The sequence below is a fragment of the Mesorhizobium sp. WSM4815 genome, assembly GCF_055811575.1.
The window spans coordinates 1-115343 of sequence record NZ_JBVVQS010000092.1; the positions used below are offsets into that span (position 1 = coordinate 1).

General features: G+C 60.8%; 89 protein-coding genes and 1 pseudogene (1 of these 90 running past the window's edge). 47 read left to right on the top strand and 43 right to left on the bottom strand.

Going from position 1 to position 115343, the window contains the following annotated elements:
• Positions 1–172: 172 nt before the first annotated feature.
• The 5 genes from AC0L2B_RS14295 to AC0L2B_RS14315 form a co-directional block, all read right to left on the bottom strand.
• Complete coding sequence (locus tag AC0L2B_RS14295) at positions 173–1360, bottom strand: MFS transporter (RefSeq protein WP_473745796.1); 1188 nt, start codon at positions 1358–1360, stop codon at positions 173–175.
• A 139-nt stretch (positions 1361–1499) separates the two neighbouring features.
• Positions 1500–1928, bottom strand: coding sequence for a VOC family protein (locus AC0L2B_RS14300; RefSeq protein WP_473745797.1), 429 nt, complete (start codon positions 1926–1928; stop codon positions 1500–1502).
• Positions 1929–2359: 431 nt separating this feature from the next.
• Positions 2360–2767: a hypothetical protein gene (locus AC0L2B_RS14305; RefSeq protein WP_473745799.1), complete on the bottom strand. Its 408-nt coding sequence runs from the start codon at positions 2765–2767 to the stop codon at positions 2360–2362.
• 470 nt (positions 2768–3237) lie between these two features.
• Positions 3238–3507, bottom strand: coding sequence for a hypothetical protein (locus tag AC0L2B_RS14310; RefSeq protein ID WP_236386229.1), 270 nt, complete (start codon positions 3505–3507; stop codon positions 3238–3240).
• 368 nt (positions 3508–3875) lie between these two features.
• On the bottom strand, positions 3876–5750 hold the full coding sequence (locus AC0L2B_RS14315) for a TPR end-of-group domain-containing protein (protein ID WP_292427319.1): 1875 nt from the start codon (positions 5748–5750) through the stop codon (positions 3876–3878).
• Positions 5751–7210: 1460 nt separating this feature from the next.
• On the opposite strand from AC0L2B_RS14315, the gene AC0L2B_RS14320 reads away from it, so the two are divergent.
• The gene (locus AC0L2B_RS14320; RefSeq protein ID WP_473745800.1) at positions 7211–8224 is read left to right on the top strand and encodes an ABC transporter substrate-binding protein; all 1014 of its coding nucleotides are present in this window, start codon (positions 7211–7213) and stop codon (positions 8222–8224) included.
• A gap of 364 nt (positions 8225–8588) precedes the next feature.
• Here the strand turns inward: AC0L2B_RS14320 and AC0L2B_RS14325 are convergent, their stop codons facing one another.
• The 9 genes from AC0L2B_RS14325 to AC0L2B_RS14365 all read right to left on the bottom strand — a co-directional run bounded on the left by AC0L2B_RS14325 (position 8589) and on the right by AC0L2B_RS14365 (position 19660).
• Entirely contained in the window at positions 8589–8999 is a 411-nt protein-coding gene (locus tag AC0L2B_RS14325) for a VOC family protein (protein ID WP_473745801.1), read from the bottom strand.
• 75 nt (positions 9000–9074) lie between these two features.
• A complete protein-coding gene (locus tag AC0L2B_RS14330) occupies positions 9075–10082 on the bottom strand; it encodes a glycoside hydrolase family 3 N-terminal domain-containing protein (RefSeq protein WP_473745802.1) in 1008 nt (335 codons plus the stop codon).
• Between the two features lie 415 nt (positions 10083–10497).
• A complete protein-coding gene (locus tag AC0L2B_RS14335) occupies positions 10498–11205 on the bottom strand; it encodes a hypothetical protein (RefSeq protein ID WP_473745803.1) in 708 nt (235 codons plus the stop codon).
• Between the two features lie 102 nt (positions 11206–11307).
• Positions 11308–12489: an MFS transporter gene (locus AC0L2B_RS14340; protein ID WP_473745804.1), complete on the bottom strand. Its 1182-nt coding sequence runs from the start codon at positions 12487–12489 to the stop codon at positions 11308–11310.
• Positions 12490–12621: 132 nt separating this feature from the next.
• On the bottom strand, positions 12622–13710 hold the full coding sequence (locus tag AC0L2B_RS14345; RefSeq protein WP_473745805.1) for a Gfo/Idh/MocA family protein: 1089 nt from the start codon (positions 13708–13710) through the stop codon (positions 12622–12624).
• Between the two features lie 14 nt (positions 13711–13724).
• Entirely contained in the window at positions 13725–14891 is a 1167-nt protein-coding gene (locus tag AC0L2B_RS14350; RefSeq protein ID WP_473745806.1) for a Gfo/Idh/MocA family protein, read from the bottom strand.
• Between the two features lie 23 nt (positions 14892–14914).
• A complete protein-coding gene (locus AC0L2B_RS14355; RefSeq protein WP_473745807.1) occupies positions 14915–16423 on the bottom strand; it encodes a GMC oxidoreductase in 1509 nt (502 codons plus the stop codon).
• Between the two features lie 34 nt (positions 16424–16457).
• The gene (hisD, locus tag AC0L2B_RS14360) at positions 16458–17768 is read right to left on the bottom strand and encodes a histidinol dehydrogenase (RefSeq protein ID WP_473745898.1); all 1311 of its coding nucleotides are present in this window, start codon (positions 17766–17768) and stop codon (positions 16458–16460) included.
• Between the two features lie 89 nt (positions 17769–17857).
• On the bottom strand, positions 17858–19660 hold the full coding sequence (locus tag AC0L2B_RS14365) for a thiamine pyrophosphate-binding protein (RefSeq protein WP_473745808.1): 1803 nt from the start codon (positions 19658–19660) through the stop codon (positions 17858–17860).
• A gap of 171 nt (positions 19661–19831) precedes the next feature.
• Here AC0L2B_RS14365 and AC0L2B_RS14370 point away from each other — a divergent pair, with 171 nt between their 5' ends.
• The 8 genes from AC0L2B_RS14370 (at position 19832) to AC0L2B_RS14405 (ending at position 28346) form a co-directional block, all read left to right on the top strand.
• Positions 19832–20656 carry a helix-turn-helix domain-containing protein gene (locus tag AC0L2B_RS14370; protein WP_473642888.1) on the top strand — a complete coding sequence of 275 codons (825 nt, stop codon included), beginning with the start codon at positions 19832–19834 and terminating at the stop codon, positions 20654–20656.
• 133 nt (positions 20657–20789) lie between these two features.
• Entirely contained in the window at positions 20790–21653 is an 864-nt protein-coding gene (locus AC0L2B_RS14375; RefSeq protein ID WP_473745809.1) for a sugar phosphate isomerase/epimerase family protein, read from the top strand.
• 261 nt (positions 21654–21914) lie between these two features.
• On the top strand, positions 21915–22793 hold the full coding sequence (locus AC0L2B_RS14380) for an ABC transporter permease (RefSeq protein WP_473745810.1): 879 nt from the start codon (positions 21915–21917) through the stop codon (positions 22791–22793).
• A gap of 2 nt (positions 22794–22795) precedes the next feature.
• Complete coding sequence (locus AC0L2B_RS14385; protein ID WP_287362994.1) at positions 22796–23599, top strand: ABC transporter permease; 804 nt, start codon at positions 22796–22798, stop codon at positions 23597–23599.
• Positions 23596–24681, top strand: a complete 1086-nt coding sequence (locus tag AC0L2B_RS14390; protein ID WP_473745811.1) for an ABC transporter ATP-binding protein — start codon at positions 23596–23598, stop codon at positions 24679–24681. Before AC0L2B_RS14385 ends, AC0L2B_RS14390 begins: the two co-directional genes overlap by 4 nt.
• A gap of 158 nt (positions 24682–24839) precedes the next feature.
• Positions 24840–25979, top strand: coding sequence for an ABC transporter substrate-binding protein (locus AC0L2B_RS14395; protein ID WP_287362992.1), 1140 nt, complete (start codon positions 24840–24842; stop codon positions 25977–25979).
• A gap of 108 nt (positions 25980–26087) precedes the next feature.
• Positions 26088–27683, top strand: a complete 1596-nt coding sequence (locus AC0L2B_RS14400; RefSeq protein ID WP_473745812.1) for a GMC family oxidoreductase — start codon at positions 26088–26090, stop codon at positions 27681–27683.
• Positions 27684–27716: 33 nt separating this feature from the next.
• On the top strand, positions 27717–28346 hold the full coding sequence (locus AC0L2B_RS14405) for a VOC family protein (RefSeq protein WP_473745814.1): 630 nt from the start codon (positions 27717–27719) through the stop codon (positions 28344–28346).
• Here the strand turns inward: AC0L2B_RS14405 and AC0L2B_RS14410 are convergent.
• Positions 28321–28601, bottom strand: a pseudogene (locus tag AC0L2B_RS14410) (SDR family NAD(P)-dependent oxidoreductase). The gene AC0L2B_RS14405 and the pseudogene AC0L2B_RS14410 overlap by 26 nt on opposite strands.
• Positions 28602–28777: 176 nt before the next feature.
• Here AC0L2B_RS14410 and AC0L2B_RS14415 point away from each other — a divergent pair.
• Entirely contained in the window at positions 28778–30070 is a 1293-nt protein-coding gene (locus tag AC0L2B_RS14415; RefSeq protein WP_287066762.1) for a glucoamylase family protein, read from the top strand.
• A gap of 211 nt (positions 30071–30281) precedes the next feature.
• Here AC0L2B_RS14415 and AC0L2B_RS14420 read toward each other — a convergent pair whose 3' ends face one another.
• The 3 genes from AC0L2B_RS14420 to AC0L2B_RS14430 all read right to left on the bottom strand — a co-directional run bounded on the left by AC0L2B_RS14420 (position 30282) and on the right by AC0L2B_RS14430 (position 32415).
• Entirely contained in the window at positions 30282–30518 is a 237-nt protein-coding gene (locus AC0L2B_RS14420; protein WP_128173991.1) for a tautomerase family protein, read from the bottom strand.
• A gap of 45 nt (positions 30519–30563) precedes the next feature.
• On the bottom strand, positions 30564–31274 hold the full coding sequence (locus AC0L2B_RS14425; protein WP_473745815.1) for an SDR family NAD(P)-dependent oxidoreductase: 711 nt from the start codon (positions 31272–31274) through the stop codon (positions 30564–30566).
• Between the two features lie 238 nt (positions 31275–31512).
• Positions 31513–32415, bottom strand: a complete 903-nt coding sequence (locus AC0L2B_RS14430; RefSeq protein WP_353826689.1) for a response regulator transcription factor — start codon at positions 32413–32415, stop codon at positions 31513–31515.
• A 484-nt stretch (positions 32416–32899) separates the two neighbouring features.
• Between AC0L2B_RS14430 and AC0L2B_RS14435 the strand changes: the two genes are divergently transcribed.
• The 14 genes from AC0L2B_RS14435 (at position 32900) to leuS (ending at position 49397) form a co-directional block, all read left to right on the top strand.
• A complete protein-coding gene (locus AC0L2B_RS14435) occupies positions 32900–33544 on the top strand; it encodes a response regulator transcription factor (protein WP_473745816.1) in 645 nt (214 codons plus the stop codon).
• 87 nt (positions 33545–33631) lie between these two features.
• On the top strand, positions 33632–34000 hold the full coding sequence (locus tag AC0L2B_RS14440; protein ID WP_128173993.1) for a response regulator transcription factor: 369 nt from the start codon (positions 33632–33634) through the stop codon (positions 33998–34000).
• A 138-nt stretch (positions 34001–34138) separates the two neighbouring features.
• Entirely contained in the window at positions 34139–35782 is a 1644-nt protein-coding gene (locus AC0L2B_RS14445) for an MASE4 domain-containing protein (RefSeq protein WP_473745817.1), read from the top strand.
• Between the two features lie 549 nt (positions 35783–36331).
• Positions 36332–37636: an epoxide hydrolase family protein gene (locus tag AC0L2B_RS14450; protein WP_473745818.1), complete on the top strand. Its 1305-nt coding sequence runs from the start codon at positions 36332–36334 to the stop codon at positions 37634–37636.
• Positions 37637–37742: 106 nt separating this feature from the next.
• On the top strand, positions 37743–39023 hold the full coding sequence (locus AC0L2B_RS14455) for an epoxide hydrolase family protein (protein WP_287179934.1): 1281 nt from the start codon (positions 37743–37745) through the stop codon (positions 39021–39023).
• A 39-nt stretch (positions 39024–39062) separates the two neighbouring features.
• Positions 39063–39479 (top strand): cupin domain-containing protein, encoded by a 417-nt coding sequence (locus tag AC0L2B_RS14460; protein WP_473745819.1) that lies wholly within the window; start codon positions 39063–39065, stop codon positions 39477–39479.
• Between the two features lie 56 nt (positions 39480–39535).
• On the top strand, positions 39536–40186 hold the full coding sequence (locus tag AC0L2B_RS14465) for a VOC family protein (RefSeq protein ID WP_473642939.1): 651 nt from the start codon (positions 39536–39538) through the stop codon (positions 40184–40186).
• Between the two features lie 285 nt (positions 40187–40471).
• A complete protein-coding gene (locus tag AC0L2B_RS14470; protein ID WP_473745820.1) occupies positions 40472–41806 on the top strand; it encodes an epoxide hydrolase family protein in 1335 nt (444 codons plus the stop codon).
• Positions 41807–41890: 84 nt separating this feature from the next.
• Complete coding sequence (locus AC0L2B_RS14475; protein ID WP_473642866.1) at positions 41891–42319, top strand: DUF6130 family protein; 429 nt, start codon at positions 41891–41893, stop codon at positions 42317–42319.
• Entirely contained in the window at positions 42316–43593 is a 1278-nt protein-coding gene (locus AC0L2B_RS14480) for an epoxide hydrolase family protein (RefSeq protein WP_287237833.1), read from the top strand. Before AC0L2B_RS14475 ends, AC0L2B_RS14480 begins: the two co-directional genes overlap by 4 nt.
• 67 nt (positions 43594–43660) lie before the next feature.
• A complete protein-coding gene (locus AC0L2B_RS14485) occupies positions 43661–44323 on the top strand; it encodes a VOC family protein (RefSeq protein ID WP_473745821.1) in 663 nt (220 codons plus the stop codon).
• A gap of 68 nt (positions 44324–44391) precedes the next feature.
• Complete coding sequence (locus AC0L2B_RS14490) at positions 44392–45513, top strand: thioredoxin family protein (protein ID WP_128174000.1); 1122 nt, start codon at positions 44392–44394, stop codon at positions 45511–45513.
• Between the two features lie 29 nt (positions 45514–45542).
• A complete protein-coding gene (locus tag AC0L2B_RS14495; RefSeq protein WP_473642858.1) occupies positions 45543–46580 on the top strand; it encodes an alpha/beta fold hydrolase in 1038 nt (345 codons plus the stop codon).
• 297 nt (positions 46581–46877) lie between these two features.
• Complete coding sequence (gene leuS / locus AC0L2B_RS14500) at positions 46878–49397, top strand: leucine--tRNA ligase (protein WP_473745822.1); 2520 nt, start codon at positions 46878–46880, stop codon at positions 49395–49397.
• Positions 49398–49426: 29 nt separating this feature from the next.
• Here leuS and AC0L2B_RS14505 read toward each other — a convergent pair whose 3' ends face one another.
• Complete coding sequence (locus AC0L2B_RS14505; protein WP_128174025.1) at positions 49427–51121, bottom strand: acetolactate synthase large subunit; 1695 nt, start codon at positions 51119–51121, stop codon at positions 49427–49429.
• 120 nt (positions 51122–51241) lie between these two features.
• Positions 51242–51904 carry an NADPH-dependent FMN reductase gene (locus tag AC0L2B_RS14510; protein WP_128174002.1) on the bottom strand — a complete coding sequence of 221 codons (663 nt, stop codon included), beginning with the start codon at positions 51902–51904 and terminating at the stop codon, positions 51242–51244.
• 922 nt (positions 51905–52826) lie between these two features.
• Here AC0L2B_RS14510 and AC0L2B_RS14515 point away from each other — a divergent pair.
• From AC0L2B_RS14515 to AC0L2B_RS14555, 9 genes are all read left to right on the top strand, one after another.
• Positions 52827–52994 carry a hypothetical protein gene (locus AC0L2B_RS14515; protein WP_198032864.1) on the top strand — a complete coding sequence of 56 codons (168 nt, stop codon included), beginning with the start codon at positions 52827–52829 and terminating at the stop codon, positions 52992–52994.
• A gap of 121 nt (positions 52995–53115) precedes the next feature.
• Positions 53116–53754: a sensor histidine kinase gene (locus tag AC0L2B_RS14520; RefSeq protein WP_473745823.1), complete on the top strand. Its 639-nt coding sequence runs from the start codon at positions 53116–53118 to the stop codon at positions 53752–53754.
• 12 nt (positions 53755–53766) lie between these two features.
• The gene (locus AC0L2B_RS14525; protein ID WP_473745824.1) at positions 53767–55335 is read left to right on the top strand and encodes an MFS transporter; all 1569 of its coding nucleotides are present in this window, start codon (positions 53767–53769) and stop codon (positions 55333–55335) included.
• Positions 55332–56453 (top strand): HlyD family secretion protein, encoded by a 1122-nt coding sequence (locus AC0L2B_RS14530; RefSeq protein ID WP_023801692.1) that lies wholly within the window; start codon positions 55332–55334, stop codon positions 56451–56453. The genes AC0L2B_RS14525 and AC0L2B_RS14530 overlap by 4 nt, the downstream gene beginning before the upstream one ends.
• A gap of 6 nt (positions 56454–56459) precedes the next feature.
• Positions 56460–56927: a MaoC family dehydratase gene (locus tag AC0L2B_RS14535; protein ID WP_023801693.1), complete on the top strand. Its 468-nt coding sequence runs from the start codon at positions 56460–56462 to the stop codon at positions 56925–56927.
• A 257-nt stretch (positions 56928–57184) separates the two neighbouring features.
• Positions 57185–57640 carry a (2Fe-2S)-binding protein gene (locus AC0L2B_RS14540; protein WP_023801694.1) on the top strand — a complete coding sequence of 152 codons (456 nt, stop codon included), beginning with the start codon at positions 57185–57187 and terminating at the stop codon, positions 57638–57640.
• Between the two features lie 13 nt (positions 57641–57653).
• Entirely contained in the window at positions 57654–59858 is a 2205-nt protein-coding gene (locus AC0L2B_RS14545; RefSeq protein WP_473745825.1) for a xanthine dehydrogenase family protein molybdopterin-binding subunit, read from the top strand.
• Positions 59859–59974: 116 nt separating this feature from the next.
• Entirely contained in the window at positions 59975–60580 is a 606-nt protein-coding gene (locus tag AC0L2B_RS14550; RefSeq protein WP_031255890.1) for a sulfite oxidase-like oxidoreductase, read from the top strand.
• 7 nt (positions 60581–60587) lie between these two features.
• Complete coding sequence (locus AC0L2B_RS14555) at positions 60588–61313, top strand: ferredoxin reductase (RefSeq protein WP_287237839.1); 726 nt, start codon at positions 60588–60590, stop codon at positions 61311–61313.
• A gap of 582 nt (positions 61314–61895) precedes the next feature.
• Here AC0L2B_RS14555 and AC0L2B_RS14560 read toward each other — a convergent pair.
• From AC0L2B_RS14560 to AC0L2B_RS14575, 4 genes are all read right to left on the bottom strand, one after another.
• Complete coding sequence (locus AC0L2B_RS14560; protein ID WP_373420453.1) at positions 61896–62885, bottom strand: NADP-dependent oxidoreductase; 990 nt, start codon at positions 62883–62885, stop codon at positions 61896–61898.
• A 36-nt stretch (positions 62886–62921) separates the two neighbouring features.
• A complete protein-coding gene (locus AC0L2B_RS14565) occupies positions 62922–63380 on the bottom strand; it encodes a carboxymuconolactone decarboxylase family protein (RefSeq protein WP_031255892.1) in 459 nt (152 codons plus the stop codon).
• 11 nt (positions 63381–63391) lie between these two features.
• Positions 63392–63865: a cupin domain-containing protein gene (locus AC0L2B_RS14570; protein ID WP_023801702.1), complete on the bottom strand. Its 474-nt coding sequence runs from the start codon at positions 63863–63865 to the stop codon at positions 63392–63394.
• Positions 63866–64076: 211 nt separating this feature from the next.
• Positions 64077–64517 carry a hypothetical protein gene (locus AC0L2B_RS14575; RefSeq protein ID WP_473745826.1) on the bottom strand — a complete coding sequence of 147 codons (441 nt, stop codon included), beginning with the start codon at positions 64515–64517 and terminating at the stop codon, positions 64077–64079.
• A 1129-nt stretch (positions 64518–65646) separates the two neighbouring features.
• Here AC0L2B_RS14575 and AC0L2B_RS14580 point away from each other — a divergent pair.
• Together AC0L2B_RS14580 and AC0L2B_RS14585 are read left to right on the top strand one after the other, a co-directional pair.
• A complete protein-coding gene (locus AC0L2B_RS14580) occupies positions 65647–67017 on the top strand; it encodes an FAD-containing oxidoreductase (RefSeq protein ID WP_473745827.1) in 1371 nt (456 codons plus the stop codon).
• A 264-nt stretch (positions 67018–67281) separates the two neighbouring features.
• Positions 67282–68871 (top strand): GAF domain-containing sensor histidine kinase, encoded by a 1590-nt coding sequence (locus AC0L2B_RS14585; RefSeq protein WP_128174009.1) that lies wholly within the window; start codon positions 67282–67284, stop codon positions 68869–68871.
• A gap of 131 nt (positions 68872–69002) precedes the next feature.
• On the opposite strand, the gene AC0L2B_RS14590 is transcribed toward AC0L2B_RS14585, so the two are convergent.
• The 3 genes from AC0L2B_RS14590 to AC0L2B_RS14600 form a co-directional block, all read right to left on the bottom strand.
• The gene (locus tag AC0L2B_RS14590; protein ID WP_036270113.1) at positions 69003–69620 is read right to left on the bottom strand and encodes a response regulator transcription factor; all 618 of its coding nucleotides are present in this window, start codon (positions 69618–69620) and stop codon (positions 69003–69005) included.
• A 90-nt stretch (positions 69621–69710) separates the two neighbouring features.
• A complete protein-coding gene (locus AC0L2B_RS14595; protein WP_023801708.1) occupies positions 69711–70085 on the bottom strand; it encodes a response regulator in 375 nt (124 codons plus the stop codon).
• Positions 70082–73675 carry a PAS domain-containing protein gene (locus tag AC0L2B_RS14600; RefSeq protein WP_287179940.1) on the bottom strand — a complete coding sequence of 1198 codons (3594 nt, stop codon included), beginning with the start codon at positions 73673–73675 and terminating at the stop codon, positions 70082–70084. Before AC0L2B_RS14600 ends, AC0L2B_RS14595 begins: the two co-directional genes overlap by 4 nt.
• A gap of 288 nt (positions 73676–73963) precedes the next feature.
• Between AC0L2B_RS14600 and AC0L2B_RS14605 the strand changes: the two genes are divergently transcribed.
• The 5 genes from AC0L2B_RS14605 (at position 73964) to AC0L2B_RS14625 (ending at position 77897) form a co-directional block, all read left to right on the top strand.
• Positions 73964–74608: a glutathione S-transferase family protein gene (locus AC0L2B_RS14605; protein WP_473745828.1), complete on the top strand. Its 645-nt coding sequence runs from the start codon at positions 73964–73966 to the stop codon at positions 74606–74608.
• A gap of 381 nt (positions 74609–74989) precedes the next feature.
• Positions 74990–75433: a peptide-methionine (R)-S-oxide reductase MsrB gene (msrB, locus tag AC0L2B_RS14610; RefSeq protein WP_023801712.1), complete on the top strand. Its 444-nt coding sequence runs from the start codon at positions 74990–74992 to the stop codon at positions 75431–75433.
• Positions 75434–75940: a peptide-methionine (S)-S-oxide reductase MsrA gene (gene msrA / locus AC0L2B_RS14615; RefSeq protein ID WP_023801713.1), complete on the top strand. Its 507-nt coding sequence runs from the start codon at positions 75434–75436 to the stop codon at positions 75938–75940.
• 214 nt (positions 75941–76154) lie between these two features.
• Positions 76155–76442, top strand: coding sequence for a hypothetical protein (locus AC0L2B_RS14620; RefSeq protein WP_128174011.1), 288 nt, complete (start codon positions 76155–76157; stop codon positions 76440–76442).
• Between the two features lie 495 nt (positions 76443–76937).
• A complete protein-coding gene (locus AC0L2B_RS14625) occupies positions 76938–77897 on the top strand; it encodes a YeeE/YedE thiosulfate transporter family protein (RefSeq protein ID WP_473745829.1) in 960 nt (319 codons plus the stop codon).
• Positions 77898–78347: 450 nt separating this feature from the next.
• Here the strand turns inward: AC0L2B_RS14625 and AC0L2B_RS14630 are convergent, their stop codons facing one another.
• The 5 genes from AC0L2B_RS14630 to AC0L2B_RS14650 form a co-directional block, all read right to left on the bottom strand.
• Positions 78348–78986: a hypothetical protein gene (locus tag AC0L2B_RS14630; protein ID WP_128174013.1), complete on the bottom strand. Its 639-nt coding sequence runs from the start codon at positions 78984–78986 to the stop codon at positions 78348–78350.
• Between the two features lie 308 nt (positions 78987–79294).
• Positions 79295–79684 (bottom strand): hypothetical protein, encoded by a 390-nt coding sequence (locus AC0L2B_RS14635; RefSeq protein WP_473745830.1) that lies wholly within the window; start codon positions 79682–79684, stop codon positions 79295–79297.
• A 99-nt stretch (positions 79685–79783) separates the two neighbouring features.
• Entirely contained in the window at positions 79784–80830 is a 1047-nt protein-coding gene (locus AC0L2B_RS14640) for a tyrosine-type recombinase/integrase (RefSeq protein WP_473745831.1), read from the bottom strand.
• Positions 80827–82554: a hypothetical protein gene (locus AC0L2B_RS14645; RefSeq protein ID WP_473745832.1), complete on the bottom strand. Its 1728-nt coding sequence runs from the start codon at positions 82552–82554 to the stop codon at positions 80827–80829. The genes AC0L2B_RS14640 and AC0L2B_RS14645 overlap by 4 nt, the downstream gene beginning before the upstream one ends.
• A gap of 1663 nt (positions 82555–84217) precedes the next feature.
• Positions 84218–85381 carry an MFS transporter gene (locus tag AC0L2B_RS14650; RefSeq protein WP_473745833.1) on the bottom strand — a complete coding sequence of 388 codons (1164 nt, stop codon included), beginning with the start codon at positions 85379–85381 and terminating at the stop codon, positions 84218–84220.
• Positions 85382–85802: 421 nt separating this feature from the next.
• On the opposite strand from AC0L2B_RS14650, the gene AC0L2B_RS14655 reads away from it, so the two are divergent.
• On the top strand, positions 85803–89636 hold the full coding sequence (locus AC0L2B_RS14655) for a hypothetical protein (RefSeq protein ID WP_473745834.1): 3834 nt from the start codon (positions 85803–85805) through the stop codon (positions 89634–89636).
• Positions 89637–89853: 217 nt separating this feature from the next.
• On the opposite strand, the gene AC0L2B_RS14660 is transcribed toward AC0L2B_RS14655, so the two are convergent.
• The 10 genes from AC0L2B_RS14660 to AC0L2B_RS14705 all read right to left on the bottom strand — a co-directional run bounded on the left by AC0L2B_RS14660 (position 89854) and on the right by AC0L2B_RS14705 (position 105170).
• Positions 89854–90603, bottom strand: coding sequence for an ATP-binding protein (locus AC0L2B_RS14660; protein WP_473745835.1), 750 nt, complete (start codon positions 90601–90603; stop codon positions 89854–89856).
• A gap of 33 nt (positions 90604–90636) precedes the next feature.
• Complete coding sequence (locus AC0L2B_RS14665; RefSeq protein ID WP_473745837.1) at positions 90637–93321, bottom strand: ATP-binding protein; 2685 nt, start codon at positions 93319–93321, stop codon at positions 90637–90639.
• On the bottom strand, positions 93318–94577 hold the full coding sequence (locus tag AC0L2B_RS14670; protein WP_473745838.1) for a metallophosphoesterase family protein: 1260 nt from the start codon (positions 94575–94577) through the stop codon (positions 93318–93320). The genes AC0L2B_RS14665 and AC0L2B_RS14670 overlap by 4 nt, the downstream gene beginning before the upstream one ends.
• Before the next feature lie 359 nt (positions 94578–94936).
• Positions 94937–97720, bottom strand: coding sequence for a UvrD-helicase domain-containing protein (locus AC0L2B_RS14675; protein WP_473745839.1), 2784 nt, complete (start codon positions 97718–97720; stop codon positions 94937–94939).
• Positions 97721–97811: 91 nt separating this feature from the next.
• Positions 97812–98378 carry an aminopeptidase gene (locus tag AC0L2B_RS14680; protein ID WP_473745840.1) on the bottom strand — a complete coding sequence of 189 codons (567 nt, stop codon included), beginning with the start codon at positions 98376–98378 and terminating at the stop codon, positions 97812–97814.
• Between the two features lie 404 nt (positions 98379–98782).
• Positions 98783–99097, bottom strand: a complete 315-nt coding sequence (locus AC0L2B_RS14685) for a hypothetical protein (RefSeq protein WP_473745841.1) — start codon at positions 99095–99097, stop codon at positions 98783–98785.
• 232 nt (positions 99098–99329) lie between these two features.
• Entirely contained in the window at positions 99330–100514 is a 1185-nt protein-coding gene (locus tag AC0L2B_RS14690; protein ID WP_473745842.1) for a DUF3644 domain-containing protein, read from the bottom strand.
• A 47-nt stretch (positions 100515–100561) separates the two neighbouring features.
• The gene (locus tag AC0L2B_RS14695; RefSeq protein WP_473642797.1) at positions 100562–101500 is read right to left on the bottom strand and encodes a hypothetical protein; all 939 of its coding nucleotides are present in this window, start codon (positions 101498–101500) and stop codon (positions 100562–100564) included.
• On the bottom strand, positions 101493–102185 hold the full coding sequence (locus AC0L2B_RS14700; RefSeq protein WP_473745843.1) for a TauD/TfdA family dioxygenase: 693 nt from the start codon (positions 102183–102185) through the stop codon (positions 101493–101495). The genes AC0L2B_RS14695 and AC0L2B_RS14700 overlap by 8 nt, the downstream gene beginning before the upstream one ends.
• A gap of 9 nt (positions 102186–102194) precedes the next feature.
• On the bottom strand, positions 102195–105170 hold the full coding sequence (locus AC0L2B_RS14705) for a TrlF family AAA-like ATPase (RefSeq protein ID WP_473745844.1): 2976 nt from the start codon (positions 105168–105170) through the stop codon (positions 102195–102197).
• A gap of 548 nt (positions 105171–105718) precedes the next feature.
• Here AC0L2B_RS14705 and AC0L2B_RS14710 point away from each other — a divergent pair.
• The 6 genes from AC0L2B_RS14710 to AC0L2B_RS14735 all read left to right on the top strand — a co-directional run bounded on the left by AC0L2B_RS14710 (position 105719) and on the right by AC0L2B_RS14735 (position 113175).
• Positions 105719–108091, top strand: coding sequence for a hypothetical protein (locus AC0L2B_RS14710; protein WP_473745845.1), 2373 nt, complete (start codon positions 105719–105721; stop codon positions 108089–108091).
• The gene (locus AC0L2B_RS14715) at positions 108084–109598 is read left to right on the top strand and encodes a hypothetical protein (protein ID WP_473745846.1); all 1515 of its coding nucleotides are present in this window, start codon (positions 108084–108086) and stop codon (positions 109596–109598) included. The genes AC0L2B_RS14710 and AC0L2B_RS14715 overlap by 8 nt, the downstream gene beginning before the upstream one ends.
• 1056 nt (positions 109599–110654) lie before the next feature.
• On the top strand, positions 110655–111620 hold the full coding sequence (locus tag AC0L2B_RS14720) for an ABC transporter substrate-binding protein (RefSeq protein WP_473745847.1): 966 nt from the start codon (positions 110655–110657) through the stop codon (positions 111618–111620).
• Positions 111617–112309 carry a L,D-transpeptidase gene (locus AC0L2B_RS14725; protein ID WP_287065731.1) on the top strand — a complete coding sequence of 231 codons (693 nt, stop codon included), beginning with the start codon at positions 111617–111619 and terminating at the stop codon, positions 112307–112309. The genes AC0L2B_RS14720 and AC0L2B_RS14725 overlap by 4 nt, the downstream gene beginning before the upstream one ends.
• Before the next feature lie 166 nt (positions 112310–112475).
• Positions 112476–112694: a hypothetical protein gene (locus AC0L2B_RS14730; RefSeq protein WP_473745849.1), complete on the top strand. Its 219-nt coding sequence runs from the start codon at positions 112476–112478 to the stop codon at positions 112692–112694.
• 241 nt (positions 112695–112935) lie between these two features.
• Positions 112936–113175, top strand: coding sequence for a hypothetical protein (locus AC0L2B_RS14735; RefSeq protein ID WP_023803696.1), 240 nt, complete (start codon positions 112936–112938; stop codon positions 113173–113175).
• A 513-nt stretch (positions 113176–113688) separates the two neighbouring features.
• Here the strand turns inward: AC0L2B_RS14735 and AC0L2B_RS14740 are convergent.
• Positions 113689–115343, bottom strand: the 3' portion of a protein-coding gene (locus tag AC0L2B_RS14740; protein ID WP_473745850.1) for a BTAD domain-containing putative transcriptional regulator. 391 nt of this gene lie beyond the right edge of the window; 1655 of the gene's 2046 nt are visible here — the last part of the coding sequence; the start codon falls outside the window, past its right edge; it ends in the stop codon at positions 113689–113691.

A 115343-nucleotide genomic window follows, 5' to 3' on the forward strand; every position in this document is an offset into this window, starting at 1 on the left:
CCCTCAATGCGAGCGCGACGTCCGGTTCGTGATCTCTACCTCACCCCACGCGCCCATCCCGCGCAGCGGGTTCGTTCTCCGGCCCCGTAGCTGTCGACTAGACTAAGCACGCCCGGCCTCCCATTCAACACTATCAGGATTGGCTTACCATCCACTTAGCAAGGCGTGATACCTAAACATCGGTTTTGCTGCCGACCTCCCATTCTGGCCAGGGAAGCATGAAGAAGGCGACCATGGCCAGCAGGCACGCCGCGGCGATGAACGCGAAGACAGCAGCGAATTGATTGACGCTAAACGTGCTCGCGGTGGACGCCACCCATCCAGTTGCGCCCTGCAAGATGGCAACGCCGAGGAATGCAGCTGTGTTCAGAATTCCGAATGCCCGGCCGACGACCTGAGGATCATATGCACTCTTAGTGTCTGCGAACTGCAAGATCGTGAAGCCGGTGAGCGCCCCAAGCGCAACGCACATCGTAGCATCGACGATCCAGTTGGCGGAGATTGCAAGGATAAGGAAAATCCCGGCGGAAGTGGCGATGCTCGCGCAGATCAGGTATCGCCGTGAGCGTCCTTTCGCCCGCACCAGACCGAATAGCGGTGGGCCAACCAAGGTCGCGACCGACGAGGCGAGAAGCACATTCCCGACGCCCGTCAGTGTGAAGCCGTGTCGCTCCATGAACAAGGGTGTCGCCCACAGGCCCCTCAGCGCGATGTAGGACGGATAGGCAACGAGCGCGAGCGCAACGATGCCCTTGGTCTGCCGTTCTTTCAGGATCGCAAGCGTCTCTCGAATTGCCCCTGCGATGTCGCCTGAGTTCTTGCCGTGATCATCCCGAACGATGACCAGGATGCAGACCAAGCTTGCCGCCGCAACGACGCCTGTCACCACAAAGGCGCTGCGCCAGCCCCAATGTTCGACTACCCATGCCAGCGGCGTGCCAGTGGCCAGTAACCCAAGGCCGCTGAAGCTGAGAACTAAGCCCGATACTCGGGCAAAACTCTTTTCAGAAAAATGTTTGCTTACAAAGAACAGCGATCCCACAAAGGCTGGTGCGCAGCCGATGCCAATGAGCAACTGCCCCAGCATCAAAACCGGGAAGCCTGTTGCAATGAACGACAGGAGCGCTCCCGCTACTGCAAGGAGGAAAGCCGAACCAACGGTCTTTCTCACGCCATAAAGGTCAAGCGCTAGGCCCATCGGGATCTGGGCGAGGGCAAACGACAGATGGAAGGCGCCGGCGTAGATGCCGAGTTCTTCGGTCGAGAGTCCGAATTCACGTTGCAGTCCGGGGGCGACGATCGCCGCAATAGTACGAAACACCTGACTCATCGCGGCCACGCCAACAAGCGTCGCGAGCATGACCCCGGCACCGGCCTTGTCTGCGTTGAATACTTTCAGCCTACCGCCCTCCTTCCGGCCAAGCCGCAATGCGATCGATAACCTGGTATCCCGTTGCACCCAGGGCAAATCTCTCCCATGGGAACGCGGCCTCGTCTGCCTACGCTGTCCGCGACTCGAGCATCTCGACGTAGTGCGGATTGTACATGATACCCAATACGTTGCCGAACGGATCGACCACCGAGGCGGTGACGAAGTCGCTCTCGCGCTTGGTGATCGGATCGTACTCCGTGGCGCCCATGGCCTTGAGCCGAGCGAACGCCGCCTCGATGTCGTCGACGTGCCACAGCAGTGTGGCGCCGCCCGGACCGGGCTGCATCGTTGCTGGTGCGTAGCGGCGGTCGATGATGCCGAACTCGTCCTCGTCGTCGCCGATTCGGAACTCGACATAGGCGGGGTTTTCCGCATCGGGCCGCTGGAAGTACGCCTCGACGCCGAACAGCTCCGCGTACCAGTCGCGCGCCGCGGCCACGTCGTCGGCCCAGAAGTTCACCGTGGCCATGCCACGCAAAAAGTGCTTGTTGCTCATTGTCGGTAACCCTTTCCTTGATTGCGATCGGACGGCCAAATGATGCGCGATAGTGTAAAGCCCGTAATTCAAAAACCCGCAGACGGCTACGAGCCCCATGGGCGCCTCGATCCGGCCGGTTTCGACCGCCAAGGAGCGCGGTGTTCCGAACCTCATCGGGGAAGCGGGTAGCAAGGCCTGCTACTGACTCATCTTAATTGCGCGTCTTAGGCGGGTGTAGTGACTTTGGAGGCGAGGCAGCCTCCAAACCTGGCGCTTTCCGGGTGGATCTGACAGGCAAGCTCGCGGGTGTCGGTCATCAGGCGGGCGGCAGCTTGCTGGATGATCTGCTCCCAGCGGTCGGTCCGCTCCGGCCCCGTCCAGAAGAGCCGAAAGCGGTTTCACTTAGATGGAAAGGGAAGGGCCAGTTTCTGCTGGACCGGCCCAAGGTATCAAGGATCCGTTCTGCGGGCAAAATGCTCGTAGGTGATTTGCCACGGATCGTTGCCGGACGATCTTTCCTCGCCGATCCAATGGAAGCTGTCGGCCGCGATCTCGGTGAAACGCCACCGCGCTTTGAGGCCGCGCGAATCCTCGCCGATCTGGACAATGTCCTTACCCTCGGCTCGTCCAATCTGGCGCGAGTAGTCCTGGTTGAGCGGGTCGTTCCAGATGATGTGCCAGCCCCCGATGTCGGGATCGAAGATACGCAAGGTCGTGCCATACATGGTGGACGGCGCAAGGCGTCTGGGCCTGATCCAGATATCCTGAATGGCGCGACCTTCCAGCACCCAGCCGAAATGGATTTCTCCGGTTGATTCCTCGGTCGTGCCGTCATCGAGATGACGTATGGTGTCCATTTCCCAGCTTCCGATCAGCCACCCGTACAGGTGCATGTCTTTCGCCCGGTCGGCTGGCGGAGCCTTGGATCCGAGAGCGGCGAGAAACGGCGATATCGTCATAGTCAAAGACCTTTTGTTCTTCAGCAATCGTGGGAGAAGTTTAGCACGGCCCTCCTGACAGGGAGCCGTCAGGAGATCGGGCCAAACGTCGGGCTGGGCACGTCAGCCGAACGGCGGCTAACCGCTGAACTCACCCTGATTGCAGATAGACGGCTCACGGCCCGTTCCGGTCGTTCCGAAACGCGCGCCCGAATGGCTACTTCTGGCGCTCGGCGGCCGTACAGCTCCGGTATCGGTGTTCGTTTTTCGCCTTAGGCTGCGCCGGTACCGTTGCGTGCTGAACCCAAACTCGTGTCCGAACAGCTCTACGGCCGGTGATCGCTGAGTGCCGGTACAGGAGTGACGACCCTGCCGCAGTCGCCATGGCCTTAGGAGAAGTACTTACTAGCGCCCTCGTTCTCCTCCTCGCCAGTGAACTCCCACGGCTTGGTGCCGATATGCGAATACACGGCCATCTTCGGAGAAGCCCGAGTGAACACGTCAGCAGCCTGTTCCGGCGTAGTCAATTTCGCCAGCACGCCCTGCATCTCGGGTAACCGGCTCAGGCGCTCGCTGAACGCGATGACATTGTGAATGATCACATCGGCATTGGCGCCGTGTTTCACGACATTGTCGTTAAGGGTTGTGTCTCCCGACATGACCCACGCTGTGTCCTGCGTAGTCTACGCGAAAGCAGTACGTAGGGTTTCCGTCGTGATGCTCGACAGGAAACGCGGTTACCTTGATGCCGCCTTCGTCGAAAACCAGGCCATCATTCAATGGATGCATCTTGATTTCCAGGTTTTCGATCAGAATTGAAACTGTTGACCGTTTCTCAAGGTCGTGGGCGAACATCGTTCGCATGCCCTCAACCATTTGTGCCCTGAGAGCTTTGCCTCGCGCGGAACAAATGGCATTCTGAAACCATTCGCTGGCCCCTCCGAAGCGGGTTCGAGGGGATGACTGACGGGCGAAGAACCAATCGCTGACGAGGCGACCTGAAAATCTGTGTGAAGGGCAGTGTCTCTTACCCGAGCAGTTCAAGCACCTTCGGAAAACGAGGATGACTACGGATCGGATCGAGATCCGAGTCGTATTTCACCCACCTCTTTGTTTCGTGGGTGGCGCGCGGGAGAAGCTCCACTAGCAGGTTGATCGCTCGTTCATGTTCGCCCTCGAGCGAGTAAAAGCAAGCCACGTTGTATTTCGCCAGGCGGTCGTCGGGATCGATGGCCAAAGCGCGTCCCGCCCATTCCTTAGCACGATCAAGCTCACCAAGCGCCGCGAGACCCACAGCCCCCAAGTAGGCGGGTCTTGGGTTTTCCGGACGCAGCATGAGCTCGCGCTCGGCGCGCGCAACACCTTCCCGCGCCACCGTCTTCATTTCCTGCTCGCGCCCGAGCGATCGGAGAACGTTAATGAGCACAAGCAAGGCCTGGTAATCGTCAGGCTTGATCTCTGCGGCGCGCTGGAAAAGCCTGGCCGCTTCGTGCAGTTTCCCCTGGGTGAAGCAGGCGCGGGCATAGAAGTAATAGGCTTCAAACAGATTGGGATCGAGGGCGATCGCCTGATCGAACTCTGCCATCGCTTCCGGATGTCGCTCGCGGAGCGACAGAGCGAGGCCGAGTGAAGCATGCGCTTCTGCGAGACCGCTCTCCAGATCCAGCGCCTTGGCGCTGGTCGCCAGAATGCCGTCGATCGAGACATCAGCGTTATAGTGAAGGAAGAGAAAGGAATCGCAGTCCGCAATTCCGGCGTAGGCCCGCGCATAGAGCGGGTCGAGTTCGACCGCCATGGCGAACATGCGCTTCGCTAGGACGTAATGAGATTTGGAGTGCCAGTGCAGGAAATGCCGGCCTCTAAGGTAATACGCATAGGCCTCGAAGTTCCCGGTCGGCGCCCGACCGATGACTTTCTTCTCCTCTGGCAGCAGCTTCACCTTCAAGTGGTCCACGATGGTATGGGTGATCTCGTCTTGAATGGCGAAGATATCGGTGAGATCACGGTCGTAGCGGTCGGCCCAGAGATGACCGCCGCCCTTGCCCTCGACGAGCTGCGCGGTGACGCGCACGCGCGAGCCGGCCTTGCGGACGCTTCCTTCCAGGATAAAGTTGACCCTCAGATCCTGACTCACCTGCTGCACCTTCACCGGCTTGCCCTTGTAGGTATACGCCGTATTGCGCGCGACGACGAACAGGCCGGAGATTTTCGACAGGTCGGTAATGATGTCCTCGGTGATCCCATCGCTAAAATATTCTTGCGCGGGGTCACCGCTTATGTTGTTGAAGGGCAGGACCGCGATGGACGGCTTCTCGATCTCCCAAGGCTCTTGTGGGGCTGCATCCGAGCCGATCGTCCTGAGAGCCGGAGGAAAGTCCAGGGAAATGCTATAAGCGCGCACCGGCCTGTCGATGTTCTTGAGCGTCTGCTCGCCCATGTCCTCGAATCGAAGATCGAGCCGGTTGCCGACGTTATCTCGGACGGCTGCAGAGACCGCGATCCCGCCCCGCGTCGCGATGCTTTCAAGCCGCACCGCCACATTGACGCCGTCCCCTAAGATGTCGTCGCCCTCGACGATCACGTCCCCAAGGTTGATGCCCATGCGAAGCTCTATCCGGCTGCGCTGCGGCACACCCACATTGCGCTCTAGCATACCCCGCTGGACCGTGGCCGCGCAGGTGACCGCATTCACGACGCTCGGAAATTCCGCCAGAAATCCGTCGCCGGTGAGCTTCACGATGCGACCCTCATACTCGGCGATCTTGGCGTCGATCAGTTCCCTGCGGTGCGATTTCCATGCCGCGTGAGTGCCTGCCTCGTCCCGGCCCATGAGTCGGCTATAAGTCACAACGTCTGCGGCGAGGATGGCCGTCAAACGTCTGTGCACCGTCGGATCGTCCATGTGACCATCCAGTCTCCGCTCGGGGTGCCAGAATCCAGGCCGATCCGATCATACTCCAGCGGTTAGTGAATGTCTCTTTTTTTGCTGCGGCCACGACCGCCGAACCGCCGAATCACGATCTGCGAGCAGGTAAAGATCGGCCAGCGCCGTGACCAACTCGGGATCGGTTCGGATTCTCGCCTCCGGGAGAGCGAGATTTGGCATGCACTTGGCAGACAATTGTGGGCCGATCAAATCAAGCGCCGTATCCCATACCCAATCCGGAACTCGGGTCTCGGTGGCTGTGAAAAGCGCACGTGATTTCGTCGCGTGAGATACCGATGTCGCTAAGAATGTCATCTTGTGACCGGCTCAGCCCGTCCGTCGCCATCCACATGGCTTTTCGCTCGGCGCGACGACAGTACCATCCGCGAATGGAACCAACTGTGACAAATAGGAAATTCGTCAACATCGGAGTGATCCCTTCATCATCTGCTCGAATCGACGGCACGTATTCTGGCGTAGGAAGCGCAAGGCCTCCGTGAAGCAGGTCACATCCAGCGTCACGCTCGGCGAGGAACGCGGAATTACTTGCAACCCGAACGACTGGTTCCGCCGCAACTGACTTGTCCCGATGCCGATGTCCGCCGGTGAACTGCTCTTCGACCTTGACCCTAAATGCGCTTGGTGCGGACCAACAACGTCAGGGCCCGAACAACTCTACTTCTTTTACAAACAATCTGCGGAAGTATCCGTCGTCCCAGAATGCGCTCTGCACGTCGCAATAATATTGTATTTAATTTGCAAGCAATAACAAGTCACATTTTCACTAGGTGGTAAGAAAATCCCTGCTGCACTCGCGCAAGTATTCAATGATAACAGGAATACAACCATTTCTTAGGGGCTGAAAAAATTGCACGGCAGGAACGTTCATCTTCTTCATAGAACGCCGGTATGTCCCGGGAAACCGTCGGCCAGGGGGAATCTTGCGGACCAGCCGCGCGACGGGGACGAGTTGAAGAACGTTTCCAAGGTTTGCGTCGGATGAATTTCCGAATCTTGATCGTCTCGAACCGAGCGTTCAGCTGACGTTGAAAATTCGTGACCTCGAAGTCCGCTCCTGACCCAATCCAGTCGTCCCGTGAGGTGAGTTCGAACGTCTCGAATTGGTTCGAGAAGTCGCCATTTGGCAGTTACCCGACGATCCGTTTGCCCGTGCTCTGGAAACTGCGAGGGTTTCGCCCAAGCCTGGCGTGGGCAGAGAGCTTTGTCCTCGCTACGAGTGCAGATAACGCGTATGGTCATGTATCGCCGGGTGGGACACTCTCGCGCCAGCGACTGAGAGCGCAAGACTCCCGTTAAGTACAGGGCGTGCTCCCGACTCGCGATCACTGGGCGCGCCCACGCAGATTGTGCGTCTCTGCTGGAACCGTTTTGCTCGGTTCCGGGCCGGAGTCGTTTTCTAGCTGAGGAGCGGTCCGATGCAGATCATTCAAAATCGCCGCACCTTCCTGGCCGGTATGTCGGCCGCCGGCGCCGCGGGGCTGTTCAAGGTTCAGCCATCCATTGCTGCAACCACGGGGCCGCCGCCGGAGGTATCAAAGATCAGGCTGGCCAAGATCCCCGGCGTTTGCATCGCGCCGCAATATGTAGCCGAGGAACTGCTTCACGCGGAAGGCTTCGACGAGATCGAATATGTAGAGTCCGAGCCGGGGAACGCGACAACGCTCAACACGGCCAGCGGGAACATCGACTTCAGCTTGAACTTTATCACGTCGTCGATCGTGGCGATCGACGAGGGCAAGGGACTGACCCTGTTGAGCGGCGTCCACTCCGGTTGCTTCGAGCTTTTCGTCCGGCCGGGGATCAATAGCCTCCGTGACCTGAGGGGCAAGAGAATCGGCGTGCAGGCGCTGGGGTCGAGCCCGTATTTGTTCCTTGCCAGCATGGCAGCTTACGTCGGGATCGATCCGCTGCGCGATATCAACTGGGTAAGCGACCCCCAAGTGCGGGCGAAGGAGCTGTACGCAAACGGCGAAGTCGACGCCTTCCTCGGCTTCCCGCCGGAGCCGCAGGAGCTTCGAGCCAGGGGCATCGGCCGCGTGCTGATAAACAGCACGCTAGATCAACCGTGGGCGGGGTACTTTTGCTGCCTGCTTGCCGGCAACGCGGATTTCGTGCGTGAGCATCCGGTTACCTCCAAGCGCGTGCTGCGCGCCATCCTCAAGGCGGCGGACTTGTGCGCGGAGCAGCCCGACGTTGCGGCGAGGCGGCTGGTCGAACGGAACTTCACGGCCAACTACGACTATGCCTTGGAGGCGCTTACCGACGTGCCATACCGGAAGTGGCGCGAGTACGATTCAGAGGACACCGTTCGTTTCTATTCGCTACGGCTTCAAGAGGCAGGCATGATCAAGTCAACGCCGCAGACGATCATCGCCAACGGCACGGACTGGCGTTTTCTCAACGAACTCAGGCGCGAGCTGAAGACCTAATAGGCGGCGGGAGCGGTCGTTCCACCGAAGGCAAGCAAACGGCAACAATTGGCGCGACTACGACCGCCAGCCTCGTCATCCGGATGTCTGCTTCCGGGCGGAGGCAAAGTCTGCCTCTACGGCAGACATGGGGCGCTAAGCGGCCATCCAAGGCCTACGGAAGTCGTCTTGGGTAGCAGGGGCACCAACGCTTCTTTCGCAGTATACGCGCAAACGGGAACCCAGCCGGCTCTTCCCCCGCAGCAACGAAGCAGGTAGCGCGGATGTGGGGAAAGGCGTAGCGCTCTCCCGCTCCTAAAATCTATTAATACTCTGAAACTCCTTAACCAGATATCGGCGACGTGGTAGCGGCCCGCGAAACACATCAGGACGTGATCTCTACCAGCGAGCCATCCGGCGTTCGTACGACCGCTTCATAGTAGCCATCTCCGGTCATGCGCGGTTGCGAGACCAGCAAACCGTCTTCATCAAGTCGCCTGGCTAGGGCGTCTACCGCTTCATGTGAACCGACGGAGACAGCGACATGCGCCCAGCCCGGGACTTCCGCGCCGGCGCGCGCTATGTCTTCGGGAACCCACGGACCGGTCATCAATTCGATGGATGGCCCACCGTCCAATTCCACGAAGCGAGATGCGAAGCCTGGGCGTCGTCGACTTTCATACCGCTCACCGATCGTGGCGTCGAAATAGCGTGACCAGAAAGCGGCGGATGTTTCCAGGTCAGCAGTCCAAAGCGCCACATGCGCAACCTTCGCATTCATGGGATTGCCAACCATGCCCACGATCTGGACCGGAACACTTCGAACACGCCTGATCCGTCACATCCGATCATCATGACGATCGAGCGCGGCTTATTGGACTCCCAGGGCATCGCTGTTGGTTTCCACATTTCGTATCGCATCGGCCAACCGGTGTTCAGGCAAATCTCCCGATCGGACGGCCGCAACGATGTGCATGGCAACCTCGTTTGCCCTGCCCGCCGGAAGAAGGATGAGGTCGGCACCCGCGTTCACGGCGGCGACTGCGGTTTCGCTATCAGAGAGGCCTCGCAGCATTCCAACAGCATCGATATCGTCACTGACGACGATGCCGGTAAAACCAAAATCGTGGCGCAGCATATCGATGGTTTTCTTCGAGCGAGAGGATGGAAAGTCCGAATCGACGGCGGGTACCAGCGCCGGGCCGGTCATGATTGCGCGGACGCCCGCTTGGATCGCCGAGCGGAAAACGTCAAATCCCGGGAGCAGATCTTCTGCTGTCCCTCGAACATCCGCGAGTTCGATTGCCGGGTCACCGGTGATGTCATGGTGGCCGGGAAAGTGTTTGGCTGTCGCCACGATGCCGGCACTCTGAATGCCACTAATGAATGCGCTCGTGATGCGGGCGACCTGACGCGCATCTGTGTCAAGGGTTCGTCCATGCAGCCAGGGATTGCGACCAGTGAGGACATCGACCACGGGACCGAGGAACATTCCGACCCCTAGTTCCCTGGCCTTCCGGCCAATGACGTGCGCCCGTTGGCGAATTGTCTCATCCGGCATCGAGAGCAGTTCCGCCCGACCGCCAAGCCTTGGCGCCAGTCCATGCAGACGTTCGATTCCGGTTGGCTCCTGATCGAGCGCGATTAGCACCCTGTTGGCGCGGGTGGCCACTTCGTCAGCCAGACGGCGGAAATCCTCCGCTCGTTCTGAGGCGCGTCTGGCATCGCTCATTCGACGCGAAACATATTCGGCCCGTGTCTCGCCGAGCAGCAGCGATCGGCCACCTTCGTCGAAGTAGCGCTTCAAATCATCAGTCAACTCCAGACTGTCGATAGCGGGAAGGAGGACCGCGCGCGCGTTGCGTTCGATACTGTCCACGGTCCTGTCCTTCGCAAATGTGTTCGAGCCAGAGAATTGGCCGCGGCCGATGCGGATGAGAATGCTTCGGCTCGGGTATCACGATCTTCTGATGTTCTGCCCGACCCGTACTGCGGCCGCTTCCCGCGCTTATTCCGCGTCAACGGGCGCTTCGCAAAGTTGCTCGCTATACGCATGGGATACTTCAGAATAGGCCACGCACTTAATTCTGGATAACTCGACGTTCTCCTGGCTTGTGCGCATTACAAAAGCCACGATTTTTCCGCCGAAAAAATACGATCCCATCGACGACAATAGTATCAGGCCCGCCAGAGCTGGGATTGAAATTGAAGGCCTTTTTCGGGTTTGATTCAACATTGGCTTTTCCATGCAACATGGGCTCCATCTTGCCCCTTCAGTCGCCCAAACAGAGCATCTAGGGAATCGGGTGCAACTCGATAGCCAACCAGATCGAGTCGGTGTCCGAATAATAGCGATGCCACGGATACTCCCACCGGTTCTTGCCGGCGACGCGGCAGAATGGGTCATGCGTGTAACCAACCGGCATCATGATATCCTCATAGAGCGCGGACTGCTCCCGCTCATGGAATTTCTGCATGCGGCCGAGGCCATGGATCTGGGTATGCACCTCGAGGAACGGGTGCTCATTGTGGATGAAGCAGTCGGTTTCTCCCGGCGACCACCAAAGGTTCAGCTTCAGCTCGAACTCCTGATTTGCCGCGACGGCGGGGTTCTCGTTGGTAAATGCGAAAGGATTGGTCGTCACGGTGCCGATCGTATCCTGCGCCGAGATGTAAAGTGGCGTGTCGCGCGGAAAGCTCTTGATCCGGTTGCCAAGCCAGTCCCAGCCGCGCAGGGCGACGCCGCCGAGGTTGGTGGTCTTGTTCATCTTCAGCACTGCCGCACGCTCCGCGCTGACGATCTTCGCACCCTTCAGCGTGGTCGACTTCCAGGCTGGCACGATACCGGGCACGGCCGATCCCGACGTCACCATCGGCTTTGGCGAAAGGTTGACGACTACACCGTCCTCGACGGCGAAGTCGCGCGCATTGTCGACCAATGCCGCCGAGATGAAATCATCGGCAAAAGCCAGATTGCGACACGCGTTCTCTTGATAAGCCATCAGCATCCTGATTCCATTCGTCCAACTCTGGCGTATGGAACCACGCTCCAGATCGCCGTTCAATTTCGCGGCGAGCGTATTACTGGCGCATAAGTAAGCAAATCATGCGCCAGTTTGCGTCAAGTTGTACCTATATGGACGGGTCGCGGCGGCACCCAGTGTGATGACGGCGAAGGCGACGAACACCACCCACAGACTGGCGCGCAGCGAGGTGGCCTGTGCCAGCATGCCGATGAAGGCCGGGCCGACGAGCAGGCCAGCATAGCCGAGTGCAGCGACCAACGACATCGCCGAGCCCGCCGCATGGCCGCCGATCCGGCCGGCTGCGGCAAACAGCAACGGCACTACGTTGGCGATGCCGAAGCCGCACAAGATGAGCGCCAGGAAGATGACGGGCACCGTCGAGATGCCAAGGATCACCGCCAGCGCAAGAGCGCTTGCCGCGGCGCCTAGCCGCAACAGCCGTGCCGGCCCGAACGCATTGGCCATGGCGTCGCCGACCACGCGACCGATCGCCATCATGCCGGCAAAAACCGCGAAGCCGAACGCCCCCGTGCTCTCCGACGCCCCAGCATTGCCGACCAGATAGACGGCTGTCCAGTCCATCAGCGCCCCTTCCGAAAACAGCGCGAGGAACGCAATCACACCAACGAGCAATAACCGCCGCCGCTGGACGGGGTCGAGCCGCGCCAAGCCTTCGTTCGAACTCTTGCGGACTGACACATGCGGTTCGCTCAGCCAACAGCCGGCAGCGCCGAAAAGGATCACACCCATTCCGGCGACGCCGAGGCACGCCTGCACGTTGCCGCCGGCAGATAGAATCAACCCGCAGATGCCTGCGCCCCCCAGATTGCCGACACTGAACAATGCGTGGAAGGACGACATGATATGGCGGCCCACGCGTCGCTCCAGGAAGGCGGCGTCCGTATTCATCAACACGTCTAGCGCTCCGAACGAGGCGCCCGCGAAGGCGACGACGAACCCCAACGACATCACGCTCGGCGCATGGGGTGCAACAATCAACGCCAGCCCGAAGCCGGTACAGGCGACCAGGCACAGGCTGCGCGCGCCGAACCGCGGCACCAGCCGGCCGACACTGGTCATGGTCAGGATGGCGCCGGCCGCGAAACAGAGCAGCACGACGCCTAGCGTGCCCTTGTCGATCTGCAGCCCCGCACTGATGGACGGCAGGCTGGCGGCCCACGCGCCGATGCCAATGCCACCCGCAAGAAAAACCATGAAAGAGGCCAAGCGTGACGGCGGTTTTTTCTCGGCGGTGATCATTGACTGGAATCCTACTTGCCGGCGGGCCGGCGTTCGTTGGCGGCCTGGCTCATGGATGAGAGGCTGGCCGGTCGGTAGATGCACCTGCGATGGGCCATGGCATCGATCGTCACCCCTCGCCGGGATCGAAGCCTACTCGTGACGTTTGACGGCAACCGCCCTGCCAGTCGCGGCAGCCTTTCCCACGGCTTCAGCGCCGGCGATCGCCGCCAGCCCGTCGCGTCCCGTGGCGCGAGGGCTGCCAGTCCCGGCGATGGCGTCCAGGAATTGCTCGATGGTATCCGCGTAGAGATCGTTGGCCCGCAGCGGGATCGATTCGTTGCGTCCATTCACCCGCCGCGTCAGCGTTCCCGTGGAACGCTGCGCCAGCGTGCCGGCAGCGATCAGCGCCCCTTCCGAGCCGAGCGCCACGACCTGGCTTTCCACGTCGGGCGTGACGAAGCTCTCATGCACCTGGACGAAGGTACCGCCGCTCATCTTCAGGGCGTACATCGCATGATCGTGGACGGTGTTGGAACTGAGCGCCACGCCCGCGCCCAACGCGACCGCCGTCACCGGCGTCTGCTCCAGCAGGAACGAAGCCAGGTCTATGTCGTGGACGCTGAGATCAAGGTAGATGCCGCCCTCGGCCGCGTCCTTGATCCGCCACGATTGCAGAACGGGTCTGAGATAGCCGGCATGGACGATCATCAGCGAACGGACGGCACCTATCTCGCCGGCCGCGATCATCCGCTGCATCGTTTGGTGCACCGGTGACGACCGCAGATGGTGGTTGACGGCAAGCACCACGCCGGCCTTCTCGCAGGCACGCACCATCTTCAGGGCATCTGCCGAGCGGGTGGCCAGCGGTTTGTCGCACAGCACATGTTTGCCGGCTGCCGCTGCGGCCAGCACTTGATATCGGTGCTGCGTGTTGGTTGAGCTGATGTAGACCGCGCCGATCCGCCGGTCATCGAGCAACGTGTCGAGATCGGAGCATGAGTCCGCAATGTCGAAGTCGCGCGCGAAGGCGGCGGCGCGCGCGCCGTCATGGCTCATCACGCTCAGGGGCCGGCCGCCGCTGCGGCGGATCGCGTCGACCATGTATTCGCGCGCGATGGTGCTGGCGCCGATGAGACCCCAGCCGAAGCCGTCGAGGGCCTCAACGGCGACCGTCAGGGCGCGCGGCATGGCCGTGGCCAAACCGGTATGGATGGAGTTCTTCGCTTTGCGCAGGGCCATTGGAACACTTCCAGTCAGGCGATCGAGACCCATTGGCGAAGCCGCGAGGAATCGAGGCAGGCGTCGACGATCTGGGTGATGTGGTGGCCGCTCTCGAAGGTCGGCCACATTTGCTCGCCGGTGACAATAGAGCGCACCACCTCGGCGACCTCGATCTGCTTGGATTCATTGTAGCCGAGCGCGAAGTTGGCGATGGGGAGGAATGCGCCATAGGTGGCGTTCTCCGGCCCGACGTCGATCTCGCGAAAACCCCGGCGGCCGACGACATCATCGTTGGTGTAGAAGCGCAGCCGGTTCACCTCGTCATAGTCGTAGGCGATGCTGCCCCTCGTGCCGTAGATCTCATAGGTCTGCTTGAACTTGCGGCCGGTCGCGACACGGCTGAAATCGACGATGCCCATTGCGCCGTTCCTGAAACGGCAGAGCAGGTTCGTGGCGTCGGCGTTGGTCACTTCGGCCATTTCCTCATTGCCGGTAAGCTCGGCGCCGCTGCCATAGTTGAACCCGGCGACGACGGGGCGCTTGTGTGTGACGATCGCGCAATCGGCGATCAGTTCGGACACCCGCCCAACCAGCCGCTCCATGAACGAAAAGACATGGCTGCCGGTATCACCGACGATGCCGGTCGGCGCGAGCTTGCCGTCTGCGCGCCACATGAAGGGTGCGTTCGGATCGCCCAGCACATCGACATGCTGGCACGCCCTGAACAGCTTGATGTCACCGATCTCGCCCGAATCGATGATGTCCTTGGCAACATCGTGGATCGGATTGCGCGGAAACGCGTGGCCGACGCGCGTGATGACGCCTTTCTCGGCCGCGATGTCGGCGAGCTCGCGCGCCTCGGTCGCCGTGTTGGCAAGCGGCTTTTCGCAATAGACATGCTTTCCCTGGAGAAGCGCCGCTTTGGCGACTTCGTGGTGCAGACTGTCGGGAAGGCAGATATCGACCAACTGCACCGACGGATCGGCCACCGCTGCGCGCCAGTCGGTCGACAGCTTCGCATTCGGGACCAGCTTGCCGGCCTTTTCCAGCGCCGGCTCGCTTCCGTCGACCAGCCAGGCGATTTCGGCCGTACCTTTGTCCGAGCCAAAGATGAACGGTATGTTCCGGTAGGACATGGTGTGGACCTTGCCCATCCAGCCGCAGGCGCCCAGGACGGCTACTTTCACGGATCTGCTCATTGGTCCTCTCCTGTCCACTCGAACTACTGGACCAGCTCGGCGCGCAGCTTTGACGCTGCGCGCAGTGTCACGGCGGCAATGGTGAGCGCCGGATTCACCGCCGCCGAGGTCGGCAGCACGCTTGCGTCCATAATGTAGAGGTTCTCGACGTCATGCGATCGGCAATACGTATCGACGACCGAGGTCGCGCCATCAGTGCCCATCTTAGCTGTGCCGCACTGATGCGATGGCGTTCGACGATCGAAGGCGCGCGACAGCACGATCGGGAATCCGGCTTGCTTGAAAACGCCGCGCACCCGCTCGACCAACGTCCTGTGACCGAGCATGTTGGAGCGCTGCCAGTCGAGCACGATCGCCGCCCCATCAACCATCACCCGGCTTTCCGGATTGGGCAGGTCCTCGCTCATCACGTACCAGTCGAAGGAATAGCGGGCGATCAGCCCCGTAACGAACTCCGGGACGCTGGGCATGTTGGCCTTGAAAATCGGTCCCGATATCTTGCCGAGCAATTGCACGTTGCCGAGCGGAAAGCCGGTCTTGGTGTCGTGCAGATAGAAGTCGTTGAAGCCGAAGGTCTTAGAATGGACCGCGGTGTTGCGCAAGCGTGGATCGAGCGTGATCATCGCGGAGCAATTGTGGTTCATGAAATTGCGACCGACCTGGTCGGAGCCGTTGGCGAGACCGTTAGGATGCTGCCCGTTCGCCGAGCGCAGCAGGAGTGCCGCTGAATTGACCGCACCTGCTGCCAGGATGAAGCGGTTGGCGCGCACCGTCACCTCCTGTCCCTGGTGACGGATCATTGCTTGCTTGATCATCTTGCCCGAAGCGTCCGTGTCGAGGCGCAGCACGTCCGCGCCGGTCAGGAGCTCGACATTGTCGTGTCCGAGTGCCGCCGCGAGCGGACCGGTCTCCGCGTCAATCTTCCCGGTAAAGGTGTCGGGAAAGGCATCCCACGGGGTCGGTGCGCGCTTCAGCCACGCGACATGATCGATCGCGATCGGCAGCGAACTTGTATGGATGCCGATCTTCTTCAGCCGCTGGCGGGCCTTGCCGATCGAGGGCTCGTCCGGAACGGCCGGAAAATCGTAGCGGGTCGAATGCAGCGGTTCTGTCGGATCGTCGCCCAGTTCGCCGCGGACGCAAAACAGCCTCTCGGCCTGGCCATACCACGGCTCGATCTCGTCATAGGAAAACGGCCAGCCCGGCGTCGAGCCCTCCATATGCTGCTGCGGGGCGAAATCCTCCGCGCGGTTGCGGTACATTATCGCGCCATAGAATTTCGAATTGCCGCCGACATTGTAGAAATTGCCGGGGCTGAACGGCGCTCCTGTGCCGTCAAGCCAGGATTCCTTGGTGCGAAAATGCTTGCGCTGGAAGATTGCGCGCTCGTCGCGCGTCTCGGGCGTATCCTGAAGCTGCTCGCCGCGTTCGAGGATGAGGATCCGCGCTCCCGTATCGGCAAGCACGGACGCAGCCGTCGCGCCACCGATGCCCGATCCGATGATGACGATGTCGGCGGAAAGTTCCGTCACTGCGCATGCCTCGTGGGTGCTCGCCGCATGTTGGTCACGCCGCCTCGACCGCTTGCCCATAGCCGACATTCTTGCGCGCGAAGCGGCGTACCCGCACATTTGCCTGCTCGGCATGGCCGGCAAAGCCTTCCATGATGCAAAGCCTGGAGCAGCGCTCGCCGATCCTCGCCGACGCCTCGTCTGTCAGGATCTTCTGATAGGTGCAGGTCTTGAGGAACTTGCCGACCCACAATCCGCCAGTGTAACGCGCCGCGGTCTTGGTCGGCAGTGTGTGGTTGGTCCCGATCACCTTGTCGCCGTAAGCCACGGTCGTGCGATGGCCGAGGAACAGCGCGCCGTAGTTGGTCATGTTGTCGAGGAAGTAGTCCGGATCGGCGGTCATCACCTGGACATGCTCGGAAGCGATACGGTCGGCCTCTTCGACCATCTCGTCGAGCGTGTCGCAGACGATTACCTCGCCGCAGTCTGCCCACGCCTTGCCGGCAGTGGCTGCGGTCGGCAGGATCTTCAACAACCGCTCGATCTCGCGCATCGTGTCGCGTGCGAGCTTTTCGGAATTGGTCAAGAGCACCGCCGGTGAATTCACACCGTGCTCGGCCTGGCCGAGCAGGTCAGTGGCGCACAACTCGCCGTCGGCCGTGTCGTCGGCGATCACCAGTGTCTCGGTCGGTCCGGCGAAGAGATCGATGCCGACCTGGCCAAACAGCAGTCGCTTGGCCTCCGCGACATAGGCGTTGCCGGGGCCGGCCAGCATATCGACGGATTTAATCGTCTCTGTGCCGTACGCCATCGCCGCGATCGCCTGGACCCCGCCCATGCAGTAGATCTCATCGGCGCCGGCAAGATGCTGGGCGGCGACGATCATCGGCGCCGGTCGGCCATTGAAAGGCGGCGCACAGGTGATGACGCGGTCGCAACCGGCGACCTTCGCCGTCAATACCGACATGTGTGCGGAGGCCAGTAGCGGGTATTGCCCACCAGGCACGTAGCAGCCGACATTTTCGATCGGGATGTGTCGATGCCCGAGGATCACGCCGGGCAGCGTCTCTACCTCGATGTCGAGCAGGGAATCGCGTTGCGCCTGCGCGAAGTTGCGCACCTGGTCCTGCGCGAAGCCGATGTCGTCACGCTCCCGAGTCGTAAGGCTGTCGACACAGGCTCGGATCTCGGCATCGGTGAGTTGGTAGGACGGCCGGTCAAGCCTGTCGAATTTCTTCGACAGTTCCCGAACCGCCGCATCGCCGCGTACCGCGACATCCGCCAGTAGCGCCTCCACGGTCGCGGTCAGCTTCGCGTCCTGCGCAAATCCCGTAGCAGCCTTGGACGATTTCAGCCGTCTGATCATGTCTGGACCTTTGGCGAGGCGTTTCATTGCCCCTCATTCGAGGGTGAGGCCGGAGCGGCGCGTTTCGGAAGGCAACAGCTTTTGCGAAATCACATATGCTGTTCGAGTTCGCGGCCGGCGGCGTATTCCGCCTGCTCCTTCTCGTAGTAGGCGGGCGACGGGAAATCCCACCAGCCGGTGACGAACGGCCCGGCCGCATCGCGTGAGGTGGTCACCTCGACCAGCGCCGGCGCGTTGGAATCGAGCGCCGCCTTCAGCGTCTTCTCGAGGTCGGCCGAGTCCTCGACCTTCCAGGCTTCCATGCCGAAGTTCTTGGCCACTTCGGCAATGTTGGCGGTGTATGGCTCGCCGTTGCCCTTGTGGTGATTGAACTCGCTGCCGACATGGCGGCCCATGAACTTGCGCTGGCCGCCGCGGATCGACATATAGCCGCGGTTGTTCTGGACCAGGAACACGGCAGGGATGTCGTTCATGACAGCCGTGCCCATTTCCGGCAGTGACATCATGAAATCGCCGTCGCCGACCACTGCAACTACTTGGCGGTCAGGCTGGGCGAGCTTTGCGCCGAGTGCCGCCGGCACTGCCCATCCCATCGGCGAGAACGAACCCGAGGTCAGGTGCGTTCGCGGTTCATAGACCGGAAAGGTCTGCTTGACGGCCCCCTGCGTGTTGCCCGACCCGGCCAAGATGATGCCCGAGCGGTCCATCACCTTGCGCAGCGCGCCGAGCGGCCGCTGCGACGTGAACGGGCTTTCATCCGAGTCGCGGCGCGGCGCCAGCATCTCTTCCCATTCGGCCTTGGCCTTGCGGATATCGGCATGGAAGCAGTCCCGCCGGCCGAGCGCGCGGCTCGACTGCTGGTCCGAGATCAGCGCCAGCATCGCCTCGAGCGTGGCTCGGGCATCGGCGACGATGCCGACTTCGGTCGGATAATTCTTGCCGATCTCATGATGATCGAGATCGATATGGATGAGCTTGCCCGGAGGGATGGAGAAGGACGCGCCCTTGCGGTAGCTCGACGCCGACCAGTCGGTGAAGCGGCAGCCGACCGACATGACGACATCGGCGCTGGCAGTGATCTGATTGCCGCAGGCTGTGCCGGTCTGACCGACGGCGCCGATCGACAGCGGGTGATCCTCGGGGAAGGCGCCCTTGCCATTCCAGGTCGAGGAGACGGCCGCCCCGACCTTCTCGGCCAGCGCAAGCAGCGCCTCCGAGGCATTGGAGCTGATTGCGCCACCGCCCGCGATAATGACCGGCCGCTCTGCCGACAGCAGCAACGCTGCCGCCCTCTCGACAGCAACGGGATCGGGATAGGACACGCCGATCGCCATGCGCGAAGCGAGCGGATGGATGGTGACGTCGGCCGCTTCGGTCTGAAGGTCCATCGGCACTTCCACATGCACCGGCCCGGGACGGCCCGACAGCATTGTGTTGAAAGCACGGTGCATGATGAACGGCAGTTCGTCGACGCGGCCCGCCTTGTACACGCGCTTCGTCACCTGCTCCGTGATGCGCGGGAATGCGTTCTCCTGCTGGCGCTCCAGCTCCTGCATGACGCCATGGCCCTTCATGTGCGTCGCCGGACCGCCGGAAACATAGAAGGCCGGAATGGAATCGGTGTAGCAGGTCGCTAAGCCGATGATGGTGTTGGTCGCGCCCGGCCCGATCGAAGTCGAGCACGCCATCGGCTTGCCCGAAGCGCGGAAATAGCCGTCGGCCATGTGCACGGCGCTCTGCTCGTGCATGACCTGGATGAACGGAATCTGTGAGCCTGACTCCAGAAACGCGTCGAACAACGACCAGATGCCGTGGCCGGGAACGCCGGCGACATATTCGACGCCGTACTCCTTCAGCGCTCGTGCTACGATTTGTCCGCCCGTCAAATTCATCGGTTCCACCTCGTTTTTCGCGTGGCCGGCGGGTCGATGGCTCGGCACCCGGCAGCAGGATCGAGGCAGAGTTTCAGGAAATTGTCATTGACGCACAATTTCGCAGACACTTGAATATTGACGCGACATGACGCAACATATGCGACATGTGACTTAAAGTGGGCGAGGTCGATGGAACACGCCGAAAACCAGGTGGCCCACTTCTCGGCCAACCTGCGCCTGCTCTGCGAGCGTCACGGCTCGATCTCCGCCGTCTGCCGGAAGATCAATCTGAATCGTCAGCAATTCAACAAATATCTTTCCGGGCTGCACATGCCCTCGCCACAGAACCTGCGGCTGATCGCCAATTACTTCGGCCTGAGCGTGCCGATCCTGTTTTCGCAGCCGGACGAGTTCCGCACTCTCGTGGAGGGAAATTTTTTCCACGCGATGGAAAATGTGCGCCGTTCGCCCGAGCTCAACAAGTTCGTCGAGGCGATGATCGTCGAATCGAGCGGCGACCAGAAAGAGGTGCTTGGCGTCTGGGACCGCTACCAGTACTCGTCGATCTACAAGGGGTTCGTCCTGCGCTCGGCGTTCTGCATCTACAAGAACAACCAGTTCCTGCAGCACTACTATATCGAGCGGTTCCCGAGCTACGACGATCCGACGAAGACGGAATATGTTTTCAAATATTACGGCTTTGTCTTTCCAGTGGCCGGCCGACTTTTCACCGCCGACTTCGAAGGCATTCAGCGTAACGAGCTCACCTTCGGCGTCTATGCGCCGGTCAAGCGCAGCTCATCGAAATTCATGTTCGGCATTGCCACAGGCATCGCGGCCACCATGTTCCGCCAGCCTTATTCGACCAAGGTGGCGCTGCACTACCGGGGACCTGGGTTGCTCAAGCGCGAGCACCTCGACGCACTGACCGTGCTCGACCGTGGCGACCCCTCAATCCCGCGCGAGGCCTTGCAATTCCTTGGCGATGGCTCCGAAATGATCCAGCTCGGCTGACGCAATCCGACGCGGCCGAAGCGTCAAACACGCTCGCCAATGCGTTCGCCACGAAATTGCGGGAGCGTGAGCAGCCGTGTCAATTGGCGCGGTCCGGCTGAGCGCCGAACGTCCGGTCAGAAGGAGCGCGATTTTGGTAGCCACCGTCAACTCGACCATGATGCCGTTTTCCAACGTGGCGCACCTGCCATTCGAGGAAAAGCTGCGCGCCACGCGGTTGGCCGGATTCGGCGAACTTTCGCTGATGCCCCTGGAGGTCGAGCGCCTGCTGGAAGGTGGCATGAGTTTTGCCGAGATGAGGTCCCGCGCGACCGACCAGGGCGTCTCGATCACCCGGCTCGATCCGCTCAACACCTGGCCGCGCATCTGGCGTCCCGACAACATGGACGAAGCCTATATCCGCTCTGTCGACACGACGCCGGATGCGTTCTTTCGGCTGATCGATGGGCTGGGTTGCACCCATATGAGCCTGAATGCCACGTTCCCGTTGAATGCGATGTCGATCAACGAGATCACCCATCACTACGCCGCCATCTGCCGTCGCGCTGCAACGTACAGGGTAACCTGCGACCTCGAATTCATACCACTGTGGGGTGTTCCGGCGCTTGAGATGGCCTGGCAAATCGTCAGCGCAGCGGACCAGCCGAATTCCGGTCTGGTCTTCGATGTCTGGCATTTCGTTCGGAGCCGCTCGAAGCTCGACACCCTTCGCCAGATTCCCGGCGGCATGATCCATTGCCTGCAGCTGAACGACGGACCATTCGACCTTCCGGCCGGCATCTCGATCAAGGATGACTGCTACAACAGGCTCTTTCCGGGGGACGGCGACTTTCCCAACGTGGAGATCATCCGGATCCTGGCCGAGGGCGGCGGCCTCAACCAGGTCGGGCCGGAGGTCTTTTCCCCGATGCTTGCGACCATGTCGACCGAAGTGGTCGCGGCCAAATCCGCGGCCTCGATCGCTGCCGCTTTCGATGCGGCCGGCCTGAACGCCTGACGGCTTCCTCTCCCAAGAGCTGACGCCTCGATTGGAAGCGATACTTCGCGCATCGTGCGCAACATCGCTTCACGAAACCCTGTCGTGCGAAATTGTTAACCGGCACGAAACTGGGGACTATCACCTGGCAAGAGCAGGCGACGGATCGATCTGACGACCTGCCGACGGGAACCACGAAGGCGTCGTTGATCGGCGCGGACAGTGTCGGACGGAGCCGGCTCGGATGGGCGGGCGATGGACGAAGCCTTGGGAGTGCTGCGAATGAGCCTTTCACGCACGAGGACGGGAGCATTGCTGGCCACGCCGGCGATACTCTACATGATCGTCTTCTTCATCGTGCCAAGCCTGATCCTGTTCGCCTACAGTTTCTGGTCGTCTGCGTCCTATCGGATCGTGCCAGACTTCCAATTCGAAAACTATCTCGGCTCGCTGGCCTCGCCGGTCTTCTGGAAGGTCACCTTCAACGCCGTCCGCATCGGCCTCTTCACCGCCACGGTCACGCTGATCCTGTCGATCCCGGTCGGCTACTACCTGGTCTATGTCAGCCGTTCGCAGACCATCCTCTATCTCATCCTTATTACGTGGTTCTCGAGCTATCTGGTGCGCATTTACGCCTGGCGCACGCTGCTCGGCACGAGTGGCGTGCTCAACACTGTGCTCCTGCAGCTCGGTGTTATCGATCACCCGGTCTCGGCTTTCCTGTTCAGCCCCTTCGCGGTGACGATCACGCTGGTCCATATCTACCTGCCGTTCTGCATCCTGCTGGTCGTATCCTCGCTGAGCGAGATCAAGCGCGACCTGGTCGATGCCGCGCGTGACCTGGGCACGTCGACGATCGGCGCATTCTTCAAGGTCATCGCGCCCAACGCGGCCAACGGCCTGGTCGGTGCCTTCATGCTGACCTTCATCCTTGTTGCGGGCGACTATGTGACACCGCAGATGCTGGGCGGCTCGTCGGGACAGACCACTGGCCTCCTGATCGCTGACCAGTTCCGCAAGACTGGCAACTGGCCGCTCGGCGCGGCGCAGGCTTTCCTGATGTTCGGTGTCTCGATCATCCTCTACGTCGTCATCTCGGTGCTTGGCCGCGCGACCGGCCTGATCGTCAAGCGTCGAGCAAAAACCGAGCGGGAGATCTGACTGTGCTGCTGCGGATCATCGTCTGGGCCATCCTGGCCTTCCTGCTCGCCCCGCTCTTGATCATCGTACTGTTCTCGTTCCACGCTTCACCAGCCCTGTCCTTCCCCTTCGCGGGATTTTCGCTGCGTTGGTACGAGGAGCTGTTCGGCAATGCGCAACTGGGCTCTGCGGTCATCAAGAGCCTGACGATCGCTCTACTCACCGCGCTGGTGACCCTGCTGCTTGGCGCCACGGCGTCGCTGGCCTGGCTGCGCTTCGGCCGCGCCGGCCGCGGCATGATCGAGGCGCTGACGGTCACGCCGATCGCCCTGCCCGGCCTGTTCGTTGGCGTTTCGCTGCTCGTACTCTTCGCGCAGTCGGGCACCCAGCTCTCGACCGCCACGATCGTGATCGCTCATGTCGTCATCGCGATCCCGATCCTGATCGTAGCGATGAAGGCGCGACTGGCGCTGTTTGACCCCTCGCTGGAGGAGGCCGCGCGTGATCTTGGCGCCTCGCAGATACAGACCTTTGCCCGCGTTACCCTGCCGTTGATCGCGCCGACCCTGATAGCATCCTCGATCCTGGCCTTCGCCGTGTCTTTCGATGAGTTCGTGGTCACCTCCTTCGTCGCCGGCACGGAAACGACCCTGCCCATGTACATCTGGTCGATGATGCGCCGCACGGTGACGCCGCTGGTCAATGCTATTTCGACACTCGCCCTCTTCTTCTCGATCGCAATCCTGGTTGCTTCCTGGCTGATCGGTCAGGCCCGTCGGCGCTCTGCGATTGCCGGCCGCCTCGAACAGTTGGAACCTTTGCCATGACCAATCCCAAGACGATCATCAATATCCGCGATGGCAAGAAAGTCTTCGGCAGTTTTACCGCGTTGACTGACATCAATCTCTCGATCCGCCAGGGTGAGATCCTGACGCTGCTCGGGCCTTCCGGCTGCGGCAAGACCACGTTGATGCGCTTGATCGCCGGCTTCGAGACGCTGACCTCGGGCGCCATCAGCATCGATGGAAGCGACTGCGCCGGCACGCCGCCGGAACACCGTCCGGTGAACATGGTTTTCCAGCGCTATGCGCTCTTTCCTCATCTCGATGTCTTCGAAAACGTGGCCTTCGGCCTGAAGGTCAAGGGCATGCCCAGGGCCGAGGTCAAGGAGCGGGTGAACCGCATGCTGCACATCGTGCAGCTGGACAATTTCGCCAACCGCTACATCGACGAGATCAGCGGCGGCCAGAGCCAGCGCGTGGCGCTGGCGCGTGCCCTGGTCAACGGCCCCAAGGTGCTCCTGCTGGACGAACCGCTGGCCGCGCTCGACCTGAAGATCCGCCAGCACATGCTGGCCGAGATGAAGCGCATTCACACCGAGACAGGAGCCACTTTCGTCTATGTCACACATGACCAGGACGAGGCGATGATCCTGTCGGACCGCGTCGTCCTGATGGAAAAGGGCCGCATCGTGCAGATCGACCGGCCCGAGGACATGTATGCCAGGCCGAAATCGCTGTTTGCCGCGAAATTCCTTGGGGAAACCAACCTGTTCGATGCGACTGTCAGCGCAGTCAACGGCATCGGCACCACCGCGGTCACGCCGGCCGGCATCCCCTTCCTCGGCGCCGAGACCGCGGATCGCCACGTATCGGAACGCATTACTGTTTCCATCCGCCCGGAATCCTTGAGTTTCCATGGTGGCGAAACGGCAGCCCAATCGGCCGAAGGTACTGTTGAGGATGTCGTCTTCATCGGCAGCCGCTCGTTCTACACTGTGCGTCTCGACGACCAGTCCCCGGTCCGCATCCAGGTGCAGCGTAACGGTCGCCTCGCTTTGCCGTCGATTGGCGACCGTACCCGCGTCTACTGGGACTCGGCCAACGTCGTCATGCTCCCGCATACCTGATGCGGCGCCAGACTTGTGCATCTCCGGCGATGGCTTTCGCACACTGACGCACACAGCGCGCCATGAAGCGCCGGCATTCGGCACCATGCGAAATTGTTTCTCGCCAGCGCAGCCAACACAATCAAGCTCTTAACGGATCTCAAAAGGGGAATTCGACAATGAGAAAAATCTGGTCCACCGACGAAATCATGCAATTCGCAACAAGCCGCCGGTCATTTCTTGGCGGCGCAACGGCGCTTGCCGGCGGCGCGATGCTCGCGCCGTTCATTCCCAATCTGGCGCATGCGGGTTCGGGCGATCTCCAGATCATGGCCTGGGAAGGCTGGGAACTGACCGACGAGCTTGCCGACTGGATTTCCAAGAACAACCTCAACGTCGAGGTCTCGGCGATGGGCAACCAGGACGACGTCACCACGAAGTTCAGCGTGCCGAACCCGCCGCCTTTCGACGCTGCCGAATACAACCAGGGCTATGCCGACCTTTATCTCGATGTGCTGAAGATCACCAAGCCGCTCGACAAGTCCAAGCTGCCGAACTACAGCGCCGACAACCTTTTCGACGTCTTCTACGACAAACCGACCTGGTTCCGGAACGGCGAACTGCACGGCGTACCCTACGCCTGGGGCCTGAACACCATCGTCTACAATCCGAAGATGATGGAAAAACCAACCTCCTATGAGGATCTCCTGAAGCCGGAACTGAAGGGGAAGATCGTGCTGGTCGACGACACGCTGGTTACCTGGCCGGTTGCGGCGGTGCTGGCGGGCTTCAAGACCTTTCCGAACCTCACCAAGGACGAGATGGCCAAGACCTTCGAGCACCTGAAACTCTATCGCGATCAGGCCCGCACCATCAGCCTGACCTATGGCGACGTCGTGTCGCTGATGGTATCCGGCGAGGTCGCTGCCTGCTTCGCCGGCTGGACCGGCATCCCGACCGAGACCGCAAAGCAGAATGTCGAGACGATCTATACCATCCCCAAGGAAGGCGCCGCGACCTGGTGCGACGCCTGGTTCATGCCGCCTGGCGCCGACAACGAGGAAGCTGCCTACGAGTTCTTCAACCAGGCGATTTCACCGGAGGTGCAGGCCAAGGTCGTCACCCGAAATGCGGCCGGTGTCGTCTCGTCGAAAGCGGTCGACCTGCTGCCGCCCGAGACCAAGGCGCTGTTCGACTATTCCGACGTCGAAGGCATCTTCAAGGCCGCGCCGCTTCTCGGCATTCCGCCGCTCGAGTCAAACCAGTATGCGACGTATGCCGACTGGGTCGCCGCCTGGAACGAATTCAAAGCAGGCTGACCACACCCAACCAGAGCGAGGCGCATCCTCCCAGCGCTCCCTGCGAGGCGGCGGCCGTGCATGCGGCTGCCGCCCCACCGTACAGCTCGTGCAACAGAGGCAGCACCAATGCCAGACTACATCGTCATTGGCGGCGGCTCCGCCGGCTGCGTAGCCGCTTCGCGGCTGTCGGAGGATGCTGGCAGTTCCGTGCTCCTGCTGGAGGAAGGGCCTGAAGATCGGGCCATCGAAATCCATCTGCCGGTGATGGTCTACAAGACCGCGACTGGCAACCTCTTGCAGCGGTTTGAACAGGAGCCGACCGCCGAGAATCCAAGGGCCACGCCGCCGACCATGGTGCAGGCGCGCGTGCTGGGCGGCGGCAGTTCCGTCAATGCGATGCTCTACATACGTGGCATTCCGTCGGACTATGACGGCTGGGCCGAACAGGGTGCCGAGGGCTGGACTTACAAGGACGTGCTGCCCTTTTTTCTGCGCGCCGAGGACAACGACACGCTGGCGGGCGACGCGCATGCATCGGGCGGACCGCTGAAGGTTTCCAATCCGCAGTATGTCAGCCCGTTGACGCGGACCTGGCTCAAGGCCTGCCAGCAGGCGGGGATCCCCTATGTCGCCGATTTCAACGCCGGTGAGCAGGCCGGTTCGGGTCTCTACCAGATCACGGCGCGCAACGGCCGCCGCGCCAGCGCCTCGGTCTGCTATCTGAAGCCGGCGCGCAGTCGGCCGAACCTCAAGGTGCAGACTGGCGCCCGGGCTACGCGTATCCTGGTCGAGAGCAATCGCACCGTCGGGGTTGAATACGTCCAGGGTGGACGCACGCGCGTCGCGCGTGCCGAGCGTGAAGTGATACTGTCGGCAGGCGCGATCAACTCGCCCCGTCTGCTGCTGATTTCCGGCATCGGCCCGGCCGAGCATCTGAAGAAGACCGGCATACCCGTCCTACACGATCTTCCCGGTGTCGGACGCGGTCTGCAGGACCATGTGGATTGCTACCTGATCTATGAACTGAACGGTCCCCACGGCTACGACAAATACAAGAAGCTGCATTGGAAGGCCTGGGCGGGCCTTCAGTATGCGCTGTTCCGGCAGGGACCTGTCTGCTCCAACATCATCGAGGGCGGCGCCTTCTGGTGGGGCAATGCCGACGATCCGCACCCCGACCTGCAGTATGCTTTCCTTGCCGGTTCGGGCGTCGAGGACGGCGTGGCGACGGTCGAAAGCGGCCATGGCTGCACGCTCAATGTGTGTCAGACACGGCCGCGGTCGCGTGGGTTCGTCGAGTTGCGTTCGCCAGATCCGTTCGCACCGCCAAGAATCGTGCCGAACTACCTGTCTGACCCGTACGACCTCGACACGATGGCCGAGGGGGTGCGGCTCGGGCAAGAGATCATGGGACAGCCAGCCCTGAAGCCGATCGTCAAGCGCGAGCAATATCCCGGACGGCTGATGCGCACCAAGGATGACTATCGCGGCTATGTGAAGGAGATGGCGCAGGGCGCGCTGCACCCGACCGGCACCTGCCGGATCGGGAGGGATCGCATGGCCGTGGTCGACAGCGAGTTGCGGCTGCACGGCCTCGACGGGCTGCGCGTCGCGGACGCCTCGGTCATGCCGAGTGTGCCTTCAGGCAATACCAACGCTCCATCGATCATGGTCGGTGAGCGCGTCGCCGACTTCATACGTCGCCGCCGCAACGCGCATTGAACCGAGATTATTTCCTTATGCAGGAGGCAAAGAATGAGCGACAGAAAAGGAATTCCGGGGTTGACCGCCATGGACCATATCGGCCTTGTGGTGCCCGACATGAAGGAGGCGATCGCCTTCTTCAGAGATGTCATCGGCTGCGAGTTCATCTATTCCGGCGGCTCGATGAAGGACGACAAGGGCACCTTCATGCAGGACAAGATGAACATCCACCCGCGCGCCGACATGAAGGAAGTCGTCTTCATGCGTTGCGGGAACGGCAGCAACATCGAGCTGTTCGACTTCGAGGCGCCCGACCAGAAGCGGGTCTACCCGAGGAACAGCGACATCGGCGGCTACCACCTTTGCTTCTATGTCGAGGATATCGAGGCGGCCGCCGACTACCTGACAGGTAAGGGCGTCAAGGTCTTCGACCGGCCTGAACTTGAAAAGCAAGGACCGGGAGCGGGCGAATCCTGGGTTTATTTCGAGGCACCGTGGGGGTTGCAGATGGAGCTGATCAGCTATCCCGACGGCAAGGCCTACGAGACAGATGCGCCAAAGCTTCTCTGGAAGCCGGCTCGCCAGCGGACGCTCGCAGCTGGGGCACTAACTGTTCGCGGGACAACCGCGAACGGTGGAGTTCGTTGCACCGATCCTAGATCCAACCGCCGTCCACGATAAATTCCTGCGATGTACACAACGCGCTGTCATCAGCAGCCAGAAACAATGCCATCGCCGCGATATCGTCGGGCTGGATGCGCGTGGGAATGCCTGCAGAGCATCAATGCGGGCTTCGCCTTCAGGAGTGAGGTGTTCGCGCCTCTGTCTTTCCGTCATCACCCATCCCGGAACAAGCGTGTTGACCCGGATATTGAAAGGACCGAGGTCTCGGGCCAGGCCCTTTGTCAGACCGTGCGCGCCAGCCTTGGCTGTCATGCTGGTAAGTTCGACCCAATACGCGTGCTTACCGAGCCAAAGTTGATGATCGACCCGCCTCCAAGACGCTTCATCGAACGCTCGAAGCCGTTGCAAGACGGTGTTTCCCAAGGGAAAATACGATATCTTCACTCAGTCCCATATCGAGACTGGAATACCGCGACCCAGGAGGGCGCATGAGTCAGAGTCAGGAAACGTTGGACAAACTCCAACGGGACACGTTCGAATATTTCCTGAAAGAGAGCAATCGCGCCAATGGAATGGTCCCCGACAACACGCGCACAGGCTCGCACGCGAGCATTGCCGCGATAGGGTTTGCATTGACGGCCTACACCATCGGCGTCGAGCGCGGCTTTATCACACGCACCGAAGCGATCGAGCGCACACTCACGACACTTCGATTCTTTAGCGACAGTGAGCAGAGCGAGGAGGCGGATGCGACCGGTTACAAAGGCTTCTATTACCACTTTCTATACATGGACACCGGCCGTCGCGCCTGGGAGTCGGAGTTGTCGACGATTGATTCGACATTTCTGCTCGCTGGCATCTTGGCCGCCGCTGAGTACTTTGATGGAGACGCGCGCGACGAGCGCGAAATACGATCTCTGGCTGAAGAACTCTACGCCCGGGCCGATTGGCAGTGGGCGCTTAATGCCGGAGAAACCGTATCGATGGGTTGGAAGCCGGAGTGCGGGTTTCTGCCGGATCGGTGGGAGGGCTATAACGAAGCTCTGATCCTTTACGTGTTGGCACTGGCTTCGCCGGCCCATCCAATTCCAGCCGAGAGCTACAAGGCCCAAACCCGGACTTACTGCTGGAAGAATCTCTATGGCCTGGAGTTTCTCTACGCCGGCCCATTATTCATTCATCAGCTCTCTCACATGTGGATCGACTTTCGCGGCATTCAGGACGAATTCATGCGTGAGAAGGGGATTGATTATTTCGAAAACAGCCGCCGTGCAACTTACGCACAACAGCAATACGCGATCCGTAATCTATTGGACTACAAAGGATACAACGAGCATTGCTGGGGCATTACCGCGAGTGATGGTCCTGGGCCAACCTGTGTGAAGATCGACGGCGTTGAGCGTCACTTCTTCGACTACACGGCGCGCGGCATCCCATATGGTCCGGACGATGGCACCATTGCGCCCTGGGCCGCGATTGCATCGCTACCTTTCGCCCCTGAGATCGTCTTGCCAGCGCTGCGGCACTTTAATGAAGTATACCCGGAAGTGACCAGTGATTACGGCTTCAAGTGCAGCTTTAATCCAACCTTTGAATCAGGGCATCAAAGCAACCCGGGTTGGATCTCAAAAGGTTATTACGGACTCGATCAAGGACCAATCGTGTTGATGATCGAGAACCACCGCACGGGATTTCTTTGGGAGTTGATGAAGAAATGCCCGCTCATTGTCGAGGGTCTGCGCAAGGCGGAATTCACCGGGGGTTGGCTGCAATTGTCGTAGAGCGTCGGTCACATTCGCGTTGGCACATCAGACGGGGTTCTGCTACTCAATGCTCCCGGTCATCATCTAACGAGCGCGGCGCGCCGCACTCCAGCGCGTTGCGGCGTGAGTTTCCCAAGCTTTGTGTGCCCGGTCCGGTCCGCGTCAGAATCTATAGAGGAGCAACGACAGCAATTACGTCATTGCTTGCAAAACTGACATCCGATCCGCGTCAGCTTGCTGCCTCCGCGCGCAGGCGCCGGAACTCGAGCGTGGGCAAGCCGCCCCAGCCCCAATTGTCAGTATCGATCTCCTCGATGATGACAAAGGTCGATTCGAAAGGCTTGTTCAGTACGTCAGCGAGAAGCTGGCTGGCCCCGTGGATTAGCGCTGCCTTCTCCTCGGCGGTGACGGATGCCATTCCCGGTTTCGTGCCCTCGCGGGTCACCTGGATGGTAACAATCGGCATGGTGCCTCCTCGAAAAAATGGATCGCGCGTTGAAGAAGGATTCGCTCAATGGCCGGCGCTCTGCCCGCCATCGACATGCAGGATTTCCCCTGTCACGAAGGACGCCGACTCCAGGTAGAGAATCGACTCGACGATGTCGGCGATCTCACCCATGCGTCCAACTGGATGAAGCGCGCCAAGCGCCTCGTGCGTCTCGAGCGGATGCATCTGCGTCTTGATGACACCCGGCGAGACTGCGTTCACCCGAATGCCGCGGTTCGCATATTCGATGGCGAGCGATCTGGTAACGGCGCTCAAGCCGCCTTTCGTCAGTGCGGCGAGCGCCGCCGGCAAAGCCGCATTCGGATGGGCGACCAGGCTGGTCGTGACCTGCACGATATGGCCGCTGCCGCGTTTCTGCATCTCGGCGATGGCGAGCTGCGTGATTCGGAAAAATCCGGCGACGTTGACGCCCAGCACCGTGGCGAAATCATCGCCGGTGTAGCCGGTGAACGGCTTGGAGATAAAGATGCCGGCGTTGTTGACGAGCGTGTCGATCCGCCCGAAGCGATCCACTCCTGCGGAGATGACGCGCTCGGCCGTCTCGGGATCCGCGATATCGCCGGCTATGGCCAAAATGTCGTCATCATCAGACCGGTCAATCGAACGCGCCGTTGCGATGACCCGGTATCCCAGCCCCCGATATCCTTCGACGAGAGCCGCACCGATACCGCGCGACGCACCGGTGATGACTGCGACTTTTTGTTCGTTGCCCAAAGTAATTCTCCTTCCGGCTGCTCTGTATCCATTCACTTTGAATGTAATAGGAGAGATGAACGAAAGGCGGCGCGAAATCGATTGTACGATGGTGTTGTCGATACCTTTGGATTGGTGAGGGCAACGAGTTGTTCACGGGCGTGACACACGAACGCGCTTCGAGTGGGAGTAATCGAGTCAGGGGCCATCCGTTGTGGCTGGGCTGTGATAATAAGCCAGACGCCCGCGGCGTCTGCCGCTATTGCGTAAGGTTGAGCCTTGCGGCCATATTCACCAGATCTGGAAGAGAGCGGGCTTTCATCTTTCGCATGACCTGGCCCCTGTGAGCCTTCACTGTGATCTCGCTTATGCCGAGTTCAAAACCCACTTGCTTGTTCAGCAGGCCGGAGACGACCAGAGCCATGACCTCCTGCTCGCGGCAACTGAGCGATGCATGGCGATCTTGCAGAGCACGCACCTCCGAATTAAACTCAAGCGCGGTTCTGCTGCGCTCCAGCGCCTCCTTGACGGCGCTCAGCAGCGTGTCGGCGTGGAATGGCTTCATCAGGAACTCAACAGCGCCTGCTTTCATCGCCTTGACAGTCATAGCCACATCGCCGAACCCCGTGACGAAGACGATCGGCGTATCCGTCCACTCGGCAGAGACGAGCTTTTGCAGATCAAGCCCGCTGATATCCGGAAGATTGATATCCAGGATCAAGCAATTCGGAACATTAGGTCGCGGGTGAGAGAAGAATGCCAGAGCGGACTCGAAAGCTTTCGGGCACCAGCCCGCTGAAAGGATGAGCGATTCCAGCGACAAGCGGACCGATACGTCGTCGTCGACCACAAAAACGACCGGTTGATCTTGCGGCGACATAGATGACCCCGCGTCAGCAGTTTGCGCCAACTCCATGCCTTGCAAGAAGTCGTTGACAGCTTCCCGCTTGGGCCAGCGGGTCGCCGCCAGGCGCCGACGCAAATTTACAAGCGTCTCTTCTGAAAGGTTGATGCGTGAGAGAGGAATCGCGTCACCTCCCTGAGCCGCGCCTACCCGCGCGTGTGCGGTGCGTTCGGCTGGTTTGGCAGCAAGGCCGAAAGTGCTGGCGGCTTCCCTTATCGCGAGGACGTTTCGCCGCTTGGCTTCGAAAAGGTTATCCATTGCGTGGCTCCTGAGTTCGGCGTTCGGTAGCCCGGCGGGGGAGCAAAAGGTGTCCATGTTGCAGCACTGCAGGTCGCGGAGCTGCGGGCAACGCTTAGTTGCAGTCCGCCCTAGTGACTCATTTCGACCCTCGTCAAGTAATGTGCTGCAATCCTAAGATTCTGTGCTGGATTTGCTATCCAACGATCGGAAGGCGTGCTCATATCAAAGTATGAGTTGGATAGCGCAGATCGCCGCTTTCTGTCGCGCTATGACGACGCAAAGTCTCGGAGCGATAGCTTCGATGAGAACCATGAGTGTTATTGAGGTTTACGGGGCAGCGCTTGGCCTGAGGCAACTCAGGAATAAATCCCGCGTAGGTAGCGCAGATCGTTGTTGGCACGGTCGGAAGCCCGGTGCAAGCGGGTGCCCAGCTGCGCGATCGAATAGGCTGCGTCACACTTTCGTTGATGCACGCCCAGAGTTCTGACATGCTAACCCAGCGATGCCGCTCCCCTCGGACCAAAAATCCATTGTTCACGTGGTCGACGATGACGCGTCGATGCGAGAAGCGTTGCATGGCCTGTTCCTTTCGATAGGGCTCGAAACGCGGACATATGCATCCGCACAGGATTTCCTCGCCACGGCCGTTCCAGATTCCCCGGGCTGCCTTATTATTGATGTCAGGTTGCCTGACATGAACGGGCTGGATTTTCAGGCGCAGCTATCACAGACGGGTGTTCAGTTGCCGGTCGTGATGATGACCGGATATGGCGACATTCCCATGTCAGTTCGCGCCATGAAGCGCGGTGCAGTAGACTTTCTCCCAAAGCCTTTCAAAGATCAGGACATGCTCGATGCCGTGTTGGCGGCCATAGAACGCGACCGGCAGCGGCGCGCCCTAGACGGCGATGTTTCAAAAGTGCGGGAGCGGTTTGGAACACTATCGCCACGGGAGCAGCAGGTAATGCTACTGGTCACGGAGGGAAAGATGAACAAGCAGGTGGCCGGCGACCTCGGAATCAGCGAGATCACCGCCAAAATTCATCGCGGCGCGGTCATGCGCAAGATGGGTGTGAGGACCTTGGCGGACCTGATCCGGATGGCCGACGTAATCAACCCCAGGCGGCGGCCGCAAGCGCCGGGGTAACACTCCCGTATAGGTTCCTTACAACGGCATACATGCCAGAATTGCGATCCTACTATTCGCCTGGTGCAAATCCGGGGAAAGGACGATGTGTCAAGAGAGCTCCTAATTGCGGTTGTCGATGATGACGAATCATTCCGCATGGCTCTCGTCGACAGCCTTCGTTCGCTGGGCTATGGGGCACGCGGATTTGCATCCGCGGAGGACTTCAACGCCTGGGAAGCGGACGCGTCATGCAACTGTGTCATCACTGACATTCACATGCCGGGCATGAGCGGGCTTGATCTTGCCCGGCAACTCACAACGCGTCGTCGCGGGGTGCCTGTAGTGATGGTCACCGCACGTTCAGACTTGGGCCTCGACGCTCGTGCGGCCGCAACTGGCGCAATCTGCCTGCTTCGAAAACCGTTCAAAACGGACGCGGTGATCGACTGTCTCAAAAAGGCCCTAAAGGCCTGATGGTCCGCCGGGACTTGAGAAGAAGGGCCGGCAAGCCACGCAATATTTTGGCACGGTCCCAGATCGGCTTGTCACCGCTCGATCCCTGGCGCATTCTCACGAAGGCTACTAGGACATCCGGAACGGACCCTCAATCCAATGACGGAAAGCAGGGACTCAGCGTTGGCGCCGGCCTCGCGCATCACCCAGCCGCTGGTCCTGGCGAACATCCCCCCAAGTCCCGGTCAAGGCCGAATTGCGCGCGCTTTTCTGCTGGCCCTGCTCGTCATACTTCTCGGCACATGGCCCTTTGCGGCCATCCGCCTGCCCGAAGTCGACGCGTTCGTACCAACTCTTGCCGCCGCCCTGTTTGTCAGCGACTGCGTGACCGCCGCGCTTCTGTTTGCCCAATTCTCCATTTTGCGTCAATGGGCACTCCTGGTGATTGCGAGCGGCTATCTGTTCAGTGCCTTGATCGTGATTGCACATGCGCTGACGTTCCCGGGAGCGTTCACGCCGACCGGCGTCCTGGGCTCGGGATTGCAATCCGCCGTCTGGCTCTACTGGTTTTGGCACGCAGGGCTGCCCATCTCGATCATCGGCTATGCGCTGCTCAAAGATACGGATCGAGTGGCCGACGCCCAGGTCACGCGACGTGCCATCAGTTTGAGCGTCGTGGGCGTTTTTGCCCTCGTCATCGGATTGTTCTTGTTCGTTACGCACTTTGAACACTTGCTGCCGATACTTTTTGTAGACGTTCGTCCGCTCAGTCTCTTTCGTCGCACCATCGGCGGGATGGTGGTCCTGGCGCTGGGCGGAATTGCTCTTTGGTTGCTGTGGCCGCGACAGCGTTCCTTACTCGACCAGTGGCTTATCGTCGCTTTGTGCGCGCTCTTGCTTGAAGTGGCCTTGGCTTCCGTGTTGAGTGCCGGCCGCTACAATCTTGCTTGGTATGCCGGCCGCTTTTATCAACTCGTGACAGCCACAGTTGTGATGGTGGTGTTGCTTGCAGAGATGACACGGCTGTATGCGAGCCTCGCTCGTTCGAACGCTATGCTGCAACATGAGCGCAAGAGGCTGCAGCGGGCCATCGATGCGCAGCACCGCGAGCGCGATGCCCGATTGATGACCGGCGATGCCGTTGCCGCCACGATTGCACACGAGGTCAAGCAGCCCCTTGCTGCTATGATAACGAGATCCGAAACCGGTTTACGATGGCTCGATCGCGCGGTTCCCGAACTACACATGGCGAGAACGGAGTTCATGAAGATCGCCGCTGATGGGCACCGCGCCGCCGCGGTTATCGAGAGCATCCGGGCAAACTTCCGGAAGGATGAACGCGTCAGAGCTTCGTTTGACGTCGACAACCTAATTGAAGAAGCCATCTCATTGTTCGAGGACGATCTGAAAAGTCACCGAATATTGGTCAAGGTTGAGCGAAGCGCGCGGCCGCAGCGGGTGATCGGGGATCGAATTCAGTTGCAGCAGGTGCTCCTCAATCTGATCACGAATGCGATTGAGGCCATGATCACAGTGGATGGTCCGCGCGAGCTCGCCGTCAGTTCCAGTCTTAGCGACGATGGCGATGTACTGATTTCGGTAGCTGACACAGGCATGGGCATCGCCGCACAGGACCTGCAGAGGGTTTTCGATCCGCTCTTCACCACCAAATCTCGCGGGATGGGAATGGGCCTATCGATCTGCCGTTCGATTGTCCAAGCGCACGACGGTATGCTCTGGGTTTCGCCCAACGCACCAAGGGGCTCAATTTTTCAATTTGTTTTAGGTGCCAAGACCGCATGATCCGTCGGCACGGTGTGAGGCCTCGAGACCAAGCGCCATTTGATGATCATTCCGGAGTCGTCGCGCATCGGACTGCATTGGAGGCGGAACCAACGGTACTGCCCGTCTAAGCGTCGTACGTGCTTCCATTTCGCCGGGCTCGCCGGACGCAGGATTAATCGCCAGCGTTTTGAGGATTGAGTGCGGCCTCCACCCACCCGTCAAGCTTCGTCGAGCCGCACACCGGTGTATCGGGCCGCCAGACTCGAATGACAAATTCGATCTGCTCGTCAGGCACCCCAATCCACGCTATGGCCGGCAACGCATCCAAAACGCCGACCGAAACCGATCTCCGTTGCCGTGCTTTCGCGTGTGTCAGCGTGGAGGCGATCCTGCGACAACGATGCGACCGTCCATTGTGTCTTGGTGTCGGCTTTCAGACGTGCACTGTTCTCGGGCCGCCACCAATACAAAGGTATCGCCGACACCATCGTGCAATAGATTTGCGTCCGCTGTTCGTCGATCTGTGTGTCGCATCCCCGAGTGGAAAGAAACACACAGGAGGACGTTATGTCAGCACTTTCGATCTTGCCCACACGGCGCGAACTACTTGCCGCCACAGCCGCTGTCGGCGCCCTCACCCTGCTCCCCGGAGGGCTACGCGCGGCGGGAGCCAGCGATTCAATCCGCCCCTTCACTGTCGACATCCCGCAGGAGGAGATCACCGAGCTTCGCCAGCGGATTGCCGCGACACAGTGGCCCGATCGCGAAACGGTTGCCGATTCATCGCAGGGCGTCCAGCTCGCGACCATTCAGAAGCTCGCGCAATATTGGGGGACGGATTACGACTGGCGCAAAGGGGAGGCCAAGCTCAATGCCTACCCGCAATTCATCACCGAGATCGACGGGCTGGACATCCATTTCATTCACGTCCGTTCGAAGCATGAAAATGCATTGCCGCTGATCGTTACGCACGGATGGCCCGGCTCGGTTTTCGAGCAGCTGAAGATAATTGATCCGCTGACCAATCCCACGGCGCATGGCGCTAACGCATCCGACGCGTTCGATGTGGTGATCCCGTCGATGCCCGGCTACGGGTTTTCAGGCAAGCCGACCACGACCGGCTGGGGCCCCGAGCGCATGGGCCGAGCCTGGGCAGAGCTGATGAAACGCCTCGGCTACACCCGCTATGTCGCCCAGGGCGGCGACTGGGGCGCGTTCGTCGTCGACCAGATGGGCTTGCAGGCGCCTGCGGGATTGCTCGGCATCCACACCAACATGCCCGCCACCGTTCCAGCCGACATCGACAAGGCTGCTCAGGCAGGCGCCCCGCCGCCGTCTGGTCTCTCGGCCGATGAAAAACATGCGTACGAGCAGCTCGTCGCGACATTCAAGCAGGTCGCTTATGCAAGGCTGATGGCGTCGCGCCCGCAGACCTTGTACGGCATTGCGGACTCGCCAGTCGGCTTGGCGGCCTGGCTTCTCGACCACAATGATGCCGGTGGCCAGCCGGCCGCGGCGGTCGCCGCGGCTCTGGATCGGACCACGAGCGCCACCGGTGAACTGACGCGCGACGAAATCCTCGACAATATCACGCTCTACTGGGTGACGAACACGGGCGTGTCGGCGTCGCGACTCTACTGGGAGTACAAGGGCGGCTTTTTCAATGCCAAGGGAGTCTCCATCCCGGTCGCAGTGAGCGTGTTCCCCGGCGAACAATATCAGGCTCCGCGTAGCTGGACCCAGCAGGCCTACCCCAAGCTGATCTACTACAACAAGGTCGACAAGGGCGGCCACTTCGCGGCCTGGGAGCAGCCGCTGCTTTTCGCCGCCGAGCTCAGGGCCGGCTTCCGGCCGCTGCGCCACGAAATCTGAAACGAGCGGGACTTAGCGCCCCCGCTCTCCTCCCGAGGCGCGGACCGGGCCATTCGAGCCCGGTCCGCCCGTTAACTCACGCGCTTACCGTCACACAGAGGGCGTCATGTCAGCAATATCGCTATTCCCCACAAAGCACGAACTGATTGCGGCCACGGCTGCCGCTGGGGTCGTCGGGCTACTCCCCGGAGTAGTACGGGCTGCGGGCACTGGCGCTCCAATCCGCCCATTCACCGTCGACATCCCGCAGCAGGACATAACTGAGCTTCGCCGGCGCATCGCGGCGACGCGGTGGCCTGATCGCGAAACGGTCAACGACCGCTCGCAGGGTATACAGCTCGCGAAAATGCAGGAGATCGTCCGCTACTGGGGGACCGAGTACGACTGGCGCAAGGCAGAGGCCAAGCTGAACGCCCGCCCGCAGTTCATGACCGAGATCGACGGGCTCGACATTCACTTCATTCACGTTCGCTCGAAGCACGCCAATGCTCTGCCGCTGATCATGACGCATGGCTGGCCTGGCTCCGTGTTCGAGCTGCTCAATACCGTCGGCCCGCTCACGAATCCAATCGCGCACGGCGGAAGCCCGGAGGACGCTTTCGACCTGGTTATGCCCTCGATGCCGGGTTACGGCTTCTCTCGCAAGCCAACGGGCACGGGCTGGAATCCAGACCGCATCGCCCGTGCCTGGGCCGAACTCATGGAGCGCTTGGGATACACCCACTACGTCGCCCAGGGAGGCGACTGGGGTGCTCCCGTTTCCAGCGCGATGGCGCGCCATGCGCCGAGGGGGTTGCTCGGCATCCACATCAACCTGCCGGCAACGATACCGCCCGAGATCGCCGCGGTGCTCGCCGGCGGCGGGCCTGCCCCGGCGGGACTCTCCGAAAAGGAGCGCGCGGCGTTCAGCTCACTTGAAACCTTCTACAAAAAATACCGGGCGTACGCTGCAATGATGGGCTCGCGGCCGCAAACAATCGGCTACCCGTTGACGGATTCTCCGGCCGGGCTCGCGGCATGGATGTACGACTACAACAACGGTGAGCCCGAGCGCCTGCTCAGCAAGGACGAAATGCTGGACGACGTTACGCTGTACTGGCTGACGAACAGCGCGACAACGTCGGCGCGGCTCTACTGGGAGACAATGGGCCAAAGCGTCCTTCTCGCGGCCGCGCAAAAGACGGCCGAAATCTCGCTCCCGGTGGCCATCACGGTGTTTCCGGAGGAGGTCTATCGAGCGCCCGAGACATGGGCCCGGCGTGCCTATCGCAACCTGATCTACTTCAACGAGGTGAACAACGGCGGACACTTCGCTGCCTGGGAGGAGCCAGAACTCTTCTCAGCCGAACTGCGCGCCGCCTTCAGGTCACTTCGGCAGCCGCACTGATCACTTAGGTTTCCATTCGCGATTCGAAAGGATGTCCACATGAAAAAAACTGGAATTATCGTGGCAGCAGTGCTCATCGCCGGAAGCGGTTTGACGCTGCACGTAGCGCAGTCGCAGCAGCCAGGAGTCAAGCGCACCGATCTGCTGCGGCACGATCTGGACGTTTCGGGTCGCGAAGTGATCCAGGTGCGCGTCGACTTCGCCCACGGGGTGGCGTTCCCCCCGCACAGCCATCCCGGCGAAGAAATCGCCTACGTCATCGAAGGCCTGCTCGAATACCGAGTCGAAGGGAAGCCACCGGTGACACTCAAGCCCGGTGAGGCCTTATTCATCCCCGCCGGAGCGATCCACGCGGCAAGGAATGTAGGCAGCGGCAACGCGGCCGAACTCGCCACGTACATCGTCGAAAAAGGTAAGCCGCTCGTGGTGCTGGGTTTGGTAGTGCCCGGTAACTGACCGGAAGCGAAAGCCTGAACGTGCCGAGACAACCAATGGAGAAAAAGGAGATCATCATGAACCAGACTGTGATTGAAAGAGATGTTGCACCTTCCGCAGGAACGGTCGACATGAAGCTCGAAGTCGTTGTTATCCCTGTTTCAGACGTCGATCGCGCCAAGCGCTTCTACGGCGACCTGGGCTGGCGGCTCGACGCCGACTTCATCGTCGGGGATGAATTTCGGGGCATACAGTTCACGCCTCCCGGCTCGCCTGCCTCGATCCACTTCGGCAAGGGGATCCCTTCAGCCGCCCCAGGCTCGGCAACCGGACTCTATCTCGTCGTCTCGGACATTCAGGCGGCACGCGCCGAACTATTAGGTCGTGGTGTCGAAGTGAGCGAAGTGTTCCACCGTGCCGGTCCGGGAAAGCCGGCCATTAGCGGCCCGGATCCGGAGCGGCGCAGCTACTTCACCTACGCCACGTTCAACGATCCGGACGGCAACGAATGGCTGTTGCAGGAGGTCACCACCCGGTTCCCGGGGCGGATCGATTCGAACACGACGAGCTTCGCCTCCGTATCGGATCTGGCGAGCGCGTTCAGGCGCGCGTCGGCCGCTCACGGCGAACATGAGGCGCGCAACGGCGGCCAGCGCGATGAGAACTGGCCGGATTGGTACGCCGAATACATGGTGGCGGAGCAGGCCGGCAAGCCGCTGCCGGTTTGAGCGGCCAAGTCATCGTCAAGAGCTGCACAGTCCTTGTTCCGTCAAGGGCTGTGCGGCCACACAGCGAACGCCGTCACCTGATGGCACGAAGGTGCGGCGATGCAGCCTCACTTCAAAGTCGAACGCATGTTTTCTTTAATGTAAATTCAGCTATCAGAATCAACCCGCTTAGTCCGCCAAACAATACAAAAGTATTGGCGATACCATTGTGCAATAGATTTGTTTCCCAAACATTTGAACTCTGTCTCTGCATCCGAAACAGTCGGGTAAACAATGGAGGACATCATGTCAGCAGCATCACTATCACCGACACGGCGTGAATTGCTTGCGGCCGCGGCTGTCGTTGGGGGCGTCAACATGCTGCCCGGGACGTTGTTCGCGGCGGCAGGCGGTGATTCAATCCGCCCCTTCACCGTCAGCTTCCCGCAGGAGGAGATCGACGATCTGCGCCGACGCATCGCTGCCACGCGTTGGCCCGAGCGCGAGTTGGTCTCCGACGAAGCTTCTCGGCGGATCTGGTCGTCCTCGCCGGAAGGTGAAACACAAGGCGTGCAACTTGGCACGATGCAGAAACTCATCGAGTACTGGGGAACCGAGTACGATTGGAGCAAGTGCGAGGCGCATCTGAAGTCGCTGCCGCATTTCATCACCGAGATCGACGGCCTCGACATCCACTTCATCCACGTAAAGTCCAAGCATCAGGGCGCCCTTCCGGTCATCATCACACACGGCTGGCCCGGTTCGGTCATCGAGATGCTGAAGATCATCGATCCGCTCACCAACCCCACGGCCCACGGCGGCACCGCAGCGGATGCATTCGACGTGGTGATCCCGTCGATGCCGGGCTACGGCTTTTCCGGCAAGCCGACCCAAACCGGTTGGGATCCGATACGCATCGCGAAAGCGTGGACCGTGCTGATGAGGCGCCTCGGCTATAACCGGTTTGTCGCACAGGGCGGCGACTGGGGGGCCCTCATCACCGAACAGATGGCTCTGATGGCGCCTCCCGAGCTGATCGCCATCCACACCAATATGCCAGCGACCATTCCGCCCGAGATTGTGAAGGCGCTTGCCGCCGGCAGTCCGCCTCCCGCCGATCTCGGACCCGACGAAAAGCGTGCTTACGAACAGGTCGCCTTTTTCTACAAATTCGGCCTGGGCTACGCCAACGAGATGGCGCTTCGTCCGCAGACGCTCTACGGGACCGTCGATTCACCGGCCGGCCTGGCGTCATGGATTCTCGATCACGATGCGGACAGTTATGCACTGATAGCCCGCTCCTTCGATGGGGAGCCGGAGGGCCTCACCCGTGACGACATCCTCGACAACATCACGCTCTATTGGCTGACCAACACGGCCGTCTCATCAGCCCAACTCTATTGGGAACACCGGCGAACGGCGACGGCGGGCTTCTTTGACGCCAAAGGCATCACCATTCCCGTCGGCGTCAGCGCGTACCCGAGCGAAATCTACACCGCGCCGAAGAGCTGGACCGAGCGCGCGTTCCCGAAGCTCCTGCATTACGGCCGCCCGCCCAAGGGCTGCCATTTCGCGGCATGGGAACAGCCGAAGTACTTCACCGATGAGGTGCGCGCTTCATTCAAGACGTTGCGGACGTGAGGTTGGGCGAGGGTGACGCGCCGGACGGGCGTCGCCCTCCGCAAGGCGAATAACCCGTAGCGAATCTCCAAAGGAGAGACTGCCATGAACCTGCTCACCAAGACGCTTGCCGTGGTCGCAGCGTATATTGTGTTCACCACCGGTGCTTCCGGGCAAAGCACGGTTGTTCCCGTCGACAACGAACCCTCGCCCGAGTTGACGGTGGAGCCGCCGCTTCCGGGTCCGTTGGCCGGGGGCGTGGTGTTCATCCCGTACCGGGTGGAGAACTTGCGCATCCTGCCTGTGGGTGGGCCGGCCGCGCGCAACGTATCTCCGCGGGTCGGGCACCTGCACCTCACCGTGGACGACCTGCCCTGGGCGTGGGCGGATTACGGTCAGAGCGACACCATCATCCTGGTGGGCATGCCGCGCGGCCAGCACAAGGTCCTAGTCGAGGTGGTGGACGCCGAAGGTAACGTCTTCACCAAGCAAACGGTGACGTTCCACTCGCCGGGCAAGGAGATTCAGCCATGAAGCTCCACAAGTTGGCGACCGTGCTGGCATTCGGGCTTTGCATCTTTTCCGCCTTGGCCAACGCCAGTGCGGCCGAAGATCGCTCGATCCGGCCCTTCACCGTCGGCATCCCGCAAGCGGCGCTCGAAGACCTTCGTCGGCGCATCGCCGAAACACGGTGGCCGGATCGCGAGACGGTCGATGACCAGTCGCAGGGCATACAGTTGGCGAAGCTGAAGCCGCTCGTCAAGTATTGGGGCACCGGCTACGACTGGCGAAAGGCCGAGGCCAAGCTCAACACCCTGCCTCAATTCATGACAACGATCGACGGCGTGGACATTCACTTCATTCACGTCCGCTCGAAGCATCCCAATGCTTTGCCGCTGATCATGACGCATGGCTGGCCCGGGTCGGTGTTCGAACTGCTCAAGACCGTGGGCCCGCTGGCGGATCCCACAGCTCATGGCGGACGAGCGGAGGACGCGTTCGATCTCGTCCTGCCTTCGATGCCGGGATATGGCTTCTCCGGCAAACCGACAGAGACGGGTTGGGGACCTGATCGCATCGCGCAAACCTGGGCGGAGCTGATGAAACGCCTGGGTTACACCCGCTACGTCGCACAGGGTGGCGACTGGGGCTCCCCCGTCTCCAGCGCGATGGCGCGCCAGGCGCCGACAGGTCTGCTCGGCATTCATATTAACTTGCCGGCGGTGGTGCCGCCCGAGATTGCCGCGGTGCTCGCCGTCGGCGGGCCAGCGCCAACGGGACTCACGGATAAGGAACGCGCAGCGTTTGACGCGCTCAGCGCTGCAGCCAAGATGGGGAACAGATCCTACGCTACGATGATGGGCACCCGGCCGCAGACGATCGGCTACGCCATCAATGACTCTCCCACAGGCCTCGCGGCGTGGATGCTCGGACATCCGGGCTTCTCGCGCTGGACATACGACAACAGCGATCCCGAAAAGACCCCGGACGAGGTGCTGGACGACATTACGCAGTACTGGCTGAGCAACAGCGCGACCTCAGCAGGGCGGCTGTATTGGGAGTACGGTGGACGCAGCGTCGTTTTTGCGGCCGTCGAGCGGACCCTCGAGATCGCGCTGCCGGTGGCCATCACGGTCTTTCCGGAGGAAACTTATCTGGCCCCGGAGACGTGGGCCCGGCGCGCCTATCCAAACCTGATTTACTTTCATGAGGTCGACAAGGGCGGTCATTTCGCCGCCTGGGAGCAGCCCGAACTGTTTTCCGCCGAGTTGCGTGCGGCGTTCCGACCGCTCCGACAAGATTTCTGAGGCTCGCGTACCTGGCCCCAGCTCGGACGCGTTCAACGCTCAACAGGTTAAACCTAAGGAGATCGACATGAGCAGCACCACTCAGACGCATAGCGAAAAACCGATCGAAACTCCCGGAACGCGGACGCTCGACATGAAGCTCGAGGCCGTGGTTATCCCAGTTTCGGACGCAGCACGCTCCAAGCAGTTTTACGAAGGCCTGGGTTGGAGGCTCGACGGCGACTTCGTCGTCGGCGACACGTTCCGGGCGATGCAGTTCACGCCTCCGGGCTCGCCGGCCTCGATCCATTTCGGCACCGGCATCACGTCGGCCGCGCCCGGCTCCGCAAGCGGGCTTTTCCTCGTCGTGTCGGACATTGACGCCGCGCGCGCCGAACTCATTGGCCACGGCGTCGAGGTGAGCGAAGTGTTCCACCGCGCCGGTCCGGGCAAACCAGCGCTCAGCGGCAGGCATCCGGAGCGGCAGAGCTATTCCTCTTACGCAACCTTCAAGGATCCTGACGGCAACGAGTGGCTGCTGCAGGAGGTCACCACCCGGCTCCCTGGCCGGGTCGATTCCAATACGACGGACTATGCTTCGGTAGCGGACCTTGCGGCCGCAATGTGGCGCGCGGCGTTAGCCCACGGCGAGCACGAGAAGCGCAACGGCGGCCAGCGCGACGAGAACTGGCCCGACTGGTACGCCGAGTACATGGTTGCGGAGCAAGCCGGCAAGCCGCTGCCACTTTGAGAAGTTCGGCGCGCGCGTTGTGCCCGCTCCTGTGCGCGCGCGATATTTCGATCATACCCAGAGGCGTCATGATGAAAACTATCAGGTTGTTGGTAGCCGCGGTACTCGCGATGGCAATCGGCGCATCGATTGCAGGTTTTCTGGGAGATACGAATATGACGCGGCCCATTACCTCCAAACAGGCAGAGGTTCCGTTCCTTCACGGGCTTTCCACCGGCGCTGTTGCGGGTCAATCCGCGCTTGCTTCTCTCGAGCGTGCGGACGAGTGGATCAATTCACCGCCGCTCTCGGCGTCCGTTTTGCAGGGAAAGGTCGTCCTCATAGATTTCTGGACCTACACCTGCATCAACTGGCTTCGAGCACAACCCTATGTCCGAGCGTGGGAGGAGAAGTATCGCGATCAAGGTTTGGTGGTGATCGGCGTCCATTCACCGGAGTTCTCGTTTGAGAAAGACCTGAACAATGTACGTCGCGCCGCGAAGGATTTGGGAGTTGATTATCCGATCGCCGTCGACAGCGATCATGCCATATGGCGTGCCTTTAACAACCACTATTGGCCAGCGCTGTATTTCATCGATTCACAAGGGCATGTTCGGCATCATCATTTTGGCGAAGGCTCATACGAACAATCGGAAAAGATCATCCAGGAGTTGCTTGCCGAGGCTGGAGCCGGCGGGTTCGACAGTAGGCCCCTGTCGGTAGATGTCCGCGGTATCGAAGCGGCGGCCGATTGGGACAACCTCAAGTCTCCAGAAAATTATCTCGGCCACGCACGCACCCGGAACTTTGCGTCCAGCGGCGAACTGGTCTTGGACGAGCCGGGCAGCTACGAAGTGCCGGAACGGCTACGCGTGAATGAATGGGGGCTATCTGGGGATTGGACGGTAAGGCAGGAGAACGCCGTACTCAATAAGTCCAATGGAAAGCTCGCGTATCGTTTTCACGCACGCGATCTTCATCTCGTCATGGGGCCGGCAGCGACGGGAACTTCCGTGAGATTTCGGGTGCTGATCGACGGACAGCCGCCAGGCGCTGCTCACGGAATTGACATTGACGAAAAAGGCGAAGGCACGGTGACGGAGCAGCGCCTGTACCAACTGATCCGCCAACCGCATCCCATCGTCGATCGCCAGTTCGAGATCGAGTTTCTCGACTCGGATGTGGAGGTCTTCGCGTTCACGTTCGGCTGATTGCCTGCACAACGATAGAGGTTTCCCAAATGCATTCGCTCAATATCCCGGATGGGATCGACCAAGATCGCCGCCGATTCTTAGGCACCGCCGCGATGGCTGTCGCAGCCACTCAGCTCGGTCTGGTCGCTCCGGCAGCAGCACAGCAGGCAACCGAAGAGCCAGCAACACCTTTCGGGCCATTGAATCAGATCGACGCCGGCGTGCTGAGCGTCGGCTATGCCGAGGCCGGTCCCACCGATGGTCCTGCAGTCATTCTCCTGCACGGATGGCCATACGACATCCACACCTATGTCGATGTCGCGCCCTTGCTTGCGTCGAAGGGATACCGCGCGATCGTGCCATATCTGCGCGGTCATGGCACGACGCGCTTTCTTTCAAGTGAGACGGTCCGCAACGGCCAGCAATCGGCGATCGCGCTCGACATCATCGCCTTGATGGATGCTCTGAAGATCGGGAAGGCAACCATCGGCGGTTGTGACTGGGGCGCGCGGACTGCCTGCATTGTCGCGGCGCTGTGGCCGGAGCGATGTAAGGCTCTGGTTTCCGTGAGCGGTTATCTGATCGGCAGCCAGGAGGCCAACAGGATGCCGCTGCCGCCGAAGGCGGAGCTGCAATGGTGGTACCAGTATTATTTCGCAACCGATCGCGGCCAGGCCGGTTACGAGAAATACACGCGCGATTTCGCAAAACTCATCTGGCAGATCGCTTCGCCGAAATGGACCTTCGACAACGCGACCTTCGACCGCAGCGCTGCTGCGTTCGACAATCCGGATCATGTGGCGATCGTGATCCACAATTACCGCTGGCGGCTCGGGCTGGCTGAAGGCGAGCTAGAGTTTAAAGAGCTTGAGCGGCGGCTCGCACAAAGTCCCATAATCACCGTGCCCACGATCACACTCGAGGGCGACGCCAACGGCGCGCCTCATCCGGAGCCCAGTGCCTATGCAAAGAAGTTCTCAGGCAAGTATCAGCATCGGCTGATCGAGGGGAATATCGGTCACAATTTGCCGCAGGAAGCACCGCAGGCCTTTGCTCAGGCAGTGATCGACGTCGAGGGTTTTTGAACGAGGCAAGGCCAAGAGCCGCGAACAAGGGGGACCCATGACAAGGCTTGCAAGACTGTCGCCAAACAGGAATTTTCGCGGTGACCTTTCTCGCCGATCGTTCGATCGGGTTACTGGAGCGAAGATCCCTCGCTGCCGCAGCCTCGATCGTTTACACACAGCGTGTTTGTCGTGGGCTTTTTTTCGCTGGCTGCACTCGCGTCAAACTACCTAAAACGAGGCAGCGATGACATTCCATGCCATGTATCCAAGTACGTGATCGAGACTGCCGACAGCGCAACAAGCGGACTCTGCTGAATGTCGTATGACCCCAAGCGAATTGAGCCGAAATGGCAGCGGTACTGGGACGAAAACGAGACCTTTAGGACGGAGGTCGACCTCGCCAAGCCGAAATTCTATGTGCTGGATATGTTTCCCTATCCATCGGGCGAAGGACTGCATGTCGGCCACCCGGAAGGCTACACCGCGACCGATATTGTTGCTCGATACAAGCGGATGCGGGGATTCAACGTCCTGCATCCCATGGGGTGGGATGCTTACGGTTTGCCAGCAGAGCGCTATGCCGTTCGTACGGGCGTCCATCCGTCGATCACGACCAGGACGAACATCCAAACATTTAAAGGTCAGATCAAGCGCCTCGGCTTCTCTTATGATTGGAGCCGAGAGCTGGCGACCACGGACCCCGGGTTTATTCGGTGGACGCAATGGATCTTCCTAAAGCTGTTCGAACGCGGCCTCGCGTATCAGGCTGACGTGGCCGTGAATTGGTGTCCAGCCCAAGGCACGGTGTTGGCCAACGAAGAGGTCAAGGAAGGCAAATACATCGAGACCGGTGAGCCTGTCGAACGCCGCTCAATGCGCCAGTGGATGTTGAAGATTACAGCGTACGCCGATCGCCTCCTGGCCGACCTGGACGATCTCGACTGGCCTGAGGGCATCAAGGCCATGCAACGCAACTGGATCGGACGGTCCGAGGGTGCGGAGGTTAAGTTTGTCCTCGCGGACAGCGGGGACATCCTCACGGCTTATACCACTCGGCCGGATACCCTTTGGGGGGCGACCTTCATCGTCCTGTCGCCCGAGCACCCTCTCCTGCTGACGGTTACGACATCCGCCCAGCGGGGAGCCGTCAAAGCCTATATCGATCAGGCAAGGACGCTCAGCGCGGTGGAAAGGGCGGAGGAGCGGTCCAGCACGGGGGTGTTCACAGGCGCTTTCGCGATCAATCCTGCGAACGACCTCCAAATTCCAATATGGGTCGCTGACTATGTCCTGATGGGCTATGGCACCGGCGCCATAATGGCGGTGCCCGCACACGATAATCGTGACCATCAGTTCGCCCGCGCCAATGGGCTTTGTATAACCGAAGTTATCAAAGCTCCGGCTGAGGTCGATATTCACACGCGGCCATGGGAAGGCGACGGCTTGCTCGTCAGTTCGGGACCCCTCAGCGGTCTAAAGGGTGCTGAGGCAAAAAAGGCGGCTATCACGTGGCTGGAAGAACGCGGTCTGGGCCAAGGCCGTGTGCAATACCGGCTACGCGATTGGTTGTTTTCGAGGCAGCGGTACTGGGGCGAGCCCTTTCCGATCCTCCACCGGGCAGATGGCGCAATTGTCCCGCTCCCCGAAGACTCCCTTCCGCTGCTGCCACCTGAGCTTGATGAGTACAAGCCAACGGAGAAAGGCGACCCACCTTTGGCAAGAGCCGAAGACTGGGTGCATACAACCGATCCGCACAGCAAGCTGCCGGCTATGAGAGAGACCAACACGATGCCACAATGGGCGGGATCATGTTGGTACTACCTTCGGTTTGCTGATCCCAAAAATGATCACGCGCTGATCGACCCTGAAAAAGAGAAATATTGGCTACCCGTCGATCTCTACATTGGCGGAGCCGAACACGCTGTACTGCACCTGCTGTACGCCCGCTTTTGGCATAAGGTGCTGTTCGACATTGGCGTCGTCTCAACCAAAGAGCCGTTTCAGAAACTCTTCAACCAAGGCATGATTCTCGCCGTATCCTACCGAGATCGCGCCGGAAAATATTACCGTCCCGACGAAGTCATTGAACGTGATGGTCAATGGCTTGCTGATCAAACCTCGGTGACGCAGCAGATCGAGAAAACGTCGAAGTCGAGATTCAATGTCGTGAATCCCGATGAGGTGATCGATGCCTATGGTGCCGACCCCATGCGGCTCTACGAGATGTTCATGGGACCGCTCGATGTCGCCAAGCCTTGGCAAATGTCAGGTGTGGTTGGCGTAAGTCGTTTTCTCAACAGGGCGTGGCGTATCGTCGTGGACGATGAGGACGCATTGAACGCTCAAGTGTGCGACACCGACCCAACTCCGGAGATCCTGCGCCTCCATCACAAGACCGTCCGATGCGTTACGGAAGATATCGAGGCTCTCCGATTTAACACAGCGATCGCCAGGCTTATGGAGATGTCGAACGCATTGATTTCGCTCGAGCATAAGCCTCGTGTTGTGGTCGAAACGTTCGTGCTGCTGCTCGCGCCCTTCGCACCGCATGTGGCGGAAGAACTCTGGAGGCTCCTGGGACACGAAGCGTCACTTGCGTATGCACAGTGGCCGTCATTCGATCCAGTATTGGCGGAGGACGAACTTCGTGAGTATGCCGTTCAGGTCAATGGAAAGCTCCGTCATAGAGTGCTCGCAGATGCCGGCCTGTCCGCTACCAGTCTCCTTGAAACAATCAAGGCTGACGCGCGCGTGACCGAACTGCTTCAGGGGAAACACATAGCGAAGGAAGTCGCCGTGCCTGGCCGGCTCGTCAACTTCGTCGTCGTGGAATGATTGTCGCGACAAACCGGAAGGGCCGCAGTCTATACCCTACCAGCGCGAGGGGCGGCATCAAGTTCGCTTCGTTGCGATTCCTTGCTCGCAAAATGGCTACGCAATTCTTCGACGAGGACACGAGCATTCTCCGAATAGTCGATCGGGACGTCTACCAGATGGACGCCGCCTTCCTTGAAAGCCATCTCCAGCGTTGGAACGAGATCCTCGGCAGCGCCGACGCGGGAACCGCTAGCACCATAGGACTGAGCGTAACGGACGAAGTCGGGATTTCCGAATGTGAGTCCAAAGTCGGGAAATCCATCAACCGCTTGCTTCCAGCGGATCATGCCGTAAGCAGAATCGTTCAGGATCATCACCACTAGATTCAGCTTCAGGCGAACAGCCGTTTCTAGTTCCTGAGAGTTCATCATGAAGCCGCCGTCCCCGCACACGGCCATCACGCGGCGTTCCGGATACAGAAGCGACGCCATGATCGCGGACGGCAGTCCTGCCCCCATGGTCGCCAGCGCGTTGTCGAGAAGCAACGTGTTTGCGTGATGGGTGCGGTAGTTGCGGGCGAACCAAATCTTGTACATGCCGTTGTCCAGGCAGACTATGCCGTCCTCAGGCATAACCGTTCTGACATCATGCACGATGCGCTGCGGCGTGATCGGGAAACGATCCTCCTGACTACGATCATTGATCGAGGCGAGAATGGTCGGCCGAAGCGCTATGATCGAAGTGTCGGCACTGAGCTTGCCATCGAGCCGATCGGCTAAGGCAGTCACCGTCGCGCCGATATCGCCAACCACTTCGGCGTCGGGGTGGAACACCCGTTCGACTGTCGCGGACGTAAACCCGATATGGATGACTTTCGGACCGCCCTCGTCGCGCATGAGGAATGGCGGCTTTTCAACCGTGTCGTGTCCGATGGCGATGATCAGATCCGAAATTTCGATCGCGTCATGGACGTAATCGCGCTCGGAAAGTGCTGCCGTTCCGACATAGAGGTTCGAGCCGCCGTCGACTGCTCCCTTGCCCATCTGCGTGTTAAAGAACGGGATGCGCATCCGCCGCACGAACTCCGAGAGCGGCGCAACCAGGCGGGGGCGATTTCCAGCCGCGCCGATCACGATCAGTGGACGCTTGGCCGCCACTATCATATCCGCCGCACGATAAATCGCGTCCGGATGGGCGACGGGATGTTCAAGCGGATGCACCGGAACGGGTGGAACGAACGGGATCTGCTCGCCAGCGACATCCTCGGGGAGCTCCAGATGAACGGGCCCTGGACGCTCTTCCGCCGCAACCCTGAAAGCATCGCGAACCACGGTCGGAATGCTGCGCGGGCTGACAATTTGCCGCGTCATCTTGGTCAGCGGCCGCATCGACCCGATCACGTCGACGATCTGAAAACGGGCCTGCTTGGCTGTAAGTATTGGCTTCTGCCCAGTGATCATAATCATGGGCATGGCGCCAAGATGGGCGTAGGCGGCGGCAGTCGAAAAGTTGAGCGCGCCGGGCCCGAGCGTCGAAATGCACACGCCTGGCCGCCCTGTCAGGCGTCCATGTGTGGCTGCCATGAACCCGGCGGCCTGTTCGTGTCGGGTGAGGATCAATTCGATATGCGACGTGCGCAGCGACTCCAGGACATCGAGGTTCTCTTCGCCGGGCACACCGAAGACCCGATCCACGCCTTCGTTCTCGAGGGCAGCGACGAGGAGGTCAGATCCCTTTTTCAATTCCAGCGTCCTCGTGCTTGAAGCGTTACCTAAGTGAACGGATCGATCCGGATACGACAGGAACAATATATGGCACTCGCACTATATCAATGGCGGCCGGGCTGGTTCGGCAGGATCGCGTCACGGCCTTGGTGCGGGAGTCATTGCCTCGATACGCATCACCGTCTGCGGTCCATCGAAGCCCTTGTATTCGACCTCGGCCGCGAGCCTCGGCGCAACGGTCCGCCGGGAGATGGCTAGGCACGTAGTTACCCACTGGGCGTAGGCCTCGATGAAATTGGTGAGAAATTTGCGGGTCCTCTCGTTTGCCAGCGCGCCACTCGCATCAAAAATTTCGTCTGCGCGGCCCAAATAGGCTTCAGGTTGCTGCATGACCGGCACATTGAGGAAAACGAACGTCTGGCGGAGATGGTGATTAGCGCCAAACCCGCCTATTGCGCCCGGTGAAACCGTGATTACACCTCCCGGTTTTCCGTCCCAAACGCTTGCGCCTTCTGGACGGGAGCCCACGTCAATCGCGTTCTTGAGCACTCCCGGGACGGACCGGTTGTACTCCGGCGTCACGAACAAGATAGCATCTGACGCTTTGATCCGTTCCCGAAACGCCTGCCACTCCCGCGGCGCGTTCTCGTCGAGATCTTCATTGTAGAGCGGCAGATCACCGATGCCGACAATCTCCAGGCTGAGGTCATTGGGTCCCGTGCGGACAAGCAGCTCGGCTACCTTCCGATTGAGCGAGTTGGCGCGGAGGCTTCCTACCAGAACAGCGACCTTATGGGGCATGGTTGATCTCCTTCTCAATAGCAAGTTGCGGATGTGGCTAGACAGATCGACTTTCCGCGGAGACAAATCTATTGCACCATGGTGTCGGCGATACTTTTGGATTGGTTTGGTGCGGTGAGCAGTCGATCCCGCTCATCAACATAGATACGAGCCGCAATGTGTTAGCAGGGTCTGGAGCATGGGTGCTCGCATGCGGGAGGATCGCATGACCGCTATATGCAACTCGACACGGCCGATGCATATGCGCGCTCTCCACGTTCGGCCTTAAAGGTGCGTACCGGTTGTGTGCGAATCCTTGGATTTGCTGATCCGCTCCGCAGGCTAGCAGCCGAACGCGTGCCAGGTCGCGCAGGAAGTCCCCGCGTTTTTCCGAGGTGTCTGGTCCTGGGCGTCAACCCTCTCGATCTCTAACGTGATGGCGGCCACGATCGCCGAGTTACCGGCCTTGGCCATCCCGCCCGGCGGTTCGGTACTTTGGAGATGTGCACCTAATGATCGGCCTCCTTATCGATGCGGGAGAGTTGGAAGTATTGAAGCGGGTCTGCTCAACCAGTCCGTCTTTGAGGGAAATCTCGGCGTCGTAGAGCGCTGCCGTGATGCGGAAGATGATCGCGCCATGGATGGGCCCGGGCCTGTAACGGGGTTGACAACAAGTTCACAATCGACTGCGCCGACACCCGCGTACTCGAAACTCGCCGTCATTGGGTCACTTCGACTTACGCAACCAGCATCATCTAAGTCGCGAAGACGAACGGGATTGCGCTCCCACAGCTTCACGTAGCTGATGCGGCACGCTGGTCGTGCACACTGATGCCAAAGTATTGGCGACACCATCGTGCAATAGATTTGCCTCCTCACTTGCATGACTCTGTGCATGGCATCCGACCATGCAGACGTGCTCAGTGGAAAGGAAAATCGCGTCATGACACTCTTGTCTCTCATCACGCAGCTTCTATCAGCGTTTCGCGAATTCGTCGCACCTCGCTACCGGCCGGAGTGCCACTACATGCGCGGCCCCGGACCAGCCTACGAGCGCCGCATGGTCCCGGTCGACGCGAGGCGCGCAATGCCGAGACCGCGCGGCCGATGACGACGCGGTGCCTCGGCGACGAGTACCGTTTGTACCTGCAAGAGCCCAACTTCCACCTCGCGTTGTCAACCGCTGCGCAGCCGGAGAGCGTCCGAACGCAAATTAGGTCAGCGATATTACGATGAAATCTGCACACGACGTCCCGATCCTCGTCCAGCCAGCCATGGTCCTTGCTCTCGAAGGAGACACCCCGGTCGAAGCATTCAATGTCATGGCTTGCCTGACTGAGATTGAGCTTCTGGTCAAAAACATTTGGGAGCCCAAGATCCGTTTCGATCTGCAGGCCAGCACGGACATGCCGGTCGTGACATGGTGTCGTGCAGGCCTGCAAAGCGCTATCATGCACTTGCTATTCAATGCGCGCGACGCAATGCCGGACGGCGGCGTGATCTCGATTGTCGCTGCTCCCCGATATCAGGGGCGCGTCGCGACGGGGATTGAGGTGCGTGTAACCGACAACGGCCTCGGCATGACGAGCAATACGCTGCTCCATGCCATCGATCCTTTTTTCACTACGAAGACGACCGGGTTGGGCGGCCTAGGCTTGCCTATGGTCATGTGTTTCGCCCAGGAGGCAGGAGGACGCCTCCACATCGAAAGCGAACCAGGCGTCGGCACGATCGTGACGTTGTGGTTGCCTATTCACAGGTTAGAAACCGCTTCAGTGGGGGACCGCGCGTCTGATCTCCGGACCGTTCTGACGGCCGCCACGACGAGCTGTCTCCGACCGGTCACCTCGGGCCCAAATGCCTTAGATTGAGGAGTTCCCGCTGTGACGACGCCGAACGTACTGACACCAAGCAAGGTTCTGTTTCTTCTCACCGGCCTTGCAGGATCGCTGCTCATCAGCCTGTCGGCCCAGCTGCCCTCGGCCAATATTGCCGACATCCAGGGAGGCCTATTTTCCACGCCAGACGAGGCATCCTGGATCTTGACGGTCTACAGCATGGCCAGTTTCGCCGGGATCGTCACCTCCGGCCCACTCATCAGGTTCCTCAGCATCGGCCGATATCTCACGGTGAGCGCAAGCACCTTCACGATCACGGCGTTGACCTGCGCCACAGCCCCCAATATCGGAGTGATGATCGCGACGCGGACAATCCAGGGTTTCGTGGCCGGCGGGTTCGGTCCGGCCGCCTTCGTCGCCGTCTTCATGGTCACGGGCGGGCCGCGACTTCCGTTCGGCGTGACCCTGCTCGCCTTCGTGCTTCTGTTCCCCGGCTCGATAGGACCAGTCCTGGCGGGCTTTGTCGAAGACAGCCTTGGCTGGCAGATGCTGTTCCTGATCCAGGCTGGTTTCGGCGCGACGTTGGCGCTCGCGGCCTGGGCCTGGGTGCCGCGTCAGCCTGATCCGGATTGGTCCGCCCTTAAGACTGATTGGATCGCCGTGGTCCTGCTCTCGCTCGCCCTCGCGACGCTGATGCTTATCCTCAGTCAAGGCACGCGGCGATTCTGGTTCGAGAGCGAAATCATTGTTTGGTGCGGGGCGGCTTGCATCGCCGCGTGGGCTGGATTCCTGTTCCTGGTGCGGTTTTCACCAATGCCGATCATACAACCCCGGCTTCTTGCGACGCGCAATTTCGGCATCCCGATCGCCCTCAATCTGGTGTTTCGCGTCGGCCTGGTCGTGACCGCTTATCTCGTGCCGCAGTTCCTCGCAGTCGTGCAAGGCTATCAGCCGCTGGAACTCGCTGAACTGTTCTTATGGGCTGCGATCCCGCAGCTTCTCGCAATTCCGCTGGTCTGGTGGCTCATGCATTGTTTTGACATGCGGGTGGTCATGGCGCTCGGCCTGGCGTTCTGCGCTGTCGGTACGGCCTTGGCTGTTGGTGGCACCGGCCTCTATGCCGCCGAGCAGTTCCGCCCCACCCTTGTCGTCTTTGCGATAGGTCAATTGCTGTTCCTGGGACCAGTCTTGGTCATTGGCACGAGCTCTCTGAAGCCCGCGGACCTTCCGACTGCCTCCGTTGTTTTCAACATAGCGACGCTCGGTGGCACGACCCTCGGGATCGGCCTGGTATCCCATTTCGTAACCGAGCGAGAAAAGTTTCACTCGAGCGTCATTACCGAGAAGGTGTCACTCTACAACGCGCTCGATGCTGATCGTCTGGAGACCCTCGCGGGAGGGTTGGCAAGCCGGCTGGTCGACGACAACGGCACGACGGCACGAGCGGTCGCGCTCTTGGCATCCATTGCACGGCGCGAGGCCTGGGTCCTGGCTTTCAATGACGGCTTCCTTCTGATCGTTGGCATGTTGCTGATCGGAGCGATCGGGATTGTCGCCATCGGCAGGTCGCCACCTTTGCGGCCGCTTAGCGTCGCCATGGGAGAAATACCATGAAGCTATTGAGCGCTGGCCTGAGCAGTCTTCTCGTAGCCGGGATGGTATTCGTCGCCGCCTCCACTTCGATGGCTCCAGGGCGATGGTTCACAAGTCTGCTTTCGACCACGACCGACAATGCTTACGTGCGTGGCGATGTTACGTCTATTAGTCCCAGGATCAGCGGTTACATCACGGAAGTGGCCATACGTGACAATCAGGCGGTGAAAGCCGGGGACATCCTGTTCCGGATTGATGACGGCGACTACCGTGCCCGGGTTGACCAAGCTGCCGCCGGGGTTGCCATGCAGCGCGCGCTACTGGCCAATCTGACCAGCCGGATCGATTTGCAGCACGCTACTATTGAACAGACACTGGCGGCATTACAGGGCGCCGAAGCCGATGCCACCCGCGCCGCGCGCAACTTTCGGCGCACTCAACAACTGAACAAGGGCGGCTGGGCTTCGCAGTCTATAAGCGATCAGACGGAAGCGGACCATCTCCGGGCGCGTGCCAAGATCGCTGAAGCGCAGGCAAATCTGGCCGCCGCTCGGCAGCAGATGCATGTGCTAGAGACCCAGCGCCCGCAGCTTGAGGCCGATATCGCCGCAGCTGCGGCGGCTCTTACGCTGGCAGAAATCGAACTCGAAAGTACCGTCGTGCAGTCGCCCGCGGACGGCTGGGTCGGCGAACGCGAGGCCAGAGTTGGGCAGTATGTCCGCGCGGGCACTCTGCTGGTCGCGGTCGTGCCTCGAAACTTCTGGGTTGTAGCCAATTTCAAGGAGACGCAGATCCCGGCGCTGCGGATCGGCGACAGTATTGCAATCTCAATCGACGCGATCCCCGGGAGAGAGTTCAGGGGGCGGGTCGAGAGCTTCTCACCAGCCAGCGGAGCACAATTTGCGCTCCTACCACCGGACAACGCGACCGGCAATTTCACCCGAATTGTTCAGCGCATTCCAGTCAAGATCACTTTTGACGCGGGGCAGCCGGACCTTGATCATCTGCGGCCCGGTATGTCAGCGGTGGTGGCTCTGTCACTAGGCAACCATCCCGGAGTACAGAATCGAACCTCGGCGGCGCAAATCGATGATCCCGAAAGCTCAGGCAGCTCCGTGCGACCTGGCAATCCACGATGACGAATTGTGGTCGAGAAAGAGGATATCAAGGCCTTCGCTGCCAAATTCGATCCGCAGCCTTTCCATCTGGATGAAGCGGCGGCGCATGAAACGATCTTCGGCGGATTGGCGGCGAGCGGCTGGCATACCGCGGCCATGACAATGCGTCTCCTGGTAGACAGCGAAATCAAGCCGGCGGGCGGGATCGTGGGTGCTGGGTTCGACGAATTCCGCTGGCCGCGTCCGGTGCGACCCGGGGACGAACTGCGTCTTGAGAGCGAGGTTCTCGATGCGCGACCGTCGCAGTCGCGCCCTCGCCAGGGTCTAATCAAAGTGCGCACGACCACGCTGAACCAGATCAATGAACCCGTGCAGATCATGATCGCCAGTTTGGTCGTGTTGCGCCGGCCAGAAGAGATCGCGAATTGCTATCTGGCAACGAGGGTTCGCTCGCTGCGCAAACAATCCAAAGGTATTGCCAACACCATTGTATAATAGTTTTTCCTGCGCTGGCAGTCGATCCTTGTGGCGCATTCGAACAGATCGGGTGGACACAGAAGGCGACATGTCAGTCCGAATCCAGATCGCCATCGCGCCCAGGAACGCGGTTCAGTTCATGGCCGAGGATTCAAGCATCTCCACCACGCGATGGTCATGGCTCGCGACGTCGTATTTGCTCGATAGCGGAGAGCGCGCATGTGCGTCTGCGTAACGCCGCGGCACATCGCCAATCGTAGATGAGGAGAGACATCATGGCCTTTATCATTAAAGTCAATGGTCAGACGCATAGCGTAGATGTCGACGACGACACTCCTCTGTTGTGGGTACTGCGCGACGTGCTTGGCATGACCGGCACCAAATTCGGCTGCGGCCTGGCGCTCTGCGGCGCGTGTACGGTGCATGTCGACGGCGTCGCCACCCGTTCCTGCATCACGCCGATCGACAGTATTGGCGAGGCCCGGATCACCACCATCGAGGCGATCGGCGCGACGGCGGAGGGCGCAAAGATCCAGAAGGCCTGGCTCGATCGAGAGGTCGTTCAGTGCGGCTACTGCCAGTCCGGCCAGATCATGTCTGCTGCGGAACTCCTCGCTTCCAACCCCAATCCAACCGATGCCGATATCGACGATGCGATGTCCGGCAACATTTGCCGTTGCGGGACCTACGTCCGCATTCGCGAGGCCATCAAGCAGGCCGCGGCGAGCTGAGAGGGAGGTAGCCATGATAATCGACCAACAGACGTCTCAAGCCTCCGTCCGGGATGAACTGCCATCGGTAAATACTCTCTCCCGACGCAGCTTTCTCCGGGCCTGCGCTGCTGCGGGCGGAGGTCTCATGCTGGGTTTCAGCCTGCCGTTCGCTACCGGCGAAGCCGAAGCGGCTGCCGGCGATGTTTTCGCGCCGAACGCCTTCGTACGCATCGGCAGTGATGGCAAGATCTCCCTGATCATGCCTTACGTCGAAATGGGTCAAGGCACCTACACGGCGATCCCGATGCTCATCGCTGAAGAGCTGGAGGTGGACCTCAAACAAGTGCAGCTGCAGCACGCTCCGCCCGATGAAAAGCTCTACATGAACCCATTGCTGGGAATTCAGGCGACGGGAAACTCGAACGCGATCCGCGGGGCATGGGAGCCGCTGCGCCAGGCCGGTGCGGCCGCTAGGACCATGCTCGTGGCCGCGGCTGCGGACCGCTGGAAAGTCGATCCGGCGACCTGCCGCGCCGAAAGCGGCGAAGTGGTTCACGCGGCGACCGGGAGACGTCTTGGCTATGGAGAACTCGCCGCCGATGCGGCCCGCATGCCGGTTCCCCCAAGCATCGAGCTCAAGCGACCTGAAGATTTCAGGCTGATCGGCACCCCGGTGAAGCGTCTCGACACGCCCGCGAAAGTAAACGGAACAGCGGTCTTCGGCATTGATGTTCGCCCGCCCGGAGTGAAGGTCGCGACTCTTGCGCAGTCGCCGGTGTTCGGCGGCCGCGTGAAGAGCATCGATGATGCCGCCGCAAGCGCCGTCAATGGCGTGCGTCAGATCGTGAGGCTCGATGATGCCGTCGCCGTGGTTGCTGACCACATGGGCGCCGCCAAAAAGGGCCTTGAGGCGCTGGTGATCGAATGGGACGACGGGCCGCACGCCGGGCTCACCACCGAAGCGATTGCCGCCGAGCTCGAACAGGCGTCGCTCAAGTCGGGAGCCGTTGCGGAAAACATTGGCGACGTCGACCGGGGGATGGCGGAGGCCGTCACCAAAGTCGACGCAATCTACCAGCTTCCGTTCCTCGCGCACGCGACGATGGAACCGATGAACTGTACCGTCCACGTGCGCAAGGACGGCTGCGAAATCTGGGTCGGCACCCAGGCGCTCGCGCGGGCTCAGGCAACCGCGGCGCAGACTGCGGGCCTCCCGCTGGACAAGGTTGTCGTGCACAATCACCTGATCGGCGGCGGTTTCGGCCGCAGGCTCGAGGCAGACTGGGTCGCTCGCGCTGTCGAGATCGCCAAACACGTCGACGGTCCCGTCAAGGTCGTGTGGACGCGCGAAGAAGACATCCAGCACGACATGTATCGGCCCATGTTCGCCCACCGGATGTCGGCCGGCCTCGACGGCAATGGAATGCCGGTCGCCTGGAACAACCACTATGCCGGCTCGTCGGTCATCGCGAGATACCTGCCGCCAGCGTTCAACAATGGTCTCGATCCAGACACGACCGAAGGTGCCATCGATCTCGTCTACAATCTCCCGAATCTGCGCGTCGAATACGTGCAGGTGGAGCCGCCTGGCATTCCGACCGCGTTCTGGCGCAGCGTCGGACCGTCGCGCAATGTCTTCGTGACCGAAAGCTTCATGGACGAGCTGGCGGTGGCGGCGAAACAGGACCCGGTCGCATACAGGCTCGCGCTGCTCGACAAGACGCCCCGAGCAAGGGCCGTACTCGAGCTTGCCGCCGACAAGGCGGGCTGGGGAGAGAAGCAGCCGCCACGGGTCGGCCGGGGGGTCTCGGTACAGAACGCATTTGCAACTTACATGGCACTGATTGCCGAGGTCGAAGTGGCGAAGGATGGCGCAGTGCGCGTTCGGCGCGTCGTCTGCGCGGTCGACTGCGGCACCGTCGTTAATCCCGACACCGTCGAGGCCCAGATTCAGGGCGCGATTATGTTCGGCATCACCGCGGCGCTTTACGGCGAGATCACGCTCAGGAACGGTCGTGTCGAGCAGACCAATTTCGACAGCTACCAGATCCTGCGCATGAACGAGGCGCCGGCTGTCGAGGTGCACATCGTTCAGAGCTCCGAAGCGCCTGGCGGCATGGGCGAGGCAGGAACTTCATGCATTGTCCCCGCCGTCGCCAATGCGATCTTCGCGGCCACGGGTAGGCGCCTGCGAACGCTACCCGTCGACACCACCGCTTTGAAGCAGCCGGCATGAACGGAAACACGGCATGATCGACATCAGCAATTGCGATTCTTTCGTTCATCGTGACTTAAGCACGTCATCAAAGTTTAACTTTAGGTGCCAAGTAGAGACCGGAAAGGAGTATCGCCATGGTCACACGCGGTTTTATCGGTAGGCCGGGCAATACCGATCAGGCTACCCGTCTTCCGCCTGGTCAACATGTCGTCACAGACTTTCCAGTCTTGTCAGCAGGGCCGACGCCCCGGATCAGAACCGAGGATTGGACATTCACCCTCAAAGTCGGACCACGCATTGTGACGAAATGGAACTGGGCTGAGTTTCATGCTCTGCCGCAGACCAAAATGACGCGGGACATCCATTGCGTGACGACCTGGTCGAAGTTCAACACCTTTTGGGAAGGTGTACTGATCGACGATCTTCTGGCCGCGGCCAATCTTGAGGCGCCGACCGCCTACACGCTCGCGCATTCTTATGAAGGCTACTCCACCAACGTGCCATCAGCCGACCTCCTTGTTGGCAAGGCGATGGTGGCAACCAAGTACGCCGGCCAACCCCTTGCGGCCGAGCATGGCGGACCGGCGCGGCTGCTTGTGCCGCATCTCTATTTCTGGAAATCCGCGAAATGGGTGAATGCGCTGCAGTTCACCGAGCGCGATGAACTCGGTTTCTGGGAATTGCGCGGCTACCATCGCTACGGCGACCCTTGGCGCGAACAGCGCTACACAAACGATTGACGCGCCGATGCACTGGCAAAGCGCTATCATCACGCGGATCGAGAAGCTGTCGCCGCGCGTGAAAAGCTTCTTCTTTCGCCTTCCGGAGCCCATTTCGTTCCGGCCCGGTCAGCATCTTGTGCTACGGCTGACCGCACTAGACGGTTATCGCGCCCAACGCAGCTACTCGATCGCTTCCGCGCCCGGGCCTGGTAAGGCCGAAGAGCTCGAACTCACGATTGAAAGATTCGACGACGGCGAGGTCTCACCATTCATGCATGACGCCGCGCAGGTGGACGATGAAATCGAGCTGGGCGGCCCGATCGGTGGACACTTCAACTGGAGCCCTGAGGATGGCGGCCCCGTGCTTTTCATTGGCGGCGGCTCAGGCGTGGTGCCCTTCATGTCGATGCTGCGCCACCGGGCAGCGATCGGGTCGAGGGTTCCAGTTGCTCTGGTTTTCTCAGCGCGATTGCGTGAGGATTTGCTGTTCTTCGACGAACTATCGGAATTGGCTGCCTTCGACGATGGCTTTAGCCTGATGGTGACGCTGACGCGGGAGGCCGTCGCGCACTCATTCCGGGCTGGACGCATTGATGCCGCTTTCATCGCGGGCGTTGTCTCGGCCATGAAGATGCCGCTGCGCCATGTGCTGATTTGTGGTTCAGATCCGTTCGTGGAGACGGCGGCCGAAGGAACGATCGCGGCCGGAATAGATTCGGCCTTGATCAAGACTGAACGCTACGGGAGTTGACCGGGCGGTCCCAAAACTCCTTCGAATCTCGTGCAAGAAATAGCGAGTCAGCCGAAGTCGGCCCTCTAGAAATTGGACGTGCCCGAGCGGCAGGCGGACCGTCCGGATGGATTCCGACGGAAAACTCAAGCTCCAGGCACTGCCCGGTTTCTCAACCGATACCGGGTATTCGCCAAGCCGGCCGCGCCGGTGGGAGTGAGCACTCCAACGTACAACAGACTCACCAGGCTTTCTTCGGGATTGGCCTCGGCGCTGCCGCCAGTGCAAGGGCCTTCAAGGTCAGCATGGAGGAGGCGCCGACGGCCAGGCCTCTGGTGAGGCGGAGGATCTCGCGTCGGCTGTAGTTCATGGTTTACGCGAGATTGATTTACGCTGTGGCTGCAGTCGATCTTGGCGGCGATCACGAGCGAACCTGGCGCCGCTCAGGCGGCGATCGCCTCGTCGACCGACTATGCGATCAGGTTCGCCTGGAACAGAGGGTCCGGCCCAAACCCACGAAGCCACCTCGAACGAGCTCGCAGTCTTGGGAGGCGCGCAGGCTCTCCCGCGTTCCTCTGTTGCCTGGAAGCCCAGCCAGAGCAGTCACTGAGTCCCCACGGCGAGAACGATTTTTCCGTGCGGCGGAGGACGCCGGCCCTCCAAAATGTAGTGAGCCTCGCGGGCGTCCGCGAGCGGCAGGACGGCGCCTACCCGTGTTCTCAGATTGCCGCGGTTGATCAGCTCGGTGAGTTCTGTCAGGTGCCTGGTTGTGACTTTGACCAGGAAGAAGGTCGCATCGACGCCGCGATTCTTTGCAAGCTCCTGATCGGGTTGGGACACGGCCGAAATCAGCTTGCCGCCGTGGCGCAGGACCTGGAACGAGCGGTTCTGCGTATCGCCGCCGACGAGATCGAGGACTGCGTCCACATCCCGGGCCGCGTCCTCGAAGCGCTCGGTCTGAAAATCGACCACCGTGTCTGCCCCAAGCTCGCGCACAAACGCAACTTTGTCGGTCGCTGCCGTTGTGATGGTCCGAATGCCGGCACGGCGGGCGAGTTGCACCGCGTACGCCCCAACGTTGCCTGCGCCTCCGTGTATGAGCACGGTCTGGCCTGCTGTGAGCTGCGCCTCGTCGAACAGTCCCTGCCAGGCGGTTACCGCGATTACAGGAACTGAGGCCGCTTCAACGTGCGTGAGAGTGGTCGGCTTGTGGGCAATCATGCTCACCGAAGCCAGCGCATATTCGGCGTAAGCGCCAATGAAGCGCGGATTAGTGACGCCATAAACCTGATCGCCGACGCGCAGGCCGGTGACGCCCGGCCCGACGGTCTCGATCTCTCCTGACAGGTCGGAACCCAGCGTGAGGGGAAGCGGTTGCGGAAGCACGCTCCTTCCGCCTCTGATCCAGCCATCCCACGGCCCTACCCCGGCGGCATGGACTTTGACGAGGACTTCTCCGGGGCCCGGACTGGGCACGGGAACGCGATCGAACTGCATCATTTCCGGAGGGCCGAACTCATGTATGCGCCAAGCCTTCATAGACGTGCCGACTTGGCCCCGGGCTTCTTCATGAGAGATGCTGATTGTCGTCATCGGATGCTCCTTGCATCTGTCGTGTCTTGGCAGATCTCACGCACCATCAGCTGCGGCCAGCGGCGTGGCGCGGAAGCTGATCGCCAGGCGGTTGAAGGCGTTCATCAGGCCGATCGCGATCGTCAAATCAGCGAGTTCCTTTTCGCCGAACGTAGCGCGAGCCTCGGCATAGGCCTCCTCGGGCACATGCGTGTCGCTGACCCGAGTGAGCACTTCGGCCCACTTCAGTGCCGCCTTCTCCTGGCTGCTGAACAGGCGCCCGGCCTCATCCCAGGCCGGGACGAGCACGAGCTTCTCGACCGGCACGCCCGCCTTGAGCAGGTCGCGGCTGTGCATGTCGATGCAGTAGGCGCAGCCATTGATCTGCGAGATGCGAAGATAGACAAGTTCGATCAGGGCTGCCGGCAATCCGCTCTGGGCAACATAGCCGTAGACGGCGCCGAGAGCCTTCATGCCACCCGGAGCGGCGGCCGCATAGTTCATGCGCTGGGGCATGGTGGCGGTCCTTACTGCTGCTGCGGGATGGTCAGTGTGTCTGTGGGATCGGTGATAAAGACGGCGAGCAAGCTTGCCGGTTCGGTGGCGCTGGCGTTCTCACTCACCCTGTGGTGCGAGCCAGGGTTCTCGTAGAAGCCCTCGCCGACCTGGTAGACTTTGGCGGGTTCGCCATCGACCTGGCTGCGAATAGCGCCAGAAAGTACATGGGCGTAGATGAAAGCGGACTTGGTATGGAAATGGGGCGCCGACTTGCCGCCGGGCGGGTAGATCACCTCAACAGCGATCAGGCTCTTGCCTGGGATGTTCGGGATGGCGCGCTCGAAGACAGGCCTCACCGTCTCATCGAAACCCTGCGCTCCTATTTTCTGGGAGACAGGAATCACCGTCTTGTGCTCCGGCCCGTTGGCGTACAGGGTTGTACTGGCGAGTGCGACTGCGATGCCCGCTGCGCCGATGAAACCCGTTAACTTGATCATTCTCATTGTTTTGTCCTCATGTTGGGATCAGGGTTGCGGCGATCTTGCAGCCAGCATGGGCAAAAGCAGACGCAAGATTGAGTAAAACGACTGTAGCATCAGTCGGACTGGCAATAGCTGACGGCCGGCTACTCGGCTCGTCCAAGCGTTGCAGTCCGCCTCTTCCTCAAGGGCCACGGGCATATTGGCGTTGCCAAACAGACGCACCGTGTCGTCCTCAGAATCCACGCGGCGGTACAAACAGGCAGATTGTGTGCTCCTCACTCGCTCCGGCCGCCGAACACCAATGAAACACGCCGTCGGGACTGTTCTTGATGCGGCTGTCTGTGTAGGTAATCACTTCTCCCGTGCCCTTTATAACGTAGCCTTCGGGCCGCTCTCCGATGGCATTGTATGCGACTTCGCGGCAATCGTAGCCGGAGCAGCAGGAGAAGGGATAAGACCACCCCTGCGGCTGCGCAGCGGTCGGCGACGCGTCATGCGCACTCGCCTCCGACGCCACGAGGAACACCCGTGCGCCGACCACAAGAGCTGCGGCCAGGCGCAGCAGCGTTATGCCTGCGAAGCCGTCGCCGGGTGCGGGCTTGCTACCGTCGTCAACGACACAGCCGACATGACAGCGGCAGATCGGGTAGTAGACTGCCTGCTTCGGTCTCATAATGGGAACTCCTGTACTTGGCGTCAGCAGATCGGCGCAGACAGGCTGCTGGCTGTGGAAGTTCGGCTCTTGCAGGTACGAAACGGTACACTCACCCCGGGCACCCATTGCGTCGTCCGGCTCCGTATTGTCATCGCCCGCGCGGTCTCGGCATTACGCGCCTCGCGTCGACCGTGACCGGGCGGCGTGCGTAAGCTGGTCCCGGGCCGCGCATGTAGTGGAGCTCCGGCCGATAGCGAGGCGCTACTAGTTTGCGAAGCGCCGATAGATGCTGGGTGACGAGAGACAAGAGTTTCATGACGCGATCTCCTTTCCACTGAGCACGTCTGCATGGTCGAATGCCATCTACAGATTCATGCAAGTGTGGAGGCAAATCTATTGTACGATGGTGTCCCCAATACTTTGGCATCAGTCTGGGCCGCTAAGCGCGGCCATAAGCTGCAGTCCTGATCGAAGCGGCCGTCACGAAAACAGGCTTCCGTGTCGGCCCCAAGTTGATCTGGCCTCTTTGCTCGGCGGCTGTCGTGGCGATATCGGCCGCAGTCAGCCGTTCAACATACTCGCGCGTGTCCCGGGATTGCCGACGTGACCCTTTGTTGCCGCAAAGCGAACAAGGCGCGAAAGGGCTTCCACGACGTAGTTCAAGGTAGTTCAAGGATGCACAAGACGTGATGCACCTCGCTGAATTCGGAACCTGCAAAGAGCGTCGGACTTTCTCCCGTTCGCGTCTTCTCGCATTTCTGCGCACCCCTTGAGCGGTTAATCGGTCGACCGTCTCGCCCTCGGTTGCTGCCCCTCGCCACATGTGCGCGAGCATGCGCCCAAGGCAATGCCTAGGTTTTGTTGTGCGGTGGTGTCGGTCTCAATTATCGCAGCGCCTGCTCAGTGCGCGAGCCGATCCAAAAGTATTGCCGATACTATCGTGCAATAGATTTGGCGCGAATGTCAGTCCATCTGTGTGCCTATATCCGGATGTCGATTGGCTCTCGTGCGGCGCCCATGGCGCTCGCCCGGATTCATTCAATCGGAACCCTGATCAACCCCGTCTTCCATCTGAGCGACGAATGGAGGTTCTCATGAAAACGGTTCGTGTCATGGCGACAGCAGCCCTTATCATCGGGGGCGCGTCATGAGCCGTAGCTTCGACGCGATCATCATCGGCGCCGGGCAGGCGGGACCCTCGCTCGCCGGGCGCTTGACGGCCGCCGGCATGAAGGTCGCGCTAATCGAACGCAAATACCTCGGCGGAACCTGCGTCAACACCGGCTGCATGCCTACAAAGGCGATGGTCGCGAGCGCCTATGCGGCGCATCTCGCCAGACGCGCCGGCGATTATGGCGTCTCGGTCGGAAGGGAAATCGCAATTGACATGAAGAAGGTCCACGCGCGCGCCGCCAAAATAACACTCGATTCCCGTTCGGGCCTTGAGAACTGGTTGACCGGCATGGAGAACTGCACCGTCATCCGCGGCCATGCCCGGTTCGTCGACCCGCACACGGTCAATGTCGGCGGCGAAACGCTCTCAGCGCAGAGGATCTTCATCAATGTCGGTGGACGGGCGGCGAGACCGGATATGCCCGGCATCGACCACGTCAAGGTCCTCGACAACACCGACATGGTCGCGCTTGACCAGGTGCCGCGCCACCTCGTCGTTGTTGGCGGCAGCTATGTCGGACTCGAATTTGCACAGATGTTCCGCCGTTTTGGCGCCGAAGTGACTGTCGTGGAAAAAGGGCCTCGTTTGGTCTCGCGCGAGGACGACGATGTCGCTGCAACGATCAAACACATTCTCGAACGCGAAGGCATTGCGATCAGACTGGACGCCGAATGCATCCGCTTTGAACAATACGGCGATGAAATCCGCGTCGGCCTTCACTGCGAGCGCGAGCCCCGCGACGTGCTCGGCAGTCATGTTCTGCTCGCTGTCGGGCGCCGCCCTAACACCGATGACCTCGGCTTGGAGGAGGTAGGAATCGCGCGGGACGCCCGCGGTTTTATTAGGGTTGACGATCATCTCGCGACCAACATCGAGGGTGTCTTCGCGCTCGGCGATTGCAACGGCCGCGGTGCCTTCACCCACACGGCGTACAATGATTTTGAGATCGTTGCGGCCAATCTGCTTGACCGCGAAAGCCGCAAGGTCAGCGACCGTGTTCCGGGCTACGCGCTCTACATCGACCCGCCGCTGGGACGCGCCGGCATGAGCGAAGCGGAAGCGCGAAAGGCCGGCCTCCCCGTTCTCGTCGGCACGCGGCCGATGACTCGGGTTGGGCGTGCTGTCGAGAAGGGCGAGACGCTCGGATTCATGAAGGTCGTCGCCAATGCCGAAACGGGCAAGATCCTCGGCGCCGCGATTCTCGGGACGGGCGGTGACGAGGCGATTCACGGCATACTCGACGCAATTAACGCAGGCACACAGTATCGCGACCTTCAATGGGCAGTGCCGATCCATCCGACGGTCTCGGAGCTAATACCAACTTTGATCGGTGCAATGCAGTAGAGTGGTTGGGCGGGTACTCGCCACGAAGGCAGCAGTGGAGGATCGATACCAAAGTCTGATAGACCTTAGTAGGAGTAACCCCAATACTGCGTGAGTGAGTTCCATCCTCCGGCGTGGGGCGTGGACTAATGGCTGGCGCGAGGGCTCCGACTCTGGGCCTGGGCAATTCGGGCCATCGAGGTGTCCACGTGGCCAAATCCGCTACCATGTGGCGTTTCGCTTGAGAGGTGACGAGCCTGCGGGACGCTTCACAGAGGTCGGGCCATGAATCCAAGTTCTGCAGAGATTGCAATTCCGTCCTACACTCTTCAGAAATGGCAGCGAATTGTCGACCTCTTGGCCAATATCGTGCACGTTCCGTCGGCGGTGGTGTGCAAACTCGACCCGCCGCACTATACGCATTACAGTATCTTGGCTTCTAGCAACTCGGAGGGAAATCCTTTTCCAGTCGATGACACCTTCTTGATGGATATTGGGACCTTTTGCGAAACTGTAATCAAGAGCCGCGAACCGCTGCTTGTCATCAACGCCTTGGAAGACGATCAGTGGAAACTGGCTCCCGAGATCCAAGTGGGGATGGTCTCGTATTTGGGATTCCCCGTTGTCTGGCCTGATGGGCGGATGTTTGGAACCATCTGCGTCCTTGATGATAAAGCCAATCGATACAGCGACCTCTACCAGGAACTCCTATTGCATTGCCGCGATGTCCTACAAGCGGACCTGCAGACGCTGGTCCGCTTCGGCCACGAACTCGAGGATCAAAAGGCACATCTCAGTGAACTGTTCGCACGGGTTCCAGAAGCTGTTGTCATGGTCGATGGCGACTTCAGGATTACGCGTGTCAACCCGGAGTTTACGAAGATTTTTGGGTACACGGCAGAAGAAGCGATCGGTCAGGGAATCAAGGAACTCATTGCGCTCGACGATCGGCAGGAGGAGGTCGAAGGTTTCTTGTATCGGATGTTCCATACGGGGGAGGCATTCGCCGGTGAGACCATCCGCAGACGTAAGGACGGCAAGCATGTGCCAGTCTCCCTTATCTGCGTTCCGGTTCCATCCAATGGTGGTGGGAGGGTTGGGTACGTGATCTATCGCGATATGACAGATACGAAGCGCCTCGAGGATGAGCGGCGGCGATATCACGAAATTCAGTTGGAACTCGCACACGCAAGCCGAATCGCGACGCTAGGGCAACTGTCCGCGTCAATTGCGCACGAGCTTAACCAGCCGCTGTCGGGCATCATAACCAATGCCGGCACCTGCCTTCGTATGCTGGCCGCCGATCCACCGAACATGGACGGCGTGCGAGAAGCCGTGCGGCGCACGATGCGAGACGGTGACCGCGCCTCGCAGGTTATCACGCGGCTGCGTGCTCTGTTTAGCAACAAAGAGCCCGCATTTGAGCCAGTGGACCTTAATGACGCGGTGCGAGAGGTGGTTGCGCTGTCGCTTGGTGAGATCCGGAACAGTCAGGTGATTTTGCGGACTGAACTTGCCGACGACCTCCCGTGTGTCTCGGCAGATCGTATTCAGTTGCAGCAAGTCGTCCTGAATCTGCTACGGAACGCGTTGGATGCGATGACCACGGTCGATGATCGTCCAAGAGACTTGCTGATCAGAACCGAACGGGAGGAGGAGGATTCGGTGCGGTTGAGCGTGAAAGATGCGGGGGTCGGTTTCGACCCTCACACTATGAAAAAACTATTCGAGGCTTTTTACAGTACAAAGAATGCCGGGATGGGAGTCGGACTTGCAGTGAGCCGCTCGATCATTGAGAACCATCATGGCCGCCTATCAGCGGCTCTAAACGATGGCCCGGGGGCTACGTTTTCGTTTTCTGTTCCACGGCCATGAGAATGCCGGTTCGCCCAGTCCTGATCTGCGGTTCGAATCCTTTCGTGGAGACGGCGACTGAGGGAACGTTCGCGGCTGGAATAGATCCGGCCTTGATCAAGTCCGAGCGCTACTGGTTGCCAGATCCCGAGTTAATATGCGATTCCGAGCCTCGCCGCCATGTTAACCAAGTCGGGGAGAGAGCCAGCCTTCATTTTACGCATCACCTGGCCTCGGTGTGCCTTCACGGTGATCTCGCTGATGCCGAGCTCGAAGCCGACCTGCTTGTTCAGCAGACCGGAGACCACCAGTGCCATGACCTCTTGCTCCCGGCGGCTGAGGGATGCGTGACGATCCCGCAACTCATGGATCTCGGAGTTTAGGGCAAGCGAGTTTCTGCTGCGCTCGAGCGCCTGCTCGATCGCAGTCAGTAGCACCTCGTTGCTGAACGGCTTCGTGAGGAACTCGGCGGCCCCGGCCTTCATCGCCTTGACGGTCATCGGCACATCGCCGTAACCCGTAACGAAGATGATCGGCATGTCGGTCCGCTCGACTGAGACGGACTGCTGCAGATCGAGCCCGTTGAGATCCGGAAGATTGACGTCCAAGATCAAGCAGTTCGGAACCACCGGACGGGGACAGGCGAGGAATTCCCGCGCCGACTCGAATATCTCCGACTGCCAGCCAGCGGAACGGATCAGCAACTCCAGCGATTCGCGCACGGAAACATCATCGTCGACGACGAACACGACAGCCATTTCGTGCGACATGGATGCAGACCTCGCTTCGTCGCTAGGTGCAGTCGCCAGATCCGTATTCATCACTTATATCTCCACGAGATGGCCACAAAATGGCGTGCGCTAGGTCCTACTGAGCGCTGAACTGAGCGCCTCCTCAAGGGCAGCATCGCTGAACGGCTTGAACAGGCACTCCACCGCGCCCTGCTCAAGCAAACGCGGGCGCACGGTGTCGTCCCGGTGCGCAGTGATGTAAACGATCGGAATCGGAAAGCCCCGACGTTTGAGTTCCCGCTGCAGCTCGGGACCTGTCATCCCCGGCATAGAGACGTCGAGGATCAGGCATCTGGTCTTGCCGATGGTATCGGACGCCAGAAACTCTTCCGCCGAGGAGAACGCCCGCACGCTGAAGCCGAATTCCTTAATCAGATCGGGTAATGACTCGCGTACGGACTCGTCGTCATCGACGACCGATACGAGTGGATGCGCAATTTTCATGAAATCCCCGCTACACTTTGGGCACTGCTGATGACTGACGCCCCCGCCGCGCTGATATCTTGCGCGGGTGCCTCATCCCCTGAGAACCTGGGGATCGAAAACGAAAACGTGGCCCCGGGGCCATCATTGGATACTGCCCACAAGCGGCCGTTGTGGCTCTCGATGATAGAACGGCTGACGGACAAGCCTATCCCCATACCGTCGCTCTTAGTCGTGTAGAACGCCTCAAAGAGCCGCTCCGTATCCTCGGGTCCGAGACCGACGCCGGCGTCCTGCACGGTCAGGCGTACATGATCGTCCTCGTCCAGATCGGTCCTCAAGAGCAACCGCCTCGGGCGATCGTCAACACCGCTCATCGCATCCGCAGCATTACGCAGCAGGTTCATAATGACCTGCTGAAGCTGGATACGGTCTCCGCCAACAAACGGAAGCCCGACGGCAAATTCGGTGCGTAGAACCACCCGGCTTCTCTGAAGATCACTCCACAACAGATCGATCACCTCTCGTGCAGCCTCGTTGAGATCGACCGGCTCGATCGCCGCGGTTCTCTTGCTGAAGAGTGCGCGCAGCCGCGTGATCACGTCGGCTGCACGGTTGCCGTCGCGGATGGTGCGCCGCGCGGTCTCCCGCGCGCCGTCCATGTTCGGTGGATCGGCGGCCAGCATACGAAGGCAGGTGCCGGCATTGGTTATGATGCCCGACAGCGGCTGGTTGACTTCATGGGCAATCGACGCTGTCAACGCTCCGAGGCTAGTGATCCTGGTGACATGTGCGAGTTCCGAGCGGGCCTCAGTGAGTGCCTCGTCCGCGAGCCGACGCTCCGTGACGTCCTGGACCGCAGCTAAACACTCCAATCGGCCATCCTGGTGACGGACCACACGACCGAAGGTGCGCAGGTACTTCACCCTGTCATCTGGCATCCGCAGCCGGATCTCGTAACCCGGATAGCCGTGGCCAGCGCGAACCCGATCCAATTGCGCCGACAGCGAGGGCATGTCGTCCGGGTGGACTCGCGCACGAAACTGCTCGAGCGTTACAACGCCATTCGGGTCAAACTCGAAGATACGACAGAGTTCTTCCGAAAACGCGATCTCGTCCGTGTCCACGCGCCAGGAGAAGCTACCGGTCGAACTGAGCTGTTGACCTTCGGCGAGCAGTGTTTCACTGCGCCTAAGCGCTGCCTCAGTACGCGCGCGTTCGATGGCGATGCTCGCGAGGTGCGTCGCATGCGCGATGAGACTCTGATGCTGAGGCGACGGGCCCGCAGGCTGGCGCTGATAGAGGCAAAGGGTGCCAAGGACCCGTCCATCCTTTGCGTAAATTGGCGTGCTCCAGACCGAACGCAGTCCGTGTTCCAGAACATGGATTCGAGCAAAGGAGTCGCGCCAGCGTGGGTCCGTATCCATGTCCTCCGCAACTACCTGCACCTTCTGACGAACTGCTATCGCGCAGGGCAATGCGTCGCCGCTAAGAGAGAGCCCAGCAATTGGGTCGGTGTAACTGGCAGGCAGCGAAGGCGCCACGCTATATTCGATGGTTGAGCCGCTCCAATCGATCGGGTGGACATCGCAATAGCAGCCTGGGCCAGCCCCCTCGACCATCTTGCAGAGCTCGCTGAGAACGTCGTGGAGCGGACTGCCGGACGCAATCATCTCCAGCAGATGCTTCTCGAGGGCGAGATTGGTTTCCGCGCGTTTGCGGTCGTCAATGTCGGTATTGACCCCATACCATTTAACGATCTTTCCGGACGCATCGCGCAACGGGTTGGTGCGAAACAGAAGCCATCTATACTCACCATCAAACCGGCGCAGCCGCGCCTCCGCTTCTCCTTGCTTTCCGGAAGCCATGATGGACTGCCACGTGGCAGTCAGCCCGCTCAGATCGTCGGGATAGACCGCGACGGTCCAGCCCCAACCCTGCGCCTGCTCGGCTGAGAGGCCGACATAGTCGAGATAGTGCTGGCTGAAGAATTCGGCTGAACCATCAGGACGAGCCGACCAAGCGAAAGCCGGAATGGTGTCGATGATTAGTTTGAAACTGCGCTCGCTCTGGCGAAGCGCTTGCTCGGCGCGCTTCCGGTCGTCAATGTCGATGCTTACTCCGTACCATTTGACGATATTCCCGGATTCGTCGCACAGTGGATTGGCACGAACTAGAAACCATCGATAAATGCCGTCGAAACGGCGGAGGCGTGCCTCAGCTTCCCCCGATTTTCCGGATGCTAAAATGGCCTCCCAAGCAGCAGTAAGTCCGTCTACGTCGTCTGGATGGACCGATGCTGTCAGGTCCCAGTAATCGGACAGCGCAGTTGTCGGTACCCAATCCTTTGATTGGCCGATCGAAAGGCCCGCATAATGAAGATAGTGCTGGTTGAAGAATTCGGTGGAACCATCTGGACGGGCAGACCATGCCAGAACGGGAATCGTGTTGATGATCTCGTTGAGATTGCGCTCGCGCGCCGCGAGGGCTTCTTCGGCGCGCTTGCGCTCGTCAATGTCAATGAGCAGGTTGTACCAGCGGACGATGCGCCCGTTCGTGTCCCGAAGTGGAGATCCGCGAGACTGAAACCAGCGGTAGACGCCATCGAAACGTCGAGCGCGGACTTCGTCCGTGAAGGGCTCACCCGACGCTATCGATCGAGTGAAGTACTCGACAGCACGCGGTAGATCCTCCGGGTGTGTCATATCGCTGGTTGCCCAGCGCTTCAACTCCTCAAGTGGCTTGCCAAAGAACTCGATGATCTGGCGGTTAACGTATTCGAGCTCACCATTTGGCGTAAAGGCCGCGATCATGCCCGGAATACTGTCCACGATCGATCGGGCATAACTTTCGCTTGCACTGAGCGCCTCCTCAGCCCGCTTGCGATCATCGATATCGACCAGCAAATGAAACCAACGGAGGATGTTGCCTTGCGGATCACGCAAAGGCAGGCCAAGGACGTTGTGCCAGCGATAGACGCCGTCAGCACGGCGGTGGCGGCTCTCGACATTGTAGGCGCTGCCCTTTCGGTGCGCATCCAGCTGAGCAGCGATCGTCCGCTCCAGATCATCTGGATGGACGACGTCAGAGGCCTTCCAGCCTTTCAGTTCTTCGAATGTTTTGCCGAAGTAATCGAGGGTGAACTGATTGAGACCCTCGACCTCGCCCGACGGTGTGGTCACGGCGACCGGCATCGGAATGCTATCGACGATCAGCTGAAAATCGAGCTCCCGCCGCCGCAAGGTCTCCTCAGCTCGACGAAAATCCTCGACGTCTGTGCCCACTCCACACCATTTGATGATCTGTCCGCCGTCGTCGCGCATCGGGCTGCACTGGACGCGGAACCAATGGTACTGCCCATCGAAGCCCCGTACGCGCGCTTCCAAGTCGCCGGGCTCGCCAGTCGCCAGAATCGATCGCCAGCGTTCGAGTACCGTGGGCAAGTCGTCTGGATTTACCGCGGCCTGCCACTCCCAGCCATGGGCTTCATCAAGGCTGAGACCGGTGTAGTCGGACCAGCGTTGATTGGCGAAGTCGAAATGCCCGTCGGGCTGCGCAGTCCACACCATCGCCGGAAGCGCGTCGAAGACGCGGCCGAGATCGATCTCCATTGCCATCCTTTCGCGTGTGTCTGCGCGCATGAGCATGCGCCGGGCCAATCCAAAGGTCTATTGTGCCTTGGTGTCGGTTTTGGGCGGTAAATAGGTCTCGCCGTTCCACCAAGACAAAAGTATTGCCGGTACCATCGTGCAATAGATTTGGCTGCTCTGACAGTCGACCTGTGTGGTACGAATCCCCGGACACGTGGACGTTGGCAAGGCCACTTTTTCTCGTCGCCGAGGATGTAGCAGCGGCTGTGACGTCATCGTTTGCGCGGCAGCATCAACCAGGAGGACCTCATGCTCAAGATATTCGGCGCGGTTGGATCGGGCTCAGTTCCGATCGAGGCCACGCTGACGCTGCTCGGAATTCCCTACGAGGTGATCGAGGCGGTCACTTGGGAGGACGAAGCGGCGCGCAAGCGGGTCGAGACGGTTAATCCGCTCGGCCAGGTCCCGGCGCTGGTGCTGCCGTCCGGCGAGATCATGACCGAAAGTGCTGCGATTTTGATTTATCTCGCCGATCTCTATCCACAGGCACGGCTGGCGCCAGGACTCAACGACCCCGCACGCGCGCAATATCTATGCTGGATGACCTATGTGTCGGCGGCGATCTACGCGTTTGCCTGGATCAAGGACGACGCGATGCGTATCGCCGCCAGCAAAGATGACGCGCCGCGCGTGATCGATCGCGTTCATGACCGGATCGCCGATTGCTGGCGCAAGATGGACGAGCAGATCACACCCAGCCACTACATCCTCGGCGACGAACTCTCTGTGCTGGATCTCTATGTGACGGTGATCTCGCGCTTCGGCCCTTGGCGCACGCGCTTTTACAAGAGCGCGCCTAAGATGGCCGAAATCGTCCGCCAGATCGATGCCGACCCGCGCCTCAAGGAGTTCTGGGCGAAGCGGTTTCCATTTTACGAGGGATGGGAGCAGTAAGCGCCACGTCACTCTCGAAATGAACTTGAGTTCGAAAGGTATCTTTAGGACGCCACCGTAGGCCAAGCCTTGGGTGAATTGTCGTCGACAAAGAGCAATATAAGAGGCGCAGATGCCGAGTTCGACCCCCTTCGTGCGCGAGAATAGGCACCAGCCGAGTGTTCTATTCTTCTTGGTGCCCCGTCTTCTTATCGGACCGGATCGCTAATCACGCAAACCAATCCAAAAGTATCGGCAATACCTTCGTGCAATAGATTTGCGCAGGCTGTCGCTTCATCTGTGTGTATCCCGATTGCATCGGCGGACGAGGCTGAAAGCCCTGCCCTGGAATGCGGCGCCCTCCAGCGAAATTGGGCAATATTCCAACAACGGAGTAGGACAATGAATTACGCAAAGACTGACGAAGCTGTCAGGAAGCTTACCCCGGCGCAATATCGGGTAACGCAGGAGAGCGGCACCGAGCGCCCCTTCACAGGGGAATATCATGACAACAAGGAGCCGGGCATCTATGTCGACGTCGTTTCCGGCGAACCGTTGTTCGCTTCGGCCGACAAGTTTGATTCCGGCTCCGGCTGGCCAAGCTTCACGAAGCCGATTGTATCGGCAAATGTCAACGAACTGCGGGACGACTCGCATGGCATGATTCGCACCGAGGTTCGCTCGGTACATGGCGACAGTCATCTTGGCCATCTGTTTCCCGACGGCCCCGAAGACCGGGGCGGGCTACGCTATTGCATCAATTCCGCTGCGCTGCGTTTCATTCCGCGCGACGAAATGGAGGCCGCGGGCTACGCCGCGTACCTCGACCAAGTGGAGGACATCTAAATGACCGAGAAAGCTGTTCTGGCTGGTGGCTGCTTCTGGGGCATGCAGGACTTGATCCGCAAGCTGCCTGGCGTAATTGAGACCCGCGTCGGCTACACCGGCGGCAACGTGCTGTACGCGACCTATCGCAATCACGGCGATCATGCCGAGGGCATAGAGATCGTCTTCGATCCCGAGATGACCAGCTATCGCCGGATACTGGAGTACTTCTTCCAGATTCACGATCCCACCACGAAAAATCGGCAGGGCAACGACTTCGGCAGCTCCTACCGCTCGGCAATCTACTACGTCGACGATGAGCAGAAGCGCATAGCAGAGGACACCATCGCAGATGTGGACGCTTCGGGCCTGTGGCCGGGTAAAGTCGTCACCGAGGTCGAGCCGGTGGGAGACTTCTGGTACGCGGAACCGGAGCACCAGGATTACCTGGAGCGCTACCCCGGCGGCTACAGCTGCCATTACCCTCGCTCCGACTGGGTGCTGCCCCGCCGGGTCGCGGCCGAATAGGCGCCCAGCCCAGTTCCGGCTGGGAAGAACAGCGAGCCATGCACATTCCGTTATGCCCCGTCGGTGCGCCTGGCCTGACCGCCGCGAAACCCCGGGTATCGCGGCGACAGATGCGGCAGGAAGGGCAGTCCGCCAACAAGTTTGCCGCAGGCCGAGTTTCATTCCATGCCGATAAGCGCACCAGCCAAGTTCGGATGATCCAAGGAGAGACGAATTGAAGGCCGAGACGACCAACGCCGATGACTTCTCTGCTTTCCTCGACCGCCTTGGTAGGCTTCCCACTGGCTTCTCACGGGGCATCTACGAAGGGTCGCCGTATGGCGTCACTATCGACAGATCGGCCGGCTGGACGAAGTTGTTCGCCCGTGAACTCGGGGGCCGCGAAATCGTTAGCTTCAATCTCTATCGTACCGCGGAGGGTGAGGTCCACCTTCGACCGTGCGAAATGTCCTCGGCCAAGGTGATCGACTTCGTCCGCGGCTTCTCTGCAGACACTTCTTGATGGTCCCCGGCGACAGGCAAAGGAATCTAAGATGGCCCACCCGAGGTTTGGCGAGCAGGCGCCGGAGAGGGCCCGCGCAGTCTGGCCGGCATCTGTTCGAGGACTTTTCGGTTCGCAACGTTCACGTCTGCGGCTCAAGCACCTTTGTCGCAGAGACCGCTCCGCTCGGTGCTTCCTAGAACCTGGCGCGGTTCGGACCGAGCGGAACGGCTCCTGTGGTGAAGCCAGTGGCGAGTTTTGCCAGACTGGCATGGGGTGCACCCGACCAGGATCGCTCACCTGCCAAGCACTAGAAAAATATGTTCTCCGCGGAACAGGCCGCGCTGGCCATTGGGGGGAGTTGACCGACCATGACCTTCCGGGATTTCCGCCTCTGCCCGCGGCGCTTGCGGAGCACTTTCCCGGAAGTAGGTCGCAGAAAACCGCAGCGAGGGTGATCAACATATTTCTCCGGAAGCTTCCAGAACTGGAGCCGGGCGCGAATCCGGTGGTCGAATGAGCGAATTCCTCGTGAACATTTCAGGGTCTGGCCCTGCAGCCGCAAACATAGACATTTGGGCGGGCATGGCTTTGCTCGGGGTGCTGGGATTTGTTCTCGGTTTCGCGCTCAACCATGGGTCAATCTGCACCGTCATCGCCACGAGGGAACTGGTTTCGGAGAAGAGGCCTGCGCGATTCATCGCGCTCGTCGAATGCGCCGTCTGGGCGACCCTCGTCTACACAATCCTCGAAACGTCGCCGATGATGCAGGAGGGTTGGTCGCCAATCGGCTACCTGGCTCCCGCAGCCTTTTTGTTCGGGCTCGGTACTTATGTGAACGGCGCTTGTGTGTTTGGGTCTGTCGGCCATTTCGGGAATGGCGAAATCGACTTCGGGTTCTCGTTTCTCGCCATCTTTGCGGTGTTCTATATAGAATCTCTGATCGGCCTGCTTCCGGATCAGCCGCCGATAAGCGCTTCCCCGCCGCTTGGGGCGGTGCTTCTCGCACTTGCACTGTTGGCTATTCTGGCGCTGAGGCTCGGTGTGTCACTCAGATCCGAGTCCAACTTTCGGCGGTTGACGGTGTCGATGGGAGTGATCGGAATCACCTTTACGATCCTCGCGGTTTTTGCGCCTGGGTTCTCGATCACGGCATCAGTTGGATCGATCGTTTCGATACCCGTCGCGGGCAGCATGATTGCAGGGTGCATGTTCGGCGGCAGCCTTGTCTCCGCAAGACTCAGGAAGCGTCAATTCATACTGAAATGGCCGACAATCAACACCCTCGTCAGGAGAACGGTTGGAGGCGTCCTTATGGGATTGGGTGCGCTACTCATCCCCGGCGGGAACGATACACTGCTGATGATTGGTTTCCCAATGGGGGCATGGCAGGCGGTGCTCGCATACGCTTTATTCGTCGCAACGCTTGCCGCTCTCATCGCCAAATTCGGTTCGATGGCAAGGTCCTGGTCATGACGGTGACCCATGTTAGGACATCGCTTGCAAGGCCTCCACCCTCCCAGGGGGTAAGGCCGTGCCATCGCACTCTAGCGCCGTATGCCGCCAGCTTACTCAATGGCCAATCTCGGTGACCGATCCCGGCGCGGTTGTCGCTACCCGGGGGCGCTCCCGTGCAGATCACCCGCGGAATATCGGGGGATCAGCAATCCCAAAGTATTGACGATACCATTGTACTATCGAATCGGCGCGACTCCTCCTGCATTCTGTATTGCATCCCGATGGACTAAATACAGATTAGTCAGAGGAGAATTACTTTGGCGAACGACCGCGTTCGTGCGCACGCGCTTACCTGGCACCAGACTCGGACGGTTTAAGCCCATTGACTTCCGGAGGTCAGGCGCGCGACCCGGATCAGGATTCAGGCCAGTGCGGTCGTAGTGGGCTGCGCAATGAAAGTTTCGCTGATCAGCGCAGAAGTCCGTCACGCTCGAATTCGTCCCAGCCCTTCAGTTTCTGACGTGACATCTCGTCCCGAGTGCTGTCAGGTGCAGACGCGGCCTTACGGCCGCTCTTTTGCGCACGCTTCAGGGCGGCCTTTCCGGCTGCCCGCCGCCTATTCTCCGCAGCAGCTATCGCGTCTTCCTCGCGCCAGACCGTAACCAAGTCGCGATCGAGAACGTCCTCGATGTGGCGTGGATCAAACACGTGAAAAGTGATCTTCCTTGCGCGACCGCGAAGTTTCACCGTACGTGTGCCGGCGCTCTGCAAGCGGCCGTCCTTGAGCCACCGGTGCCGCTCTGCCGAAGAGATCGTCAGGACGTCCTCGACCTCGCGAGGAATTACGGGCAGACTTTCGATGCGTTCCAACGTTTTGGACACAATCGCCGACGCAGTCCGGAAATCGCCATAGGCGCCTACCGGCATGCGCAAGGTGAGCGCTCCGACCTCGATGTCGAGGAGCTTCTTCGCCGCCAAAGGCAGGTGGGCACGCACTTCGCGAAGGATCCCTTTGGCTCGGACCGATGACCCAAGCGTGGCGGCAGACGGGAGCGTCCACTCTTCGATCAACTTCGCAGCTGCATCCATTTTCCGGCGTACGGGCATGGGCCTTAGATAGGTCTCCCATCAAGTCGGCTTCAACAAGTGTGGAATCAGCTAGCGGGCGCTCCGGCACTGGCCTTCAAACCATGCCATCTTCCAGCGTTCTCGGCCTTCGTCCGATCACGCGTTCCACGTCCAGGGCGCGGGGTTCCCCAAGGATGTCCGTTTCAGGAGCGCGGCAACGCGGGCTTCAACGGCCGAGATCGGCGCAAAGCTGACGTTCAGTCTGTGACTGGCATCGGTCAGAGAAGGGCTTACCAAGGGGCTCAGTGCCATTCATCAGAAATCTAGGAGAGCAGCCAAGAGCCAGCTCACTCCTTCATCACAAACATCGGGTTCCGATGGCTGTATTTATCATCTGCGTCGGCCCACGCGTTCCAATCGATCAGGATCGAAAGATCTTCATCGTGTGCATCCCAAACTGTAATCTCCCAGGTTGGGTGCATTGATCGGCAATGCCGGGCGTGCACCTCAGCATCGTCCCTGCCGTCGACATTGAACTGCAGGCCGAGCGCGGCGTCGCTGATGATGTCCGTCCACCAGAAGCGGACGCGCGTTGGCGACCAGTTCATGAACAGGCTTGTTTCGGTGAGGCCGACAAGTCCGTTCTCACTGGGGCGACGCGCCAGAACGATCGCACCGTTGAACTTTGGTCGTTTTCGCTTCCACGACAGTATTTTCGTCATTTGATTTCCGTTCATCGACGTAGCTCCGCTTTCGCGGGGCTCTGGCCCCGCGAAAGATGATTTCCAGTTTCGGTTTTCGGATGCCGCCGCTCAATCAGCGGCCAGCTTTCTATGTCAGGGTGCGGACTGCCCGCGCCCCGCAAGGATGGCCGCCAGTTCTCGACCCGCAATGCGGGACTGAGCGCCGTCGATGTAGTGCTTTTCGGTCATGGCGAAGGACCGATGACCGAGGAGGTCCTTTGCTACCCGGATATTCTCCGGGTCGGCCATCGAGATCAATGTCGCCGCCGCATGGCGGAAGCGATGCGGGCTGACTTCGAAGCCGAGGCCAATCCGGGTCCACTTGATGACACGCCTCCGGATCATCTTGTCTGTCATCGGCCGCCCTTCGTACGGCCAGAGATTGCTGTGTTGCGCGGCTCCGGGGAACGCCAAACGGACCTGATCAAGATAGATACCCATGTAGCGGGACAGGCGATCCGACAGTTCGTATTCCTGTTCCGTCTTCGTCTTGGTGTTTTCTGCTGGCACTATCAGGCACCACCGCTGCCCGACTTTCATCATGTGTTCGCCGACCAGCAGGCGGGAGAACGCTCCCCTGCGAATGGGCGCTTCCACCAGGGTGGCGATCAGCAGACCGTCCCGATAGGCGATGGCGCAGCTCTTCGTAAGGCGTCCCATTGCATTGGCCTTAATGAGAGCACGATCCATCAACCGCAAGCCGAGAGCATAGAGATCCGAGCTCAACACTTGGCGATGCTTGATCGGCACCGCCTTTGCGGCGATGCGCCTGGAGATGCGGTAGAGCCACTGCCAGTCGCGATCCGGACAGAACGCCCGGATCGTATAGAACAGACGCCCAATGTAATGTGCGACGGTCGTATCTCGGCAGTTCTCGCGCAGATACTCAATATAGTCCTCCACGCGGCTCTGCTCGACACGATCCCCCGGCATGAGTTTGAGTGCATCCGGGAAGATGTGAGACAGGAAGCCCAGCCACCGGCCGTAGTCCGCCTTCCTGCCGTATTTGGTGGCGGGGGCCAGAGATGACCCTGATCCCCAATCGAAGACATCGATGGCTTCGAACGCACGCTCGAACAGTTCCCTATCCTGCAAAGGCCAAGCGTCGAATGGCAGACCGCTGTTGAGGTGACGTGTCATTCCGCGTCCTCCGAGTTGGTGCGGCGTGACCGGCTGGCATTGGGCCGGTTGGCACGGCTTTCGTCGAGGGCCTTGGTCAACAGAGCATTATGGTGACGTCCGGCACGGCGGGTATCGAGCCCGGCATAGAACGTCGCCGTCGTCTCCAGCTTCTTGTGGCCAAGCAGGTGCTGCACAACGACGTGGCCGCCCGGGCTGGAGTCCAGAATGGTCTTTGCCGCCAGATGCCGGAAAGCATGCGGGTTCATGTGCATGCCGACATACTGCTTGAAATAGCGCTCCACGAGATAGCGCACCGTCGCGAAGCCCTTCACGCTGCCATCGCCGTTTTCGAAGAGGTGCTTCGGCTTGTGGCCGAGCACCGCAGGCGCAATCACGTCGCGATATTCGATCATGCGTGCCGCAAGCTGTTGCGGGAGGTCGAACTCAAGGGTCTCGCCCGTCTTCGTCTCATCGGCCGACAACATCAGCGTCGAAGTACCCTCGTCGCGAAGGAAGAGGTGCTGATCGAATGCCAGGGCCGTCAGGTTCTTCAGGCGAACCGGCACAAACATCAGCATTTCGATGCCAAGGGCAGCCTGAGCTTCAGCCAGGCGCCAGCGGTTGCGCCGCTGGCTGTTCCGCACGTCCAGCCACATACGGTCCGGCGCGGTCAGAAAGCGCTTCTTGAGGTCAGGGTTGTCGAACCGCATGACCAGAAGCTTGTTCTTCCGCGTCATCCCGAGGTTTGGCGCCGGTACCAACTTGGCCAAGCGCTTGAGTTCAATCAGAACTTCCTCGTCGACTTTTTTCCAATCGCGTGCGAGCCGAAACAAGAGCCAAGCCTGCTGGAAGTTCTCATGAGAGGCGCGCCCATTACTGACTTCGTGGCGCTTGCGGAGGATGCGCCTGAAAGCATCGACCGTGACAAGATCACCGATGCTACGAATGGAGGCGACGTCCACGCCCGTCTGCACCAGTGTGCTCGCCGCCAAATGCACCCGCTGGAAATAGCTGTCGAGGGTCGTCTGCTTCAGCGGCTTCGGACGGGCATCATCGGCGAAGACATCGTCGCCATGGGCCCAGGCTGCAAACGCGTTCCAGTCCTGCCCAAAACTGTCCGGAAACGAGGTCGGCGGAACGCGGCTGCGCCGCAACCGGGAAACAGGCACGTCGACCTTCTGAAGACGCTTGTCAGGAAAGAGGTCGCCGACCTCGTTCCACATCTTCGCCATGGTCCGCTGCACCTGATACTGGTTCGGGCGAAGCGACGTCGCCGCCCTATCGGCCATGACGCGCTCGATAACCTTGGAGTTGACCTCCGCCGGAGCGATTCCAGCTCGGCTGCACCAGTTCATCAGCTGGGAAAGGCTGTTCTGATGCATGGGAAGGCGAAGCCTGTTTCGGAACTCAACCCATTCTGGTGGGTTGGGCCGCCGCTGGCCCCGATGAGTGAGAGGAACTGACACGACCCCACTCTTTGTAAGCGCGCTGAGGGATAGGCTCTTTGTGTTGGCAAACGTCTTGGGCCTGATCCCAAGGGCGGCCGGTTCCAGCCGGCTGTAGATGTTCCGCAGGTCGGCAACGGTGGCGGGGATGTCCTTCAGGTTCTGTCCGCACCACTTCTCAAGGTTGTGAAGCGCCGCCTCGTATTCCTGGCGCTTCGCCAAAGGAATGTCCGACCGGGACATCACGGCATTTAGCACCTGATTCATCTTCGGTGCCGGGGAAAAGATCATGTTCATTGCATTTCTCCTATTTCATCGGTTGACGAAGCAAAAACCGGGTTCCCGGCAGTTGCGGTTAGGAGCAGATTTTGGGAATACCTTCTTCTACGAAACACACAAAGTCGTAAAAGAAGGTCTCTAGGCATGCCGGGTGATCTGGCGAGCGTGCTCAGGCCCGTTGCTGCGATCCGCTCCTGTCACCAATATCCAAGCCAAGCCGATTCCTGGGTACTGCTGCTGCGGCTTTCATTGGGCGACCAGAGACAAATGGCAAAGTCTTTATCGAATGTCGATCCTCCCCTTATTGCCAGGTTTTCCTGAGAGTCCTATATGGATACATGTATAGAATCGAACATAGTGTATAGAATATCTTTACACCGATTTGAGATATATTGATAGTTGGATCGAAGATTCGTATTGATCACATCGCAATCTGCGAGGATCTCGCCGTAATTTGCGGAAAGCGCCTCAGAAGAGTTACTATATTGAAAAATTCGACGATGAATCTTCAGGGTCCCCGGCAGCTCGGATCAGAATGCCGTGCGGCCGTACTCAGCTGACGTTCGCGGCGTGCAGGTCCGTAACCAGAGCATAGATTTGCCCCCTTTCCGGAGCCGACGTTCACCTCACCGGCGCTTCTGCCCTCGATGTCAGCGCAAACGGGACAGGTTGTGCGACCAACCTCCGCTTTCACAGGCGATGTGATTTTGCACGCTCGGCAGACTCGAAGATGCTAATGCGCCGTTTCCGGTGGGACGGGCATTTGGCGCGTCGGTGACTACCGCATTTGCAAGTGAGGGAGTTAAATGCCGCCACGAGATTTTTGTGGTCTCGTCAGCATATTCGAGGAAGGTTTTTCGAATGTCGTCACGCCGACGGGTGAACTCCCATCGGCACCGATGGTCACAGACACATGGCGTAGGCGTTAGTGTCTCGCCAGTCCGGCAAGCCCCGTCGGAATGCGCGCCATCCAATCCTCCAGCGGTTTACCCGAACAAAGGCACATCCGCTGAGATACGCAATACCGTCCTTGAAAGTTGATAGACCATGGTTGCCAATATTGAAACTCGAACAAGGATTTTCAGGGTCCCCGGCGGCTCGATTCGAATTCGCTATCAGATCGTGGACGCAATTTCCGAGTCGCACCTCGAAGCCCATTGCCCCCTCCGTCCAGAGCAGATCCGATGAAGGCATTGTTTTACCCATAGGGGACGGTTTCCGCGCGCGTAAGGAACGGCAGCTTTGCGCCCCTTCTGAGCCCATTCAGAAACGCGCTCGACAAACCCGCAAGCTGCCGTTAGCCAGTGTCCGGATCGCGCCGGAAGTCGGCAGTTGAGGGGATCTTTCCTGTTGCCCGATAGCAGACGTTGCCGGCGACCACCCTGGACATCGTAGTTGCGCCATCTGCCGACGCTCAGCGCTAAGACAATCAACGTCCGGTTCGTGATCTCTACCTCACCCCACGCGCCCATCCCGCGCAGCGGGTTCGTTCTCCGACCTCTCAGCAGACCTCGCGGCTCGCCGGCAGTGGAGATAGGATGAAGGTCAGCGACTGCTGGTTCGTTGGACTGACTCCGCAGCCAAGGCGATGAACTCTACTCGGTCATGTCGTCCTTCGGTCTCGGCGTCCGCTTCATCACCATCCCCGGCCGCGGCGGCACAGTGCCGCCACGGCTGTTCCTTACGCCGGCTTCGCGGCCAGCCGTCTTAATGCCGCCAGCCCGAGCACCGGCCCGGGCACCAGCATCACGAAAACATACTGCGGTCCGGCGGTTTCAATCAGCCAGTCAAGCAGCGCGATCGAAACGATCGTGATTGAGAAGCCGATGCAATTGGCGATCGTCAGCGCCGAGCCGACGAGCCTCGGCGGGGCGAAACGGGCGTTGAGCGTGGAGAATTGGGGCGAGTCGCCGGCAACGACCACGCCCCAGAACAACAGGAAGGCGAGGAACACCGGCAAGGGCGCCAGGAACGCCAGCGGTGAGACGAGGCAGCACAGGCCGGACGCCGACAACTGCATATAGGCAACGCGCGCGCTGCCGATCCCCCGCGAAAGGTAGCCGCCGACCATGCAGCCGAGAAAGCCGGTGGCGATCGCCGCGAAGCTCCACATCGAAACCGTCGCGCCGTCGCTGCCAAGTCGCGCCGCCAGCAGCACCGGCAGGAACGCGTAGAAGGCGTAGAGCTCCCACATGTGGCCGAAATAGCCGAAGGCCGACGCCCGGAAATCGGCCGAGCGGAAGATCGTCGCGAATGCGGCCGGGTCAAACTTCGCGCCCGCTCTGAGCTGCGGCCCGTCCGGCACGAGAAAGAGCATCGCCAGACCGCCGGCGATCGATACCGCCGAGACCGACAGGATCACGCCCTGCCAAGGCAGATCGCTGCCCAGGCCGCGGATGAGATGGGGAAATGCCGTTCCGAGCACCAACGCCCCGACCAGCCAGCCGAGCGCGAGCCCGAGGTCGCGGTCGTACCAGCCCGACGCGATCTTCATGCCTACGGGATACATGCCGGCGAGAAAGAAGCCGGTTGCGAACCGAGCCGCGAGCAGAAACTCACCGCCGCTCGCCAGCGTCGCCGCATTGGCCGCCGCGCCGGCGAGCGTGGAAAGGAAGAAGATGATGCGCGGCGAGTAGCGGTCGGCGATCGCTAGCCAGGCGAAGACCAGCGTACCGGCGATGAAGCCGAGCTGCACGGCGATCGTGATGTCGCCGACGGCGGACGCCGGCAGGCCGGCGCTGCGCTGCAGGTCGGGCATCACCGCATTGCCAGCGAACCACAGCGAAGTCGCGGCGAACTGCGAGATGACGATCGTCGGCAGGATGCGGGCAGGAACGGCGGGCAAGGCGGAATCCTCGTCATGACGTTTAGAATGGTTCCTAGCACGCTGTGCCGCACGGCAGCAGTGACAGGTCGCCGGCGGTTTGCCAGCCAGTCCTTCGCGGCCGCCCGCGGGGAAGAACGCCACGGCGGCGGCTTGTCACCATTTGCTGCTCTCGCGCCTTGCGGGAGCGAACCGCGATATGATCAAAGCGATGCGGCAACGGCCGGGGGAATGATCGAGATGAGGCGCGTTGCTGCTCGGCAGCCTTGGGGCCGTAAGCCGACCGGCAGCTCCACGCTTCCAAAGCCGCGACAACAAACATTCAGCAGGTGTAACCAAACCCTCTGTCTGGCAAAGGCGACGCACAGGTAATACTCGCACGAGTTATCTGCCGTCCTTCTTTGCGATTGACGGCCCGATGAGCGCTTCCTAGCTTGCTCCCATGTTCGATATCACTGGCGACGACATCGCCGCTCTTGGCGACGCAGATTTGCGCACCATAGTTGGCCTTCTCTGCGAGATCGAGATGCGTCGAGGAGGCCTGCCCACGTCCGCCGTCACCTACGGTGGAAATCAAGACGCAAGCGACGGCGGTCTTGATGTTCGCGTGGCGCTCCCGGCCGGGACGGCAATCGACGGCTTCGTGCCGAAGCCAGCAACCGGCGTGCAGGTCAAGAAGCCGGACATGCCGCGGGCTGAGATTCTGAAGGAGATGAAGCCGAAGGGCGTCTTGCGGCCCGTCATCAATGAGCTCGCTGATGCCGGCGGCCCCTACATTATCGTGAGTTCTACGGGCTCGACATCGGACTCGGCGCTGACCGACCGCCGCAACGCGATGACCGAAGCTATCAAGGGCACGCCTGCCGAAGGCAAGCTCACGCTCGACTTTTATGACCGTAACCGGATCGCGACATGGGTTCGGAATCATCCCGGGCAGATCCCGTGGGTGCGCGCGCGGATCGGCAAAGCGATGCCGGGATGGCAGTCTCATGGTTCATGGTCGTTTGCGCCTGCGGGCGTGGACGCAAACTACATCGCCGATGACAAGGCGCGCATTTTGACGGGCGACAAGGATGAAGGCGACGGGGCTTCCGCTATCGAAGGCATCAACCGTATCCGGAAAGTGCTTGCCACGCCGGGGCATGTGGTGCGGCTTGTCGGGCTTTCTGGTGTCGGCAAAACGCGACTCGCCGAGGCGCTGTTTGACGCAAGCGTTGGCGAAGGCGCGCTCGATCCGTCACTTGCGATTTACACCAATGAAGCCGACGAGCCCAAGCCGCCGCCCGCTGGGCTTGCCTCGGACCTGATCGCCGGACGGACCCTCGCTATCCTGGTGGTCGATAATTGCACGCCCGAACTGCACCGGCGGATTTCGGAAGTCGCGCGGTCGAGCAGTTCGACAATCAGCGTGATCACCATCGAGTACGACATCCGGGAGGACCAGCCGGAGGGCACCGACGTCTTCGTCTTGGAAACGTCTTCCGTACCTCTGATCGAGAAGCTGGTGGGCCGGCGGTACCCCCACCTCTCGCAGATCGATGCGCACACCATTGCGGAGTTCTCCGGCGGCAATGCCCGGGTTGCCCTGGCGCTGGCCTCGCGGATCGAGAAAACCGAGACCGTTGCAGGCTTGAACGAGGAAGAGCTGTTCAAGCGTCTCTTTCAGCAGCGCCACGACCCAGACCCCTCGCTCCTTCTGGTCGCGCAAGGGTGCTCGCTGGTCTATTCGTTCGACGGCGAGACGCTCGAAGGCGGCGAAGCGGAGCTTCCAGTCCTCGGCAGCATCGTCGGCAAATCGGCCGACGAGATGTACGCTGGGGTGGCAGAGCTCAAGCAACGGGACCTCGTGCAGGCGCGTGCAGAATGGCGCGCGGTGCTGCCGCATGCCATTGCCAATCGCCTCGCCAAGAGGGCACTTCAGACCATTGCGCCGGCCAAGGTGAAGTCGGTGCTTGTCGACAATGCGTCCGAACGTCTTCTCCGCTCCTTCTCGCGGCGTCTCGGGTATCTTGATGACAGCAAGGAAGCCCAAGCCATCGTGAAGACGTGGGTGGCGCCGGACGGTCTGCTCAGCGACCTGCCGAATTTCACCGAGCTTGGCCGCGCGATGTTTACCAACATCGCGCCGGTCGCGCCGGAGACTGTCTTGGCCGCGCTGGCGAATGCATTGTCCGGCGCCGATGAAACCACGCTCCGCCGCTGCACGCATTTCGTTCGGCTCTTGCGCTTGCTCGCTTACGAACCTGCCTTCTTCGAGCGCGCCCTCGCCTTGCTGGTGAAATTCGCGGCGCTTCCAAGCGGCGATACCAATGACAACGAACCGAGGCGGGTCGTGGAATCGCTCTTTCACATTGCTCTGTCCGGCACGCATGCGCCGGTCGAGATGCGTGTGAAGGCCGCGGAAGCGCTGCTGGCCTCCCAGAACGAGGCCGTGCGCCCACTCGGCATCAAAGCGCTCGAAGCGATGATGAAAACACGCCACTTCTCCTCACACTATGAATTCGACTTCGGCGCGCGCTCCCGGGACTATGGCTACTATCCTCCCACCGGCGCGGATGTGCGCGCATGGTTCGACCGCGTGCTGAAACTCGCAGGAAAGTTTGCCCTGTCGGACAGCCAGGTGGCTGGGGAGGTGCAGAAGGCCGTCGCGCGGGAGTTTCGTGGTCTTTGGAGCGATACGGGTCGGGCGGAGGAGTTGGACCAACTCGCCCGCGCGATCGCCGCCACGTCGTTCTGGCGCGACGGCTGGATCGCAGCACGCCAGACCCGCGCCTATGGCGGCAAGGATATGGACCCTGAGATTCGCGACCGCTTGACGGCGCTGGAGGATTTTCTTCGGCCCAAGGATCTCGTCAGCAAAGTGCTCGGGCTTGTCATCGGCCCGCGCGCCGGAAGCCTCGACCTGGACGACTTCGATGATGACGATGATGACGAGGACGAAGGCGGGAGCGACCCGACCGCGTGCTACGCTGAACGTGCTGCGCGCTCGGCGGCGGCGATACGTGAGCTCGGCCATGACGTCGCGGCGGACGAGGATACGTTCAAAACTGTGCTTTTGGAGTTGATGGGCGAGAACGCTAATGCGGCTCCCTTCGGTGCGGCATTGGCGGAGGCCGCTGAAAGCCCGCGCGCGATGTGGGACACTATCGTTGTACAGTTTGCAGCAACCGAAAACGCGAGCCTGCGGCTCCTGAGCGGTTTCTTAGGCGGGCTAAACAAGCGCGACGCTGCGCTTGCCGACGCCGTCCTTGATGAAGCGCTGGAGCACCCAGCCCTTGCCGCGTGGTTCCCGATTCTGCAGGCAACAGTAGAGATCGACGCGCGTGCTCTTGAGCGGCTGCATCGCGCGATTGAGCTCGGTAAGGCACAGATCAATACTTACTACAGTCTTGCATATGGCCGTGTCTCAGACAACGTACCGGGGCCGGACTTCCGTGATTTGGTGCTCGCCATCGCGCGTAAGCCCGACGGCTCCGTGGTTGGACTTGAGATAGTCTGGATGCGCCTGCACTCGGACGGTAGCGCGACGCGCCAGCCGCTGCCTGAGGTCCGCGAGGCCGGACGCCTGATACTCGCTGGGTTTGAATTCAGCACAAAAGATAGCCGCACGACGCGCGAGGACCACGAGCTAGGAGCTGTCGTCACAGCCTCTCTGGTCGGAGAAGAAGGCGCTCCTGTCGCGAAAGCGCTTTGCCGCAAGCTCATGGTTTCGGCCGGAAGGCATGATGTCAGCGGGCACGACTACGGTGACCTAGTAAAGGGCCTGCTGACGGCCCAGCCACTCGCGACACTTGATGAACTGTTTTCCGGCGATCTGAAGTCGCAACGGGCAAGCGTACGCCTTCTCAACGATCTCCTACGCTTCCGCAAGAACGTCCTAGATGTACTGTCCGCCGAAATCGTAATCAATTGGTGCGACCGCGATCCCACGGTGCGCTATCCGCTGGCAGCATCGGTGGTTTTGCTCTTCAACAGACCGAAGCAGGGCGCGCCACACGAATGGACACCACTCGCAGGGAATCTGTTGGAAAGAGCACCGGATCCACGCCCAGTTCTGGCCGAATTCGTCAATCGTCTCCATCCCTCAGGGTGGAGCGGCTCGCTTGCGACCAAGCTGGAAGAGCGCCTCAAGCTCCTGAACGGCCTGCCCGGGGCCGATATCCCCGCTCTTGCTGAGGCCCTGGCTGAAGCAAAGAGGAGGCTCCAAGAGCGGATAGACGCCGAACGTCGGCACGAGCAGGAAGAAGATCGGGCGCGCAACAACCGGTTCGAATGATGTCTTCTCTCAGGAAGCGGCAAAGCTCACCTCTACGGCCGATATTAGGCGCACAGCGGTCGTTCCTGAGGTGTGGCGTGAACGACTGGACCGGGTCAGTTTACGTCGATGCACGCAGCCGACTGAAGGCCCGCTTCAGACATTCCGAGCCTCTAAGCCGCAAGTCCGCCAACGGTCCTCGACAATAGCGACACCCGGCGAGTACAAAGCAACCACACTATCCGAGTTCATGAATTTTCACGCTAGGCACAACTGTTTGAGCGATATCGCACAGATGTTTGTGGTGCGTGAGATATATAACCTGGCCTGCGCTCGCCATCTCTCCAAACAGCCTGAACACCTCCTCCGACCGGACGTGGTCGAAAGTTTCCATGATGTCGTCGGCGATGAAGGGGACCGAGGGCCGGAACTGGGCGAATTCGTAGTATCCGGCAAGCCTCAAGGCCAAATAGAGTTGAAAGCGCGTTCCTTTCGACAAGGCGTCGGTAAGCTTGGATTGGCCATCCCGCTGCAAAGCGATAAGGACTTCGCCGCCTTTCGCCGGCTGCGTTGTCAAACCCGAATACTCGCCGCACGTCATCAGCGCGAATGCCTCTGAAGCCCGCACCATCATCCCCGAGCGATGGCGCTCGCGATAGCGGCGTAGGGCAAGTTCGGCCGACATGATGCCGAGCTTCAGCTCGATATAGCGCACGGCCTTATCTTCGATTTCCAACAGCGTTGTACGCCGTTCGGCATCCAGTCGGGCAACAGCGCTGTCGCCACCAATGGCATCCAGCTTGTCCGCCGCACGTGTGCGCCGGATCAGCTGTTGCTGAATCGCCTCATCAAACTGGCGAAGCCTTTGCTCGCCCTCGGCCTTCTCGACCGCGAGTCCGTCGAAATCGAGCGCGTCCAGCATCGCATGCCCGTGCTCGAACGTCTCCACCGAGAGTTCGGCCGCTATCCGCTCCTTGAGCTCGGCCACCGCTGAGCGCAGGCCATCGCGCTCACGCAGCCGTTAATCGCGCTCCACGACCTCCGCCAGGGTGGCGACGCCGAAGACGCCCAGCACCTCGTTCTTACGGCGTTCGTGCGCTAAAACCTCAATGTCGAGACTGGCGCGGAGATCCTGCAGTCGCTTTAGGTCGGCGCGAAGGCCGGTCTTTGTCGCGCGCATTCGCTCGGCGCGCTCCAGGCGCTCGACAAGGGTGATGGCCAACTGCTCCGCGTCATCCTTCGCCGGCTGCTTCGCGTCGGCTGCGACGGCGGTAATCTCGACCAGGAAATGGCCCCTGTCGGCCTCCATCTTTTCGATTCGTAGCTGCAGCGCGTCGCGTTCCTGCAGGCTTTTCGACAGTTCCGCCAATTGATCGAGCACGGTGCCGACGGCGGACGCGGAAAGGCCATTCGCAAGCCAAGTCCCCTTCAGCGCATCTGTAATACTGGCCAACCACTCCTCCTCGCGCCGCTCGGCCGAGGCCAAAGCAAGCCGCCGGGCGGCGAGATCGTCTTCCTTGCTAGCAACCGTCCTGACAGCTTCGGCATGTTCGGCGTCAAGCGTGCGCTGTCGTTCCAGGAACAGGTCAGCGATAGCCATGATCGCCTCCAGACCGTCGCCCGGCACCGGTGTTATTCCGACGCTTGTCAGCGCCCCGTTCAGTTCCTCCCGTAGCTGGTCGCCGGCTTCGGCGGCTCGCTCCGCCTTCTTGGTGGCAAGCTTGATCTGCTCCCACGCCGCGAGCGCATCACTGCGCGCAGAAATCCGATCCTCCACCCGTTCGATCAGCCGCGCCGGCGAAGGATCCACGGCGTCGCCCAACAGGTCCCCGACCGCCGCGCGGATTGTCAGCAATTGGGCGTCGACGTCCTTGTCGGCCCGTTCGCGTTGCTGGCGCATGCGCGACAGGTCGGCCCCAGCCTCGGCCAGGGCGCGCGCCATGCCGCGGATATCGGCAAGATCGGACGCCTTCGCCAGCCGGCCTGCGCCAGAGCTGTCATCGCGCGCCAATGCCAGGGCGAACTCGTCAGCGGTGTCTGCGGTCAGCGCTGACCGATGCGTGGCCCAGGCCTCATCACGAGCGCGCCGGATCGCCTCCGCCTCTGCATCGTCGGCGATGTCGACCGAGGCACGAAGGGCGTCCAACCGAGCCGCGAGCAAAGCATGGTTGCCCTCGTATTCGGCGAGGCGTTCGGCAATGACGGCGCTGGTCTTGGCCAATTCTGACGCCACCGTTTTCCAGGCGCCAATCTGCCCGGCACTCGGAACCGCGACGCTGGCGAGCGCCGCAGCATCACCAGACCATGGTTTCAAGCGCGCAAGCGCCGCCTGCCATCGAATTGTTCCCGCATCCTGCGCTTCGCCAGCCGCCCGAATCTCGGCCCGGTGCGCGCTCTCTCGCGCTTTCGACAATGCCGCGCCAAGCCTCGCCCTGGCGGGTGCCGGCACGGCCCTGTCCTCACCGATCCGCTGTCTAGCCGTCTGCAGGGCGTCGAGCGCCGCCGCAGCTTCGTCGCGGGCGGCGCGTGCAGCGATGGCAATGCCGGAGCGTTGCTCGACCATGGCGCGGACGACGCCAACTGTGGCGGCCGGCAAAAGCAGTGTGACGGGATCCGGTTCGGAGGATCGTCCCAAGGCGGCAAGGCAGCTCGCCACTATGTTATTGAGGATTTGCAACTCCATCCTGCGATTGGGCAGGTCAAGGCCGGCAGAGGCATAGCGCACCTTGCTCTCCGCCAGTGCGCGAATGCGTTCGGACATCGCAAGGATGATATCGTCGATATCCACCGACGCAATTTTTCCGGTCAGCCGCTCGACCTCGTCTATATTTGCGGACAGCCTCGTTCTCAGGCTGGCGTCGTCATCGATTAGGTCGGTGACGCTGCCTGTCCATGTGCGAGCCGGCGACGCGATGTCCGGCAGTTCACCCAGCCGCGCGATCTTCCGTCTTATATCCGACAGCAGCGGGCGCGCGCGCCCATAACGGTCAATGGCATCGAGCCTGGCCGCGAGCACCGCCCGCTGACTGATGATGCGGCCATACTGTTGCGTCGCGTCGAGACGCTCCGCCTCCAAGCTTTCATAGGTCGACGCAAGGGTGTCGACGGCATCCTTGCGCGACTTGAGGTCGGCAAGGCGTTTCTTCAGTAGCGCCAGTTCGGTTCCCTGTGCCTGCTTGCGATAGAGCCCATCGGCTTCGGCCTCGAGCGCGTTCAAGGTATCGCTTGCGCGCCCAAGACCGGCACTGGCCGTGAAGAGCAGCTTGCCGAGGTCGCCGCGCGATTCAAGGATTGATTTGCCGCCCGCCTCCAGCGTCTCGTCGTCGAGCGAAAACATGGTCGTGTAGGCGTCGCGCGACAGGCCGGCCAGATGCGCCGTAATCGCCACCTCGCTTACCGGCTGGCCTGAGGCGTACAGCAACGAATTGTTGCGCTGTTTCGTGCGCGTGAAGGCGTGTTCGGAGCCAGCCAATTCCAGCACCCCGCCGATGCGCATCGCGCTGTACTCGTGCAGGAAGTTATAGCGGCTGCGCTCCTCGATGCCGAACAGCAGATCCAGATAGGCTGAAAGCGCGGTCGACTTGCCGGCCTCATTCAGGCCGAACACGATGTGGAGATCAGCGCCCGACCCGGGCTTGGGGCCGAAGTCGATCGTCTGATCCGTGAACTTGCCATAACGGATCAGGTCAAGGCGACTTAGCCTCATGTTGAGCCACCGGCCCTGAGGCGCGCCGTCACCAGATCGGTTCCGCTGGCAAGCACCCGGTCGAGGAAGCCTTCCAGGCCGACCTCATCCTTTCCGGCAAAGTCGCGACCGTCAGCCGGAAGGTCAGCGATCATCTTCTGGATGAATGCCCTCGCCTCGGCGCGAAAAGCCTCCGAGCTGGCATCGGCACGCATCCATGCGGCGAGTTCGACGATCGGATCAGCAGCGTCCCCTGCGGTTTCGATTGAGGGTAAAGCGATATCGAGCTCGAGCTTTTCCACCCAAGTGTCGCCGACCTGTTCCGCCGCCTGCTCGGCTTCGGCCAGCAGAAGGTCGCTGTCGCGGATCAGCGACCATGACAGCGGTGTCGCTCCAGTCAGTCCGAGGCGGACCACAGCATAACGCGAACGCACGGCTCCGCGCTTCTCTTCGAGCGCAGAGCGGACTCGCGAGACAACTTCGGACCATTCCGCGGTGCCGGCCAGATCAACGCTCAACCGTTCGAATTGCGCGACACTGGTCAGCCTCTCCTCGATCTCGACGGAGCGGTCGTCGCGTATCGTCACCAAAGTGACGGATTTCTCGCCGGCCTCGTTGATGTCTCGGCCTTGAGGCGTGCCTGGCATCACCACCGTGCTGGAGCCAGCATGAACGGAACGCGCATGAATATGGCCCAGTGCCCAATAGTCGAAACCATGGCCATGAAGATCAGCCACGCTGCATGGGGCGTAGACGTCGTGACCGGGCGATCCGGCCAGGCTAGTGTGCATAATGCCGATATTCGTCGCCCCTTCGCGGCCGGCCGGATATTTTGGCAGCAGGCTCTCCGGCGCCTTGGGATTGGCAAAACTCAAGCCATGGAAGACAACGTCGTGCCCACCGGCGGTCTGCAGCACCGATTGTGCACGGCCAACGAAGATGGTGACCGTGTCCGGAAACACCAACTGTTTCGAGATCCGCGACAGGGCGTCGTGGTTGCCGCGGACCTTGAACACGCTGATTCCAGCCTGATGCAGGCGTGCCATTTGCGAGCCGAGGAAGCGCGCCGTCTTCATCGACGTTTGGTCGCCATCGTAAAGATCGCCGGCGATGACCAGTGCGTCGACATTCTCGGCAAGACAAAGATCGACTGTGGCGACGAATGCCTGGCGGCTGGCGTCGCCCACAAGCTCTGCGAGATCGGGGTTTCGCAGCGCCAGCGAACGCAGCGGCGAGTCGAGATGAATGTCGGCCGTATGTACGAATCGAAATACCATTGGGTCTCCGGCGACGAACATAAGCGGTGTTGGCCACGACTCGATAGGCGAATTTTATCGCAGACCTGGTTGACTATCGGGACATCAAAGTGGCTGGCGACAGCGGCTCCGGTGCGCCGCGGCTGGGCAACGCCGACGACGTCGATGAGGCCAGTCTGGAACGGCCGCTTCCTAAGCCACATCATTCCGCAAGTTGACGGGCGCTTCGGCCCCAATGGCCGCCGGGCGGCAAACGCCGCGAATCGGCGATAGGAAGTGACTTTGACGTTGCCTGAAAACGGACGTTGGCCGCTCCCTGCTTGGAGATGCACTGACCTGAGATTAAGACGCGGCGGGCGGTTTGTCTGCTGCGCCCAGCACTACTGAACTGTAGGTCGCCGCGCCGCTCGCGATCTGTTTTGCTTTTGCTTGCCGGAGAACACTACGTGCCTGCAGTTTGGATACTGGCTGCAGCCGACGAACGAGCGCCCGGTCTTCGTTTTCCTTTGGACCAACTGACCAACTCGGCAGGCCGGGCATTGCTGTAGCGCTTGGCCGTCGATGGTCTCGAAGCGAATCTCCTCACCCGCGACCTCGCAGAGCTCTTGGATGTAGCGCGAGGGTCGGGCACTGTCGGCCAGCATGAAGACGCCGCGGCTGGCCCGGGTCAAGGCGACGTAGAACAGGCGTCGTTCCTCTGCGTACGCGAAGGTCTCGGGATTCGGAATCACTAGGTTCAGCAGCTCGTCGTCTTCGACACGGCTCGGAACACCATAGTCGCCCTCGCTGATGTCGAGCAGGATAGTGTAATCCGCTTCGAGGCCCTTCGAGCGGTGGAAGGAAAGCGCCGAAACCTCGATATGCGCGAATGCCGGCATACGGCCGGCGAACGGATCGAGATGGTTGTAGCGCCAGAGAACGAGTACTCTAAGCTTCTGCCTTGCCGTGCCGCGCCACTGCTCCGCGATGCTACCCAGGAACACATCCAGCCGGGATAACAGCCGCAGGCAGGCTGCGCCAAAGTCCGGCCTCTCCTTTGCGCCCTCGATTGGGATGACGCGGATCGATTTGGGTATAGCGGGCCGTATAGACCGCACCGACTTCCTGAGCTGGTCTGGGTTCCGTTGAACGAAACCCGCCGCCGTATCCGCGATTAGCTGGTTACAGCGGTAAGTTTGCTCGAGCCGGCCTTGCCAACTTGTCCCGAAGTTCGCGTCGAACCTTGTGAAGAGGGTCACATCCGAGCCGGCAAAACGGTAGATAGACTGCCAGTCGTCGCCCACGGCGAAGAGTTTGGAGAACGGCTTCTGGTCTCGCAGCGACTTAATGAGTTTACCCCTGGGTCCAGATATGTCCTGGAATTCGTCCACGAGGATCAGCGAGTACGGACTGGTATATCGTCTCGTCTCAACCAGCTGCGTCGCGTCGGCGATCATGGAATCGAAATCGATCCGTCCGGCATCCACGAGCTTTTCGGAATAGGCCTGGGCGATCCTGTAAACGACGCGCGAAAATATCCGCGCGCGTTCCTTATCGTGGAGCGACTGCGCACGCTGTAGCAGCATATCGAGGGTTAGATGACTCGCCCGGATGTGCCTGATGCAGGTGCCTATTAGCTGGTGGTAGTGCTTGACCACCACTGGCTCCACCGCCTTCGCAATATCGCTATACTGCTTCGCCACGAGCTGTATCCCGCGCCGCTCTAGTTCCTCGCGCATGACCTCGGAAATCGTGCCGTCCGCGGCCTGGGCCGATCGCGTCTCGAAGAAATCGATCTGTCCGACCTGATAGTCCCGCCGCTTTGCTTCGGCGTGGTCGACATAGTCCTTGAATGGTGAGACGCCGTTTGCGTCGAGCGCGAAATGCTCGTGCACGGTACCGGTCGCCGAATAGTAAAAGTCGGGATGGATATGGCGGACGGCGCCTTCCGCATCCTGCACCTCGACCTGTCGTTCGTATTCGAACGCGACCGAGTTCAACCAAAGCCAGTTCGCGATCGACTGTTCCTGCAACGATTTGACGTAAATTCCGGCCAGCGAGCCGATCGTCGCCTTACCCCTGGTCCGCCGCTCCGTCATGTATCGTTGGTAGTCAACCTCACTGTCGAACGTTTCCCTGGGGATATCGGCCTTGGGATGTACGACCAGGAGATCAACCCAAAGCCGCGTAAACTCCCTGTCGGAACTGGCTAGTTCAACGATGATCTCCTCAATCGCCTTGGCTTCCCCCGCGGGATGTTCGACCCAGTTGGCAAGCTGGGGCGGCCGCCCGTCGACCTCCTGGATGATGCCGCGGCCTAACGCGTGGAAGGTTGTCACGCGACATTCAAGTTTGTCGGGTTCGACCTTCAACTGCCTGGCGATGCGCTCCCTGAGCTCGTCCGCCGCGCTCTTGTTGAAGGCCAAGACCAGCATTTCGTCAGGGCGTGCCAACTTCTTTTCGAGCACATATGCGACTTTGCCCACCATAGTGGCGGACTTGCCCGATCCCGCCGATGCGATGAGCAAGTTATTGTCCTCGAGACGAATACAAGCCTCGCGCTGCTGCCCTGACAGCGACCGACCGTCCAGGTTGTCAAAGAACGCCGCAAAAGCGGCCAGTTCGGAGGCGATGAACCGCTCGTTGTAGCGATGGCGCACGTTTGGATCGGTGAGGAAGGCGTAGGAGGCCGGCAAAACGGCCTCGAGCGTCTGTGCCATCTGCCCTGGATCGAACATGGGGTGCGAGAGGGCCGTTGCCACCTTTCCCGGCACGCCGGCTATTGCGTTGCCGAGGTCCGAGTACGCCAAGTATCGGCGGTTGTCCGTCACGACCGCGCCGAGTCTCGCGTCGATCTCGCGCAGTTGGTCAGTTTCGGAACGGATCACTTCGCTCAGATATTCGTTGACGAACGCCGTGATGTCGGCCGCGAGTTGGTCTGCGGCCCTGCCGCTGAGGCCCGATAACCGATCAAGCCTGGTCCTCGAGCAGATTTCAACGGCGTGCCACACGAGCCCTTTGGCGGTTTGGACAGATACGACGTCCAAGCATTCCAGCTCGGTCTCACTGCCAGACACCAGGGTGATACCGGCTGCCGAATTCCGGCCGGGTATCAGTTTCCAGTTCTCGCCGGAGAACAGTCGGGCGAACAGTCCGGGACGGTACGTGCGGGCGCGCTTTAGCATTGAGAAGTTATATCGCGGCTAAGCCTTAGGCTTCCCTAACAGCGGTGGCGATTGCCGTCGAGACTAGGCCCGTTTGCTGGATTCCCGCCTGTCACGCAGTCCTGTTGGCTATTGGGCCGTGGTGGACATATCTGGCACTCAGCGTCACTACACAGTTTCCATCGGGGTCCCCGATATCAGGGTTAGCGCAGTGGATTTTGGATATCTGACGAGATCCGCTAGGCGTCATGAATGTATCCTGAAAACAGGCACGGAGACGCAGGACAACAACGCGCCACATCTCGGTCGGAACGCATCCGAACACCGGAAAGCACCATGTTCGTGGCGTCAGCGAGAATTCCGGCGCGGCGAAAACGGCCCATGTCACTGCGTCCCGACCAAGGTTAACATGGCTGCGGTAGCTATTGTTGTCCGGCAGCGCTAGTTCATCTAGCGCAAACTGTCGGATGGCGCTCGCCGATGCCATTCGAGCGCGTAATGTCCCAGGGGTCGACGGATCGTCAATCAGCTCTCCGACATCCTGGCGCGCCGCCATGATCTCAACGTGACCTTCAAGAATTGTGCGTAGTAGGAAATGCTGGTGCACCCTGCCACGCCGGACACCAATCATCGTAGCAACCGAACGAAAAAAAGCCTGCATCACGGTTGCCCACGGCATTGCTTACACGTCCGGATAGGGCAAACGTCGCAACTACGCCCGGTCCCAAAACAGTCGCGCCAATTTGGTTGATATCCTGGGATGAGGGTTTAGGTTAGACGTTCGTCCTTGGCAAGATTGGCACAATGTGGTCACTGACCGCCAAATTGCCGAATGTCCGCTATAAGCCGGACACGGCGGCATGCGAACTATCCGCCTAGGAGGTCTTTTTCTCCTGGAGCTTCCGGTCGCATCCGGCCCAACGCTGTTGGTCCGCAATGGGCCCGATTTCGGTCGTTGGATAAAGTGTCGTTACTCCCCAAAAGCTGACGTTCCGCAGCCCGCGTCCGGCGTAATACCCATCAGCGCCAATCGCGTCAGGCGAGGAAGGCTAAGCCGACCAACCAACTACGGAATAGGTGAGATTACGGCTTCACGGGTGACAGAAAGCTGTCGACCTCAACGACTTCGGCCTGGGACGTCACATGCTCCAAATTTGGCGTCGAGGACGAGGTGCCTTGCCAGTACCGTTGCGCGAGCTCATCGTTGGTCAACCCATGTCGACTCATTCGCTGCTCCCCACTGACTGCCCGTATCCTGGGGTTGCGGTTCAGTAGAAGTTGCAGGTATCCGATCCAGGTGACATCGCGCTGCTCGACGGGTCCTGTTGGCTCGACCTGGTGCACGTACCCTTCGCTATAGCTCAAACCCATCCGGCTAAAATCACGGTCCTCGCGCATGTACACGCATCTATCGCGGCGCAGACAACGCGCCGGTCGATTGCGTTCGAGACACTCCTCAACCTCTGGAGTTTCAGCCCCCAGGGGGAAGACACCGGTTGGACCAAAGATGTGCCCTTTCGGCTTCTGCTGTTTTGCTATCCGATTGTATGTCCTCGCCATTTGTATGCTACCTCGTATGGCCTGGTGTGGCGCAGATGCATTGACGTGACTAGCGCAGTTGACGCTCGACCTACACTTTCGCCGGCCTAGTCCAGCCTTCGTTCAGTTTTTCAAGCACCTTTTCCAGCCAGTTTTCGTACCAGTACCAGGTGTTCGCGACCTTCACGCCGTAACCCTTGCCGGGATTGCGGGCGTCGAGCTGTTGAGAGAGCTGCGTGTGGTCGAACATATTGAATCCGGCGTGTCCTGCGGCCTTCACCTTTGCGACAATTTCCCCAGGCAGAAATTTCGGACGCTCTACCTCCTTCAAGAGGACCCGCTCGACTGCCTCGGCTTCGGGCGAGCCGGGCTTGATGAATTCGACTGCGAGGTCGGACTTGCTGGCTTTACCGGAGAGCTTCGGCACAAAGGCAACGCGGAATCGGAATTTCGGGTCCTTCTGCTCGTCCTCTGAGAGGGCCGCGTGGAAGTTGTCCATCGCCGTCGCGATATGGGCCGGCAGGTCGGTGGCGATCAGGCTTTGCCGTTGCAAACCGTCGAACGTCACGAATTGCAACGCGATCGGCAGCCGCTTCTCTAAGGCAAACTCACGTCCGAAGAGGTCCTTGATGGCGTCGTTGAAGTTGATGCAGCAGGCCTGCAGCTTCGCGCTGAGGGCATCGTCGATCCTGTTGGTGGATCGATGCTCGATCTCGTTCCTGATCTCGATCAGGAACTTGAGATTGTTGACGATGCCGCTCTGAAGGGGACAGGCGCCAGTGGTGATGCACTGGCTCAATTCCCAATATTTCTCGGCTCCAGATGGCGTGCGCTGAACGACGCCACCTTTCTTGTGGCGGTAATCAATGCCTTCGCGCTTGTAATAGGCGTGCATCAGATAGGTCCACGCTATGATCGCGGTGACGATGAAGAGTTCGGCCCTGAAGTAGAGGCCAGCGCTATTAAATGTGTGGACGGCCGCAATCATGGCCTCGCGCGCTTTGACCAGCAGTTCGTCACCTTGAAGGTGGAGGCCGGTGGCGGGATCAATGTTCGGCCAACTGTCGAGGAAGGTGTCCAGCTCATCGTCCGACGCGGGCTTGATGGCCTTGTGCTTTGTGCCGTCCTTTATCTCTGAGATCCGCGCATTGTTTATCGACCGGGTGGGCCGGGAGAAATACGCCTGGATATCCTGGGGCACGTAATTGCGGGACAACATCGCTTTGACGATCGCGACCTCCCATTTTTCGAGCGTATTCCCTGGTCGCCTTGCCAATTTCGTGCCCCCCGTTCCTTATCTGCGCAGTTCGTAATGTCCCGGTTCTAGTCGTTGCCGTAGTCGGGCTCATATTCCATTTCGCGCTCCTGCTGGTCCTCATGGATGTAGCTGAGGCCGGAGGCATCGATTTCGTCGCTTCCCATGAGCGTCAGGTCGCACGTCGGGCAGCGGAATTCCTCGCCGACGAACTCGCGGTCGACGATTTCCCAGATCGCGTACTCATCGCGCTCTTCGCTGATGTTTTCGCCGGTCTGCTCGCCGGTCATGAAAGCGCGGCATGCGCAGGCTGGGCAGCTCTCCACCCAGATCTCGTCGTAGCCACCCTTGAAAAGCCCCGCTTGATGATGCGGCTCGCGCAATTCGGCTTCGGCGGCGAGACGCTCCCGTTCGGCCTTTTTCAGCGCCTCGAACTGCTCCCTGGCGGCTTCGACGCGTAACTTGACCGCAGCCTCAAGGGCGTTGGCGGCTTCATCGAGCAATTGGCGGGGTGCCTTTGCATCGGCCGCGCCGAGCCATTGCTCAAGGGATGACCCCATCTGGTGCAGGATCGTGTCGCAGGCATGCCAATAGCGCGCCTCCCAGGCGTCGAGACGCATGGCCCGGAATGGAAGGTCGGCCGAGTGCAGCTCAGTGTTTCTTCGCTCGGCGATGTCCTGGCAGAATTTTTGGACCGTCTTGTCGAACCGGGGGACGAGATGCGCGAGGCGCTCGAACAGGGTTTTGGCCGTGATGGTCTTCACGTCGGTCGTGACGTTGATGCCGGCGGCGACGAACATCGACTGCCAATGCGTCGGATCGACCACGAGGCTCGGGTGCTTCCGGGCCAGCGCTGCCTTGCCCAGCAGCTCGAGCGCGAGGGACGCCCAGAGCTGATACTCGTCGAGGTCGCCGGCGCCTTTCCGCGAGAGGGCACGGCCGATGTAGACCTTCGACTTGGCATGCAGAGCGTCACCGTTGATGGCAATAAAGACGTCTTCAGGCATCGATGAGAATCCTTGCAAGGCGTCGGCCGGACCCTCGGTCCGACGGCCTGCGCCCGTGCAGGACGCGCCAGTTATCAATGATGAGGATGTCGCCCTGGCGCCAATGATGCGCCTGGGCATAGGAGGCGGCGCCGGCGATCCGGTCTTCCACAAGCCTCAGGGCGTTCCGGCCGCGGGCGTCCAAGGCTTCGACGCAGCCGGGATCGTATCGCAAGAAGGCGCCGCCGGGCGCCAGGATGGTCGAATAGAAGGAGCGTCGGCCCGTGCGAACGAGGACCGGCGTGGCTTCGAGGAGGTCAAGCTCCTGCTGTGAAAATCCCAGGTTCCGCCAGTCGAGGAGCATTGTCGCTGCGGCCGGGGATCCCGGATCGATGCACCCGAGAAGGAGGTAACGGCAGGGTTTGGTGCGGTGGCTGAGTTCGGTGTGGAAGGGCAAGGTACCCACGCCGTAGCGCGCGCTCAAGGATCGCGGGTGGGCATCAGCTATGGGACGAGGCTGGATGAGCTCTTCAAGGGAACCGGCGCGCCCCGCAACACGCGTCCCAAGGTGGTCGCCGATCCGACCCAATTCCCGGACTATCAAACTGGGGTCCGCGCCTGCGACGCAATGACAAGACCAGCCGCGCTCCGCCGTCGGGCTGAGATGCTGTTGAGGTTCGGAAACGGCGGTGTCGAGCGTGGCCATCTAGCAATCCTATCGATCGAGACGCACGCGAAGTCGCCGGGCGCGCTCGCGGAAAGCGGCTTCACCACCTTCGAGGATGTCGCAGACCGCTTTGCGGATTGCAGCGTTCTCCAGCCCGCCCGCCACATAGCTGATGGGCGGCAGACCGCCTGAAGGATGTGGACCTGCTTCAGCGACGATGATCTGGTCCGCGTCGGTGTTGATGACGAGGTTGGCGTTGTGCGTGACCATGATCACCTGGCGCTTTGCTTTCGCGGCGATGAAGAGCGCGACAAGCTCGTCGAAAACGGATTTCGGATCGAGATTTTCTTCGGGCTGGTCGATGATCAGCGGACGATCGTCAGAGTCGTCGAGCGCCAGATAGAGCAGCAGAAGCACGATGCCTCGCGTGCCGGGCGAGAGCTTGCGGATGTCGACGCCGTCATAGGAGATTTCATAACGAACGGTGATGTGGTCGGTGCTGAAAAGCCAGTGTGCGAACTGCTTCGACCATGTCCGGAATTCGGCCTGCTGCGTCGGCGCATAAGGCGCATGCGACAGCAGATCCCGCAGGTACTTCGCCATAAACGCCGTCATAGCGGCCTGCACCTCAGCCGCCGTCCCGGTCTCCCAGGCCGACTTGAGCGCCTCCGTTGCCGCGGCGATCAGCGAACCGCGCCCGTAGAAGGGCCCGGTCTTGCGCCGATCGAGAAGCTCTTCCTCCGCAATGGTGCCCCAGGCGTGGACGTCGGCGATCCTGCGAACCGAGAAGCTCAGCTTCTTCAGCGTGCCCGACGATGCGGCAACGCGCGCCATCAGAGGCGCGTAGAGGCCCGCCAGCGCATCCTGCTCGTTGATGATCGCCTCGAAGACCCGGCCATATGTGTCATCGCGCTCGGTCTGCAGGTCCTTCCGTCGCGCGGCTGCGCCCTGCGCATCGGTAAGGCGGGTTTCGAGAGTTTGAAGGGCGGAATTTTCCTGTGCGATGCGTCCGGTCAGGGCCGCATATTGCTCGCGCACCAGCTTGTCGGAGCTAAACAGCGCCTCCAGCCGCGTCATCTCGGCGGCGATCGGCGCGAGCGGCAATGTCGTTATGTCGGCTGTGTCGGCGATGAGGGCGACGTTCGGATCGCCGGGGGGCGGCACCACACCGTTGAGCTTACGGACCTCGCCGTCCGCCCAGGCAATGTAGGCCGTGAGGCTCTTGTCGACGTCGCCTTTGTAGATCAGCAGGAAGCCGTCCCACTGTTTGGCGTCGAGGCCGCTATTGGCGTGTCGAGCCTGTGCCTGGCGCAGCATCTCGGGTGCGCCGGTCGCCCGCATGCTACGGACCTCGTCCTGCAAGGCAACGTAAGTGCGGCGCTTATTCCCGAAATTCTGGATCCTATTCCTGAGCTTCTGCGCCGCCTCGCTTAGCTGCGTGTGGCGGGCGACCTGAGCTTCGGTCCCTTTGACGACGAGCTTCGCGCGGTCGGCTGTATAGTCGGCGATCAGCTTCTTCTTCTGGCCGACCTGGGTCGTCAGCGAGGCGACGAGGCTCTCTTTCTCGAATTCGGTCGCGATCCGATCCGAGATATCGGAGATCGCCTCGGCCTCACGCTCGCGCGCCTGCTGGAACCGTGAGGTCTGCTGGTCGCGCAGCTCGTCGAAGTCGAGCGCCCACTCTCGATCGTCCTGCGAGTGCGATTCGAAAATCACCCGTTCGATCTCGTCGACCAGCCCGTCCGAAACCCCTTTCGCCGAGCACAGCTCCTCGACGAACTGCTGGGACAGATAGCGGGCGCGTGGAAACGACATATGCCCGTTGGCGTCGCGTCCATCGAGTGCGCGTATGACCGTAGCGCCGCTGCCCCACGTCAGCGTGGTCGTCGCATCGCCAATCAGCCGGCGCGCACGCGCCAGGAACGAGGGGCTGATGTTTTCGTCCGCGTCCCACCCGGAGGGTGTGATCGCATCGCAGCCGGCCGCGATGACATCTGCGAGCGCGGTCTTTCCCGAGCCGCGTGCGCCGATAATGGCGACAAGGCCGGGGTTGAGCGGGATGTCCGGTGTGATTGCCCAGTCCGCATCGTCGATCCGGACATGCGAGATGACCTGAGATGGCATTGCCGAACGCGGCGGCTGCTCGCCAACATAGGCGCGGCCTTCGGGATCAATGCAGGCTTGCCGGAGGGCATCGAATTCCAGCGCGCCCTTGATCCACGAAAAGCGGTTGTCGACAGGCTGGCCCACGGTTTTCTGGTCATGCGAGTCGCTGCCATGCAGACAGGGCTTGCACCCGTCATATCGATCGCGCAGCTCCTCGATCGTCACGCCGCGCTGGCCAATCCAGAATTCGCGCTGCGCCGGGCTGCTCGAAAAGATGATGTGGGCGAACTTCTCGATCTCCTGACGGACGGTGGAGTCAGCGGCCTGACGGACGCCGGACGTGCCGTCTCCGGCCGCGCCGGCGACGGCGATAAGAATGTTCTTCTTCGCCCATTCGCTTTCGTCGATGACCTTGCGCAGTTGATCGAAGTTGACCTTGAACTGCGTGGCACCGTGCCGGAGCGCAGAGCCGTCGTCGGTGATCGACTGGTCGGATCGCTTCCCGAGTTTGATTAGCTCCTCGCGGGTGCAATCGAAGCGGTCATTGAACGCGTGGAACTGCAGGCGCTTGAGGATGCGCTTCACCTCGTTGAGGTGGTCGGGATCTTCAGGGCTGACCAGAAGGTGGACGTTCACGAAGCCCGACTTCGCCGCCACATCTAGGCGCAACTCGATGTTGGGAAAGACCAGCTTCACGCCGGGCAAGCGGCCTGCCGCCTTGTGCTTGAGGAACTCCTCGTAGGTGTCGGTAACGTAATAGTCGGTGACCGCAACCGCCTCGACCTTCGGCGTCAGCCCTTCGAGCGACGTAAGGTAGGCACCCCAGGGATCGGCTGCCCCGAACTGATTGTTGAGGATGGTGCCAGGGGCATGAATATGCGGCTCCCAACGGTGCCATTCCGAACCGCGACTGATCATACGCCCCCCCTGGTCCACTTATTGGGGGAGTACTTGCCACATTGGCGCCCGGCGAGTCGAGAATGGCGTGCTGAGCGTAAGTATTACCTTCGGCGCAAGCCTGCGTGATTGTGACCAGCGGCGCCATTTCGTGCTTTTCGCAGTTTTCGTCACGACGTGGCCTCCGCGCCGGCTTCGGATCAGTCAGGGGTTACGGCAGGTCTGCTTTCTCGCTCAAGCTTCCCGAAGCAGCTAGTCTGCTTGCGTGAACATCTTCCCCCTTGGCGGAAGGAACCGACGACGGCCGCTGGGGGCATTGCCGTAGATCTTTTGGCGGCCATAAGCTTCCCGCAGAAGCATTTACTCTGCAGCCCGCGTTCTCGCCTTGCAGTTGGGTGGGTGGTTCGCGGCTTTGGAAGCAACACGCCTCAACCATGCTCGACCACAGTTTCCTGGCCCGAACACCAAGATAAGCAATGGTGCTGCTATCCTCAGGGGTTCTCGGATACGCTTTTCTTAAGCCTATTGATGCTATGAAGTCCGGCTGACAGGTGTCAGGGGGACGGAACTTGGGGTTCAAACCTACCGAAATCGCAGGAATCCAGCCGTGGCGGAAGGCGGTCTTCACCACCTACGCGCTCAGTCTGTCGTTCTTCGAATCCGTCGTTCTCGATGCACTCGTGCGGGGCCGCAGCCAGGAGGCGCTGATCCTCGCCGACGTTGAAGGAATCCGATCCGGACTGAGCGAGCAGGGAGCGCAGCGCGTGGGTCGCGACTACGAGATCGAACCCGTTTCCGTCAGCAACGGGGTCTTTCACCCCAAGGTCTCCGCGTTTGTATCCGACGAGGACTGCCATCTCATCGTCGGATCGGGCAACCTCACCTTCAGTGGATGGGGCCGCAATCTTGAGACGGCCGAGCACCTTCATCCCTCGTTTGCAGCCGATGCCTTCCACGGGGCCGCGCGATTCTTTGAACTGCTCGGCGGTCAGCGGGGAATTACGCACGGGGCGCAGGAAGTGTGCGCGTCACTCGCACAGGATCTCTCGCGCGCGGCAGGCCGCGGACGCGGGGATGGTTCGGTGCGCTTCCTGCACAGCCTCGAAGGAAGCATCGCCCAGTCCATGGAAGACATCACCGGAGAACTCGGCGGCGCGACCCGCCTCACGGTTGCCGCGCCCTTCTGGGACGGCGGCGGAGCGGTAGACGACCTCTGCAGTCGGCTGAAGCTGGAAGAAGTGCACGTTCACGCGCATGCGGGAGGCACGGTGCGGGGCACGGCAGGGGCCAACTGGCCGTTCGGCGCGAAGTTCCGGGTCGTTGCGGTAGCCGCAGAACCGTTTACGGAGACGGCAAACAGGAAGCTGCACGCCAAGGCATTCGAAGTGGCCTGCAGAAACGGCAGGCTTATCGTCTCCGGAAGCGCGAACGCCTCCGGGGCGGCGCTGACCGGTTTCAATGTCGAGGCCTGCGTGGCGCGCGTGCAGCGCGGCTCGACGGTCAACTGGCATCTTGTCCCCGCCGCTGTGCCGCTTCCCGTTCTCCCTTTGGAAAACGAAGCAGAAGACGATGGCCCGCAGCCCGGCGTGCTGCGCGCATCCGTAACTGGCGACGCAATCACGGGACGCGTGCTCTCGCCCAGGATGAAAGGGCCTGCCCAGATCCTTCATTATGGGTCCGCAGGATGGAGGCCGCTCGCCGATGCGTTCCTCGACGATGAAGGGAGCTTCAACGTCGCGATCCCCGGATTCGAGGCCGCGTCGCTGCGAGGGGGGCGCGTCGTTTTCAGGGTCGAGGCGGGACAGAGCGCCGCGGAAGGGTTTGCATCTCTCTCGGCCATTACGGGCCTGAGACGGTTCGCGGGAAAGGCTGCGGCCAGTCTCATGGCTATTCTCGGCGGCACCGAAACGCCTGACGACTTCCGTGTGCTCCTAGAATGGGCGCACGACAATCCCGGCTTCCTCCGGCCCGAGATCGCCGGAGGCGGAGGGAGCGCGGCACCTAAGCCGGCGGGGCCTTCCATGATCCCGACATCGGATCTGTGGAGCACGGGCGGCTCGGCAACGGCGATGCCGGGCGGCGGGGAAGCCGGCCGGGGCTGGGCCCGGTTCGTAGATGCGCTCCTGTCCGCGCTTAAAGAGCGCCGCGGTCCGATCGGACGCGATGACAACGAAGACGAACCCGAACCGGGCGACGGCCGGAAGAAGCCGAAGTCCGGAAAGGCCGACGGCGGAGCCAATCGGGATCCCCTCGAAGTCCTCGATAAGGTGCTCGAGGCCATGCTTGCGAAGGGAGCCAGCCGCGAGACGGCGCTCAGGGCGATGACCCTGGTGGCCTATGCATGTGACAGACTTACCGACCGTGTAACCGCAGGCAAGGCCGAACAGTGGCTGAAGCGTGTGGTGGATGCCTACTGCGCCGCTGCCGTGGAAGGACCTCTGGACGAAGAGGCCGCATCGGCGATCCTCGCCCTGTGCGGACCTGATCCGTCCCCGGACGCAGCGCGCGCGGCGCGCCAGCGAATCATGAGGACCGGAGGCGACCTCGACGGAGACTGCCCTACCACAAAGCCAGCGGAACCGTTCATCGCCGCGATAGGGCGCGAGGCTTCCTACGAAGCGGCCTGGGCCAGGATCGTAGAGATCAGGACGTGGCGCGAGCAGGCAGGGGCATACGCCGCTGCACTGGCAGACGGCAGTCCCTGCGACGGATATGCCGAACTGCTCGGCTCGTGTCCCTCGGAATCGCAGCTGATGGCAGACGCTTTCGCATCCGAAACGGCTCGGCGCCGCGTTTACATAATGAGCGGCACGGGATCGTGCTGTAACCGCCGCATGACGCTCCCCAAGATTGAGCAGGGAAGGCTAAGAAGCTTTGGCGTGGCCCGATCGGCCAACTGCTGCCAGAAAGTTCTCGTTCTGCCGGAGGGTGTCGATGGCTAAGCGGACAATGGCCGAAATCCTGTCCGAGGCCAGCGCGGCGGGTGGACCCAGCGTCGTCGTCGACACGCAGATCGCGCATTCCTCGGTAGATCCGTGCGGCCTGCGTCAGACGAACTTCGACCTCATGAACATGGTGGCTGACGGCCTAAACAACGTCGCGAGACACGTCAGGCCGTTCTCCTTCGTCTCCTGGGCGTGGCGCCGCGCGCTGAGGCTCGCCAAGGCCGAGGGCAGGCCGGACACCGACGCAACGGTCCTTGAAGACTTCGTGGCGCGCTGCGAGGTCATCTTCGCCTGGTCGATCTTCATCTCGGGAAGCCAGACGGATCTTCCGGGACGGCAGGCCATGGCGCAGCTGCTTGGCGCGCAAAACATGGACTTCCACGGAGCGGCGTGGGAAGCCTTCCGGGAAGGTCGCGCCGACAGCACATCGCTCTCCGCCGCAGTGAATTACGGACCAGGCCTCAAGTCGCTGGGCTGGCTCGGACGCAACGACATGAACGCGAAGGTTCTAGTGCCCCCAAGCAACGTCGACGCGGCTCTCGATGCATTCGAAGCCAAGATTGCCGACCGCCTCGGCCATCCTGCATTTTCGGGTTTCGGCCCGGCGACGGTCACGAGAGAAGAAGCACTTGCATGGGCGCAGGCATGGATGCCCGACGAACTGACGGAAGAAGAACGCAGACATGCAGCGAGAACCCTGACCGGCGACCTTGCTACGGAGACCCGGGCGGAGGGCATGAAGCTGCTTCTGCACGCCGCCGCCCGCCCCGAACTGGGTTCGACCGAAGCGGTGAGGTCGGCTCTCGCAGGGGAAGACCCCGGCTTCGAGGTCCCAGAGGGGTTGGAGAGAGCGGCCGCGCGGTGGCGACGGCTCCAATACAGGCAGCTGTTCCGCTACGCAGTGGAGTCCCTTCTCGCATGGACCCTGGACAGGCTGGCCCAGTCGGACGGCCCGCTAGGCACTCCCGCACTGGTCTCCACCTTTCTCGGCGAAGCCGTAATCGACGGGGCCGGACCCGCATCCGACTGGCTGGACGGAACGGACCCCACAACGCCACCGTCGTCCGCGACGGTGGCTATCGCCGACGCGCTACGCAGCCAGTCAAGGGAAGGCCTCGCCGCCGCGATCGCGCAAGCGCTCGCCCTGTGCATCGCCCACTCGCCGCACGACCCGGAAACCTTCGACCGGGAAGACCGCCTGCCGCTGCGAAGGGCGGGTAGGGAAGCGAACGCCCGCCGGCATGCGCAGGCGCGTGAACTCGTCCGTCACGCGATCGAGACATGGGCGATAGCGCAGCACGTCTACTGGGCGGTAGGAAGGGGACTGCAGGACGCGCGCGGTGGCGGCAAGACGATCCTGCGCCTCAAGCTGGTGATGGAAGAGGGTGGCTGGACGGCGCTGCCGGGCAGGAGCAGGCTAACTCCCGCGCCCACTCCGGACAGGATAGAAACAGCTATCTCCCTGGCCGCAGAGTGCGGCCTCTTTCCGGAGGTGGCGGCCTGACCTCGTCCTCACGCCAAGCACGGCGCTACCGGGCATCGCAACTGCACCCTATCTGCTTGACCGCGTCGTCAAAGTCGAACGGATTCTGTTCGATGCGCAATCTTGATCAATTCGAAGAATCGAAGAACTTGCAATGGAAATCACAGTAAGCCTGCGCTTGGGCCGACCGACTACGAGGAGCCGCCTCTCGGCTATACGAAGAAGGTGTCGCTGTACCGCGGCCTGAGCCAAGGCGGTTGCCCGGCTCGGCACCCCATCCGGACAGTCCCGAACTTGGCGTGACGGGCCGTCCGCGCCCGGCAAGCCCCGGCGTCTGTGGCCCTGTCGAAAACGACATGGTTCGTCTTGTCAAATCGTTCGACGCGGCCCTCACCGCTGTGTTGATGGAGCTTCAGCGCACACAGAGCGAAAGCGAAGCTGACGCTCGAAATCGAGGCAGAAGCCCAGCGACGGGTTGCCGAGGGTGACGTTATCATCGATCGGGACAACGCACAGCAGCTCAAGTTCAACTCTGAATCGACCGGTTTTGAAGAGTAATCGTTCTATTCCGCCATTCGACATGCCAACGCTTTGCCTGTAACAGAAACTGTGATAGTCGAGTCATTGACTGTGGCTAAGTTGATTAGCAAAATCAGCAGGTTATGGTGCCACCAAATTTAGAGGTGTGAGTCCTCTTCTGGGCACCAATCCCTTTGTAAGCTCTTGATTTCCTGGAAACCTTAGGTTTCCGGGTCATCAGCTGCTACACAAAGGTGCTGTCGCCTTGCGAATGACCTCACCCAACAAGGCGTCCTGATACGCCCCCTGGTTCGTAAGGCGCATGCCTGCGGACATCTTGCAAGTTGGCGCGCGGCGGCCGCGGTTGTGAGCATCTTCCCATACGGAATGTCATCGAGTAGCGTGCAGGGGCGGCATGTGACGGCGCTCTCCTTGGCGAATGCACTGCTGCACCTTCAGCAGCTGCCGTCAGAAGATGGGGCTGGTGTCACAACCCGGTGCTTGCCGTGACAGATTGTTCCCGTCCGGTTCTTTCGGCACCGAAACGAGGGGAAAGAAATGCACAACCGATTTCGGCGGTGCCTGCGGAGAATGTCGCTGGCGGCATTGACGATGCTGGCAGTTCCGGTCCACGCGGCTGATCTCGTCATTGCAATGCCGAACTGGCCGTCGGGCCAGGCGACGGCAAACATTCTCAAGGTCAGCCTGAAGCAACATTTCGGGCTCGATGCCGATGTGCGCGAGATGGGGACGCTCATTGCCTTTGCCGGCCTCGATTCGGGCGAGGTGGATATTCATCCCGAAATCTGGCTGCCCAACCTGGACAATCTGGTGAAGAAGTATGTCGACGGCGCCGGCACGGTAGCCATCAGTCCCATCGGTGTGCCGGCATGGCAGGGCATATGCGCCACCCGCGAAACTGCCGACAAATTTGGCATCCGCGACATTTCGGATCTCACCGACCCGCGCAAAACCGCCGCGTTGGACACGGATCGGGACGGACGCGGAGAACTCTGGATTGGCGCCGAGGGTTGGTCCTCGACGGCGATCGAGCGTGTCCGCGCCAACAGCTATGGCTACGCCGAGACAATGACATTGCTGGAGACGCCGGAGGATGTCGGAATGGCGGCTGTCGATGCCGCGGTTGCCACGGCTCATCCGATGGTGTTTGCCTGCTATGCGCCGCATCACGTGTTTGAACTGCACGAAATTGTCCGGCTTGCCGAGCCGCCTTTTGACCCGGCAAAGTGGAATATCGTGCTGCCTTCCGAGGATCCGCTCTGGGTCTCGAAGTCCAGCGCGCCGGTGTCATGGGATACGGCACATTTCCACATCGCTTACGCCACCTCGCTGCGCAAGAAATATCCTGAGGTGGTCGCGTTCCTGGAACGGGTCGCCCTCAAGCCCGAGGACGCCACCAAGATGAGTTATGCGCTCCAGGTGGAGCGCCAGGATCCTTACGAGTACGCCAAACAATGGGTCGCCGCGCAGGGCGCTCGGGTGCAAGGGTGGGCAAATCCATGACCGGAAAGCTGACGATCGCGGGACGCACCGCTCTCCAGCGGCGCTGCCTGACGGCAATTGTCGCGGTAGCGCTCGGTCTTGTCGCGGTGGCGGCGCTGGCTGCCGGAACCCAGGTTTTCGATCCGAAAACCCGCAAATGGGTGGACTATGACCGCGCCAAGGCGCGCAAATACTATGCCGCGCATAATCAAGTGCCAGAGGCGTTTCGCCCGCAGATGGTCAAGTTCCGCACCGCGGAAGCGCCCGGTACGATCATCATCGACGGCAACCAGCATTTTCTCTACCTTGTGCAGCCGGGTCAGCGCGCCATGCGCTACGGGATTGGCGTCGGCCGGGAAGGCTTTGGATGGGCCGGAATCGTGCGCGTCGGCCGCATGGCGGAATGGCCGACCTGGACGCCGCCGGCCGAAATGGTCGCTCGCGATCCGAATGCTGTCAAACATGCGGGAGGCATGCCGGGAGGGCCCGACAACCCGCTCGGCGCCAGGGCGCTCTATCTGTATGAGCGCGACCAGGACACGATCTACCGGATACACGGTACGCCGGAGCCGTGGACGATCGGGCTCGACGTGTCATCAGGCTGCATCCGGATGCGGAACGACGACATCACCGACCTGGCATCGCGCGTCAAGGTTGGGGCCAAGGTCATCGTTCTCATGCAGGGGGCGGCACTTTACAAGGGTGTTTGAAGCCGGGGTGTGTGAAGCCGGGGTGTGTGAAGCGGCATTCGGAGAGGGACAAGCAATGTCGGCAAAACCTGCAGTGGGAACTTCGATCCGGGCAACAATTGGGTTCCTGGCGGGGGCCTTGAGCGCTTGCGTCAGCACGCCGCCGCCGCCGCCGCCTCAGGACCAGATGTCCAGGACCCAGGTCGAGACGGCCCCGGCCGACCTTCAGCTGCTTTGCGCCGACGCAGCCGCCAAGGCGAGCGGTGCCGACAGCAGCAAAATACTTCCGGTTTCGTCGAGCAAGATCGATTCCACAACCTATCGGGTCGAGCTCGATGCCAGCGGCAAGAAGACAAGCTGCCTTGTCGATTCCGAAGGCAATGTCAAATCCGTTCAGCCCACCTGATCCGCTCTGGTCGAAGGATTTTGCGGCGATCTGACGATTGCCGCGAACGTGGCGTCGGCTTCGGACGTGACGATTGGTGGCGACCAGCCGCGGCGAGGTTCAGACACTAGGAGAAAAAGCCCGGCCGACGGCAGCGTGTCTCAACCCAGCGGCATCATCGCGATTGGCAGGTTCGGGCATTCGCTGTACCATTCCTGCGCCGGTCGGCGAAATTGCGCGTTCCGGCAAGGGAGAAACGTCCATGTTACGATCAATTTCGCTCGCGGTTTTCCTGGCGGTCGTTCCTGCGGCAGCCTTTGCAAATTCATGCCCGACCATCATGGCCGCGATCGACGCGGCGTTGCCGACCGCGACGCTGGCCGAGGCCGACATGAACAAAGTCAAGGAACTGCGCGCCCAAGGCGAGAAATTGCACGCCGCCGGCGATCATGCAGGGTCGGAGGCTGCGCTCAACCAAGCCAAGTCGATGCTCGGCATATAATTGCGGCAAGCCGGCTGAGAGAAGCGCGAGAATGCAGCGGCTCAGGATAAATGCTGATCTGTAGTGATCCTTCGCGCCCCCCTCTGTCCTGCCGGACATCTCCCCCACTTGGGGGGAGATCGGCCGTCATCACCGCCTTCGCGAACCGCCACCGATGCAGGAGCGAGCGGTGCGCCCAAGCTGCCAATCTCCCCCTTGTGGGGGAGATGTCCGGCAGGACAGAGGGGGGGCGCCTCGCTCCGCCATAAAAGGTTCTGCACCGTCGTGACGCTCTGATGTAACGGCATGGATCCCAGGCTCTCCGCCACGTCGCTTCGCTCCTGCTCCGCCCTGGGATGACGAAGGGAGGGGTGTTTCGGCTAATCCTGGAGGTTTGCGATTGCCACTGAGATTCGCCGCTGAAAGTGCTGTGGACCTTCGCTGCCGGCCGTCGGGCAGCCAAATCTCCAACGCTGGCGATTGGCATAAACCACCACGACTTCGGTAGGCCGAGTCAGGGCCGCGTGGGTTGGTTCACCCCAAGCCGATGCGCCTGGCGCCTTGCCGGAACAGGGCTGCGGCGTCCGGCTCGAAGCGAAAGGTGCCGATGAAATCGTCGGCGCAGTAGTTCGGCAGCGTCTTGCGGATAGCGGCCGCGAAAGTGCGGGCCTCGTCAAGCCGCCCCGCCAGCGCCAGGCAGTGCGCCGCGATCGCCAGGATGATGGCATGGGCGTTGGGACGGGCGGCGGCCTTCAGCGCCCATTCGGCGGCCTCGTCGAACTGGCCGAGGCGGACATGCGCCATCGCCCTGGCGCCGAGCATGCCAAACAGCAGCGGATCGAACGGACTGAGATGGCGCGAGTGATCGGATGAACCGATCGCCGCGTTCGGATCACCCGACTGCGAGTGGACAAACGAAAGCGCGTAATGACCGAGCGCGAAGTTCGGGCTGAGGTCCACCGCCCGTTCCAACTCGATGAGGGAGCCGTCCTGCTCGCCGCGCAACCACAGCGCCCGGCCCATGGCCCAGTGCGCGGCCGGATTGTGATCGTCGATCAGAAGACTTTGGCCGGCGGTCTCGAAGGCGAGCGCGCTTTCCTGGTCGCGGTCTCCCCAGCGCTGAAAGGCGTTCTGCCAATGGGTGAAGGACAGGCCGGTATAGGCGCGGGCGAAGGTCGGATCGAGCTTCAATGCCATTTCGAAGAAATGCCGGGCCTGCTCGTTTTCCGTGCGGGTGAAGCGATACATGTGCCAGAGGCCGCGATGGTAGGCTTCCCAGGCGTTCAGCGAGCTGGGGGCTTTCAGCATGGCGCGGTTGCGTTCGACCATCTCGATCTCGGCGGAGATCGACGAGACGATGCTGTTGCCGATATCGTCGAGGACGGCAAAGATGTCGTCGGGCCTGCGTTCGAAGGTTTCGGCCCAGACGATCCTGGCCGTGCGCACCTCGACAAGTTCGACGCTGACCGCGACACGGCCAGCCTGGCTGCGCACCGTCCCGGTGGCGACGTAGTCGACGTTGAGCCGCCGGCCGGCATCTTCCGGCGCGATGTTCTTTTCGGCCAGCGCAAAGACCGAGCCGCGGGCGATGACGAAAAAATCCCTGAGCTTGGCCAGACGGGTGATGATGTCGTGGGTGAGGCCGTCGGCCAATCCACCGCAAGAGGGGCCACCGCAAGAGCCGCCGACAGCCGCCTCCTCGACAAACGGCATTACCGCGAGCGACGCCTTGCACGGTGCAGCAACACCGGAATCGGGAAGCACAATTGACGTTTTGGCGGCTGCGGGCGACAGCGCCGGCTGCGGCCGGAGCGTCGCGGCAGGTCGTTCGCTGCGGATCGTCCGCCATGCCTCACGAACGGGTCCGAAATCGAGATCCTCCGAGGCAAATAGCTGCGCCGCCGAAGCAAGATGGTCCTCGCAGGCGGCGATCTGGCCATGCCGCGCCAGGCTTGCCAGAAGAGCCACGTGCGCGCGCGCGTCGAACGGATTGAGTTCCAGCCATTTCTCCAGATGCGCGGACATTTCGTCGGCATCCGCCGGGAGCTTGCTGACGAGCTGTTCCAGAATGGCGGCGTGCCACGAGCTGAAGCGGCGGCGTTGCGCGATCAGCCAGCTGTTGAAATGCGGGCTGCGGTCGATCTCCAGCCCGTCGAGGAAGTCGCCGACGAATAGTCTGGACAGGGCCT

What these genes read in the sequence shown, in the direction of transcription:
- AC0L2B_RS14295 (WP_473745796.1), bottom strand. Translation starts at nt 1,360, where the DNA reads ATGCTCGCGACGCTTGTTGGCGTGGCCGCGATGAGTCAGGTGTTTCGT.
- AC0L2B_RS14300 (WP_473745797.1), bottom strand. Translation starts at nt 1,928, where the DNA reads ATGAGCAACAAGCACTTTTTGCGTGGCATGGCCACGGTGAACTTCTGG.
- AC0L2B_RS14305 (WP_473745799.1), bottom strand. Translation starts at nt 2,767, where the DNA reads ATGGACACCATACGTCATCTCGATGACGGCACGACCGAGGAATCAACC.
- AC0L2B_RS14310 (WP_236386229.1), bottom strand. Translation starts at nt 3,507, where the DNA reads ATGTCGGGAGACACAACCCTTAACGACAATGTCGTGAAACACGGCGCC.
- AC0L2B_RS14315 (WP_292427319.1), bottom strand. Translation starts at nt 5,750, where the DNA reads ATGGACGATCCGACGGTGCACAGACGTTTGACGGCCATCCTCGCCGCA.
- AC0L2B_RS14320 (WP_473745800.1), top strand. Translation starts at nt 7,211, where the DNA reads ATGCAGATCATTCAAAATCGCCGCACCTTCCTGGCCGGTATGTCGGCC.
- AC0L2B_RS14325 (WP_473745801.1), bottom strand. Translation starts at nt 8,999, where the DNA reads ATGGTTGGCAATCCCATGAATGCGAAGGTTGCGCATGTGGCGCTTTGG.
- AC0L2B_RS14335 (WP_473745803.1), bottom strand. Translation starts at nt 11,205, where the DNA reads ATGGCTTATCAAGAGAACGCGTGTCGCAATCTGGCTTTTGCCGATGAT.
- AC0L2B_RS14340 (WP_473745804.1), bottom strand. Translation starts at nt 12,489, where the DNA reads ATGATCACCGCCGAGAAAAAACCGCCGTCACGCTTGGCCTCTTTCATG.
- AC0L2B_RS14345 (WP_473745805.1), bottom strand. Translation starts at nt 13,710, where the DNA reads ATGGCCCTGCGCAAAGCGAAGAACTCCATCCATACCGGTTTGGCCACG.
- AC0L2B_RS14350 (WP_473745806.1), bottom strand. Translation starts at nt 14,891, where the DNA reads ATGAGCAGATCCGTGAAAGTAGCCGTCCTGGGCGCCTGCGGCTGGATG.
- hisD (WP_473745898.1), bottom strand. Translation starts at nt 17,768, where the DNA reads ATGATCAGACGGCTGAAATCGTCCAAGGCTGCTACGGGATTTGCGCAG.
- AC0L2B_RS14365 (WP_473745808.1), bottom strand. Translation starts at nt 19,660, where the DNA reads ATGAATTTGACGGGCGGACAAATCGTAGCACGAGCGCTGAAGGAGTAC.
- AC0L2B_RS14370 (WP_473642888.1), top strand. Translation starts at nt 19,832, where the DNA reads ATGGAACACGCCGAAAACCAGGTGGCCCACTTCTCGGCCAACCTGCGC.
- AC0L2B_RS14380 (WP_473745810.1), top strand. Translation starts at nt 21,915, where the DNA reads ATGAGCCTTTCACGCACGAGGACGGGAGCATTGCTGGCCACGCCGGCG.
- AC0L2B_RS14390 (WP_473745811.1), top strand. Translation starts at nt 23,596, where the DNA reads ATGACCAATCCCAAGACGATCATCAATATCCGCGATGGCAAGAAAGTC.
- AC0L2B_RS14395 (WP_287362992.1), top strand. Translation starts at nt 24,840, where the DNA reads ATGAGAAAAATCTGGTCCACCGACGAAATCATGCAATTCGCAACAAGC.
- AC0L2B_RS14400 (WP_473745812.1), top strand. Translation starts at nt 26,088, where the DNA reads ATGCCAGACTACATCGTCATTGGCGGCGGCTCCGCCGGCTGCGTAGCC.
- AC0L2B_RS14405 (WP_473745814.1), top strand. Translation starts at nt 27,717, where the DNA reads ATGAGCGACAGAAAAGGAATTCCGGGGTTGACCGCCATGGACCATATC.
- AC0L2B_RS14415 (WP_287066762.1), top strand. Translation starts at nt 28,778, where the DNA reads ATGAGTCAGAGTCAGGAAACGTTGGACAAACTCCAACGGGACACGTTC.
- AC0L2B_RS14420 (WP_128173991.1), bottom strand. Translation starts at nt 30,518, where the DNA reads ATGCCGATTGTTACCATCCAGGTGACCCGCGAGGGCACGAAACCGGGA.
- AC0L2B_RS14430 (WP_353826689.1), bottom strand. Translation starts at nt 32,415, where the DNA reads ATGGATAACCTTTTCGAAGCCAAGCGGCGAAACGTCCTCGCGATAAGG.
- AC0L2B_RS14435 (WP_473745816.1), top strand. Translation starts at nt 32,900, where the DNA reads ATGCCGCTCCCCTCGGACCAAAAATCCATTGTTCACGTGGTCGACGAT.
- AC0L2B_RS14445 (WP_473745817.1), top strand. Translation starts at nt 34,139, where the DNA reads ATGACGGAAAGCAGGGACTCAGCGTTGGCGCCGGCCTCGCGCATCACC.
- AC0L2B_RS14450 (WP_473745818.1), top strand. Translation starts at nt 36,332, where the DNA reads ATGTCAGCACTTTCGATCTTGCCCACACGGCGCGAACTACTTGCCGCC.
- AC0L2B_RS14455 (WP_287179934.1), top strand. Translation starts at nt 37,743, where the DNA reads ATGTCAGCAATATCGCTATTCCCCACAAAGCACGAACTGATTGCGGCC.
- AC0L2B_RS14460 (WP_473745819.1), top strand. Translation starts at nt 39,063, where the DNA reads ATGAAAAAAACTGGAATTATCGTGGCAGCAGTGCTCATCGCCGGAAGC.
- AC0L2B_RS14465 (WP_473642939.1), top strand. Translation starts at nt 39,536, where the DNA reads ATGAACCAGACTGTGATTGAAAGAGATGTTGCACCTTCCGCAGGAACG.
- AC0L2B_RS14470 (WP_473745820.1), top strand. Translation starts at nt 40,472, where the DNA reads ATGTCAGCAGCATCACTATCACCGACACGGCGTGAATTGCTTGCGGCC.
- AC0L2B_RS14475 (WP_473642866.1), top strand. Translation starts at nt 41,891, where the DNA reads ATGAACCTGCTCACCAAGACGCTTGCCGTGGTCGCAGCGTATATTGTG.
- AC0L2B_RS14480 (WP_287237833.1), top strand. Translation starts at nt 42,316, where the DNA reads ATGAAGCTCCACAAGTTGGCGACCGTGCTGGCATTCGGGCTTTGCATC.
- AC0L2B_RS14485 (WP_473745821.1), top strand. Translation starts at nt 43,661, where the DNA reads ATGAGCAGCACCACTCAGACGCATAGCGAAAAACCGATCGAAACTCCC.
- AC0L2B_RS14490 (WP_128174000.1), top strand. Translation starts at nt 44,392, where the DNA reads ATGATGAAAACTATCAGGTTGTTGGTAGCCGCGGTACTCGCGATGGCA.
- AC0L2B_RS14495 (WP_473642858.1), top strand. Translation starts at nt 45,543, where the DNA reads ATGCATTCGCTCAATATCCCGGATGGGATCGACCAAGATCGCCGCCGA.
- leuS (WP_473745822.1), top strand. Translation starts at nt 46,878, where the DNA reads ATGTCGTATGACCCCAAGCGAATTGAGCCGAAATGGCAGCGGTACTGG.
- AC0L2B_RS14510 (WP_128174002.1), bottom strand. Translation starts at nt 51,904, where the DNA reads ATGCCCCATAAGGTCGCTGTTCTGGTAGGAAGCCTCCGCGCCAACTCG.
- AC0L2B_RS14515 (WP_198032864.1), top strand. Translation starts at nt 52,827, where the DNA reads ATGACACTCTTGTCTCTCATCACGCAGCTTCTATCAGCGTTTCGCGAA.
- AC0L2B_RS14520 (WP_473745823.1), top strand. Translation starts at nt 53,116, where the DNA reads ATGAAATCTGCACACGACGTCCCGATCCTCGTCCAGCCAGCCATGGTC.
- AC0L2B_RS14530 (WP_023801692.1), top strand. Translation starts at nt 55,332, where the DNA reads ATGAAGCTATTGAGCGCTGGCCTGAGCAGTCTTCTCGTAGCCGGGATG.
- AC0L2B_RS14540 (WP_023801694.1), top strand. Translation starts at nt 57,185, where the DNA reads ATGGCCTTTATCATTAAAGTCAATGGTCAGACGCATAGCGTAGATGTC.
- AC0L2B_RS14545 (WP_473745825.1), top strand. Translation starts at nt 57,654, where the DNA reads ATGATAATCGACCAACAGACGTCTCAAGCCTCCGTCCGGGATGAACTG.
- AC0L2B_RS14550 (WP_031255890.1), top strand. Translation starts at nt 59,975, where the DNA reads ATGGTCACACGCGGTTTTATCGGTAGGCCGGGCAATACCGATCAGGCT.
- AC0L2B_RS14555 (WP_287237839.1), top strand. Translation starts at nt 60,588, where the DNA reads ATGCACTGGCAAAGCGCTATCATCACGCGGATCGAGAAGCTGTCGCCG.
- AC0L2B_RS14560 (WP_373420453.1), bottom strand. Translation starts at nt 62,885, where the DNA reads ATGACGACAATCAGCATCTCTCATGAAGAAGCCCGGGGCCAAGTCGGC.
- AC0L2B_RS14565 (WP_031255892.1), bottom strand. Translation starts at nt 63,380, where the DNA reads ATGCCCCAGCGCATGAACTATGCGGCCGCCGCTCCGGGTGGCATGAAG.
- AC0L2B_RS14570 (WP_023801702.1), bottom strand. Translation starts at nt 63,865, where the DNA reads ATGAGAATGATCAAGTTAACGGGTTTCATCGGCGCAGCGGGCATCGCA.
- AC0L2B_RS14575 (WP_473745826.1), bottom strand. Translation starts at nt 64,517, where the DNA reads ATGAGACCGAAGCAGGCAGTCTACTACCCGATCTGCCGCTGTCATGTC.
- AC0L2B_RS14580 (WP_473745827.1), top strand. Translation starts at nt 65,647, where the DNA reads ATGAGCCGTAGCTTCGACGCGATCATCATCGGCGCCGGGCAGGCGGGA.
- AC0L2B_RS14585 (WP_128174009.1), top strand. Translation starts at nt 67,282, where the DNA reads ATGAATCCAAGTTCTGCAGAGATTGCAATTCCGTCCTACACTCTTCAG.
- AC0L2B_RS14590 (WP_036270113.1), bottom strand. Translation starts at nt 69,620, where the DNA reads ATGTCGCACGAAATGGCTGTCGTGTTCGTCGTCGACGATGATGTTTCC.
- AC0L2B_RS14595 (WP_023801708.1), bottom strand. Translation starts at nt 70,085, where the DNA reads ATGAAAATTGCGCATCCACTCGTATCGGTCGTCGATGACGACGAGTCC.
- AC0L2B_RS14600 (WP_287179940.1), bottom strand. Translation starts at nt 73,675, where the DNA reads ATGGAGATCGATCTCGGCCGCGTCTTCGACGCGCTTCCGGCGATGGTG.
- AC0L2B_RS14605 (WP_473745828.1), top strand. Translation starts at nt 73,964, where the DNA reads ATGCTCAAGATATTCGGCGCGGTTGGATCGGGCTCAGTTCCGATCGAG.
- msrB (WP_023801712.1), top strand. Translation starts at nt 74,990, where the DNA reads ATGAATTACGCAAAGACTGACGAAGCTGTCAGGAAGCTTACCCCGGCG.
- msrA (WP_023801713.1), top strand. Translation starts at nt 75,434, where the DNA reads ATGACCGAGAAAGCTGTTCTGGCTGGTGGCTGCTTCTGGGGCATGCAG.
- AC0L2B_RS14625 (WP_473745829.1), top strand. Translation starts at nt 76,938, where the DNA reads ATGAGCGAATTCCTCGTGAACATTTCAGGGTCTGGCCCTGCAGCCGCA.
- AC0L2B_RS14630 (WP_128174013.1), bottom strand. Translation starts at nt 78,986, where the DNA reads ATGCCCGTACGCCGGAAAATGGATGCAGCTGCGAAGTTGATCGAAGAG.
- AC0L2B_RS14635 (WP_473745830.1), bottom strand. Translation starts at nt 79,684, where the DNA reads ATGAACGGAAATCAAATGACGAAAATACTGTCGTGGAAGCGAAAACGA.
- AC0L2B_RS14640 (WP_473745831.1), bottom strand. Translation starts at nt 80,830, where the DNA reads ATGACACGTCACCTCAACAGCGGTCTGCCATTCGACGCTTGGCCTTTG.
- AC0L2B_RS14645 (WP_473745832.1), bottom strand. Translation starts at nt 82,554, where the DNA reads ATGAACATGATCTTTTCCCCGGCACCGAAGATGAATCAGGTGCTAAAT.
- AC0L2B_RS14655 (WP_473745834.1), top strand. Translation starts at nt 85,803, where the DNA reads ATGTTCGATATCACTGGCGACGACATCGCCGCTCTTGGCGACGCAGAT.
- AC0L2B_RS14665 (WP_473745837.1), bottom strand. Translation starts at nt 93,321, where the DNA reads ATGAGGCTAAGTCGCCTTGACCTGATCCGTTATGGCAAGTTCACGGAT.
- AC0L2B_RS14670 (WP_473745838.1), bottom strand. Translation starts at nt 94,577, where the DNA reads ATGGTATTTCGATTCGTACATACGGCCGACATTCATCTCGACTCGCCG.
- AC0L2B_RS14675 (WP_473745839.1), bottom strand. Translation starts at nt 97,720, where the DNA reads ATGCTAAAGCGCGCCCGCACGTACCGTCCCGGACTGTTCGCCCGACTG.
- AC0L2B_RS14680 (WP_473745840.1), bottom strand. Translation starts at nt 98,378, where the DNA reads ATGCCGTGGGCAACCGTGATGCAGGCTTTTTTTCGTTCGGTTGCTACG.
- AC0L2B_RS14685 (WP_473745841.1), bottom strand. Translation starts at nt 99,097, where the DNA reads ATGCGCGAGGACCGTGATTTTAGCCGGATGGGTTTGAGCTATAGCGAA.
- AC0L2B_RS14695 (WP_473642797.1), bottom strand. Translation starts at nt 101,500, where the DNA reads ATGCCTGAAGACGTCTTTATTGCCATCAACGGTGACGCTCTGCATGCC.
- AC0L2B_RS14700 (WP_473745843.1), bottom strand. Translation starts at nt 102,185, where the DNA reads ATGGCCACGCTCGACACCGCCGTTTCCGAACCTCAACAGCATCTCAGC.
- AC0L2B_RS14705 (WP_473745844.1), bottom strand. Translation starts at nt 105,170, where the DNA reads ATGATCAGTCGCGGTTCGGAATGGCACCGTTGGGAGCCGCATATTCAT.
- AC0L2B_RS14715 (WP_473745846.1), top strand. Translation starts at nt 108,084, where the DNA reads ATGGCTAAGCGGACAATGGCCGAAATCCTGTCCGAGGCCAGCGCGGCG.
- AC0L2B_RS14720 (WP_473745847.1), top strand. Translation starts at nt 110,655, where the DNA reads ATGCACAACCGATTTCGGCGGTGCCTGCGGAGAATGTCGCTGGCGGCA.
- AC0L2B_RS14725 (WP_287065731.1), top strand. Translation starts at nt 111,617, where the DNA reads ATGACCGGAAAGCTGACGATCGCGGGACGCACCGCTCTCCAGCGGCGC.
- AC0L2B_RS14730 (WP_473745849.1), top strand. Translation starts at nt 112,476, where the DNA reads ATGTCCAGGACCCAGGTCGAGACGGCCCCGGCCGACCTTCAGCTGCTT.
- AC0L2B_RS14735 (WP_023803696.1), top strand. Translation starts at nt 112,936, where the DNA reads ATGTTACGATCAATTTCGCTCGCGGTTTTCCTGGCGGTCGTTCCTGCG.